The sequence below is a fragment of the Streptomyces sp. NPDC059696 genome (genome assembly GCF_042733745.1).
Classification (GTDB): Bacteria; Actinomycetota; Actinomycetes; order Streptomycetales; family Streptomycetaceae; genus Streptomyces.
This window is the reverse complement of record NZ_JBHWFG010000009.1, coordinates 105,978-218,648: the sequence shown is the minus strand read 5'-3', so window position 1 is coordinate 218,648 and position 112,671 is coordinate 105,978. Positions and strand designations below refer to the sequence as shown.

Genomic DNA, 112,671 nt, shown 5'->3' with positions numbered 1-112,671 from the left:
GACGCCGACGACCGTCTTGCCGTACAGCTTCTTCTCGCCGAAGGCGCCGTAGGACTCCAGGACCTGCTTGTCCGGGTCGGCCAGCAGGGTGACCTTCAGGGACTCCTTCTCGCGGAACTTGGCCAGCTTCTCCGGCTTGTCGGGGGAGATGCCGATGACGTCGTAGCCCGCGCCCGCCAGCAGCTCCAGGTTGTCCGTGAAGTCGCAGGCCTGCTTGGTGCACCCGGGGGTGAGGGCGGCCGGGTAGAAGTACACGATGACCTTGCGGCCCTTGTGGTCCGCCAGGGACACCTCGGTGCCGTCGGCGTCGGGCAGGGTGAAGGCGGGGGCCACGTCCCCCGGCTGGAGTCGCTCGCTCATCGGACCAGCCTAACCGGGGGTCGAGGCAGTGCTATGAGCCGTGGAGCTGACAGACTGTCCAGCACAGGCTTCACACCGACTTCGGAGGCGACACGGTGGCGGACACGGCGGACACCAGGACCCCGGCGCAGATCGAGGCGGACATCAGGCGCCGCCGCGCGACCCTGGCCGAGACCCTCGACGAGATCGGGGTGCGCGTGCACCCGAAGACGATCGTCGGGGATGCCAAGGCCAAGGTCGCTTCCAACATCGACCACACCCTGGGGCGTGCCTACGTGGGGGTGAACCGGGCCGTCACCGATGTGCGGTCCCGGTTCGTGGACGAGGAGGGCGCGCCGCGGCTGGAGCGGGTCGTGCCGGTCGCTCTCGTCGTCGTCGGGGTGGTAGGGCTGCTCGCGTTCAGCACGCGGCGGCGCAAGGGCTGACCCGACTGCGTACGGATCCGGGGAAGACAGGTAGGTTTCAGGGCGTGAGCGCCAAGAGAAACGAGCAGAGCACCCACCCGGACAAGCTGCCCATCCGGATGCTGCACGACCGCGTACTCGTGCGGCAGGACACCAGTGAGGGCGAGCGGCGTTCCGGCGGCGGCATCCTGATTCCCGCCACGGCGGCGGTGGGCCGGCGTCTGGCGTGGGCCGAGGTCGTCGCGGTGGGGCAGAACGTGCGGACGGTGGAGGCGGGCGACCGGGTGCTGTTCGACCCGGAGGACCGTGCCGAGGTCGAGGTGCGGGGGATCGCGTACGTGCTGATGCGCGAGCGCGATCTGCACGCGGTGGCCGCGGACCGGTTCGAGGGCGCCGAGGACTCGACGGGTCTGTACCTGTAGGGCCCGCGCTGCAGGGCCCGCGAGGAGGTACCTCCAGAACCCATGACGAAGGGGCCGGTGACGGTTGTCACCGGCCCCTTTCGTCATGAGCTTTGCTACGTTGGAGGCACCCCCGACGAGACGCGCCGTACCGGGATCAAGGCAAAGACGACGCACCGACACCGTCAGCCCGTTTCCCGGAGGTGCCCGTCATGGCCTGGGTTCTGCTCGTCGTCGCCGGTCTGCTCGAGGTGGGGTGGTCCGTCGGCATGAAGTACACCGACGGGTTCACGCGTCCGCTGCCCAGTGTGCTCACGGGCGCGGGCATCGTCGCGAGCATGCTGCTGCTGTCGCAGGCGGCCAAGACCCTGCCCATCGGTACCGCCTACGGCGTGTGGGTGGGGATCGGTGCGGCCGGGGCGGCGGTGTTCGGCATGGCGGTGCTGGGTGAGCCGGCGACCGCCGCCCGGATCTTCTTCGTGTGCCTGCTGCTGGTCGCCGTGGTGGGGCTGAAGGCGACCAGCGGGCACTGAGCCGTCATCGTGCCGTGCCGACCGGCGGCCGCTGGGCCGTGGTGGGGCTGAAGGCGACCAGCGGGCACTGAGGGCCGTAGTGGCGTGGGTGCGCTATTCGCGGCGGGCGCCCTGGGGGACCACGCCCCAGCCGGGGCCGGTCGGGCCGCCGGTGGCGCCGCCGTCGCTCGCGTCGCCGCCGCCCTCCGTCGTACCGCCGTCCGCCGCGCCGCCGTCGGTGGTGCCGCCGTCCGTCGTGCCGCCGTCCGCGGTGCCGCCGCCCGTGGGGGACTCGCCGCCGGTGCCACCGTCGGTGGTGCCGCCGTCGGTCTGGCCCTCGGTCTGCCCCTCGGGGGCGCTGGGGCTCTGCTCGGGCGTCTGGGTGCCGGTCTCCTCGCCGCCGGTGGTCGTGCCGCCGTCGGTGGTGGCGCCGGCGCTCGGGTCGGCCGGGGCGTCGCTGCTGGGGGCCTGCGAGACGTCGGCGCCGGGCTGGAGCCTGAGGTCGAACTCCTTGGCCGGCTTGCCCTTGAGGGCGGCCTGGGTGTACTGCGTCCAGATCTCGGCGGGTGCGCCGCCGCCGTTGATGCGGGGCAGGCCCATGGCGCGGTACAGCGACTTGTGGGCGGCGGTGACCGGGTCCTGGCCCATGACGGAGACGACGGTGGCGAGGTCGGGGGTGTAGCCCGCGAACCAGGCCGCCGTGTCCTCCTCGGCGGTGCCGGTCTTGCCGGCGACGGGGCGGCCGGCGGCCTGCGCGGCGGAGGCGGTGCCGTTCTGGACGACGCTCTTCAGCATGGAGGTGGTGGTGTCGGCGGCCTCGCGGCTGACGGCCTGCCGGGTGCGCCGCTCGGGCAGGTCGATCGGCGTGCCCCCCTTGGTGACCTTCTCGACGATCGTGTAGGTGCCGTGCCGGCCGTGGTTGGCGAGGGTGGCGTAGGCCTCGGCCATGTCGAGGACGCTGGCGGTGGCGGTGCCGAGCGCGATGGCGGGGCCGTCGGCGAGGTCGGGGGTGGTCTCGGGGACGCCGAGGTCGATGGCGGTCTGCTTGACCTTGGCGGGGCCGATGTCGGCGGCCATCTGGGCGTACACCGAGTTCACGGAGCTGTCGGTGGCCTCGGTGACGGTGATGTCGCCGTAGGAGCGCTGGTCCTCGTTCTCGGGGGCGTAGGGGTCGCCGGCCCAGCCCTGGACGGGGCGCTTGTTGGTGCCGTCGTAGAGGGTGTTCGGGGTGATGACGCGGCCGTCCTGCGTCTCGGAGTGGTTCTCGACGGCGGCGGTGAACACGAACGGCTTGAAGGTGGAACCGACCTGGAAGTCCCTGCGGGTGGCGTTGGGGGTGTACTGCTTGACGTAGTCGACGCCGTTGTACATCGCCACGACCTTGCCGGTCTTGGGGTCGACGGAGGCGCCGCCGGCGCGGACGTAGGTGTCGACCTTGCGGTTCTTCTTGTCGAGCTTGGACATCAGCTTGTCGTTGACGGCCTTCACGAACGCGTCCTGCCTGCTCTTCTGCAGGGTCGTCGTGATGCGGTAGCCGCCCGCGTCGAGCTTGCCCTCGTCGATGATCTTGTTCTGGACGAGGTAGTCCTTGACGATCCGGACGATGTAGCCGCGCTGGCCGGACATGCCGGTGGAGAGGGTGGACTCCTTCGGCACGGGGAACTTCATGCCGGCGCGCTCCGACTCGCTGAGCCAGCCCTTGGTGACCATGCCGTCCAGGACGTAGTTCCAGCGGGCCTCGGCGGCCCTGCGGTTCTCGGGGTGGGCGACGACGTCGTACTGGCTGGGTGCGTTGACGAGCGCGGCGAGGTAGGCGGCGCGGGCCGGGTCGAGTTCCTTGGCGTCCATGCCGTAGTAGGCCTGGGCGGCGGCCTGGATGCCGTAGGCGTTGCGGCCGAAGTAGCTGGTGTTGAGGTAGCCCTCGAGGATGTGGTCCTTGCTGACCTCGCGGTCCAGCTTGATCGCGATGAAGAACTCCTTGGCCTTGCGCGTGACGGTCTGTTCCTGGCGCAGGTAGTAGTTCTTCACGTACTGCTGGGTGATCGTGGAGCCGGACTGCTTGCCCTTGCCGAGGGCGGTGTTCCAGGCGGCGCGGACCATGGCCTTGGGGTCGACGGCGGACTCGGTGTAGAAGTCGCGGTCCTCGGCGGCCAGGATCGCGTGCTGGGCGTCCTTGCTGATCTGCGGGAGGGTGACGTTCTCCCGGTTGACCTCGCCGTCGCGGGCGATCACGGAACCGTCCGCGTAGAGGTAGACGTTGGCCTGCTTGGTGGCGAGCGCGTTGGCGGGCGGGATCTTCACGAGCGAGTAGCCCAGGAAGAAGCCGCCGGCCAGGAGCAGTACGACGATGATGAAGCCGCCGAGCGTCATGCGCCAGGTCGGGATGATCCGGCGCCAGCCGGTCCGCTTCGGTTTCCCGGCCGCCGTGGCCGTGGCCGCGGGTGTGCCCGGGTCGCCGTCGGCGTCCGCCTGCGGCTCTCTCGATGCCCAGCCCGGATTCGGCTGCTGCGGCTGAGGCTCGTCACTCATGTCGTGCACGGACTCCTGTTTCGCGTCGTACGTCGTTCCGTACGTCTCTGCTCGCTCTTGCGCCCCTGTGATGAAGACTGTCCCATCCGTTGATCAGTTCCCTGATCGAGGGCCGGGCTGTGGGCCGTGTGGTGAGGCGGGTCGTGTGCGGGCGGGTGCGCGGGCGGGCCCGGGTGAAACGTGCTGGTGCGCACGTCTGCACGAATCGTGATCTCGCCCTGCGCGACATTCGCCCGAAAGGGGGCTACGACCGTGGATCGCGACGGCTCGTACGCTCCGCCCGGCCGGCACCGCCGTCCCGTTGCTCGCCCTGGCCACGGGCGCCTCGGCCCACGCGGACGCAACGGATCGTACCGTCTGGGCCGGTGCGCGCCCGCACCGCGGCGCCCTCGCCGCTCCCCGAAATTGCGTGGCACGCCCGTTCGTCGGAGCACTAGGATCCTGCGCTTCGGTGCCGGGCGGCGAGGAGGGCTGTGGACGTGGGCTCGGGGCGGTTGTACGCGGCCGTCGCGGCGGGCGGGTTCAGGCGGTACGCGACGTATCGGGCGGCCACGGTGGCCGGGGTGTTCACCAATACGGTCTTCGGCGTCATCCTCGTCTCCACCTATATGGCTCTGTGGGACCAGAGGCCGCAGCTCGGGGGGTACGACCAGGCGCAGGCGGTGACGTACGTCTGGCTGGGGCAGTGCCTCTACGCGACGCTGGCGATCCAGGGCGGGGGCGCGGAGAAGGACCTGATGCAGCGCATCCGCACCGGGGAGATCGCCGTCGACCTGTACCGGCCGGCCGACCTTCAACTGTGGTGGCTGGCGGGGGACCTGGGGCGGGCGTTGTTCCAGGTACTGGGGCGGGGCGTGGTCCCGTTCCTGTTCGGTGCGCTCTTCTTCCCGATGGCGCTGCCGACTGCGGTGACGCCGTGGGCGGCGTTCGCGGTGACGCTGCTGCTGGCGGCGGTGGTGAGCTTCGCGCTGCGCTATCTGGCGGCGCTGAGCGTGTTCTGGCTGCTGGACGGCGCGGGCGTCAACCAGGTGCTGGTGATCACGGGGATCTTCTTCTCGGGCATGGTGCTGCCGCTGAACGCCTTCCCGGGGCTGCTCGGCGAGGTGGTGCGGGTGCTGCCGTGGGCGGCGCAGATCCAGATGCCGGCGGATGTGCTGATGGGGGAGACGGATCCGCTGCGGGCGTTCGCCTTCCAGGCGGGGTGGGCGGTGGCGCTGCTGGCGGCGGGGCGGCTGCTGCAGTCGGCCGCGACACGGCGGGTGGTGGTGCAGGGTGGCTGAGCCGGGTGTCCTGCGGGAGGGCCTGCGGGCCTACCGGCTGATCGCCGGGATGTGGGTGCGCTCCAGCATGGCCTACCGCACCTCGTTCGTGGTCACGGTGTGCGGGAACCTGACGGTGACCGGTCTGGACTTCGTGGGGATCCTGCTGATGTTCTCGCAGGTGGACTCGCTGGGCGGCTGGTCGCTGCCGGAGGTGGCGTTCCTGTACGGGCTGTCGGTGACGTCGTTCGGGATCGCCGATCTGCTGCTCGGCTCGATGGACGTGCTGGGCGCCCGGATGCGTGACGGTTCGTTCGACACGCTGCTGGTGCGGCCGTGGCCGGTGCTGGCGCAGGTCGGGGCCGACCGGTTCGCGCTGCGGCGGCTGGGCCGGATCACGCAGGGTGCGGTGGTGCTGGGCTGGGCGCTGGTGTCGGTGGACGTCGACTGGAGCGTGTCCAGGGTGCTGCTGGTGCCGGTGACGGTGGTCAGCGGCGCGGCGATCTTCTCGGCGGTGTTCGTGGCGGGCGCGGCGTTCCAGATCTACGCGCAGGACGCCGCCGAGGTGCAGAACGCGTTCACGTACGGCGGGACGACGCTGTTGCAGTATCCGCCGACGGTGTTCGGCAAGGAGCTGGTGCGGGGCGTGACCTTCGTGCTGCCGCTGGCCTTCGTCAACTGGGTGCCCGCCGCCCACGTGCTGGGGCGGCCGTATCCGGTCGGGCTGCCCGGGTGGACGGCGTTCGTCTCGCCGCTGGTGGCGGTGGGGTGCTGTGTCCTGGCCGGGCTGGCGTGGCGGACGGGGCTCCGTTCGTACCGGAGTACAGGGAGTTGAGTTGACCGGGTCGCAGAGCGGGGACGTCCGGGCGGAGAGCGCCTTCATCGAACTCGACGGTGTCGAGAAGGTTTTCGAGGTGCGCAGGAAGACCGGTTTCCTGAAGCGGGAGCGGCGGCCGGTGCGGGCCGTCGACGCGATCTCCTTCCGGGTGGGGCGCGGCGAGATGGTCGGCTACATCGGGCCGAACGGCGCCGGCAAGTCCACCACGATCAAGATGCTGACCGGCATCCTCACGCCCAGTGCGGGCCGGCTGCGGGTGGCGGGCATCGACCCCTCCGCGGAGCGCCGGCGCCTCGCCCACCGCATCGGCGTGGTGTTCGGGCAGCGCACGACGCTGTGGTGGGACCTGCCGCTGCTGGACTCCTACCGGCTGATGCACCGCATGTACCGCATCCCCGACGCCCGTTACCGGGAGAACCTCGACCGTCTGGTCGAACTCCTCGACCTGGGCGACCTGCTGGACGTGCCGGTGCGGCAGCTCTCCCTCGGCCAGCGGATGCGCGGCGACATCGTGGCGGCGCTGCTGCACGACCCGGAGGTGCTGTACCTGGACGAGCCGACCATCGGCCTGGACGTGGTCTCCAAGGCGAAGGTGCGGGAGTTCCTGCGGGAGTTGAACGCCGAGCGCGGCACGACGGTGCTGCTGACGACGCACGATCTGCAGGACATCGAGCAGTTGTGCAAGCGGGTGATGGTCATCGACCACGGGCGCCTGATGTACGACGGCCCGCTCGCCGGGCTGCACGAGGTCGGGGAGAGCGAGCGGACCCTGGTGGTGGACCTGGAGCGGGAGCTGCCGCCGATCGACGCGCCGCCGCCCGCGCGGGTGGTGCGCGTGGAGGGTCCGCGGCAGTGGCTGGCGTTCCCGGCGGGGGAGTCGGCGGCTCCGCTCGTGGCGCGGATCGCCGCCGCGTACCCGCTGGTGGACCTGTCGGTACGGGAGCCGGACATCGAGTCGGTCATCGCCACCATGTACGGGGAGCAGGCCGAGCGGGCGATCTCGTAGCCCCCGGCGGGGTGAACTCGTAGTCTGCTGTGTATGACCGACGACGCCGTCCCGGACCTCCGTGCCTCCGACGCCGACCGTGAACAGGTCGCCGGCATCCTGCGCGACGCCCTCGCGGAAGGGCGCCTCGACATGGAGGAGTTCGAGGAGCGGCTGGACGCGACGTACAAGGCGCGCACCTACGGGGAGCTGGCGCCGATCACCCGGGACCTGCCGGCCGCGGGCGTCACGGCGCCCTCGGTGTCCCTGACGAAGGAACCGGCCGCCGGCCCGGAGTGGTCGGGGCGGATCACCGGCGGCGAGGGGTCCTCCACGTGGGCCGTCGCCGTGATGTCCGGCTTCCAGCGCAAGGGGCGCTGGACGATGCCCCGGCGGTTCACCTGCCTCGCCTTCTGGGGCGGCGGGGAGATCGATCTGCGCGAGGCGAACTTCGCGGACCGCGAGGTCGAGATCAACGCCTTCGCGATCATGGGCGGCGTGGATGTGATCGTGCCGCCCGGGGTCGAGGTCGTGGTCCGCGGCATCGGCATCATGGGCGGCTTCGACCACCGCGAGGAGGGCGTGCCGGGGGAGCCGGGCGCGCCGCGGGTGATCGTGACCGGGTTCGCGCTGTGGGGCGGCGTCGGGGTCCAGCGGAAGCTGACCCGGGCGGAGAAGCTGCGGATCCGTGAGGAACGCCGCCAGGAGAAGCTGGAGCGCAGGGCGGGGCGACGGGAGTTGGACGGGGGGCACTGACCCCGCGGGCACTGACCCCGCGGGCACTGAGCCCCGTGGACACTGACCCTGCGGGCACTGAGCTCCGCGGGCACTGACCCCGCGGGCACTGAGCTCCGCAGGCACCGTGCCCCGGCAGCCGCGTGCCCGCCGCCTGTGGTCGGGCGACGGGCACGGGGGGAGACGGTGACGGGCCTACAGCTTCGCCGGCGCCGATCCCTTCAGCGTCGACAGGTCGAAGGACTCCGCCATCCGCGCGTACCCCGCGTCGCTGGGGTGCAGATGGTCACCGGAGTCGTACTCGGGCCGCAGCCGCCGCGGGTTGTACGGGTCGCGCAGCGCCTGGTCGAAGTCGGCCACGGCGTCGTACACCCGCCCGGCGCGGATCTGCGCGTTGATCGTCTGGCGGACCTGCTCACGGGCCTCGGTGTACCCGCGGTGCCCCTGGAACGGCATCAGCGTCGCGCCGACGACCTTCACGCCGCGCGCGTGGGCCTGTCCCACCAGCGTGCGCAGCCCGGTGAGGATCGCGTTCGGGTCGGCCAGGCGCGGGTTGCGCAGGATGTCGTTGACGCCGAGGTCGATGACGACGACCTTGACGTTCGTCCGCTCCAGGACGTCCCGCTGGAAGCGGTTCAGGCCGCTGGGGTTGTCCGCGGGGCGGCCCAGGCCGTCGGTGAGGACCCGGTTGCCGCTGATGCCCTGGTTGACGACGCTGTAGCGGGGCAGGTCCCGCCCGGAGGCGATCTCGGAGCGCAGCCGGTCCGACAGCACGTCGGTCCAGCGGCTGTTGGTGTCCGGCGTGGAGGTGATGCCGTCGGTCAGGGAGTCACCGAGGACGACGACCGTGCCGTCGGACTCGTTGCTCAGCACGTCCAGCGCGGTCAGGTACCGCCAGGACCCGATCCGCTCGGTGTACGGCGTGCCCGTGGCGTCCTGCGCGTGGTCGCCCCGGGCGACGTAGGAGACCTGCCGGGCGTGCCGGTGGTAGGTCACCGGGCCGGAGCTGGTGGGCGTGTAGGTGGTGATCAGGACGTCGGAGTCGTGCGGGACGACGATGCGTACCGCGTCGCTCATGACCTGCCGGCCGGGCGGGATGACGACCGTGGGGCCGCCGCCGAAGGTCAGCTGGCGCATGGTGTCGGGGAGCGCGGCCGGCGTGCCGCTGCCCGCGGAGACGGCGACCGTCGCCCGCGTGATGCTGAGCGGCGACTGGCCGTAGAGATTGGACAGCGTGACGCGGGCACTCGTACCACCGACGCTGGTGTGGACGACGTTGCGTACCGAACGGTCCGCCATGCCCGCGGTCTCGGTGCCGGGTTCGGCGGCGGAGGGAGATGCGGACCAGGTGCCGACCCAGGTGCCGGTGGAGGCCGGAGCGGCGGAGTTGTGAGGGGCGCGGCCGTCGCCGAGGGCGTTGCGGACACGCGGGCTGTCATCGGCCGCCACGCCGACGTATAGGGCGGTGGAAAGGCCCACGATCGCTGCGACGACCAGAGCCAGGAGGGCGTAGCCACGTCCTCGGGTCATGCTGTTCAGTTCTCCTCGGGCGATGGGAGCCCAAGGCTCCGATCTGATGTGCCCATGATGCGGCATGGGCCGGGGGAAGCTCACAGCACCCCGTGGCAATACCCCTTCCGACAGACGCCGGGAACTCCTGTTCCGTTCCAGGAGTCGGTCAGGAAGGGACAATGTGTGTGCGGGATCACCGAGCGGGTGGAGCGGATGGAACAGACGAAAGCAGCGGAAAAGGGTGCCGGTGCCGAGGGGCAGCATGCCCGCCCCGGCCCCGCGGTGAACCGTGCGATGACGACCTTCAGCCCGGCGGACCAGGAGAAACAGCGCGGCGTACGCCAGATGAAGCTCACCGCCACCGGACTCCTGGTGTTCGTGGCGCTGGTCTACGTCCTGTCCACCTGGGCGCACCACTCCGGCGCCGGGGCCTGGGCGGCCTATGTCGCCGCCGCCTCCGAGGCCGGCATGGTCGGCGCGCTCGCCGACTGGTTCGCCGTCACCGCCCTCTTCCGCCACCCCCTCGGCATCCCCATCCCGCACACCGCGATCATCCCCACCAAGAAGGACCAGCTGGGCGTCTCCCTGGGCGAGTTCGTCGGGGAGAACTTCCTCTCCGAGGACGTCGTACGGCAGCGGCTGCGCGCCGTCGGCATCGGCAGCCGCCTCGGCGCCTGGCTCGCCGTCCCCGAACACGCCGACCGGGTCACCGCCGAGCTGTCCACCGCCCTGCGCGGCGCCCTGACCGTGCTGCGCGACTCCGACGTCCAGGCCGTGGTCGGCGAGGCCATCACCCGCCGTGCGAACGCCCAGGAGATCGGGCCCGGCATCGGCAAGATGCTGGAGAAGGTCGTCGCCGACGGCGGCCACAAACGCGTCGTCGACCTCGTCGTCAACCGGGCGCACGACTGGCTCGTGCTGCACCGCGACGAGGTGATGGACGCCGTGGAGGGCGGCGCCCCCGGCTGGACGCCGAAGTTCGTCGACCGCAAGGTCGGCGAGCGGGTTTACCGGGAGCTGCTGCGGTTCGCCACCGAGATGCGCGACATGCCCGGCCACCCGGCGCGCAGCGCCCTGGACCGCTTCCTCACCGACTTCGCGGGCGACCTCCAGTCCGACACCGACACCCGCGCCCGCGTCGAGCGGCTCAAGGGCGAGGTGCTGGGCCGCGGCGAGGTCCAGGACCTCATCGCCAGCGCCTGGACGGCCGTACGGTCCATGATCGTCTCGGCCGCCGAGGACGAGCGCAGCGAGCTGCGGCTGCGCGTGCGGGCGTCCCTGCTGTCGCTGGGCTCCCGGATGGCGGGCGAGCGCAAGGTGCAGGACAAGGTCGACCGGTGGGTGGAGGACGCGGCCGTCTACGTCGTCACCACCTACCGCAAGGAGATCACCTCCCTGATCACCGACACGGTGGCGAGCTGGGACGCCGAGCACACCACGAAGAAGATCGAGGCGAACATCGGCCGCGACCTGCAGTTCATCCGCATCAACGGCACGGTCGTCGGCTCCCTGGCCGGTCTGCTGATCTACACGGTGTCGCGCGCGTTCGGGGCATGAGGCTTCAGGCGTAAGAGAAGCCGGTCAGGGCACTCGAACCGGGTTCCGCTCGAAGAGGAGGGGGCCCATGACCACCGCCCAGGCCGACACCGGCCGCACCGTCACCACCGACATTCCGGCTCGCCTCGACCGCCTCCCGTGGTCACGCTGGCACTGGACGATCGTCATCGGTCTCGGCACCGTGTGGATCCTCGACGGACTCGAAGTCACCGTCGTGGGCAACATCGCCAGCCGCCTGTCGGAGCCCGGCAGCGGCCTGCCCATCACGTCCGGCGAGGTCACCGGCATGGCAGCCGCCCTGTACGTGGCGGGCGCCTGCCTGGGAGCCCTCTTCTGGGGCCGCCTGACCGACAAATGGGGCCGCAAGAAGCTCTTCATGATCACCCTGGCGGTCTATCTGGCCGCCACGGCCCTCACCGCGATCTCCTTCGACACCTGGTGGTTCTTCCTCTTCCGGTTCCTCACCGGCTTCGGCATCGGCGGCGAGTACGCGGCCATCAACTCCGCGATCGACGAACTGATCCCCAAGGAGTACCGCGGCCGCACCGACCTGATGATCAACGGCAGCTTCTGGCTGGGCGCCGTCTTCGGCTCGCTGCTGTCGATCGTCGCCCTGGACACGGACATCTTCGCGGCGAACGTCGGCTGGCGGCTCACCTTCGCCCTCGGCGCCGTCCTCGCCCTGGTGATCCTCCTCGTCCGCCGGCACGTCCCCGAAAGCCCGCGCTGGCTGCTGATCCACGGCCGCGACGACGAAGCGGAACGCATCGTCTCCTCCATCGAGAGCAGGATCGAGGAGGAGCGGGGCGAGCCGCTGCCCCGCGCCGAGGGCGAGATCACCATCCACCAGCGCCGCAGCGTCTCCTTCGTGGAGATCGGCCGCACGGTCTTCTCCGCCTACCGCAAGCGCGCGATCCTCGGCTTCTCCCTCTTCATCGGCCAGGCCTTCCTCTACAACGCGATCACCTTCGGCTTCGGCGCGATCCTGACGACGTTCTTCGACGTCCCGAGCGGCAACACCGGCTACTACTTCGCCGTCATCGCCATCGGCAACTTCTTCGGCCCGCTGCTCCTCGGCAAGCTCTTCGACACGGTCGGCCGCCGCATCATGATCTCCGGCACGTACATCGTGTCCGGCCTGCTCCTCTTCGGCACCGCCTGGCTCTTCGACCAGGGCGCCCTGAGCGCGACCACGATGACGGCCTGCTGGTGCGCGGTGCTGTTCTTCGCCTCGGCCGGCGCGTCCAGCGCCTACCTGACGGTCTCCGAGGTCTTCCCCATGGAGACCAGGGCGATGTCGATCGCGTTCTTCTACGCCCTCGGCACCGCGGCCGGCGGCATCAGCGGCCCGCTGCTGTTCGCCAAGCTCACGGAATCCGGCGTCGTCGGCGACACGGTCCTCGCCTTCTCGATCGGCGCGACGCTGATGTGCCTGGCCGGCCTGGTGGCGGCCCTCCTCGCGGTGAAGGCCGAACGCCGCTCCCTGGAGGACATCGCCACGCCGCTCACGGCGGCGGACGGCACGGGCACGGACGGCACGTCCAAGGGCGGCCCCGGGCAGGAGCCAGCCCGCCCGACGACGGCGTAGGCCTGCCGCCCGGGCGCGATCGGAGCAGCACGGGGCACCACGAACGGCCAGGGAAACAAGGGCGGGCGGGCACCGGCCAGGGAAACAAGGGCGGGCGGGCACCGGCCAGGGAAACAAGGGCGGGCCGGCCCACATGCTCCGACCCCGCTCCTCGCCCCCGCCGAGGCGCGGCGAGGAGACGGCCGGGCGGTGAGGTGACAACAGAAACTGCGCTATAGTTGATCTGCGTCCAGTCGCCGGACTCCGGTAGCGGGACGATGCGTTGGTGGTCCAAGGAAAGACGCCCCACTTCCTGTGGGGAGATGCAGGTGCAAGGCCTGCCCGGCGCTCCGATCAAGAACCCGGCCCTGGGATTCAGGGCCGGGTTCTTTTCTGTCGCCTACGCGCCGGAACGCCGGTCCGCGACCGCCCACGACGCCAGCGCCACGGCCCCCGCCACGCCGAACACGGCAGGCCAGGCGCCGACCTTCTTCGCCAGCGGATGCGACCCGGCGAAGGCGGCGACATACGCGGCCGACAACGCCCCCGCGCTCACCCCACCGGCCTGCTGCCGCCACTGCCGCGCCGCGGCCACCCCGGCCGCAGCCAGTACGACCCCGCCGAGCGGCCGCTGCCGGGTCCAGCGGGCCACTCCGTACCCGCCCACGAGCCCGCTCGCGGCGACCACCGCGCTGGGAACCTTCGCCATACGTGCCTCCTGCGTCCTACCCCCTGGTCGGGATCTTGAGGCTAGCCCGCACGCCACGGAAACCCGAACCTGAGTCTGCGCTTGTCAAGTTTCCTCCTCCGAGCTATATAAGAAGACGCAGACCGTAGGGCATCGCACCCACTGCATCCGAAGAGAGGAGTGACCAGTGATGCTCATGCGCACGGACCCCTTCCGTGAGCTCGACCGACTGACCCAGCAGGTGTTCGGCCCCGCCACCAACCGCCCGACGGCGATGGCGATGGACGCCTACCGTTCCGGGGACGACTTCTTCGTCCACTTCGACCTCCCCGGCATCGACCCGGAGACGATCGAGCTGGACGTGGAGCGCAACGTCCTGAACGTCCGGGCCGAGCGCAGGTCCCCCGCCCCCGAGGGCGCGGAACCCCTCGTCGCCGAGCGCCCCACCGGCACCTTCACCCGCCAGCTGTTCCTGGGCGACACGCTGGACACGGAGCGCATCGACGCCTCCTACGAGTCCGGCGTCCTGACCCTGCGCATCCCGGTGGCCGAGCAGGCCAAGCCCCGCCGCATCCAGATCTCGGGCGGCGACACGCGCAAGCAGCTCAGCAGCTGACCCCACCCCCGCACCACCACAGGCACGTCGCGCCGCCGGAACGAGCTCCCGGCGGCGCGACCGGGCTCGCCTTCTGCCAGCACCCGCCCCCTTCAGCCACTCGGAGGAAAACCCCACACATGAGCACGACGACGGTGCCCCGTGTGACGACGAGACGCGCCCCGCACGCCGCCGACGACAACGGCTGGCCCCAACTGGTCGAAACCGTCCGCGAGTCGGGCCTCTACCCCACCCGGTCGCAGGCGGAACAGGTCACCCGTACCGTCCTGGCCGCCCTCGGCACGCACGTCACCGGCGACGAACGGGTCGACCTGGCCCGGGCCCTGCCCCCGGAGGCCGCCCGGCTGATCGCCTCCCAGATCCCGGCCATGCGGCGTCTGACGGCCGCACGGTTCGTCGACGAGGTCGCGTCCCGCACACCGGGAGCGACGTCCGCCACCGCCCGCTGGGACGTCAGCTCGGTCCTGAGCGCCCTCCCGCCGCTCGTCGGCGACGACCTGGTCACCCGCATCCTGGCCCAACTCCCCGCCGGCTACGCCCTCCTGTTCGGCCGGGCGGAGCTGGCGCCGACGTCGTAGGCTCCGGCACCAGGCGTACGACGGCCGCCCCTCGCAGGACCAGGGGTGGCAGGCCGTCCCTTCTAGGACCAGGGGTGGCCGACTGCCCCTTGTAGGACCAGGTGTACGACGGCCGCCCCTCGCAGGACCAGGGGTGGCCGACCGCCCCTCGTGGCGCAAGGGGTGGCCGGCCTCCCCTCGTGGCACAAGGGTGGCCGCCGCGCGGACGCCGGCCGAACGACGACGACGGAGGGCCCTTTGAACCGGGACGGAACGCCTCTACGAGGCGATCGCCGACGGTCCTGCCCGGCTGAGGTGGGTCGTCTCCGTCCTGCCCGGCTGAGGCGGTGCGGGGTGGGCGGGGAGCGCGGGGGGCCGAGACGGCCAAATGGTTCGACAGGTCCCGGCCTCCCCCCGCATCCTGCGAAGCGCCACCGGCGCGCCGGACGACGTGAGGGAGACGACCGTTGCACCCCAATCACACCGCCAACCCCACCATCCGCCACATCACCTTCGACTGCACGAACGAGCCCTACGAACTGGCACGCTTCTGGGCGGAGTTCCTGGGCCGCCCCATCTCCGACCTCGACCAACCCGGGGACGACGAGGTCCTGATCGAACTCGCGGACGGCGCGCCTGGCCTCCTCTTCGTCCGGGTCGAGGAGGCCAAGACGGCGAAGAACCGCCTTCACTTCGACCTGGGCCCCACCGGCCGCACCCGCGCTGAGGAGGTCGAACGAGCCGTCTCCCTGGGCGCTCACATTCTTACGGACTGCACCCTCCCGAACGGCCGGGGCTGGGTCGTGCTGGCGGACCCGGAGGGCAACGAGTTCTGCATCGAGCGGGGAGAACTGGGGTGACCGGAGGCGCGGCTGAGCCTGAACCAGAAGAGCGAGTGCCCATGGGCGACGACGAACCGACGGTGTACGAGATCCGGATCCAGGGCTGCCCGACCCTGCAAGAGGCCCTCGCACTCCAGGCCCCGATTGAACACCTCCTGTGCCCGGACCCCGACCACGCCCCACCGTGCGAGGTCCCCTGGAGCTTCACCGTCGCCGGAAGGGACGACGACACCCTGACCACCCTTGTCCTGGGCGTGTATACGTCCAGCGCCCAGGCCGCACAGGTGACGGACCGGGTACGCACGCTCGTGGGCGAGACGCGCACCGTTGCCGTGAGCGAGGGCGATGCCGGGGAGTGGGAGGAGCTGGTGGAGCAGTATCTGTTCGAGAGGGGACTGCCGTCAGGTCGGAACGGCCGAGGACAGGTTGAACCCGGCCACGCATGCTGAGAGTTCGTTCAGGCCCTCGACACGGAAGGTCGGCAGCTCCCTGGCTTCCGTGTAGTTCCACTGAATGCGGGCCCACGGACCGCGATGCACCAGCGCGGTGTGCATACCGGCCTGCCCGGCAGGCTTGATGTCGTTGTCGCACCGATCACCGACGTACAGAATCTCGTCGGCCCCGAAGGGCACGGCTGCTGTCACGCGCCTGAAGAACTCGGGATCCGGCTTGCTCGCACCCCAGTCGTCGGACGTACCGATCAGGTCCACGTCGTCGGAGAACAGCGCACGCAGGATCTCCCCGGCCCGTACGGTCTGGTTGCCGGCGCTACCGAGCCAGAGCCCGTCAGCCCGGAGCCGATGGAGGGCAGGCCGGACGTCCGGGTACAGGTCGTCCTCACCGAACTTCTCCGGCTTCCCGGCCGCAGCCCGTTTCTCTCGCTCCGCGCCCAGATCGAACCCGGGCCGGAACTCCTGGAAGGTCTCCCGGTAGTCACGACCCTGCGCGATCACAGCCCCGAACATCGCATGGAAGGTGTGCCTCGGCGCGCCGAGCCAGTCGGCCCAGGCCCCGTACTCCCGGGTCTCGTCCACGAGACACTCACCGACGTCGAAGACCACCGCCCGAATCATGGGGGCAGGGTAGCGGCGGTAATGATGCAGCGCTGCCTCCACGGCCCTGGTCAGGGCATCGTGCTCGCCCGCTGCACGGTCCGGATGAAGCAGCCCCACGCGTCCCCGCTCACAGCGATCACGTGCGCTTCTGCCGCCTTCGAGTCGCGAACGAGAGCGCCACCATCCTTGAGTGCGCACTCGACGCACTCACCTCCGGCACCATTGCTGTAGGACGACCGGAACCACACGAGACGGCTGCTGGCGTCGGACTCAGGCGATATCACTACGTGTAATCCTTCAAGATCGACTCGATCAACTGGGCCGAGCGCTGAGGACTCAGGGCTGCCGCTCGCAGGCCGTCGAACGCCCTCGTGTACTCACGTACATGATGCTCGCCCTCCAGGTACACGGCATCCGTGATTCCGTCGCGGTACACGATGTCCGGATCCTCGGGGGCCGGAAAGCCCAGCATGGTGAATGAACCGGTAGTCGGACGGGTCCCACAGTCGAAGGGAAGGACCTGCACCGTCACGGTCGGCAGGTCGGCCGTCTCAAGCACTCGTTCCAACTGCTCCCGCATCAAAGCGCGATCACCGATGACGTGGCGCAACGCACCCTCGTTCACGATGAACCAGGCGTCCGGAGCTTCCGCCTGCCGCAGCATGGCTTGGCGTTCCATGCGTACGCGCACCGCCTTCGCGATGTCCTCTGCGGACATGTGTGCCCCAGCCTTGTGGAGTTCGGACGCGTACACCTCGGTCTGCATGAGGCCGGGCACCACCTCGCACTGATACTGGCGGAAGGTCGAAGCGTCCTGCTCCAGGCCGATGTAGATGTTGAACCACTCGGGCACGCCGGCGCCGTGGACCTGCCACCAACCGCGCATCTTTGCCTGACGGGCGAGGGACTTGAGGAATTCACGTAGCTCGTCGCTCGTGTCGTAGAAGCGGCACAGGGCATCGATGTCCGAGGGCTGGACGCGTCCGCTGCCCGTCTCCATCCGGTTGACCTTGGAGCCGCTCCAATCCAAAGCCTCGCCGACCTGAGCGCAGGTCAGAGCGCTCCTCTCCCGGAGCTTCTTCAGTTCGATCGAGAGGCGCCGTCGGCGTGCCGTGGGTGATCCGGCCATCTCAACTCTCTTTTCGCTAGCGAGCGTTCAGTCTCGCGCCAAGGGGTGTGCTTGCCAATCACTCGGAAGTGGGAATCCCTTCCTGCACATTGCAGAAAGGGATGCGCTCCCCGCACTCTTGTCATCGACGCAACTCAACGTGAGCAACCGTGACGTTGCGCTGTCAATGCGGTGCGAACGCGAGGAAAGGGGCCTACGTGAGCCAGGAACCGTGCATGCCGCGCAAGCCATGGGACATCGACTTCACGGCCGAACCAGCGGAAGTGGCGGCCCTGCGCCGGATCATGCGGCTGCATCTGGGGGTCTGGGGGTTGCACCACCTGGTCGACGAAGCCCAACTGTGCGTCAGTGAGCTGGTCTCCAACGTCATCACCCACGTGGGATCCGGCACCCCTGCAACCCTGGCCGTCTCCCTGGAGAACAAGCACCTGCGTATCGAAGTGCACGACCCTGACACGCGCGCCCTTCCCACTCTCCGTGACGCGGACACGGATGCCGAGGAGGGCCGGGGAATGGCTCTCGTGGATGCCGTCACCGACCGCTGGGGCGTGTTGCTATGCCCGGATCGCAAGATCACCTGGTGCGAGCTGGCAACCCGCCTCGACAAGGCCGATGGGCATGCTCAAGCCTCTAGCGTGATGCGGGCCGAAACTTTGCCGGCCCACTATGCCGTCGCTGAACGGCCCCACGGCGGAGCAGGTGTGAGCAGACTGACGTCGACCGTCAGGGAAGAGACGGTGATCGCAGCGATCACCGACTTCCTCCACTGGTTCCGGGCCCATGGCCGAGACGCGGACGACATGCTCGACCGGGCTCAGATGCGCTTTGAGGTCGAAACCGCCGCCCACGCCGGGTGTTATGAGGCATCAGCCAGCGATTGCTGAGTACGTCCATACATCGGCCGGAATCGGGTGCTGCAACTGCCACGTGATGGCCATCGGCTTGCTGCCCGTGTGCTCCACATAATCAGCAGGGCCCAGCAGCATCCATGGCTGGGCACCGCCTATGTCGGTGCTCTTGTAGCGACGGACGAAGAGCAGGACATGGCTGCCGTCAGTGGCGTGGCGTTGGTATCGCAAACCGGTGGGAGATGTCTCCGAGATCTGGTGTTGAGACTCCCAGTGGAAGCGAGTCTCGCTGAGGGCATAGTCGCGGTAGCGGGTCTGAGGGGAGAAGTCCTTCTCATCCTTCTCCAGCGTGATGAGGAGGGCGTCGGTCCTTATGGACTCGCACCACTTCACGCCCTCGCGGAAGTCGCCGGGCATGAAGCCCCCGATGTCGGACGCACCCAGGGCAGGCAAGATCTCCTCACGGCTGTACGAGGCGTGGACGGTCGGGGGGATCCCTGCGGTGTCTCCCATCCCGAGGAGAGGAATGGGGACGTGCTCCGTGTGCGCGAGGTTGTATGCCAGCAGCTGGCGGATTTCACTCCGCACAGCCTCATGTTTGCGGAGCGCCGCGAAGCCGGAGTCGTAGCTGGCGAAGCTCTTGCGGGTCACGCCGCCGAGGGGCCAGAGCTGGAAGAAGAGCATGCGGGCATACGCCTGCCCTTGCTGGTCGAGCTCGCTGTAGGCAGGCGCGTCATCTTCCAGCATTCGGGTGTATGCCGCTACACGCAGCGGATCATCCACGTGCAGAAATGCCGGGATACGTTTGAGGAGCGCTGCTTCGCCTTCCGGCGGGTCGCCCTTGAGGAGTCCTGCTCGCCGCAGGAGGCCGGTCCAGGAGTTTCCGTTTCCTCGGTAGAGCTCCTTCAGTTCACGGCTGCTCTCTTCTAGGTAGCGACTGAGCGTCGGCTCTGCATAGTCCGCAACCTCGCGCGCTAGTGCAGTGACGTTGACACCGATCTGATCCTTGATGTTGGCGATGATCGCCTTCTTCGCTTTCTCTTCAAGGATGATCTGGCAGCCGGAGGGGAGCTGGGGAAAGTCGTGCTCGATGTGGTCGAGCAGCCTCTTGCGCGTCAGGTTGGTGAGAGCTCGGAACTGATTCTCGAACCGGAACTCCTTGCGATGCTGACCGATGAAGTCGAGCACGGTGAGTACCGCCTTGCCTTCGGATCGGCGGAGTCCGCGGCCGAGTTGCTGCAAGAACACCGTGGCGCTGGACGTGGGGCGCAAGAGCAGCAGTGTGTCTACGTCTGGGATGTCGAGGCCTTCGTTGAAGAGGTCGACCGAAAAGATCACCTGGAGCCTGCCCGACGCCAGGTCGTTCAGAGCCTGCTTGCGCTGCTCGGCCGGCGTCTCCCCAGACAGGGCGACGGCCTCGAGACCGGCTGTCCGGAAGACCTCCGCCATGAAGTGGGCATGGGCAACTGATGCACAGAAGCCCAACGCTCGCATGGTGCTGGGATCGGCGAGCTTTCCTCGGACGGCCTTCACGACCAGCCGGGCCCGCCTGGCGTTGCTCGACAACACATTGCTCAGCGCAGTTGGGTCATACGTCCCGCGCTTCCACTCCACCGTGCTGAGGTCTGTGGAGTCGCTGATGCCGAAGTAGTGGAAGGGGCTGAGCAGATCGTTTTCGAGCGCCTCCCACAGGCGCATTTCGGCTGCGATCCGGCCCTCGAAGAACTCGTCCTGGATGTTCTTGCCGTCCATGCGCTCCGGCGTGGCGGTGAGCCCCAAGAGTTCCAACGGCTGGAAGTGATCGAGGATCTTGCGGTACGTCGGTGATGTCCCGTGATGGAACTCGTCGATGACGATCACGTCGAAGTGATCGGGGGCGAGACGGTCCAGGCCCTTGGCGCTCAGCGACTGCACACTGGCGAAGACGTGCGACCAACGCTCGGGGATCTCGCCGCTGTGGAGTGACTCGCCCAAGTTCGCGTCAACCAAGACGTCTTGGTACGTCCTCATCGACTGCTCGAGGATCTCCTTGCGGTGTGCGACGAAGAGGAGGCGCAGGTCACGGCCATGCTTCTTACGCAGCTGCTTGTAGTCGAGCGCTGCCATCACGGTCTTGCCCGTGCCTGTGGCTGCCACTAGCAGGTTGTGATGCCTGTCATGCACCTCCCGCTCAACTTCGAGCCGCTCCAGCATGTCGCGCTGGTGCGGGTACGGGCGTACCTCTAGCCCTGACAAGGAGATCCCACGCTGCGCCGCGGACGTCGAGGATGTACCGCCCGCAATCGCCAGGGCCTCGCGCAGACGCTCACCGTCCGCCTTGGGGTCGTATGCCTCGAAGGCCGGATCGTTCCAGTAGGCGTCGAAGGTGGCCTCAAACTTGCGCATCACGTCAGGCGTGGCGACCGAGGAGAGTCGGACGTTCCACTCCAGGCCGTCGAGAAGGGCTGCCTTGGACAGGTTGGAGCTGCCGACATACGCCGTGTCGTATCCGCTCTTACGGCGAAACAGCCACGCCTTGGCGTGCAACCGCGTCGAGCGGGTCTCGTAGTTGACCTTGACCTGCGCGTTGAACTCTTCCACGAGTCGATCTAGCGCGCGCCGCTCGGTGGCACCTATGTAGGTCGTTGTGATGACCCGTATCGGCACCCCGCGTTCATGGGCGGCCTTCAGCGACTGCTCAATGATGCGAAGCCCATGCCACTTTACGAAGGCGCACAGCAGGTCCACGCGGTCGGCGGTGGCGAGTTCCGCGCGTAGTTCGAAGCCGAGGCTCGGGTCCTCGGGAGAGTTGGTGAGCAGAGCGGCATCGGACAGCGGGATGCCCGGGCGTACAGCGAAGACACCTGGTGCTTCCTGTCGGGTGATCGCGAGGAGCTGGCGTGGTCCGTCGGCAATCAAGTCGACCCACTCCTTGGCGCCATGCAGCGTGCTGAGGCTCTCCAAGATGTGGTTCGCTGCGTGGACCCGCTCCTCTGGAGGGAGGTTCTGCAACACCTGCCGAACCGTGCCCCCGATGTGCCGAGCAACGACGTGTGGCACGGACTCGGGCCCCACCGCCGCGCTGATGGGATGCCATCCGAGGCCGGCCAGCTCCGTCAACTGCTGTTCGAAGCGGAGCGTGATCAGCTGCTCGTACAGTCCATCGGCTGGGGCAGGTGCTTCGGTGCGGCGGCTCTCAGGCACTGGCAGGATCCCCCGATTGATCACGACGGTCGATGATGAGGCTGTTCTATCAAGAGGCGCTGACAGGGACCCGGCTACGGTCAAAAGCCAGTTCAGGTTGGACAGGATGAGACCCCCACGCCCACGAGATCGATCTCTAAAGCGCCATAACTGATCACAACAGGCTACGTTTTGAGCGTGCACTTACGTGACCTGCTCATACGTATAGCGGAGACCTACGACCCCAAGTCCGGTACGTCTCATGGCGTGCCAGCGCAGGACCTCCTTCGAGAGGTCGAGAGGATGACCGATCTGCCGTTACCTCATGGCTTCGTCGCCTCGGGGTACGGCGGGAAGGGAGGTGCGAGCAGCACTCCATGGATTGGCGTCTTTGCTAAATCGATCAATGTCCAGGCCCAAGAGGGCCTGTACCTCGCCTACATCTTCGACGCCACCCGCGCCTCCGTGACGCTCACCTTGCAGCAGGGCGTGACGAGGCTTTCGGACACCTATCCCAAGCTGGGCGATCGGCTGAGGGAGCTGAAGAGGAGGGCAAGACATCTCAGGGCCGGTTTGGAGCCCGAGCTGGCCGCACATTGGGCTCATACGCCGGTCTTTGCCTCCAAGCTAGAGCGTCCCCGTGCGTACGAGGCCGCGAGCGTGGCAGCGCGACGGTACGAGATTGCCAGCATGCCAACGGAGGAAGCACTCGCTGAGGAACTCCGTGTGGCGTCCCTGCTTCTCCGCGACGCTGCCGCAAGCCATCGAGTCTGGCTCCAACAACCGTCGGAAAACGAGCCCCTTGTCTACGAGGGTGCGGGCCATCTCCCGCTCTCCGGCGATGACCCCCTCGACGGCTTTCGCCCGAACGACAGCAGCGACTACTACGTCCACATCAAGGGCGGTCGCCGACGCAGGGAACGGCCTCACGAAGAGCTCATCAAGGACTTTGGCCTCCACGTTGTCATGCGCGGGTATCAGCCGATCACGCTAGGCATGTATCCCAGGGATCTAGTCCTGCGTCGCCCTGCCATGGATCAGCAGCGTTCCTGGCTTGTGGAGGGCAAGGCCGTCAAGAAGGGCAACGCGACCCAGGCCGTCCGTGAGGCAGTCGCGCAACTTTTCGAGTACAGCTACTACTGGCACCAGAAGCGGGGCGAGCCCAAGCCGCACCTCGTAGCGCTCTTCACGGAAGACATAGGGCACTACGCCGAGTACCTAGAGGAACACGGCATCGCGTCGGTCTGGAGGGTTGAAGGCGCGGACTGGGCGGGCTCTCCCACAGCCGTCTCGTGGGATCTGGCAGGAGCCTGATGCAGGTCGCGTACGCCCCCGGCGACACGGGGTTGCCGTAGGGGCCGCCCGCTTCCCTGTCAGTGTCGTGCCTCCGCGCCCCGCATCAAGGGCGCTCCCACTCCGCTGCGCTGCGTTCCGCGTCGGCTGGCGCCGATGGCCCTGCGGGCCACCCTTGACCCGGGCCGCTCCGGCACGGGAGAGAAGCGAGCGGGCGGCCCGGGGAAGTGGGGGCCCGGACGGTGGCGGCGCCGTTCGTTGTGTGGTGCCCGGCGTGGCAGGCGCGTCAGCGGCTCCGCGCACGCCGGGTTGGCTCAGCGGCTGTCTGCCGGTGGGCCCGGTGTCGCTCGTGGGTTGCGGTGTGGCGGGGCAGGGGTCGGTGGTCGGTTTGCCGCCATGCCCGCGTCGTTTCTCAGGACGCGCCGCCGTGGCACTCCCCGTACGTCCGCCCCGATCCGCACCAGCAAGCCGCCCCCTGCTGCGGCGGCCACGCCACGGCGCGGCCCCGGGCCGCGAGGATCGTCGCGTACTGGGGCAGCAGCGTCGCGTCCGTCGGGGACGAGAGTTCCGACGCCGCGAAGGCCTCGTAGGAAGGGACCGTGCCCGTGACGATGCCCAGGTTCGGGGTGCCGGAGGCGGACAGTTCGCGCAGGGACTGCTCTATCGAGGACAGGTGGTCGGCGTGGGAGGGGTACTCCGACGTGAGGGTCGGGTACGCCTCCAGGAGTTCCGTGAGTTCCCCCGCCGGCCAGTGCAGGATCGCCACCGGGAACGGGCGGGAGAGGGCCTCCCGGTACGCGCCCAGTTCCGCTCGGAGGCGGAGGATCTCCGCCTCCAGTTCCGCGGGGTTCTCCGAGCCCAGGGACCACACGCGCTTCGGGTCGTGGAGTTCGTCCAGGGAGACCGGGAGGGAGTGGACCGAGTCCGCCAGCGCGTCCCACTCGTCGTGGGAGCGGCCCAGCATGCGGCGGACCCGGTGGCGGCCGAAGAGGAGGGGGTGGGTCGGCTGCGGGGGCTGCGGAACGTCGGTCAGCAGGTGGCGTACGGCCTCCGTGAAGGTGTCGTGCGCCGCTTCCAGCTCGTCGTGGTTCTCCAAGGCCTCCGCGACGATCACCCAGGGGGCCGGGTCCTTCGGGGACGCCGCCCGGACGCCCTCGATGATCGCGCGGGCCTCGGCCTCGTGGCCGTACTCCCAGAGGTTCGAGGCCTTGAGCGCCCGTACCAGGTGGGGGTTCTCCAGGCCGTCGGGGGAGGACAGCAGGCGGTCGTAGAGGGTGGTCGCGGTGGGGCGGTCGCCGGCGAGCTCCAGGTGGGCCGCCGCCCGCAGCAGCAGGGCCTCGGCGTCCTCGGGATACAGGCCGGCGGTCCGCTCCAGGCGTGCCGCCTCGGCGGTGTGGTCGACGTTTTCGGCAGGCGTGTCGGGGCGCATGGGGGACACCGTACTGCCGGGAGGTGACGAGCGTGAGAGATGCGCAGGCCAGACCACTCGGCCTGCCGACTTCTCCTCGCTCGCCACCCCGGCTTCACGGCTCGTCCCGAACCGCCGCCGCCGGACCACCCCGGGACTACGGGGTCACGCCGTCGATCTGCAGGGTCTGGACTGCTTTCGCCGCGAACGGGACGCTTACGGATTTACCGGACAGATGGGTGTCCGAGCGGGCCGTGTAGAGGTCGCCGCCGCCCGTCGTGACCGTGTTCCAGCGCGGGACCACGCCTCTTGATCCGCCCGTCACCGTCGCGAAGCGGGAGAGGTCGAACGTGAGGGTCTGGGCCGAGGGCGAGGTGTTCACCGCGACGATCACCAGGCGGCGGGCCGTCGCGTCGTACGCCGCCACCGCGTGGTCCGCACCCGTGTCCAGGATCGTCATGCCCGGGCGGATGTGGCGGCTGAACTGGGCCATCACGTAGTGCTTGGGCTGGACGGTGGTGGGCTGCAGGGTGTTCGCGTCGTAGGCGATCATCGCCCAGCCCGTGGACGGGTCCATGACCTGCCAGTAGCACCAGGCCGTCGGGTGCAGCCAGCGGAAGTCGAGGCAGAGGTTCGAGGCCATCGTCAGGCCCGTGCCGTCGCTGTCGCCCGTCTCGGAGTTCCACAGCTTCTTGCGGGAGGTGGTGACCACGTCCGTGTAGAGGAGGTCGCGGCGGCCGCCCGAGCCCTGGTAGCCGTGCACGTTGACCTGGGAGACCAGGGCCTTCGTCGACGTACCGAAGGAGCCCCAGGTGGAGCGGGCCGTGTCGTAGTTCGTCTCGTCCGAGGCCGCGATGCGCAGGCTCGTCAGGCCGCGCTTGTCCAGTTCGCTGCGCAGGTACGGGAGGACGGCCGCCTGGACCGCCGGGTCCATGTGGCAGCCCTCCTGGGTGCCGGTCGCGGTCCACCAGGTCGAGGCCGGCTCGTTGAAGGGGTCGACCGTCGAGAAGGTCACGCCCCAGTGCGACTTGGCGTACAGGGCCGTCGCCGCCAGGTGGCCGGCGTGCTGGCGGTGGTTCCAGGTCTGGAGGTTGTTGCCGCCGCCCGCCGCGCCCGAGGGGTTGTGGTTGGAACACATCCACCACATGGGGGAGTTGGCGAAGAGTTCGGTGATCGCGCCGCGCTGCGTGGCCTTCACCAGCATCGCGCGCTGGTTGGCGTCCGCCGTCCACTTCCAGGCCGAGGAGGCGGGGTCCTCGTTGGTCCAGTCCTGCCAGAAGCCCTCGATCTGCTTGAAGGCGGGGATGTTGGGCGACGTGACCATCGTCTCGCCGCCGACGCTGTTCCAGCTGCACGCGCCGAGGTTGTAGCGGGCGATGTTGAGGCCCAGGCCGGGGAGAGAACGACCGTTGTACGTGACGGACTTGGTGGTGAAGAACAGGTCGGCGAAGTCGTCCCGGGCGCCGAAGACGTTGGCCCACCAGGCGAGGGAGGTGCCCCAGCCCTCCCAGGTGCCGTACGTCGTCGACGGGTTGACGGCGATCGTGGCGTCCGCGCGCGCGGTGCCCGTCGCCAGGGCGCTGCCGAGGACCGTTCCGCCTGCTGCGGCCAGCAGACTTCTGCGTCGTATCACGGCTTCTCCGTAGGGGAGTTGAGGGCGCACGCCGGTCCCCGGCCCGGCGTCGCGAGGGGGCCCGTTGTCGGGTGACGAGAAGCATCGGGCGTGGCGGGTGGGTTGTCGAGGGTTTCGACGGGCCTTTCTCAAACCCGTGTACGAAGTCGCGGGTCCGGGCGGCCGAGCGGTCCTGTATAACGGACGCCAGGACATGCGCACGGAACAGGGGAGGGGGGCTGCCGTGAACCGGAGCTGGGCCACGCTGCGTCCCGCCCTCGCGCTGCTCTTCCTGCTCGTCGAGGTGTTGCTGCTCGACACCGGCAGCCTCTCCGCCACCGTCGCCCTCGCCGCCACCGCCGCGGCCTCGTCCGCCCTCGCGCTGTGCGCCGTCGTCGCCTCCCGCTGCGCGCCCGCCGTGCCGCGCACCCGCGTGCGCACGGCCATCCGCGACCGGGACCGGCGTACGGCCTTCCTGCCCCAGCGCGATCCCGACGCCCGGGGGCGCACCCGGCCCCGGGCACCCGGTCACGCCCTCCGGGCGACCGTCGCGTAGGGGCACCTCCACACCTGTCACACCCGTGAGTGACCCCGCGCGGGTCGTCATGCCGCCATGACTCGTTTCCGGCACGACGAGACCCCCGGAGGGCTCACCCATGTCCGTCTTCGCCACCCTGGTCGAGCACCTTGCCGACCTGCTCCAGCCGCTGTTCGGCGCCTCGGCCGCCGCCGCGGCGATCGTCCTGTTCACCGCACTCGTACGGCTCCTCGTCCACCCCCTGTCCCGGGCCGCCGCGCGCGGCCAGAAGGCCAGGACCGCGCTCCAGCCGAAGATCGCCGAGCTGCGCAAGAAGCACGGCAAGGATCCCGAGAAGCTTCAGCGGGCCGTGCTGGAGCTGCACGCCCGGGAGAAGGTGTCGCCGCTGGCCGGCTGCCTGCCGGGGATGCTCCAGGTCCCCGCGTTCTTCCTGCTCTACCACCTGTTCTCCAGCGACACGATCGGCGGCGAGGCCAACGGGCTGCTCGGGCACCGGCTGTTCGCGGCGCCGCTCGGCCAGCGGTGGGCGGACGCGCTCCACGGGGGTGTTCTCAGCGGCGCCGGGCTCGTCTACGCCGGACTGTTCGTGGTCGTGGCGTGCGTCTCCGCGTTCAGCTACCGGACCAGCGCGCGCATGATGGCCGCGAACCCGGCGGCCCGGGCCGCTGACGGGGAGCAGCTGCCCGGGCTGGGCGCGGTGGCGAAGGTGATGCCGTTCATGTCGTTCTTCACGCTCGTCACCGTGGCCGTCGTGCCGCTGGCCGCCGCGCTGTACGTCGTCACCAGCACGACGTGGAGTGCCGTCGAGCGGGCCGTGCTGTACCGGTGAGAGCGGTGGCCCGGTCCAGTACGTGAACGGGGTATTGCGGAGTGCACGCCCAGCTTGGAGGATCGACCAGTCCTCCGATGGCTGCCCCGCCGCATCCGGGTCGCGCTCATCGGTCGGGCGCCCGCGACTGAGGGAGACTGATCATGAAGCTGCTGCGAGTCGGTACGGCGGGGGCCGAGCGGCCGGCGCTGCTCGACACCGGCGGTGCCCTGCGGGACCTGTCGGGCGTCGTGGCAGACATCGACGGCGCGCTGCTGGCGGACGAGGAGGCACTCGACCGGGTCCGGGCCGCCGCGGACTCCGGGGAGCTGCCCGTTCTGGACTCCACCGGGCTGCGGATCGGGCCGCCGCTGGACCGGATCGGCAAGATCGTCTGCATCGGGCTGAACTACCACGACCACGCGCGCGAGACCGGCGCGGAGCCGCCCGCCGAGCCGGTCGTCTTCATGAAGGCTCCGGACACCGTGGTCGGCCCGAACGACACCGTCCTCGTGCCGCGCCGGTCCGTCAAGACCGACTGGGAGGTCGAGCTGGCCGTCGTCATCGGCCGTACGGCCAGGTATCTGGAGTCCGCGCAGGAGGCGCTCGGGCACGTCGCCGGGTACGCCGTGGCGCACGACGTGTCCGAGCGGGAGTTCCAGATCGAGCGGGGCGGGACCTGGGACAAGGGGAAGAACTGCGAGACGTTCAACCCGCTCGGGCCCTGGCTGGTGACGGCGGACGAGGTACGGGACCCGCAGGACCTGGCCCTGAAACTCTGGGTCAACGGCGAGCTGAAGCAGGACGGGACCACGGCCGAGCAGATCTTCCCGGTGGGGGAGGTCGTGCGGTACCTCAGCCAGGTCATGACGCTCTACCCGGGCGATGTGATCAACACGGGGACGCCGGCGGGGGTGGCGATGGGAGCGCCCGACCCGAAGCCGTTCCTGCGGGCCGGGGACGTCGTCGAGCTGGAGATCGAGGGGCTCGGGCGGCAGCGGCAGGAGTTCCAGGACGCCTGAGCAGTGGCGCTCGTACGGGTCGGTGAAAAGCGCCCCCGGCGTAGTTGAGCGCGACAGGAGCGCGTGCGGTGTGCGTGCTCCTGTTCGGCCTCTCATAGCGCTCGATGTGCGGAAATCAGCCAGTACGGTTGGCGACCGGGTGGACTGATCGACCGCGCACTCCCAAGCGGCGGCTCCTGCGCCGGTCTCGCACCCTGACACCGAACGGGGGGCACCATGCGGGTACTTGCGGAGCGGTACGAGCTGATCGAGGAGGCGGGACGGGGCGGCATGGGCCAGGTCTGGCGCGCCACGGACCGGGAACTCGGTCGGGTCGTCGCCGTGAAGACGCTGCCGCCGGAGCTGACCCGGCACGAGGAGTTCCGGGTCCGGTTCCGCCGGGAGGCCCGCACCATCGCCTCGCTCAGCCACCGCAACATCGCCGTGCTGCACGACGTCGGTGAGGACGTCCGGGAGGGGGAGACGACCCCTTTCCTGGTCATGGAGTTCATCGACGGCCGTACCGTGGCGGACGCGCTGGCCGAGGGGCCGTTCACGGTCGAGCGGGCCCTCGACACCGGCCGGGGCATCGCGGAGGCTCTCGCCCACAGCCACCGGCAGGGGCTGGTCCACCGGGACATCAAACCCTCCAACGTGATGCTCACCTCCGAAGGCGGGGTCAAGGACCTGGACTTCGGGATATCCAAGGTGGTGGCCGAGACCACCACCCGCCTGACCGCGACCGGAATGACGGTCGGGACCCCGGCCTATCTGTCACCGGAGCAGCTGACCGGCGGAGCGGTCGACGGCCGCTCCGACCAGTACTCCACGGGCTGCCTGCTGTACGAACTGCTCACGGGACGACCGCCTTTCGCCGGGGACTCCCCGTTCGCCGTGATGCACCAGCACATCAGCAAGGATCCCGTCGCCCCGTCCGCACTGCGGCCGCTGATCCCGGCGGCGGTCGACGAGGTCGTCCTGCGGGCGCTGTCGAAGGACCGGGAGCAACGATTCGCCGACATGGCCGAGTTGCGGCAGGCCCTGACTCGCGCGGGCACCGTGGTCCCCGCCCTGCCGGCCATGCCCCCGGTGCCCCCGGTGCCGCCGCCCTCGGGAGCCGGGCCCGGGCGGACGCTGCTGGCCGAACAGCAGACCCAGGCCGCGGCGTTGCCGAAGCAGGCGGCTTCCCCACCCCCACCGCCGCCTCAAACCGGCCCGGACGAGGCGACGACCGATACCGGCGACGGGAAACCCGCCGCCCCCTCCGAAGCGCCGGCCACCGGAACGGAGGAACCCGAGCCCGCCTCGGTGCGGCCCGCGCGCGGAGGGCGACGCCTTCCGGCCGGGGACCGTGCGACGGCACTGCTGGGGATCGTGGTCTCGGCCCTGGTCGTCCTCGGTCACGAGGACCTCGATCCCGACTACCTGGGGTGGCTGGCACTGGCCGGGATCCTCGGTGTGGCCGCGTTCCGCTGGCTGCCCCTGACGTCCGCTTTCCTGTGGTGGGGCGCCGGTGCCCTGGTCATCGCCGGCATCACCGCCGGGGCACCGGTCGACGAGAGCGACTACACCTACGTCTCCGACGAGAACTTCACCAGCACCCTCTACTACTACGCCACCTACTACAAGGACTACTACCAGATGTCCGAGGACCCCTCCGGGCACACCCTGTTCGAGCGGGGGTACGACGGAGGGTACGAACCGGCGTCGGCCATGGTCTCCACGGAGTACACGGGGCACGAGACGATGGCCGTCCTCGCCGTTCCGGTCCTCGCCCTCGCCGTCCTGTGCCTGGTCAGCACCCTGCGCACCGGGCGGCACTCGGCGCTTCTCGCGGCCTGCGGCATCACGCTGGCCGGGCTGGGAGTCGGCTGGCTGGCCCTCGGAACCGATGAACAGCTGACCGTGTTCTGCCCGGCCTGGACCCTGGCCGCGCTCGTGGCCGCCGTCCAGGAACTGCGCGGCCGCAAGCACGGCGCGGGCCCGCGTCGGCCCCGCCGCCGGCTCCGGTTCGTCGTCGCCGAATGAGAGAAGAAGGTCAGCCGAGCAGCGCCGCGACCCGGCGCCACGCCTTCCTCGGGAGGCCGTCGCGCGGTTCGCCGTCCAGGACCTGGAGGGCGACGTGGTCGGCGCCCGCATCGAGGAACGCGTCGATCCTGGCGCGGATCGCCTGGTCGTCGCCCCAGGCGAACAGGGCGTCGACCAGGCGGTCGCTGCCGCCGTCCCGCAGGTCGTCCTCGGTGAAGCCGTGCCGCAGGAAGTTGTTGGTGTAGTTCGGCAGGGGGAGGTAGAGCTCCAGGAACTCGCGGGCCAGGGCACGCGCGCGGACCGGGTCGGTCTCCGGGATGACACCCAGCTCCGGGGCCAGCAGCGGGGCCTCGCCGAGGATCTCGCGGGCGTGCGCGGTGTGTTCCGGGGTGACCAGGTACGGGATCGAGCCCGCCGCCCGGTCCCGCGCCAGCCGCAACGACTTGGGGCCCAGCGCGGCCAGGAGACGGCGGTCCGCGGGCACCCCCGCGGCGTCCAGGCCGTCCAGATGCTCGACCAGGGCCGAATAGGGGCGGGCGTACTGCTCCACCCGCTTGGCATGACTCACCCCGAGTCCCAGCACGAAACGCCCCGGGTGGGTCGACTCCAGTGCGGCGAAGGCCGCGGCGGCGGCGTCCGGCTCGTGCTGCCAGATGCTCTGGATGCTGGTGCCGAACGTGAGCTTCGAGGTCGCCTCGATGAGCGGGGCGGCGTGGGCGGCGGAGCTGTTGCCGCCCAGCCATACGGCGCCGTAGCCGAGTTCCTCCAGTTCGGCGGCGGCCTCGGCGAGTTCACCGCGCCGGTCGGCGTCCTCCGAGCGCAGGCCTACGCTCCAGATGCCGTACCGGCCGACGGTCTCCTTCAGGGTGCTGGTCATCAAGGGGGATCCCTCCGGTCGGGGCGCTGTGCCCGATCACGTGATCACGCGTACGCAGGTGCCAACCGGAGGGAGTCTCCGCTCATTCCGTCAAAGCCCCCTGGGCGCCCAGGAAGCGCTCCAGTGCCTCCACCACGAGCCGGTGGTCCTGGAGTTGGGGCAGTCCCGAGACCGTCACCGCGCCGATCACGCCCACGCCCTCCACGGTGATCGGGAACGAGCCGCCGTGGGCCGCGTAGGTGCCGGGGTCCAGGCGGGAGGACTCCTCGAACGTGCTGCCCTTGGCGCGGAAGCGGGCGCCGACCAGGTAGGAGGCGGAGCCGTAGCGTTCCACCACCCGGCGCTTGCGGGCGATCCAGGCGTCGTTGTCGGGCGTCGAGCCGGGCAGCGCCGCGTGGAAGAGCTGCTGGCCGGCGCGGTGGATGTCGATGGCGACCGGGGCCTGCCGCTCCCGGGCCAGTTCGACCAGGAGCGAGCCCAGCGCCCAGGCGTCGTCATAGGTGAACCGGCTGAACACCAGCCGGCGTTCCTGCTTCTCCAGCTCCTCCAGGCTCGGCGTGAGCTCCGGGTGGAACTTGGGGGTGAGCCCCTGGCTGTGGGAGGGGTTGCTCTTGTGGGTCACAGCGTCACCGTCACCTTCTCGAGGGCCGAACGACGAGCGGCCTCCAGGACGTCCAGGGCGGCGGCCGCCTCCCGTGCGGTCACCGGGTTCGGAGCGCCCTCCAGCAGGGCCTTCGCCACGGCCGCATAGTAAGCGGGGTAGTCGCCGGGGAGGGTGGGTTCGGCGCGGCCGCCGCCGGTCACCGGGGACTCGCCGGAGCCGACGCGGCCCCACAGCGACTCGGGCTCCTCGCCCCAGCCGGGGCCGGGGCGCAGACCGTCCCGGAGGGCCGCCTCCTGAGGGTCGAGGCCGTACTTGACGTAACCGGCGGCGGAGCCCAGGACCCGGAAGCGGGGGCCGAGTTGAGCCGTCGTCGCGGAGACGTGGAGGTGCGAGCGGACGCCCCCGGCGTGTGTGATCGCGATGAAGGTGTCGTCGTCCGTCTCGGCGCCGGGGCGGCGGATGTCCGTCTCCGCGTACACGGAGGCCGCCGGGCCGAAGAGGACCAGGGCCTGGTCGACGACGTGGCTGCCCAGGTCGTAGAGCAGACCTCCGATCTCTGCGGGGTCGCCGGACTCCCGCCAGCCGCCCTTCGGCTTCGGGCGCCAGCGCTCGAAGCGGGACTCGAACCGCCACACGTCGCCCAACTCGCCCTCGGCCAGCAGCTTGCGCAAGGTGAGGAAGTCGTTGTCCCAGCGGCGGTTCTGGAAGACGGAGAGGAGCAGGCCGCGCTCCTCGGCGAGGGCGGCGAGCGCGCGGGCCTCGGCGGCCGTACCCGCGACGGGCTTGTCGACGACGACCGGCAGACCGGCCTCCAGCGCGGTCCTCGCGAGCGGCACGTGCGTCTTGTTCGGGGACGCGACGACGATCAGGTCCAGCTCGGCGGCCCGGGCGAACAGCTCGTCCGGTGTGGCGGCGAGGCGCACGTCAGGGAACTCGGCACGGGCCTGCTGCTGCCGTTCCGGGTTCGAGGTGACCACCGTGTCGAGGGCGAGGCCCTCCGTGGCGGCGATCAGCGGGGCGTGGAAGACGGAGCCGGCGAGGCCGTAGCCGACGAGGCCGACGCGGAGGGGCGAGCCGGGGGCAGTGCCGAGGGGTGTGCCAGTCATGCCACCCACTTTCGCAACGCTGTTGCCAAAGTGCAAGCGCCGGGGACAATGGAGGCGTGGACAGGGCGGACGACCGTACGGGCGGAGTGGGCGACGTGAGTGGGGTCGACAGGCGCCCGGCAGGAGCGGGCGGGGTCGGTGCGGGCGGGGCACGGGCGAGTGGGGCAGGGCCGGTTGGGGTCGGTGCGGGCGGGGCACGGGCGAGTGGGGCAGGGCCGAGTGGGACTGCGGTCGGGGGCGGCGGGGTGAATCTGCTCGCCCTGCGCAGCCACAACGCCGCGCTCGTGCTCGACCTGCTGCGGAGCGCCGGGGACGAGGGCATCAGCCGGCTCGAACTCGCCGAGCGGACCGGGCTCACCCCGCAGGCCGTCAGCAAGATCACGGCCCGGCTCCGGGAGGACGGGCTCGCGGCGGAGGCCGGACGCCGGGCGTCGACCGGGGGCAAGCCGCGCACGGTGCTGCGGCTGGTACCCGAGGCGGGACACGCGGTCGGGGTCCATCTCGACCGGGACGAGGTACGGGTCGTGCTGGTGGATCTGCGGGGGGCCGTGGTGGCGGAGCGGCGCGCCGCACTGGACCTGGGCGCGGGGTCGGAGGCCGTGCTGGGGGCGGTGCGGGACGCGGTGGCGGGGGTGCTGGGGGGCACGCGACCAGGGCCCGGTGGGGGTGATCTGGCCTCCCGGGAGGGGCTCGGTGGGGGTGGCCTGGTTTCCCGGGAGGGGCCCGGTGGGGGTGGCCTGGTTTCCCGGGAGGGGCCCGGTGGGGGTGATCTGGCCTCCCGGCAAGGGCTCGGTGGTGATCTGGCCTCCCGGCAAGGGCTCGGTGCTGGTGATCTGGTCTCCCGGTACGGACCGGCCGCGCGTGACCGGTCCTCCGGGGCGGGGCTCGCCGGTGTCGATCCCACCCTTCTCGGCGTCGGTGTCGCCTTGCCCGGGCCGCTCGATCACGGTCGGGGCGTGCTGCACCGGGTGACCGGGTTCCCCGAGTGGGACGGCTTCCCGCTGCGTGATGCGCTGGCGGAGCGGCTCGGGGTGCCGGTCGTGGTCGACAAGGACACCAACGCGGCGGCGCTGGGCCTCGCCGCCGGGGGCGAACGCGGCTCCTTCGCGTACCTGCACCTCGGCACGGGGCTGGGCGCCGGGTTGGTCATCGGCGGCGGCGTGCACCGGGGGGCCAGGACCGGAGCGGGGGAGTTCGGCCACCAGGTGATCCAGCTCGACGGCCCGCCGTGCACCTGCGGGAACCGCGGCTGTGTCGAGGCCCTGTGCCTCGGTGCGGTGGCGCGCGGCGACCTGGACGAGGCGGCACGGGTGCTCGGGGCCGGGGCGGCGAACCTCGTCGGGCTGCTCGACATCGACGTCGTCCTGCTCGGCGGCCGTACGGTGGCGGCGGCGCCCAGCGCGTTCACGGACGGGGTCGGCGCGGTGCTGCTCGCCCGGGCCCGCCGCACGGGCCAGGACGCCGTCCCGGTACGGGTCGCGGCCGGGGGAGACGGAACTGTGGCGGTGGGTGCCGCTCAGCTGGTGCTGGGGCCGGTGTTCGGACGCGGCGGGGGCTGAGCCGGCCGACTCGCGCCTGCCATGCCCCTCGTATGCGCCTGCCCCTCGTATGCGCCTGCCCCCGTACGCGCCTGCCCCCGTACGCGCATGGTCCTCGGGCCCGCAGGTCCGGCCCCCCGCATTGCGTCGGGGAGTGTCCGCCGACCGGGCGGATCCGCGCCGCCGTTCGGGGCCGGTTCACGGTGGTGGCGTCTCGCGAGGCCTTCCGCTCGGAATGTCACATCATCATGCGAATCTGCACGCCCGCTCACCTCTGCCTGGCGACGGCAGCGGCGGCCGCCGTCCTGCTTCCCGGCGCGCATCCGGCGCTCGCGGACGCCCCCGCGCCCGCCTGTGCCGCGCCCGACGACCACACCTTCCCGCTGACCACCCGCATCCACGGCGGGCCGGCGGCCTACACGGCCGGCGGCGGGTTCGGGACCTGGTCCGTCGACCTGACCAACACGACCGACCGGACCTGCTCCGGGATCCATCCCGTCGTCGTGCTCGTGGACGACAAGCGGGCCCTGGAGCCGTTCCAGCCCCAACTCGAGTTCTTCGAGGGGGAGAACGCCCACCATGTGCGGTTCGAGAAGACCGGTGAGGACGAGCTCGTCGCGGCGTTCGCCGACGAGGAGGGCGGCTTCGCCGGGTTCACCGTCGCGCCCGGTGACACCGTCACCGTGAAGGTGCGCCTCAGCCTCACCTCCGACGCCGAGCCCAACGAGGTCACGGCCAACGCCGCGGTGGTGCAGCGGCACGACGACGACGGCGACTGGGTCGGGCAGTCGAACGACTACCGCTTCCGGATCGAGGGCGGAGAGCCGGGAACCGGCAAGGAAACGGGCACCGGAAAGGAAACGGGCACCGGCAACGACACCGGCACCGGCACCGGTGACGACCCCCGCACCGACACGGGCACGGAATCCCGCCCCGACTCCGATCCCTCCGTCCCGCCCCGCCAGGACCGCTTCCCGTTCGCGGAGGAACTGGCCCGGACCGGTACCGGCACCCAGGTCACCGCGGTCGCCGCGGTCCTGCTGCTGGCCGGCGGAGTGACCCTGCTCGTCGCACGCCGCCGACGCCGGCACCCCTGACCGGCCGTCCCGCCAGTCGGGACGGCGTACGCGGGGCGTTCCGCAAGATCCCGGCACTGTTTAGGCTGGATCGCACGCTGGACCGCGTACGGCAGGAGATCCCGAACATGGCAGACCGCAAGCCCATCGAGTCGTGGCTCACCGACATGGACGGTGTGCTCATCCACGAGGGCGTACCGATCCCCGGCGCCGACGCCTTCCTGAAGAAGCTGCGCGAGTCGGGGAAGCCCTTCCTGGTCCTCACCAACAACTCGATGTACACCCCGCGCGACCTGCACGCCCGGCTGCGCCGCATGGGCCTGGAGGTGCCGATCGAGTCCATCTGGACCTCGGCCCTGGCCACCGCCAAGTTCCTGGACGACCAGCGGCCGGGCGGCTCGGCGTACGTCATCGGCGAGGCCGGGCTGACCACCGCGCTGCACGACATCGGCTACATCCTGACCGACCATGAGCCGGACTACGTCGTCCTCGGCGAGACCCGTACGTACTCCTTCACGGCGCTGACGAAGGCGGTGCGGCTCATCCTCGGCGGCGCCCGGTTCATCTGCACCAACCCCGACGAGACCGGCCCGTCCACCGAGGGCCCGCTGCCCGCGACCGGCGCGGTGGCCGCGCTGATCACCCAGGCGACCGGCAAGAAGCCGTACTTCGCGGGCAAGCCGAACCCCCTGATGATGCGGACCGGGCTGAACGCCATCGGGGCGCACTCCGAGACCAGCGCGATGATCGGCGACCGCATGGACACCGACGTGCTGGCCGGCATGGAGGCCGGGATGCAGACGTTCCTGGTGCTCACCGGCCTGACCAGGCCCGAGCAGGTCGAGGACTTCCCGTACCGGCCGTCGCAGGTCGTGGACTCGATCGCGGACCTCGTCGACCGGGTCTGAGCCCCGGGCAGGGGGCGGGAAGGGCCAAACCCTCGCTCACCCGTACGGAGCAGCCGTCGCGTCGCTGAGGATGCGGTGGCCCACCGGCCGGGGGAGGCTCCAGGCGTCTGGAGGTTCACGATGGGTTCCCTGAGAGTCACTGTCTGTACGACCGCCTTGGCCGTCGTCGCCCTCGCACCGGTGGCGTACGCGGCGGACGCGGGGAGCGTGTCGGTGAGCCCGGCGACCCCCGTACCCGGCAGTGACGTCACGCTGCGCGTGACCGGCTGCGACCGGCGCACGGCCGTGGCCGCCTCGTCGGCGTTCGTCGCGGACGCGCGCCTCACCGCCGCCGGCCCGGACGAGGTCACCGGCGACAGCCGCGTGCGCTCCACGCTCAAAGCGGGTTCGTACGCCGTGCGGGTCACCTGCGGCGCCGTCCGGCGGAACGGCACACTCACCGTCCGGGACGCCGAGGCCGGGCCGTCCGGGTCCCCTCGGGCGTCCGCGCCCGGGGCCGCCGGGCAGCGGCCCGCACCGGGAGCGGGCGGACAGCCGCCCGCGCCGGGAACGGACGGACAGCCGCCCGTGGCCGAGCGCGGTGGACAGCCGCCCGTGGCAGGGCCCGGTGGACAGCCGCCGGCGCCCGGGATGGGCGGTCAGCCGCCCGTGCCCGGGAAGGGCGGCCGGCCGACCGCGACACCCGGCGCCGACGACGCGGCGTTCCCCTCCCGCCCGCCCGGGGCGCCCGCCTCACCCGTCGCCCCCGTCGCGGCGGGCGGTGGCGGTGCCGCCGTCGCCGCCGAGGAACACGGCGAGGGCCCCGGCACCGCGCAGGGCGTGACCGGGCTGGTGCTCGCGGGGGTGGCCGCGGTGGTGGTCGTCGCGCTGCGCGGTGCCCGCCGGGGCCGCGGGACGGACTGACCATGCACGATCGCGATCACGCGCCGGGACGCTTCTCGGGCACCGGACGCCTGCTCACCGGCATGGCCTGGGTCGTGCTGCTGCTCGGGCTGTGGCTGTGGGGACGCGAGGTCACCGAGATGCGGCACGGCATCGCGGCGCCCGCCACGGGTGACATGGCGGCGGCCGGGCGGCCCCCGGACATCAAGCTGCCGCCCGAGCACCGCCCGCTGCGCGACGCGCTGCCGCAGCGGATCGACATCCCCGGGCTCGACGTGCAGGCCCCCGTGGTGGCACGCGGCCTCGACGCGCGCGGGGCCCCCGACCCGCCGCCGTACGACCAGCCGGGCGTGGTCGGCTGGTACGCCGGCGGCGTCGCGCCCGGGGCGCCCGGCACCGCGCTGATGGTCGGCCACGTCGACACCGAGACCCGGCCCGCCGTCTTCTACCGGGTCAGTGCCATGCGGCCGGGCCAGACGATCCGGGTGGTCAGGGCGGACGCCAAGATCGCCGAGTTCACCGTCGAGTCCGTCCAGGTCCTCACCCGCGACCACTTCGACGCCCACCAGGCGTACGGACCCCGCGAGTCGGGGCGGGCGGAACTGCGGCTGGTCACCTGCGGCGGCAGCTTCGACCGCACGACCCGGAGCTACACGGCGAACGTGGTCGTCTCGGCGTACCTGACGGGAACCGGCCGCTAGATGGTCCGATCCGCTGGAGGGTCCGATCCGCTGGAGGGTCCCCTCCACTGGATGGTCCGATCCACTGGAGGGGCCGCTCCGTTGGAGGGTCCGCTCCGTTGGATAGTCCGACACGCTGGAAGGTCCACTCCGTCAGATGGTCCGACACGCTGGGTGGTCCGATCCGCTGGAGGCACCGACCCGCGGTGGTCGGCCCGCGCCGACACCGCCGCGGGTCACCGCAGCCGCAGCCCGTGTGCGGCGGGGCCCGATGTGCCCGGTGTGCCCACCCGACCCGGTCGGCGGCCCGCTCCCCCTGAGGCCGCCGACCGGGCCGGTCCTCACCGCGCGCGCCGGGCTGCGGGAGTGACCCGGCGAGCCGCGCGGGAGGCCACGGGAGCCACGGTGGGTGAATCTCTGGCCGAAGGCCGGGCATGTGCTGGGAAGACTTTAGAACCAAAGCGCCGCCCAGGCCTAGGGGTTGGATAACGCCAAGTCCCGGTACGGTGGCGCTGCGTCATCGAGGGGTGGGCCTCGCCACAGGGGCGTCGCGGGACGTATGTCAGGATTGAGACTTGGAACGGTGCACCCAAGGGGGAGTTGGATGTACGGCAGCAGGGGGGTTCGGACGTTCGCCGGGAGGCGGATGTCCGCAGTGGTGCTGGGGGCGGCACTGCTGGTGACGGGGTGTTCCTCCTCCGACGGAGGAGACGGCTCGGACGACCGCGGTGACGCGGGCGCCGGGATCACCCAACAGCCCAAGGACAAAGCGCCCTTCTGGGTCAACCCGGACGGCACGGCGGCCCGGGAGGTCGTCGCGCTGGAGAAGTCCGGCAAGAAGCAGGACGCCGAGCAGATCCGCAAGATCGCCGAGCAGCCGGTCGCCGAATGGGTCGGCCCGGACGACCCGGAGGAACAGACCCGGGGCTTCACCGAGGCCGCCGACAAGGCCGGCCGCACGGCCCTGCTCGTGCTCTACAACATCCCGCACCGCGACTGCGGCCAGTACTCGCAGGGCGGCGCCGCCGACGGCAACGCCTACCGCGAGTGGCTCGACGGCGTCGCCGCGGGCATCGGCGACCGCCCCGCCACGGTCGTCCTGGAACCGGACGCCCTGCTGCACCTGGTCGACGGCTGCACCCCGGAGCAGTTCCACGAGGAGCGCTACGACCTCCTCAAGGGCGCCGTCACCAAGCTGAAGTCCCTCAAGAACACGAAGGTCTACCTGGACGCGGGCAACGCCGGATGGCAGGACCCGGAGAAGATCTTCGAGCCGCTGAACCGCGCGGGCATCGCCCAGGCCGACGGCTTCTCGGTCAACGTCTCGAACTTCTACTCCACCGAGGACTCGATCGCCTACGGCAAGCAGCTCTCGGCCAAGGTCGGCGGCAAGCACTTCGTCATCGACACCAGCCGCAACGGCAAGGGCCCCTACAGCGCCGGCAAGCCCGACGAGCGCTGGTGCAACCCGCCCGGCCGCTCACTGGGCGAGACCCCGACGACGCAGACGGCGGACCCGCTGGTCGACGCCTACCTGTGGGTGAAGCGGCCCGGCGAGTCGGACGGCGAGTGCAAGGGCGGCCCCAAGGCGGGCGAGTGGTGGGCGGACTACGCGCTGAAGCTGGCCAAGGCCACCGGCTGACCCACGCGTCGCCCCCCGGCCGGCCCGGGGCGCCGACACGAAAGGGGCGCTCTCCCTGATGGGAGAGCGCCCCTCGTCGTCGTCCGGTTCCCGGGCCGCTAGGGCACCTTCACCCACTGCGCCTTGCTGGGCGTGCCGTCGGCGTCCGTCACGAAGAGCATGTACCAGCCCGCCTGGACCAGGTTGCGGTTCTCCGGCACGGTCACCGTCAGCTTGTCGCCGGACGCCTTGAAGTCCAGGGCGATCGACCGCTGGTCGACGTCCGTGACGTGCGTGGCGGCGCTCGGCCGGATGAGCCGGACCTTCTTCACCTTCGCCGCGTCCGACGAGGTGAACGTCCCCGTCCCGCCCCGCTCGATGGTCTGCGGACCGCCCGACAGCGCGGGCTGCTCCCGGTCGCCGTACAGGTAGGGCGGCGTGTAGATCTCGATGCGCTGTTCGAACTCGCCCGGCTTGGTGTTGGCCTTGTCGGCGTAGAGCGAGTCGGACCCGAAGAACATCACGCGTCCGTCGGGCAGCAGGATCGAACCGGAGTGGTAGTTACGGCCGACCAGCGGGTCGGCGACGCGCCTGAGGTCGTTCTTCTCCGTGTCGTAGAGCCGCGCCTCGAAGATGTTGGAGTCGCCGCGGCCGCGGTAGTCCTCCGAGCCGCCCGAGATCAGCACACTGTCGTCGGGCAGGATCGAGGCGTTCGGGTAGCGGGTGCCCTTGTCCAGGGACGGTCCGTCCACGAAGCGCGGGTTCGGCTTCTTCAGGTCGACGATCCGGGTCTTCTCGCTGGACTTCTCGGACTCGCCGACGCCCCCGCCGCCGACCACCATGTACTTCTCGTCCTGCGCCGGCGGCAGCAGCACCGTGCCCGACGTCTCCATCAGGGTGGGGTCGCTCAGGCCCGGGACCTTCGAGAACTTGTTGGTGCCGACGTCCCACACGCCCGGCTCACGGCCCACGTTGTCCGGTCCGTAGCCCGCGTTGGACCCGGAGTAGAAGACCTTGCCGTTCTGCATGAGGAACAGCGCCGGGTACGTGGGGAACTGCCGGACCTTGCCGGTGTAGGCCCACTTCTTGGTCTTCGGGTCGAAGACCTCGTTCTTGCCCGGGACCAGCTGGCCGATGTCGTCGAGGCCGGAGACGCTGAGGATCTTCCCGTCGCTCAGGGTGGTGAGCGTCGGGTACCAGCGGGCCTCCTTCATCGGGTCGACCTTGATGTACTTCTCGGCCACGGGGTCGAACTCGAAGGCGTCCCGGATGCCCTGGAAGTCCTTCTTGTCGAGGGCGAGCTTCTGCGCGATGCCGTAGGTGTTCTTGGCGGCGGCGCCCTTCAGGCCGTGCACGCGGTAGTTGTCCTGCGTGCCCGTCTCGTACTTCTTGCCGCGCTTCTGCGCCTCGACGTAGATCCGGCCGAGACCGGGGTCGTTGCGCAGGAACCTGCCGGTCGCCTTGTCGAAGACCTTCTTGGCCCGCGGCACGAGGACCGGGTCCTTCGAGACGAAGGTCTTGCCGTTCTTCTTGCCGGTGAACGTGGTGCCCGCGGGCAGGGTGATCGGCTCGTCCGGGTTCTCGTTGTGGACGATCATCAGGCCACCGGCCTTGGTGACGTCACCCTGGAGCTTCTCGTAGCGCTTGGTGCCGCCGGCGATCAGCAGATTGCCGTTGGCGAGCTGCGTGTGGCCGGTGCAGAACAGGTCGGCCGGGGTGGGCACCTTCTTGATGGTGCCCTTGACCGGGTCCCATATCCGGGTGTCGAACTTCTTCGCGTCGAAGTTGTCCTGGTTGTTGCCCGACCCTGCGACGAGCAGCACCTTGCCGGTGCGCAGCAGCGCCGCGTGGATGGTGTTCTGCCGGTACTCCTCGGGGAAATCGACGATCTCCCACTTGCCGTTCGCGGCCTTGTACTCCGGCTTGTTGATCGTGTACTGGTGGTATTTCTCGGTGCTGAAGCGGTAGAGCCACGGCCCGTTCATCCCGGCCAGCGCGAGTACCACCGCCGTGCCGATCGCGAGTCGACGGGCCCGGCGGCGGCCTGCACGGTCGTTCATTCCTTACGTCCCCCAAGTCCACCAAGGGCGATCTGCATGGTCTGGTCGGATCCCCCGACCTCCCCGTGTGCGCCCGGGGCGGCGGCCCAAGTGGGCTTCTGCTGCGGGGTGTGAGCCGACGGCTGCTGCGGGATGGGCAGCGGCTGCGTCCGGTTCGGACCCGCAGGGTCCTGCGGCTGTCCCCCGGCGGGGGTGGCGGGCTTCTTCGCGTCCTGCCGCAGCTGCCAGCGCCAGGCGAACACCGGCGAGGCGGTGATCAGCAGCGCGAACGTGGCCCAGATGATCATCGCGGGGTGGGAGTGGCCGAAGGCGAAGCCGGCGGCGATCGAGCCACCGAAGATCGCGACGAAGTACCAGTGGTAGCGGAACGTGCCGAACCAGCGGTCCGGGCTCGCCGAGTCGCCCTTGGGCGTCACCACGAACTTGCTCTTGCGCCGCAGCACGGAGTCGATCAGCGCCTTCGCGTACAGCGGCGCCGACAGCGCGGACATCACCATGCCGGCCACACCGCCGGAGCCCTCCGGCTCGTGCGGCGAGACGTTGTGCCGGCGGTTCCAGACGTACAGGCCGATCTGCAGCGCGGAGGCGTTGCCGTAGAGCATCAGCCACACGGCCGGGTCGATGTTCACACCCGAGGCGCCCAGGCCCAGGAACAGCGCGCAACTCAGCGCCGCCAGGATCCAGTTGAGGGCCGACATCGGGTAGAAGATGATCATCATCGTGTAGTTGAAGAGCTTGCTCGGCGGCAGCGAGTACCAGCCCTTCCAGTACTGCCCGATGATCGTCTCGTACGTCCCTCGCGACCAGCGCATCTGCTGGGTGAAGAAGTCCGTCCAGGCGCTCGGGCCCTCACCGACGGCGAGCACGTCCGGCGTGTACACCGAGCGCCACTTCTTCCCCGTCGCCGGGTTCTTGTGGCGGTGCATCTCGAAGCCGGTCGCCATGTCCTCGGTGATCGAGTCGTACAGACCGCCGATCTGCTTCAGCGCCTTGATGCGCACCGCGTTGGAGGTGCCGACGAACATCGGGGAGCCGTAGCGGTTGCCGGCGCGCTGGATCAGCGCGTGGAAGAGGAACTGCTGGGACTCGGCGGCCTTGGTGATGGGGTTGTCGTAGTTGCCGTAGACCTGCGGGCCGATGACGAAGCCGACGTCCGGGTCGCGGAAGAAGCCGAGCATCCGCTCCAGGTAGTTGGGCAGCGGCACGTGGTCGGTGTCGACCGAGGCGAAGAAGTCGTAGTCGTCGCCGTGCGCCTCGAGCCAGGCGTTGTAGTTGCCGTGCTTGGTCTTGGCGCGGTGCGGGCCCTTGGCCTGGTTCCACTTCGCGACGCCCTTGCGGGAGAAGTGGTGCACGCCGAGACGCTCGCAGACCGCCTTCACGTCGGGGTCGTCGCCCTCGTCGAGCAGCCAGACGTGCATCAGACCCCGGTGGCGGATCTTCACCGCGGCCTCCAGGGTCTTCGTCACCATCTCCAGCGGCTCCTTGCCGGGCACGAAGGAGGTGAGGAAGGCCACTCTGGTGCCGGTCTCGGGCACCACCGGGATCGGGTCGCGGGCCACCAGCGTGGCGTGCGCGTTGGACAGCACGTTCATGCAGCGGAAGAACTCGATCAGACCGATCGAGACGAGCATGACCATGTCCAGCGCGGGCAGCCAGTCGAAGGCGGGGTAGTCGCGCTCGGTCCAGTGCTCGGGCTGGAGCAGCCAGAACAGCAGCACCAGCGACAGCACCGGGGCCGCGGCCAGCATCAGCGCGACCCGGATGCGGTGCGGCTCCTGCGAGATCAGCGAGCGGTACTGCACCTTGTACGGCTTGTTCGGATCCGGCTGGGTGAGGGGACCCGCGAGCCGGCTGTAGTGCTCGTAGTCGTATCTCGGCAGCGTCTTCTTGATCCGCCGGAAGGTCCCCGTGGTGCTCATCCTGTGCGCCGGCACCCTGAGCTGGGTGGTCTGGGACGGGTCGTTTTCCTGCCGGGCACCCGTGGGCCTCGACGTCATGAGTCATCCCCCCACACGCGGAGAACCGCGTGTTTCGTAGCTTCGTACCGTCTCGTGCAGGTCCCCCTCGACCTTCACAGACGTATCAGTGGTGGATCGCAGTCACCACGTCATCCACACCCTATAGACACGGCAACGCGACCTTCCGGTTGCATGATGCCCCCCACGGCATCGGTTCATGAACGGGGCCCCTACCCCCCGCCCTGCCCGCAACCGGTTCCGATTCCCCCCAACTGCCGCGTATGCGCAGCATCCTGTAAAACGAGAAGACCAAGGTTCTACGGCGTCCATCATGATCGCAAGATGGGAACGCGGTGGTAACCGGTCATACACGTTCATTGTGACGTGTGTGGGGGGCCTGTGGAGCCGTTGTCGACAGGCGGGCGCGGATGTTTCCGAAGTGCTCTCTTATGGCCTCCTCCGCCCGCATCGCGTCCCCGGACCGCACCGCGTCGAGGATCTCCCGGTGCTGCCGGCAGGTCACCTTCGGGTCCTGCGGCTCGCCCCCGAGGTCCGTGCGGACCCGGTGGAAGGCGTCCCAGAACGCCTCCAGGACCTCGCACAGCAGCACGTTGTCCAGCCCTCGGTAGAGGGTGGCGTGAAAGGCCCGGTCGGTCTCGGCGAGGCCGGCTCCGCGCGCGGCCTGCCCTTCCATACGCTCGACGAGCGCGTCCAGTTCAACGAGGTCCGCTTCCGGCATCCGCCCGGCGAGCCGGGACACCAGCCCCGTCTCCACCGCCTCCCGCAGCTCCAGCAGCTGGAGCAGGGAGTCCTCGCCCCGGTAGTGCCCGGCGACCGTGCGGAAGGCGAGGCCCTCGATCATGGGGGCCAGGGACATCGGGCCGACGTAGGTGCCGAAGCCGTGCCGGATCTCCACGATGCCCATGGCCTGGAGTGCCTTCAGTGCCTCCCGCACCGAGTTCCGGCTCGCGCCGAGGTGCTCCATCAGCTCGGGCTCGGTCGGCAGCGGGGCCCCGGAGGCCAGCCGGCGGTCGATGATGAGCTTCTTGATCCGCTCCTGTAGGTCACGCGCTGCCATGGCCAGAGGGTATCCGGCCAGGCCCGGAGGGGGACCTCACAAGGACATACGAAGACAGACAGAAGGCCCCTCGCTGCTGCGAGGGGCCTTCCGGTCGGTGCGCCGCCAGGGACTCGAACCCCGGACCCGCTGATTAAGAGTCAGCTGCTCTAACCAACTGAGCTAGCGGCGCCTGCTGACGTCGTAACCCTACAGGACGGCGAAGGGTGCTCCTGACCACCGGGCTCGGACGCGGGCACCCACCGGGGCGGCCGCGTACATCATTCGGACCGTCAGCATGCGCGTGCGGAAGACAGTTGCGAAACTGACGACGCGCGCCCTCCGGTGCACGGGCGCCGCATTTTTCCGCCGGAAAGTGTGAGGGGAATCGCATGGAGTCTCCGGTATTCGAGGAAATCGACCCCGCGAGCGACTGCGACTGCCCCGGCTGTGTCCACTGGCGCCGCGTCCTGCCGCATTCCTGGGCGGGCCGCACCAGCGGTCACCCGGCCGCCCACCGGGCCCTCGCCCTGGCCGCGGTGGCCTCCGCGGCTCTCGGCGCGGGCCACGCCGTCCCGGCCGCGGCGGCCTCGTACGCCCCGCACCGTCCCGGTGTCCCCGCAGGTGACGAGCCCGACAGCCCCCAGGGGGCGACGGCCCCGCTGCACGGCCCGGGCGGCCGTCCGGCGAAGCCCGCCGTCGCCCCCAAGCCCACCTCCCTCACCCGTACGGAGATCATCAACCGGGCCAAGACCTGGGTCGCCGCGAAGGTGCCCTACAGCATGAGCGCCTACTGGTCCGACGGATACCGGCAGGACTGCTCCGGCTATGTGTCGATGGCCTGGAAACTGCCCGGGAACGAATGGACCGGCAGCCTCGCCCAGTACGGGGAGAAGATTTCCAAAGAGGAACTCCAGCCGGGCGACATCCTGCTGTTCCACAATGCGTCCGACCCCGAGAACGGCTCGCACGTGACCATTTTCGGCGGCTGGACGGACAGCGCGCACACCACGTACACCGCCTACGAGCAGACTCGCCCGCACACCCGCCGGGCGGCCACCCCGTACGCCTACTGGAGCAATTCGTCCCGGTACGTCCCCTACCGCTACAAGGGCGTCGTCGCGGAGGAGACGGTGCCGGGGAAGGAGGGCGGCACACCGGGCGCCCCCGCCGCCGTGCCGTTCCCGGGAGCGGCGTATTTCGGCCCCGGCGCGAACAACAAGTACGTCACCGAGCTCGGCCGCATGCTCGTCGCGCGCGGGGCCGGCGGCTCGTACGCGTCGGGGCCCGGGCCGCGCTGGACCGACGCCGACCGGCGGGCGACCCGGGCGTTCCAGACGGCGCAGGGCTGGACGGGCGCCGAGGCCGACGGCCTGCCCGGCCCGCACACCTGGGAGCTGCTCGTCACCGGCAAGGGCAAGGACGTGAAGGACGGGGCGGTCGGCCCGCCGCCCGCCTCCCACGGCGTCCCCGGCTACCCGGGCCGGGCGCTGTTCCGCCCCGGCGCGAACAACTCCTACGTCACCCGGCTGGGCGAGCAGCTCGTGCGCAAGGGGTTCGGCAGGTTCTACCGGGTCGGGCCGGGGCCGCGCTGGAGCGAGGCGGACCGGCGCGCCGTCGAGGCGTTCCAGCGCACCCAGGGCTGGCGGGGCGGCGCGGCGGACGGCTACCCGGGCCCGGAGACCTGGCGGCGCCTGTTCTCGTAGCGGCCCGCTCACACGTGACCCGGCCCCCGACGGCACTCCCCGACCGCCCCCGACCGGCTCTCTCCTCGACCGGCACTCCCGGTCGTCCCCCGACCGGCTCTCCCTTCATCGGCACTCCCGGTCGTCCCCCGACCGGCTCTTCCCTCGACCGGCACTCCCGGTCGTCCCCCGACCAGCTCTCCCTTCATCGGCACTCCCCGGCCGGCCCCCGGCCGGCTCTCTCCCTGATCGGCACTGATCTGCACTCTCCCTGACGGCCCCCCTCGGGCGGGCCCTGAACCCCGGCCGGGCTCCTCCCGCGGGCCCGGACCCGGGACCACCGTTGTGACGCATCTGGCGCGGAGGCTGGAGGCACGCATGAGTACGACCACATCCCACACGTCCGAGCCCGACGGGCCGGCCGAGGGGCCGCTCCGGCCCGCCCGGCTCATCCAGAACGAGTCCACCACCGAGATCCCCGTCCACCTGCTGTTCCGTGACGACCCCGACCCGGCCCCGGTGCCGCTGAAACCGGCGGTCGTCGGCCGCAGGCAGGGGACGGGAGAGCAGCCACGGCTGCGGCGCCCCGCGGTCACGCCGAAGTGCCCGGCGCCCCAGGTCGATCCCGACCTGGTGGAGCGGCCCGCCCGGGTGCTGCCCGGAGCGGCGGGCGTACTGGCCGGGGCCTGCGGCGCGGCCGGGTGCGCGGCCACCTCGTGGTGGGCCGGGGTGCTGCCGCCGCTCGTGCTGGAGGCCCTGCGGCTGCCCGCGTACGCCGGGGCCGGGCTCGGCCCCGCGCAGTGGGCCGCCTACGCCGGGGCCGGGGCGCTCGGGCTGTTCGGGCTCGGCGGGCTGGCCCGGGGCCGCACCGGGCGCGCCTGGGTGCTGGGCCTGTTCGGGCGCTACCGGGGGACCGTCCGGCGTTCCGGCCTGCTGTGGGTGAACCCGCTGCTGCTGCGCCGCCGGGTGGACGTACGGCTGCGGCACTGGCGCAGCGAGCCCGTGCCGGCGTCCGACGGGGGCGGGGTCGCGCTGCGGGTGGTCGTGCTGGTGGTGTGGCGGGTGCGGGACACCGCGCGGGCCGTGCTGGGCGTCGAGGACCACGAGGCGTATCTGCGCGAGTGCGTCGAGGCGGCGCTGGCCCGGGTGCCGGTGGAGATGCCGGGTGGGTCGCGGGGGGCGGGGGAGGCGGCGGGCGAGACGCTGACCCGGCTGGTGGCGGCGGACGCGGCCCCGGTCGGGCTGGAGGTGTTCTCCGTGCAGCCGGTCCGGGTGGAGTACGCCCCCGAGATCGCCGCCGCGATGCACCGCCGCCGGATCGCGGCGCTGGACGCCCGGCACCGGGCGAGTGTGCTCACCTCGGTCGTGGACTCGGTGGAGGACACGGTGACCCGGCTGACCGTGCGGGGCCTGGTGGAACTCGACGACTACGAGCGCAAGGCGCTGGTGAAGGACCTGACGGTGGCGTTCTGCGCGGGCCGGGGAGAAACAGCTCCGTGATTGGTATGGACATGTTCAACTCACGCCCATAACCTCGAACTTGGTCTAGACCTACACGCACGGCTCACCGAACTTCCCCCACGTTCTCCAGGAGCGGCAGCATGCGTACCAGGACCAAGTTGTCCGCAGCCGCGGTGGGGCTGGCCACGACCGGAGCCCTCGTGCTCTCCTCCGGCGGTGCCAGCGGCCACGGCTACACCGACCTCCCCATCAGCAGGCAGAAGCTCTGCCAGAACGGCACCGTGACCAACTGCGGCTCGATCCAGTGGGAGCCGCAGAGCGTCGAGGGCCCGAAGGGCTTCCCGGCCTCCGGACCGGCCGACGGGCAGATCTGCAACGCCGGCCTCGGCCACTTCAGCCAGCTCAGCGCCCCGCGCACGCCGTCCGGCGGCGCCTGGCCGGCGACCAAGGTGACGGGCGGCCAGAACTACACCTTCCGCTGGCAGTTCACGGCCATGCACGCCACGACCGACTTCAAGTACTACGTCACCAAGCCGGGCTGGAACCAGAACCACAACCTGGCCCGGTCCGACCTCAACCTCACCCCGTTCTTCACGGTGCCGTACAACGGGCAGCGCCCGCCGTCCACGCTCTCCCACAGCGGCAGGCTGCCGACCGGGCTGAGCGGCCGGCACGTCATCGTCGCCGTGTGGACGATCGCCGACACGGCCAACGCGTTCTACGCCTGCTCGGACGTGACGTTCTGAACCTCTGAGGTTCCCTTGAGTCACCGGTGCGGCCGGCGCGGGTAGGTTCCTCCCACGCCGGCCGCTCGGGCCGGCGCATCGACCTCGGGGGATGCGCGATGGACGTCGTCCTTTACGTCGTGCCCGGCCTGGTCATGGCCCTGGCCCTCTTCATGGCCTACCGCGTCGTGCGGCGCTGGCTGCAGATCCGTGGCGCCTGGAACAGCGGGCTGACGGCGGAGGGCCGCTGTCTGCGCACCTTCACCACGGTGAGCGGAGGCCGCGGCGACACCTCCGTACGCACCACCCTCCACCACGTCTACGAGTTCATCGCACACGACGGCCGGGTCATCCGCTTCGAGGAGGACGGCGGCCCCGCGACGACCGTCGAGGGCGACTACGTCACGGTGTACTACACCGACGGCCGCCAGGTCGTGGCCACCGCCCAGACGCCGAGTCGCCTGAAGCAGGCGGTGAGCACCGTCGGCGTGCTGGCGTTCCTCGGGGTGGTCGTGGTGTTCTGCGCGGGGTTCGTCGCCGTGTACGGGCAGGCCTTCGGCGAGTACGGCGACGTCGTCTTCAGCGTCGACAGCCAGACGCCGGTGAGGCCGTGAACGTGAGGCCGTGAACGGTGAGGCCGTGACGCGCGCGGTGCCATCACCCGCGGTGGTATCACCGGCCGTGCCGTGATGCGAGCTGCCGTGATGCGAGCTGCCGTGATCCGTAGCGCCGCGACCCTCCACATCTGACGGCATGTCAATTAGCGTGCGCGCCCATGGACTCCAGGGCGAGCACGGTCGCGGAGCTGATCACCGCCCGGTGGGGTGACCACCGCCCCGGCCTGCGGTGCGAGGACGGGACTCTGACGCACCACCAGGTGGCGGCCGGTGCCGCGGCGCGGGCCGCACTGCTCACGGACCTCCTCCCCCCGGCCGCCGAACCCCACCTCGGCGTGCTGCTCGACAACACCCCCGAGTTCCCGCTGTGGCTGGGCGCGGCCGCCCTGGCCGGGGCGGCGGTCGCGGGCATCAACCCCACGCGCCGCGGCGCCGAACTCGCCCGGGACATCGTCCACACCGAGTGCCGCGTCCTGATCACCGAGCGGACCCACCTGCCGCTGATCGAGGGCCTGGACCTGCCCGGGGTCCACCTCCTGCTGACGGACACGGCGGAGTACGCCGAGCTCCTCACCCCGTACGCCGGGGCCCGCCCTGACCCGTGCCGGGCCACTCCCGGCGACCGTCTCCTGCTCTACTTCACCTCCGGCTCGACCGGGGCCCCGAAGGCCGCGCTGTGCTCCCAGGGCCGCCTGGCGGCGGCCGGCCGCTCGCTGGCGGAGCAGTTCGGCCTGACCCGGGACGACGTCCACTACGTCTGCATGCCGATGTTCCACGGCAACGCCGTGATCGCCGACTGGGCACCCGCGCTGGTCACCGGGGCGACGGTGGCGCTGCGCCGCCGCTTCTCGGCGTCCGGGTTCCTGCCGGACGTACGGCGGTACGGGGCGACGTACTTCACGTACGTGGGCCGGGCGATCCAGTACGTCCTGGCCACCGCACCGCGCCCGGACGACCGGGACACCCCCCTCCGCCTGGGCTTCGGCACGGAGGCGGGTGCGGTGGACGCGGCGGCCTTCGAACGGCGCTTCGGGGTACGGCTGGTGGAGGGCTACGGCTCGTCGGAGGGCGGGGCGGCGATCACGTGGTCGCCGGGCACGCCGCCGGGCGCGGTCGGCCGGGCGGCACCCGGGCTGGCCGTCCTCGACCGGGAGACGGGCAAGGAGTGCGCGGCGGCCGTGTTCGACGGGGCGGGGCGGCTGCTCAACGGGGACGAGGCGATCGGCGAACTCGTCAACCGCGGACCCAGCCCCTTCGAGGGCTACTGGCGCAATCCGCGGGCGGAGGCGGAACGCGTCAGGGACGGCGGGTACTGGACCGGTGACCTCTTCTACCGCGACACCGACGGCTACCTCTACTTCGCCGGCCGCACCGACGACCGCCTCCGCGTCGACGGGGAGAACCTCGCGGCCGCGATGATCGAGACCGTCCTGGCGCGCTACGAGGGGGCGGAGGCGGTCTGCGTGTACGCCGTGCCGGACCCGGTCACCGGCGACCAGGTGATGGCGACGATCGCCGGTTCCTTCGACCCGCGGTCCTTCACGGCCTTCCTCGCCGCCCAGCCCGATCTCGGGACGAAGATGGCGCCACGGTTCGTCCGGGTGGTGGAGCGGATGCCGGTCACTGCGACCAACAAGATCCGCCGGGCGGAGCTGCGCGGCGAGGGCGTACGGTGCACCGACCCGGTGTGGTGGCGGCCTTCGCGGGAGGGGACATACCGGTTGCTGTCTCTAGACACCACGGGTGAGCCGCTGCCAGGCGGGGGAGAGCCGGGGGCGCAGGAGCACGACGCCCTGCTGGGTGCTGACGGCGATGTCGAAGGTGGGCAGGACGACGAGTGAGGTGACCATGGCGGGGATGGGGGCGCTCCACACCACTGCGCCGCTCGGCAGATGACACAGGCTCACCCCGTACCGATCGCTCACGGCGACAAGGCTCTCGCCGTTCGGCGCCTGTCCCGTCCAGAGGATCCGGGACGCCTGGACAGGGAGCGTCCGCGTGGTGTGCGGGGCGGTGGAGTCCCAGAGGGTGACCGGGGCGAAGACGCTGTCATCCTCTCCGGCGGGGTCCATGTAGAGCAGGAGCGGGTCGCCGCCGGGGGTGACGGCCCAGCGGACGAAGTATCCGTGCCCGCCGGAGAGGTCGCGGAAGCGGGCGCTGAACGCGCGGCGCTCGTCCGGCTTTTCGGGGTAAACGGCGTACTGTTCACCCGTGCCGACGTCGAGCACGGTTGTCAAACCGGTGCGGGCGGTGAGGGCGACGTAGGAAGTGCCCTGCGGGCCGTGGTGGGGTGTGAGCGTGGTGATCTCCGGTGGCAGCAGCAGGGGCTCGCGCCTCAGCAGCCGCCCCGCCGCCGGATCCAGCAGGTACGCGCGGCTCGTCTCGCTGGCCGTGCCCACGGGGGCGTCGCGTGAGACGTAGGAGCCGTCGACCCGCGTGTCGCCATGTCCCGCTGTTCTCACGACGGCCAGGAGGACGGCCTTCCCTTCCGTGGAGACGTAGCCGGCCGTCACGAGGGTGTCGTCCTTCTCCGTCTGCCATGGGACGGTCGCGGTCTCGCCGGGCTCGGCGGTGCCGGTCACCAGGCCGACGGTTCCGCTCGCGGCGTCGTAGGAGAGGACACGGGGGCGGGTACTGCCCTCCGGGGCGGGCAGCAGATGCACGGCCGTCCGGGTCGGCACCTCCCGCAGTGCGGGGTGACCGTACTTCTCGATCTCCCCGGCGCCGTTGATCGAGGCCACGGAGACGGTCATGGCCGATGTCCCCTCACTCTCGAAGCGTCCTCCCTCCTGCAACAAGACGTGCAGCGCGTGGGCACGCGTGTCGTGCAGGCAGTACTGGTCGGTCCACGGAGGCATCTCGGCCACACGCGTGGCGGCGCCGGACGTGTCGTGGTCGGGGCGATCGAGCAGGCCCGAGTCGAGGGTGCGGATGCCGTGCCAGGAACTGGCGACCACTTCCGTGGCGCTTCCCGGCCACATGAGCAGCAACTGCGTGTGCGCCAAGTCGAACTCATCCGTGCCGGAGTCGTGCGCGGACTCCTCGACGACCGGGGACTCGGCCCGGTTCCAGTGCCACAGACGGGCGGTGCCGTCGTTCCCGACGGTCAGGATGTCGAGATGGCCGGCCGTCGAGGTGGTGAGCAGGTGGATGGCGCACACCGCGCTCTCGTGACCCTGCAACGGCACGCCCGCGCGTTGGCCGGTCGCACAGTCCACCACCTGGATCCCGCTCCTGAGCCCGGCCGACAGGGCGTGTGTCCGCCCGTCCCGGGTGAGAGGGGCGACCGTGTAGGTGGAGGTGTCGGCGCTCACACGGATGACGCTCGGCTCGGCGCCGGTCCTGAGCGTCACCTGCGTGTGGTGACCGGCCGCCACATAGGAGGCGCCGAGGTCGGGGTCCACCGTGAACCCTCCGGTCGCCTTCCAGCCCTCGCCACGCTGTACCGATGTCGTCTCCCTGGTCGCGACATTGAGCAGCGTGAGACGAACCGCGTCCTGTTCATGGTCGTCGCTCTTCTCGAAGAAGGCGACGACGGTGGTGCCGTCCGGCTCTTGTGCTCTGGCCTTCAGCCGGGGTCTGTCGAGCCCCTCGGCGAGGACGCCGCCACCGATCTGCTTTTCCAGAGGGTGCAGGGAGAGGGTGCCGCCGATCCGGTCGCAGACCACCAGCCAGCCGTCGGAGCCACCGCACCACGCGAGGAGGGCACTCGGCATGTTCTGCCACTCCGGTCCGTCCGACGTCACACACGGCACCTCCAGCAGTGACGTGCCGCGGAGTGCGTCGACGACGACCACCTTGCGCGCACCCTGCGCGACGGCCACCGCGGTACCGTCGGCCAGGACGCCCAGATCACCGAACTCGGTACAGCCCGGCAGCGTGTGTCGACTCACCAGGGAGAGGTCCGACAGATCCCAGACGCGCAGCTCCGACCTGTCGTCGAAGGTCACCGCCAGGGAACGGCCTCGATGGGACAGCACCTTCAAGCCGTGCACGGGGTGCGAGTGCGGCAGCACCATCGCCTGCGACGGATCGTCGAGCGGCCACACATGCACCTCGGTCGACTGGTACGCGACGGCCACGACCAAGTGGCGGCCCTGCTCGGTGACCAAGTCCTGGATCGTCCACCCGTACCAGACCGACGTGGTGGAGTACGTGCCCTTCGCGTGCCGCCCCACGATCCGGTGGGGCGTCACCCGGCGCGGTTCGGTCCACATGCGTCGCACGCTGCCGGACAGTTCGACCGCCCTGCGCGCGAAGTCCGTCGCCCCGTGCGTGCGTGCCACGAAGGCCAGTTCGGCCGCCGGGTCCGGGTGGGGGCCCTGGCGGCCGGTCAGGAGGTCCGCGCAGCGTTCCACCACCATCGCCAGCAACGGGTTCCGTTGCGCGTGCTGCACCGCCGGGACCAGCCCCGCCGCGGACGCCGTCAGTACGAAGGACGGGTCCTCGATCAGCTCATCGATCGCACCGGCCGCAGCGGCATGGGTGGCCAGGTGGTCGCGGGTGTACGGCTCGGCCCGGCTCCAGTCACGGGCACCGCTCCCACCGGCCGGCACCAGGTCCAGCAGCGTGCTGACGAAGCACTCCTGCACACTGCTCAGGTCCCGGTACCGCAGCGCCCGCGCCTTGAGATGGTCCGCCAGCTCCTGGTGGTAGAGGCGGAAGTACTTCCGGCCCTCGACCTCGACCGCCGTCAGGTACGACCCGTCCTCCTCCAGCAGCGCGTCGACGTCGGACTCCGTGAGGGTGATGCCGGAGAGGCGGGACGCCACCCGCGTCCAGACCGCCGTACGGGGGACGCCGTGGCCCTCGCCGAAGGCGAGGGTGGTCAGCAGGGGCAGGGCGCTCGTGCGTGCCTGCCTCGGCATGCGCTCCAGATACGCCTGGAACGCGCTCGCCGTGTCCGACGGCAACTGCCGCGCCCACCCGGGCACCGTGACGTCGACCCGCTCGCCGCGGCACAACGCGGTCGCGGTCATCCGGGCCACTAGGAAGCAGCGCCCGGCCCGCTGCGCCACGCCCTCGGCGACGACCCGCGCGGTAGCGGGATCGGTCGCGTAGGGGGAGCCGGCGTCCGTGAGGATGCGCTCGACGTACTCCGCGGTGCTGGTGTCCTCGCTGTAGTCGGCGCTGTCGAGGTCGATGACGGGCACGCGGTCGCCGAGGTGGAGCAGCAGTTCACGCCGGACACCGACGACGAGGCGGACGCAGGGCACGGTGGCGAGGTGGCGCAGCAGGTCCCACGCGATACGCCGGGCCTCCGCCTTGTCCCCGGCCGGGCCCGCCTCGTCCAGGGAGTCGATGACGACGCGGAAGGGGCTCTCCCGGTCGGCGAGCCCGGCCAGCAGCTCCGTGGGGCCGGCCGCGGTGAGGTCGGCGGCGGCCGCCAGGCGGGCCACCAGGTCGTCGATCGTCTGGTGCCGGGCGTTGATCGACACGTCGATGCGGTGCTCGGCGCCGTCGGCCGTCGCGTCGAGGACCAGGCGCCCCAGCACCGCCGACTTGCCCGAGCCGGGCGCGGCCGTCACGACGAGCGGTCCGTTGCCGCCCGGGCCGGCCAGGCGGGCCCGCAGGGCGTCCAGGGCCCGCTTGCGGCCGGTGAAGTAGGAGCCGGAGTCGTGGACCTGCTCCACCCCCCGGCCACGGGGGCTGAAGTGGGAGGTGAGGTCGCCTGCGTCACCGCCGGGCCCCTGGTCGGCGCCGGCCTCCGCCCGGGGGTCGTGGCGGGGGTTGGGGAAGAACGGTGCCTGGACCGTCTGGTCGGTGACGGAGCAGGCGCAGTGCTGCCGCCGTCCGGCCTGCTCGAACGCCCGCGTGATCCGGTCGGCCAGCTTGGCGGGCGCGAGGTAGCGCTGGGAGGGCCCGTCGCCGAGGGCGTACGCCCGCTCCAGTTCCGCCGGGAACACGCCGTCCTGGGCGAGGTCGCGGTGGCGCGCGGACACCATGACCCAGGTGCCGGAGCCGGTGGTGTCACCGCGCGGCCGGACCGCCACGTAGGCGTCGGCCACGGCGCCGATCCCGGCGGCGCCCTTCCCGGCGTGGCAGGCGTCGACGACGATCAGCACGTTCCGCAGCGGGGACGCCGAGAGCGTGGCGGTGAGGTTCTCCAGGGAGAGCCAGGAGCGCGGCCGCCGTGCGGTGCTGGCGGGGCAGGCGAGGCGGTAGCCGCCGGCGTCCGGGCGGTCACCGTGGCCGGCGTAGTACAGGACGAGCACGTCGTCGGGCGTGAGGTCGGCGCCCGCGCACCAGTCGGCCACCGCGTCCTCGAACTCGGCCGGGTCGGGGTCGAGGGACACCTCGTGCAGGATCCGCTCGTAGCCCATGCCCTGGAAGAGGGCCGCGATGCGCCTTACGTCCTCGTGCGCCCGGGGCAGCTCGCCGAGCTCGCGGTAGGAACGCGTCCCGGCGGCGATCAGGAACCGCCTCGCTCCGGCGCTCTCCTCCGGCACCGTGGGTCCTGCCAAGATCCCTCCCCGATGTCCGGCTACGACGAGAAGGGGCCTCTCGCTCCCACGAGAGGCCCCTCATCCGTGCGCCGCCAGGGACTCGAACCCCGGACCCGCTGATTAAGAGTCAGCTGCTCTAACCAACTGAGCTAGCGGCGCATGACTCTCGCCTGCCCTCGGAACCGTGTTCCGCGGCGGGCGACGGAGAAAATAATACCCAATGCCGGGGGGTGCTTCGGACCACCCGGCATCCGGCTAGATCGCCATCGAGAGCAGCACCGGTGCCGCCTGGCGGTTGAGGGTCTCGGCGGCCTGGCGCAGGCGGTGGGCGTGCTCGACCGGGAGGGACAGGGCCAGGCAGCCGACGGAGGAGCCGGCGGTGATCGGGACGGCCGCGCAGACCGTGCCGATCGCGTACTCCTGGAGGTCCAGGACGGGCGCGGTGGGCGGCTGGGCCTCCAGGCGGGAGAGCAGGAGCCGGTCGCTGGTGATGGTGCGCGAGGTGAGGCGGGCCATCTTGTGCCGGGCGAGGTGGTCGCGACGGCCGGCGTGGTCGAGCTGGGTGAGCAGGCTCTTGCCGATGGCGGTGGCGTGGGCCGAGGAGCGGAAGTCGACCCACTCGTTGACCTTGGGCGCGGAGGGGCTGTCGGCGTACTGCGTGATGCTGATCTCGCCGTCGACGTACCGGCTCATGTAGACGGCGGCGCCGACGGAGTCGCGCAGCCGGTCCAGGGTGCGCTGGAGCTTGTCGCGCAGGGCCTGCTCGCGGTGGTGGGCGGAGCCCAGGCGGGCCAGGGTCGCGCCCGTGACGTACGCGCCGTCGGCGATCTGCTCGACGTAGCCCTCGCGGCGCAGCATGCGCAGGAGCGTGGTCAGGCGCTCCGGGGTGATGCCGGTGTGGCGGGCCAGCTCGGTGTCGGTGACACCGCTCGTGCTCCGCGCCACCGTCTCCAGGACGCGCAGGGCTTCCTGGGCCGAGTGGTACGGGGTGGTCGGCTCGTGCTTCAGCGCCACGGTGGTCTCCCCCTGCGCTTGCTGTAGGGCCGTAATCCGGTCAGTGAACCTGTTCCAGGTTAACCGGCAATCGGCTTGCCAGGAGCGGGGGTTGACAAGATTCCCGGGGCCCCGGACTGGGGCAATGGCACTCTGGCATATGCCAGACGCATGCCCCAGTCAGGCCCTCGTCGCGAGGTGGGGAGTTCTTCCTGTTCACCGGGTGTAGTCACAGCACTGCGCTGAGGAACTCCCGTGTCCGGTCCAGCTCCGGGTCGCTGAAGATCTTTTCCGGTGTGCCCGACTCGATGATCCGGCCGTGGTCGAACATCAGTACCTGGTCGGAGATGTCCCGGGCGAAATTCATCTCGTGGGTCACGCAGAGCATCGTGATGTCCGTGGAGCGTGCGATGTCCCTGAGGACGTCGAGGACGCCCGCGACCAGCTCGGGGTCGAGCGCGGAGGTCACCTCGTCCAGGAGCAGCACCTGCGGGCGCATCGCCAGGGCCCGGGCGATCGCCACCCGCTGCTGCTGGCCGCCGGAGAGCTGGGACGGGTGCGCGTCACACTTGTCGGCCAGACCCACCATGTCCAACAGGCCCTTGGCCCGCTCGACGGCCTCGTCCTTGGACAAGCCGAGGACCGTGACCGGCGCCTCGGTGATGTTCCGCAGCACCGTCATGTTCGGGAACAGGTTGAACTGCTGGAACACCATCCCGATCTTCTTGCGGACCTCGCGGACCTGCTTGTCGGAGGCCGGGAACAGCTGCTGCCCGTCGACCGTGATCGTGCCCTCGTCGGGCTTGAGCAGGGTCATCAGCAGCCGCAGGATCGTGGTCTTGCCGGACCCGGACGGCCCGATCAGGGTCACGTGCTTGCCGGCGTCGACCGAGAAGTCCAGGTGGTCCAGGACCGTGTTGTCCCCGAACCGCTTGGTGACCTGCTCCAGCCGGATCAGCTCGCCGGTGCTCCCGGCGGGGTTCTTCTCCGGGTTCGTCCCGGGCGTGGGGAGAGTGTCAGTGGGCAAGGCGTCGCTCCAGGGCTCGCAGGGCAAGGGAGGCCAGGTAGGAGATGACGATGAAGGCCACGCCGATCACCGTCAGCGGCTCGGTGAACTGGAAGTGCTCCTGCGAGTACAGGCGCGCCTGGCCGAGCATCTCCAGCACGGTGATCGCCATGACCATCGGCGTGTCCTTGAGCATGGAGATGACGTAGTTGCCGAGGGCGGGCACCACCCGGCGCACCGCCTGCGGCAGGATCACCGCGGTCCACGTCCGGCGCAGCGGCAGGTTCAGCGCTGTCGCCGCCTCCCACTGGCCGACCGGCACGGCCTCGATACCGGCCCGGTAGACCTGCATCGTGTACGTCGAGTAGTGCAGCCCGATCGCGAAGACACCGGTGGTCAGCGCCGAGAAGGTCAGGCCCCACTCCGGCAGGACGTAGAAGAGGAAGAACAGCTGCACCAGCAGCGGGGTGTTGCGGACGAACTCGGTGACCACGCCGACCGGCCAGGTCACCCAGCGCGAGGGCACCCGCATCAGCAGCGCCCACACCAGGCCCAGCGCGAACGAGATCAGCGAACCGAGGGCGAGGATCTGCACGGTGACGAGCAGACCCTCCCAGAGGTGCGGCAGGAAGCCGCTGACAGCGCTCCAGTCCCACTTCATGCGACGGCACCTCCGACCCCGGTCGTCTGCGGACGGTCCAGCTCCTGGTCGGCCGTGCTCCCGACGGGCTTGCCCGTGCCGGACTTGAGCCTGCGCTCCAGGCCCCGCATGCCGCGGGTCAGCACGAAGGCGATCACGAAGTAGATCAGCAGCACGATGGTGTAGATCTCCGCGCTCTCCTGGAGGGCGAGGCGCACCAGGTTGCCGCTGAACGCCAGGTCGCCCATGCCCATGATGGACACCAGGGCGGTGCCCTTGAGCAGTTCGACGAGCAGGTTGGAGAACGGCGGGATCATCTCCGGCACCGCCTGCGGCAGCAGGATCAGCCGCAGCCGCTGCCAGGGCGTGAAGCTGAGCGCGATGCCGCCCTCCTTCTGCGCCGGGTCAACCGCGTTCAGCGCGCCGCGCACGATCTCCGAGCCGTACGCCCCGTACGTCAGGCCGAGCGCGAGGGTGCCCGCCCACAGCGGAACCAGCTGCCAGCCGAAGGCGATGGGCAGCACGAAGTACACCCAGAAGATCATCACCAGCGCGGACGTGCCGCGGAACACCTCGGTGTAGACACCCGCGAGGAAGCGGACGATCCACAGCCGGTGGGTGCGCGCCACGCCGACGGCGAAGGACACCGCGGCGCCCAGCAGGGCGCTGCAGACGAGCAGCTGGACCGTGACCCAGACGCCCTCGAGTACGAGTTCCCAGAGTCCCGAGGTCATCCGCCGCAGAGCTCCTTCGCGGTCAGCTCCGTCATCTCGGCCTCGGTGAAACCGAACGGCTTGAGGATGCGGAGCAGTTCGCCGCTCTTCTTGAGCTTGCGCAGCTCCACGTTGAAGGCGTCGCGCAGCTTGGTCTCGGTCGGCCGGAACGCGAAGGCGCCGCCGTCGACGTGCGGCTTGCCGTCGACGACCGGCTTGAACGGATCGGTGGCCTCCGCCTTGGCGGACTTCTTCACCACCTCGCGCACGGTCAGCGCCGTACCGGCGAACACGTCCACACGCCCCGCCTCGACGGCGTTCAGCCCCGCCACCTGGTCCGGGACGATGAGGATGTCGCTCTCCCGGTACCCGGCGTCCACGGCGTACTGGATCTCGGCGTAGCCGGTGCCGGTGGCGAACTTCGCCTTCTTCGCCACGACGTCCTTGTAGCTGTGCAGCCCCTTCGGGTTGCCCTTGCGCACGATGAACGCGTCGAGCATCTGGTAGTCGGGGTCGGCGAAGATGACCTGCTCGCAGCGCTCGGGGTTCACGTACATCCCGGCGGCCACGACGTCGAACTGCTGGGAGTTCAGGCCGGGTATGAGCGAGCCGAACTCGGTCGGCACGGGCTGCACCCGGTCGACACCGAGCCGCTTGAAGATCACCTTGGCCAGTTCCGGTGCCTCACCGGTGAGTTCGCCGTTCTTGTCGATGAAGCCGAACGGGATCTCCCCGGCGATGCCGAGCCGGACGACGCCCGCCGCCCGGAGCCGGCCGAGCAGGTCACCGCCCTCGGTGTCCGACGCCGTGGCGACCTTGCTGCATCCGGCGGCGCCCAGCGCGCCGAGCGCCGCCACCCCCGCGAGCAGCGACCGGCGGGCGGGCCCGGAGCCGGGCCGGGATATGGGTTCAGGACCTCTGAGTGGGCTTCTCTGTGGTGGAGCCATGGGCGCGCGGCTACCCGACCGCCTCCGGGTTATGCCGATCTTTTCAAGCCCCGCACGTACCCCGTGCGCCCTTGACCGCAGCGGCGCGGGGCACTCCCATGGAGGGCATGGCTGATCGCTACATCGAAGTCTCGCTGGTCAAGCGTGACGTGACCTGCACGGCCAGGCTGCTGGACGACCGCGCGCCGATCACCTGCGCGGCCGTCTGGGATTCCCTTCCGCTGGCCGGCGACGTCTACCACGCGAAGTACGCACGCAACGAGATCTACGCCCTTTTCCCACCTTTCGCCCAGACCGAGCCACCCCTGGAGAATCCCACCATCACCCCGATTCCCGGCGATTTGTGCTATTTCACCTTCGCCGGGGCGGAGTTGGGGACCAAGGCGTACGGCTACGACCGCGAGGTCCGCGCCGGGACCACCCTCGTCGACCTGGCCCTGTTCTACGAACGCAACAACCTGCTGCTGAACGGCGATGTCGGCTGGGTCCCCGGCATCGTCTGGGGCCAGGTCGTCGACGGCCTGGAGACCATGGCCGAGGCGTGCAACGACCTGTGGAGGTCGGGAGCGGCGGGGGAGTCGCTCAGCTTCCGGCGGGCGTAGGCCGGCCGGAGAAGGCCACCCCCGCCCCGTACAGCGCGTGGGCCGCCCGCAGCACCAGATCGTCCCGGTGCCGGGCGGCCACGAGCTGCAGACCGATCGGCAGACCGTCCGCGTCGGCGCCGACCGGCACGCTCGCCGCGGGCTGCTGCGTCATGTTGAACGGGTAGGTGAACGGGGTCCAGCCCGTCCACCGCCGATGGCCGGAACCCTTCGGCACCTCGACGCCCGCCTCGAACGCCGTGAGCGGCATGGTCGGCGTGACGAGCAGATCGTGGTCCTCGTGGAAGCGGCCCATCCGGCGGCCCAGGTCCATCCGGACGTCCACCGCGGCCAGGTACTCCAGCGCCGAGTAGCGGGCGCCCCGCGCGCAGATCTCCCGCAGGCCCGGGTCCAGCAGCTCCTTCTGCCGCGGGCCCAGGTGCTGGGTCACCCGGGCGGCTCCGCTGAACCACAGGGTGTGGAAGGCCTCCACCGGGTCGGTGAGGTCCGGGTCGGTCTCCGTGACGTACGCGCCGAGTTCCGCCAGTCGCTCCACCGCCCGGCGCACCGCGCTCGCGACCGCCGGCTGCACCGCCACCTGCCCGCCCAGCGACGGCGAGTACGCCACCCGCAGCCCGCGCACCCCGGCCCCGCCCGCCAGCGCGTCCGTGTACGGGCCGGACGGGGCGGCGAGCGCGGACCAGTCGCGTGGGTCCGGATGACCGATGACGTCCATCAGCAGCGCCGCGTCGGCCGCGTCCCGGGTCATCGGCCCGACGTGCGCCAGCGTGCCGAACGCGCTCGCCGGGTAGAGCGGCACCCGCCCGTACGTCGGCTTCAGCGCGAAGATCCCGCAGAACGACGCCGGGATGCGGACACTGCCGCCGCCGTCCGTGCCCAGTGACAGCGGCCCCGCGCCGAGCGCCACGGCCGCCGCGCTGCCGCCGCTCGACCCGCCCGCGGTGCGCGAGGGGTCGCACGGGTTGCGCGTGATCCCGCTCAGCGGCGAGTCCGTCACGCCCTTCCAGCCGAACTCGGGCGTGGTCGTCTTGCCGACGAACACCGCCCCGTGCTCCCGCAGCCGGGCCACGGAGGGGGCGTCCTCGTCCCAGCGCCCCGCCGCCGGGTCCACGGCCTTCGAGCCGCGCAGGGTCGGCGCCCCGCGCTGGAGCAGGATGTCCTTCACGGTGACCGGCACCCCGTCCAGCAGCCCCCGTGGCTCACCGCGCCGCCACCGCTCCTCCGACTCCCGGGCCCGCTCCAGCGCGTCCTCGGCGGTCAGCCGGACGAAGGCGTTCACCTCCGGCTGGATCGCCTCGGCCCGCTCCAGCACCGCCCGGGTCGCCTCCACGGGACTCCACTCGCCCTCGCGGTACCCCTCGAGGAGTCGTACGGCGGTCAGCTCGGTGAGCTCGGTCATCCACTCTCCCAGGAACGTCAGTAGCCGGGTACGTACCCACGCTGCTTGTCGACCACGTTCTTCAACGGCTCGCCAGCCGCCCACTGTTCGTACAGATCCACGAACTGGGCGCCGAGTTCGTCGCGCCAGCCGATGGTGTCGCCGCTCATGTGCGGGGACACGATCAGGTCCGGGGCCTGCCACAACGGGCTGTCGGAGGGCAGGGGTTCGGTCTCGAAGACGTCCAGGGCGGCGCCCGCGATCCAGCGCTTGGCCAGGGCCTCGGCGAGCGCGTCCTCGACGACCAGCTGACCGCGGCCGATGTTGACGAACCGGGCGGACGGCTGCATCAGGCCGAAGCGGCGGGCGTCGAACATCCCCCGCGTCTCGTCCGTGAGCGGCGCCGCCGCGATCACCCAGTCGGCGCGCGCCAGCAGCCGGTCCAGATCCTCCGGGCCGTGCACGCCGGAGCGCGCGGCACGGCCCACGAGCGCGGTCGTGATGCCCAGCGCCCCCAGGGTGTGCGCGATCGCCCGGCCGATCGGACCGGATCCGACCACCACGGCACGGCTCCCGGCGATCCTGCGCGACTCCCGGTGCCGCCAGGTCCGCTCCCGCTGCAGCGCCAGCGTCCTCGGCAGATCCTTCGCCATGGCCAGCACGAGCGCGGCGACGTACTCCGCGATCGGCTGGTCGAAGACGCCGCGCGCGTTCGTCACGACCGTGTCGGAGGCGGCGAGTTCCGGACACATCAGATGGTCCACACCGGCGCTGGCCGTGTGCACCCAGCGCGGCCGCGGGCCCTCGCCCGGCCAGGCGTCCCGCACGGCGCGGGAGGTGAAGTCCCACACCAGGAGTACGTCCGCGCGCGGGAGGCGCTCGGCGAGCCCCGCCGCGTCCGTGTGTTCGATGCGGGCGCGGCCGGTGAGGCGGCCGAGGCGGGGGAGGGGGTCGGCGTCCAGGACGAGGAGCGTGGGGGTGGGCATGAGCAGCCGTTTCTCCAGCCGTTCGGCGGGGTCGGCGGGCCTCGGTCCGGCCGCCGGTGACGACGAGTTAACCCGGTGTTGACCAAGGAGTGATCCGGGCGGATTGACCACGCTCGCACCCGAACCTACCGTCGTCAACACGGGCGTTCCCACGATCCGTTGCACACTAGTTGCCCAGCGTGAGGCCGGTGCTTGCCATGGACGTCTCATTTCTCGGCGGGCCCGGCCCGCAGCGCGGGGTCGGCGTCGTCGCCCCGTTCGACTTCGCACTCGACCGCGAACTGTGGCGCTGGGTGCCGGACGAGGTCTCCCTGCATGTGACCCGCACACCGTTCGTGCCGGTCGAGGTGAGTCTCGACCTGGCCCGCCTGGTCAGCGAGCACGAGACGCTGGGCGAGGCGGTCCGCACGCTCACCGCGATCGCCCCCGAGGTCGTCGCCTACGCCTGCACGTCGGGCAGTTTCGTCGGCGGCATGATGGGCGAGCGGGCCATGTGCGAGGCGATGAGCCGGGCCGGCGCCGTCCCCGCGATCACCACCTCCGGCGCCCTGCTGGAGGCCCTGGTGGAGCTGGACGTGCGCCGGGTGGCGCTGGTGACGCCGTACACGGTCTCGGTGACGCAGGCGCTGGAGGCCTACGTCGCCCAGGCCGGGGTGACGATCTCCGGCTGCGCCTTCATGGGGCTGACCCGGCACATCTGGAAGGTCCCCTACCGCGACGTGGTGGACATGGCCCGGCAGGCCGTCCGCGACGACGCCGACGCGCTGTTCATCAGCTGCACCAACCTGCCCACGTACGACGTGATCCCCCAGTTGGAGGCCGAGCTGCGCATCCCCGTGATCTCGGCCAACCAAGTGACGATGTGGGCGGCACTGCGCCGACTGGGTACCCGTGCGGTGGGACCGTACCAAGCGCTGATCACTCCGGAGGCGCGGTCCGGCCCCGCAGCACCGGGGGCGCACCCCGGTCCCGTACTGCCGGAAGAAGAGCAGCAGCAGGAAGGCTGGACATGACAGCACTGGGATTTCTCTACCCGGGCCACTCCGCCGAGGACGACTATCCGCGCATCGAGCAGTTGCTGGGCAGCGACATCCGGGTGGACCTGGTGCACACCGACATCGGTGAGGACGCGCACCGGGTGGACGCGCTGCTCGAGATGGGCTCGGCCGGACGGCTCGCGGCGGGCGTCGAGGAACTGCGGCACGCCGGTGCGGACGCGGTGGTGTGGGCCTGCACCAGCGGCAGCTTCGTCTACGGCTGGGACGACGCGCAGGAGCAGGTCCGCACCCTGGCGCAGACGGCGGGCATGCCGGCGTCGTCCACGTCCTTCGCGTTCGCCCACGCCGTGCGGGAGGTGGGGGCGGGCAGGGTCGCGATCGGGGCGACCTACCCGGAGGACGTGGCGCAGCTGTTCGCGGAGTTCCTCCGCGCGGCCGGTGTGGAGGTCGTGGCGGTCAACAGCTCCGGCATCATCACCGCCGCCGAGGTCGGCACGTGGGGCGAGGCCGAACTCCTCGCCCTGGCCCGGAGCTCCGACCACCCCGACGCCGAGGCCGTCCTCCTGCCCGACACGGCTCTCCACACGGCGGCCCACATCCCGGCTCTGGAGAAGGAACTCGGCAAACCGGTCCTCACCGCCAACCAGGTCACGGTCTGGGAGGCCCTGCGCCTGGCGGACCGGCGGGTGAACGCGCCGGAACTGGGGGCGCTCTTCACGAGGGAGCCGATCGTCCAGGCGTGAGGCCGAAGGCCTGGTTCTCGCCGCCCGCGGCGACGACCGCGGGCGGGGAGCAGGCCGCGCGGCGACGACCGCGGGCGGGGAGCAGGCCGCGGTTCACGGCCTCCGTTCCGGTGGCGGGGACGGGGGATGCGGCGGTGGCGGGGCCGGGGGATGCGGCGGTGGCGGCAGGGCGGGCGGCTCCCGGTGGCCGCGCCGGAGGACCGAGGGGAACGCGAAGCCGACGGCCGAGCCCGCGGCGGCTCCTACCGCCAGGGCCAGGAGGACGTCCCAGCCGATCCCCGAGTCGAGCAGTTCCTGCGGCCCGGCGACCAGGGCCCCGAAACAGCCCGCCGGGACCGCGCCGCGCAGGCGGGTGCGCAGAGTGGGCCCGTTCCCGCTCATGGACGCTCGCTCCACGCGGGCCGACGGCGGAGCACCCACAGCGCGACGCAGGTGACGAGGGCGACCAGGAAGAGCACGCCCACCGCCACCCTGGCCGCCGTCCAGACGGCTCCGTCCGGATCCCAGAGGGCCTCGGCCAGGTTCATGGCGACGGCCACCGCGAACGCGGTCTTGAGGCAGGCGGCCGCTCGCGCCGCCCGGTACGCATCGGTCTCCATGTCGCTCCGAGTGCCCCCGAAGCGGCCGGAACAGGGCGCCCTGCCCTCGAACGTGTCCTTCATGGGGGCCGGAATCGGTCCCACCCCTTCTTCGGCGCAGAGCGGGGCAAAACTGCTCCAACTCCCCAGCCGATGCTGAGGAATGCTCAACTCCGCCGCCTCACACGGCACATGGGTTGACCGAAAGCGCGTTCCCCTTCTGTCGCCCATCGCGTGCACACTGACCTCGTCCCCAGCCAGTCGTGCCGTGAAGGACCCCCGATGGCCGAACCGGGCCCGTTCAGATCCTCCGCAAGCGCTGTCCAGCTGGCCGGGCGCCTGCTGTGCCGGAGCCTGGCCGCCGCCATGGCCTCGGCCGCCGCGGACGCCCTCCTGCACCCCCGGTTCCGCTGGTGGGGTGCCGTGTGGACGCTGCCCTGGTGGCTCACCGGTGCGGCCGTCCTCGCCTGGACCGTCCTGCGCGTCCGCGAGAAGGCCGGCCGCAGGCCCCCGCGGGACAGTGTGCGCAGCGACTGGGAGCGGGCCGCCTGACCGTCCGGCGGCACTCCGGGAATAACCGGAGACAGTCCCCTGTTACAGCCGGGACGACAGCACCCGGCCCACAGCAGGAGGCACCCCACCGTGGCGGCAGACGACACACGCGGCGACGAGATCCGCGGCGCGGCGCAGGGCAGCGCCCCCGTCCCCCTCTCCGTACTGGACCTGGTCACCGTCGGGGCCGGCCGTACCGCCTCCGACGCCCTGCGCACCAGCGTCGACCTGGTCCGCCTCGCGGAGAACCGGGGCTTTCACCGCTACTGGGTCGCCGAGCACCACTCCATGCCGGGCGTGGCCTCCTCGTCCCCGGCCGTGATCCTGGCCCACCTCGCCGCCCACACCGACCGCATCCGCCTCGGCTCGGGCGGCGTGATGCTCCCCAACCACGCCCCGCTCGTGATCGCCGAGCAGTTCGGGACGCTGGAGGCCATGGCCCCGGGCCGGATCGACCTCGGACTCGGCCGTGCCCCCGGCACGGACGGTGCCACGGCCGCCGCCCTGCGCCGCACCGACCGGCTGAACGAGGGCGCCGACGACTTCCCCGAGCAGCTCGCCGAGCTGACCCGTTTCCTGGACGACGACTTCCCCGACGGGCACCCCTACCGCCGCATCCACGCGGTCCCCGGGCCGGTCCAGGCCACGTCCCCGGGCGGCGTCCAGTCCCCGCACCGGCCGCCGCTCTGGCTGCTCGGCTCCTCCGGCTTCAGCGCCCGTCTGGCCGGCACCCTGGGCCTGCCCTTCGCCTTCGCGCACCACTTCTCGGCGCAGAACACGATCCCGGCGCTCGATCTGTACCGGGAGTCGTTCCGGCCGTCCGCCGTGCTCGACGAGCCGTACGCCCTCATCGGCGTCTCGGCGTTCGCCGCGGACGAGGAGCGGGAGGCCCGCCGGCAGGTGCTGGCCGCCGCCCTCAGCATGGTCCGGCTGCGTACCGGCCGCCCCGGCCTCGTGCCCACCCCGGAGGAGGCGGAGGCCTACGCGTTCAGCCCGATGGAGCGTGACTTCGTCGACTCCTGGAACGCCAACGTCATCCACGGCACCCCGGACGAGGTGCGCTCCGGCCTGGACGACCTCGCCAAGCGCACGGGCGCCGACGAGCTGATGATCACGGCCAACGCGCACGGCGGCGACGTCCGCGTCCGCTCCTACGAACTCATCGCCGACGCCTACGGCTTGCCGACACCCGCCTCCGCCGACACGTCCGGCGTGCCCAGCAGCTCGGAGATGCGGTCCGGCGACACCGGACGGGAGTAGAGCCAGCCCTGTCCGGTGTCGCAGCCGATGCTGCGCAGCCGGGTGGCCTGCGCCGAGGTCTCCACACACTCGGCCGTGACGGTCAGCCCCAGCCGGTGCGCGAGCTGGATCATCGCCTCGACGACGACCTCGTCGGCCGGGTTGGCGCGGGCCGCCGCCTCCCGGTCGTCGTACTGGAAGCCGCGCACGAAGGACCCGTCCAGTTTCAGCACCGACACCGGCAGCCGGCTCAGGTACGCGAGGTTCGAGTAGCCGGTGCCGAAGTCGTCGATGGCGATCCGCACGCCCATGTCGCTGAGCGCCTTCAGGGTCTGCAGGGGCCGGCCGGCCGAGCCCATCACCGCCGACTCGGTCAGCTCCAGCTGCAGCAGGTGCGGCGCGAGGCCCGTCCCGTCCAGCGTCTCGGCCACGTCGGCCACCAGGTCCGAGTCCCAGACCTGCCGTACGGCCACGTTCACACTGACGAAGATCGGCGGCTCGTCCGGGTGGTCCAGCTGCCACCGCCGGGCCTGCTCGCAGGCCGTACGCAGCACCCAGCGGCCCAGCGGGACGATCGAGCCGTCCTCCTCGGCCAGTCCGATGAACCGATTCGGCGTCAGTACGCCGAACTGGGGATGGTCCCAGCGGACGAGCGCCTCGACCCCGTGCAGCCGGTCGTCCTCCATGCCCACCAGCGGCTGGTACTCCAGCTGGAACTCACCGCGGTCGATGGCGGGCCGGAGCGTGGAGGCGAGGGCCTGGCGGGTCATCCGGTGGGCGTTGCGCTCCGGGTCGAACAGCGTCCAGCGGGCCTTGCCGTCGGCCTTCGCCCAGTAGAGCGTCGTGTCGGCCGCCTGCATCAGCGCGGTGGGCGTGGTGCCCGCGGCGTGCCGCTCCACGACCCCGATCGACGCCGAGACCGACAGCCGCTGCCCGGCGATGTCGAACGGGTCCTGGACCGCGCGCAGCGCCGACTCGGCCAGCTCGGCCAGCTGTTCGGTGCCCGTGGAGTCCTCGACGAGCAGCGCGAACTCGTCACCGCCCAGCCGGGCCACCAGCGGGATGCTGGTGCGCGCGTGGCCGGCCTCGTCCGCGCAGCGCATGAGGCGCTCGGCGACGGCGGCCAGCAGCCGGTCGCCGACCCGGTGGCCGAGGGTGTCGTTGATGGCCTTGAAGCCGTCCAGGTCCAGGTAGCACAGCCCGATCCGGCCCGTGCCGCTCTCCTCGTACGACTCCGCCTCCAGCGCGGCCGACAGCCGTTCGAAGAACAGGGTGCGGTTGGGCAGGCGGGTGACCGGATCGTGCATCTGCAAGTGCCGCAGCCGGGCCTGGAGTTCCCGCCGGGCGCTGATGTCGGCGACGGACAGCAGGACGCCGCTGTCCTCGACGGGCAACGGGGTGACCGTGACCTGCACCCACAGCGAGTGCCCGTCGGGGTGCTTGAGCCGGCGCGTGCAGCGCAGCCGGGACTGCCGGCCGCGCAGCACCTCGCGGTAGGCGTGCCAGGTGCGGGCGTCGGAGGTGAGGTCGACCAGGTCGGCGGCGACGGACCCGGCGAGCTCCCCCGGGGGGAGGCCGAGCAGCGCGGCGAGTGCGTCGTTGGCGCTGACGACCGCGCCCTCGCGGTCCACGACCGCCATGGCGATCGGGGCGACCGCGAAGGCGGCGCGATAGGGCTGCCGGGACGGTGGCCCGGTACGGGGAGACGTATCGATCTCACTCTCTGTGACGATCGGCCGGTCCAGTTCTGCTGCGGGCGCCGGCCCTTCGGAGGTTCCGCTCACCGCTCGCTCCCGCATGTATTCGATCTCTGTCCGTGCAGGAAAGGTCAGGAAAGTGTGCCGATCATAGAGGCTGGCCCCAGTGCCTTCCAGCCGGTGTCCAGTCTCCCCGGCCAACCGGCCCTTCTGCCAGATCGTTTCTGCGCACACCTGGGCGCCTTCTTCAAGCCCCCGACCAGTTGTGACGTTCTGTGAGCGCTTCGGGGGTGTCGGCTTCCGCGATTTTTCGGCCCCTTCACCCGACCGGTGCAGGCAAACAGGGCGCAGTACGACAAATCACCACAGGCTGGGTGCGGTGTCCCGCGAACCGTACCCGGAGGTACCCGTGCCGCGTCCGTTTCCGCGCGCCCGACTGCGCAGTACCGCGGCCGTGTTCACCACCATGTCCGCGCTCGCCGCCACCTCCCTGGGCGCCGGGCCCTCGGCCGCCGAACCCGACTCGGCCGCGCCCTGCGCCCTGACCCGGACCGACGCCCATCACTCCGAGGGCCTGGACACCTGGAACGCGGCCTACCCGCGCCCGGCCCGGTCCCTCGACGCGGTCATGGTCTTCCTGTCCTTTCCGGACTCCCACCCGCTGACCACCCCGCAGGAGCTGACCGCCGACCACTTCCCGGCCACCACCCGCTTCTTCGAACAGGCTTCCTACGGCCGCTTCACCCTGCGTCCGCACGCGCTGCGGCAGTGGATCCGGATGCCGAAGCCGTCGACCGCGTACGACATAAAGCGGGACTGGAGCCCCGAACACCGGTCCGCCTACCTGCGCGACGCCCTCGCGGCGGCCGACCCCCGGGTCGACTTCTCCCGCTACGACGTCGTGTACTTCGTCGCCGACCCCGACGCGCCCGGTGTCGACTCGGACGCGACCAAGGTGGTGAACCTGACGAGCCCGCTGCGGGCCGACGGCACCGACCTGCGCCGGATCGTCACGGTGTTCGAGCAGCACCCACCGGACCGGCTGGTGCTCGCGCACGAGACCGGGCACGTGTTCGACCTGCCCGACCTGTATCACCGGCCCGCGGACGGCAAGGGCGACTGGGACACGCACGTCGGCGACTGGGACCTGATGGGCAGCCAGTTCGGGCTCGCACCCGACCTCTTCGCCTGGCACAAGTGGAAGCTGGGCTGGCTGGACGCGCGGCAGGTGCGGTGCGTGCAGGACGCCGGGTCCGCCCGGCTGACCCTGGAGCCGCTGACGGCGGGGCCGGGGGTGCCGGCGACGGGGGCCGCGGGGGCGCAGGCCTTCGGACTCGGGCGCGGGACCAAGCTCGCGGTGGTGCGGACGGGCGTCGACAGCGTGCTCGCGTTCGAGGCGCGGGGGCCGGTGGGCAACGACGCGGCAGCGTGCCGGCAGGGGGTGCTCGTGTACCGGGTGCGGGGCGGTGCGCAGTCCGGGGGCGGGCCCATCGAGGTGATCGACGCCCATCCGCGCACCGACGCGTGCTCGGCGAGCTCCGTCTACCCGCCCCTCGCGGACGCCCCGATCGGCATCGGGGAGAGCTTCACGGTGCCGGGGGAAGGGGTGCGGGTGAAGGTGGAGGGGCGCACGGTGTCGGGGGCGTGGACGGTGAAGATCGCGGTGGGGCGCTGAGGGTGCCGAAGGCTCCGCCGGGCATGCGAAAGGCCCCTCGTTCTCACGAGGGGCCTTTCACCGTCTGGTGCGCCGCCAGGGACTCGAACCCCGGACCCGCTGATTAAGAGTCAGCTGCTCTAACCAACTGAGCTAGCGGCGCCTGCTGACGTCGTAGACCTTAGCATCCTGGTCGGGGGGAGGAAAAATCGAAATCCGCACCGCCGAGCGGGCCGCCCGGACGGCCGCCCAGAGCAGTACCTCGGGGCCCGGAAGCCAGGGCTGACGCGTGTCGGGCGCGACGAGCCAACGGGAGGCCGAGCGCCCGGGGGCGCCGCTCCCGGCGGGCGCCGGACGGGTGGGGTCGGAGCTGTCCGGGAGGGCCGAGCAGGCGGGGCGGGCGCCCTCCGAGCGGCTCGGGTCGGCCGGGTGAGTGCGCTCCGAGTGGCTCGGGTCGGCCGGGTGAGTGCGCTCCGAGAAGGTGAAGCCGGCAAGGGGCGTGCGCTCCGACGGGGCCGGGACGGTCACCGCGTCGCCGGTGCCGTGACACAGCAGCGGCGGTACGGAGTCCGTACGGCGGTCCCGGCGGGCACCCCGCTCGTCCCGGTCGCGTGTGCCCCACTCCTCCCACTCCAGCAGCGCGGGCAGTCGCTGCGCCGTCCCCGGAGCGGCGAACAGCAGCATCCGGCCCCGGAACTGCGCGACCGGCCCCGAGCCGGGGCCGTCGTCCCACAGCCGGTCGAGCATCCGCCGGCCGAACAGCGCCGGGGCGCTGACCACGTCGAAGACCGACCCGCAGGGCAGCACGACCGGGGCGTCCGGCCGCTCCCGCCAGAGGGCGAGCGTGCTTCGCGGATACGTTCCTGCCGAGGCGAGCCAGGCGGCCCCGTCCGGGGTGACATCGGAGGCGTTCCATGCGCTGCTCATGACGTCCAGGTCTACCGGCCGTGAGCGGGCGGTTCCCGAGGGTTGCGGGAAATCGGGACAGGAGGCAGGGGGAAGAGGTATCTTGCCCGCCTGGCATATGCCAGGCGATCGGTGGAGGTGCGCCGGGGTGTGTCAGACGGTGCCGCCGGGCCCCCGGCCCTCGACGCCGCCCCGCATCAGGTCCCGCCCGAACTCGACCATCTTCTTGGCGTAGTCCTCGGTCCACTCGGCCCGCTCGGCGATGTCGGCGGTCGTCAGCCGGTCGAACTTCCGCGGATCGGCCAGCTGCGCCGCCGCCATCGCCTGGAACTCCACCGCCCGGTCCGCCGCCGCCCGGAACGCCAGCGTCAGCTCGGTCGCCCGCGCCAGCAGGGCCCGGGGGTCGTCGATCGACTCGAGGTCGAAGAAGTGCTCAGGGTCGGAGGCCGCCTCCGCCGGCTCGAAGAGCAGGGGCGCGGGGCGTAGCCGCGGTTCGTTCCGACGCGGCGTGGGCTCCGCCATGTCTTCTCCTCCTCGTACGTCGCGCACGACCCTCCCGGTGGATGGGCCACCGTCCATTGTCTCGCGGGCGCGCAAGTGGGCATCGCGGTAGTGGGTACGGCCGCCGCACCACCCGGTGTTCGCCGGGGCTTCGGGGGCACGCCGCTTTCCGGCCACATCACGGCCGCCAGCCCACCCGGTGTTCCGCCAGGTGCGCCAGGACCGCGTGGTTGGCCTCCCAGCCGTCCGGGAACTTCACCACCGTCCCCAGCTGGACCGGTTCCGTCGACGGATAGTCGTCCAGCAGGCCGGTCACTCCCGCTCGGCACACCACGATGCAGGCGTGCCGGTGGCGGGAGGCCAGGACGCACAGGCGGCCCGTCTCCAGGTGGAAGGCGGTCGCGTCGGGGCGGCCGGAGAGGGGATGCAGGACCACCGTGACGTCGTACTCGCGGCCCTGGAGCCGGTTCGCCGTGTCCACGACCACGTCGGTGACGCCCAGGCCGGACAGGGCCGCGCGGACCGCGGCCGCCTGGTCCCGGTGGGCCGTGCCGACGGCGATCCGGTCGGCCGTGAGGGGCGAGGGGACCGGGGAACGCTCCGAGGTCGCGGCGCCCGCCCGCTCCAGCAGACGCCGTACCACCACGGCCACCGCCCGGACCGCCTCCGGGTCCGTGCGCGGCGTGTGCCGGGCGGGCAGCTCCAGCAGGCCCCAGCCCGACTCGGCCGCCTCGTCGATCACCCGGTCGGGGCCCGAGCCGTCCGACGGCACGCCGAAGGCCAGGGTCCGGTCGCCGGGGCCGGTGCCGCTGCGGAACGGCGTGTAGGGGTAGAACGCGTCCGACACCAGGGGCGCCGCGGAGGCCGGGAGCCGCCAGGACACCGGCAGGCGGTGCTGGGGCAGGTCCGGGTTGTGCGCGAGCAGGGTCGTCACCGCCGATGCCGACGGGTCGTACGCCAGGCCCGCCCACTGCTCGCTGCCCACGATCGCGAACGGGTCGAGCTGCCCCGGGTCGCCCACGAACAGCGCCCGCTCGAACAGCCCGGCCACGGCGAGCAGCGCGTCCGAGCGCATCTGGTACGCCTCGTCGACGATCGCGTGCCGCCACGGCTCGTCCACCTTGACGTGCGCCCACTTCGCCGCCGTCGAGATCACCACCGCGAGCCCCGCGAGGTCGGCGGCCCTGGCGGACGTGCGGACGCTCTCCAGACCGTCGAGCGCCTTGTCGTACGGGTCGGAGTCGCTGCTGTGCAGACGCCCCACCGGCAGTTCGGGGTTCTTCTCGGCGAGCCGCAGGACCAGGTCGTCGACCTGGGCGTTGGTCTGCGCGACGACCATCAGCGGGCGCCCCGCTTCGGCCAGCTCCAGGGCCGCCCGGACCACCAGGGTCGACTTGCCCGCGCCCGGCGGGGAGTCCACGACGACACCGCGCGCGGTGCCGTGCAGCGTGTCGCGCAGGATCGCGTCGGTGGCCTCGGCCGCGGCGGCCGAGGGGTCGAACACCGTGGTCACAGCACGTCCTCCTCGGTCACCGGGTCGGCGGCCTCCAGAACCGCCTCACCGGGCGGCCCGCCGTGCGTCCACGGCGTCTCCTCCGGGTCGGGCAGTTTCGCGCCGCCCCGCTGCTCGTGCTCGAACAGCGTGAAGCAGATCCGGTCGCCCTTCTCCGGCACCGAACCCGGCTCGGGCTCCTTGCCGCGGCCCATCTTGTCCAGCACCCGCAGCACCACGACCGCGCCGTCCTCCTCGGCCGCGACGAACTCCGCCGACTGCGGCTTGCCGCCCAGCGACCGGTACACCTTGGTGCGCTCGGCGAGATGCGGCCGGTCGTCCGTGCGCACCGTGACCAGGGGGCGGGGGCTTGGCCGCTTGCCCTCGCTGTAGGCCATCGCGACATCGGTGACCTCACCGGCGAAGGCCTCCCCGGACAGTCGCCGGCCCGCCATCACCAGCGGATCGTCGAGGGCCTCCTGCGCCTCCAGCCGGGCCTGCTCGCGCTCGCGTGTGGCGAGCTTGTTGGCCGCGGTGACCGCGTCGTCGCGGCGCGGCTGCGGGGGTTCGCCGGCCAGGACGCGGTCGCGGTGGCCGGTGAACGACCAGCGGTCGCGCGTCCACCGCTCCTCGACCCGCGTCCCCTCCGGCAGCTCGCGCAGCAGGTCCAGGCCCCGCCAGACCGCGTCCCAGGTGGGGCGGGTGCGGCTGAGCACCAGGTCCCGGATCTCCCGCTCGGCGGCGGTCAGCGCGCCGAGCCGGTCGTCGGCCTCCAGACCGTCCTCGGCGGCGGCGAGGGCGGTGCGGGCCCGGTCGTAGCGCTCGATGGCCGGGGCGAGCAGCTTGTTGTCGAACGCCGGGTCGGTGGCCGGACCGGCCGGGGGGCAGATCAGCTGGCCCTGCGCGTCCCGTTCCAGCTCGGCCCGCAGCGCGGCCTCGGCGCCGGTGACGCCCTCCGGCGGGTCGATCCAGGCGAGCAGCGCCCCCAGATGCTGGTCCTCCAGGGTGGACTGCCCCGTCACCCAGTGCCGGCCCAGCACGTCGGTCATCGCCAGCAGCAGCGAGGAGCCGGGCACCCGGGCCCGCTCCCCGAAGTGCGTCAGCCACCGCCCGAGCAGCGGCACCCTCGGCGGCGCCGGGTAGGGGGCCTGCGGATCCTGCTCCGCCGTGCGCCGGAACCGCATCGAGCGCCCGAGCAGCCGCACCAGGTCGATGCCCGCCCGGCTCGGCACGATCAGCTGCGGCGCGTCCGCGCACAGCTCGACCTCGACCTTGACGCGCTTGCCGGTCTCCGGGTCGGTCTCGGTGCGCTCGGCGGCCTCCACGGTCTCGGCGTAGGAGTCGACGTAGGGCAGCACGATGTCGGCCAGCTCGGCCAGGAACGCGAACCTCAGGTCGCGGTCACGGGGTTGCGGGACGGCCAGCAGACGCGGCGCGTCGCGGTCGGTGCCCACCAGCGCGCCGAGCGGGGCGCCGGCCTCACCGGCGGTGGTCAGCGGCACGAACACCAGCGGACGGTCGCTCAGATGCCGGTGCCGGACGGTGGCGGAGGGCTGGGCGCGGCCCGTGCTGACGGCTTCGAGGCGGGCCAGGGTGGAGATCAGCGACACGCCGCCTCCAGCGCCTCGGCCCGCAGGGCGGCCGCCCGCCGCAGTGCCGCCACGGCCGGGTCGTCGGGGTCGCCCGCCTCACCGCGCGCGGCGGCGAGGACGTCCTCCACGGTCGTGAGGCCGCCCAGCTCCGCCCGCACCGGGCGTCCGAGCGAGGTCACCGCGCCCGCCTCGCGGGACCGGCTCCGGCAGTGGAAGGCCAGCTCGCACGCGGACAGGCACTCGGGCGCGTAGGACGCCGGGACCGACTCCACGGCCGCCGTCAGCGCCTCGGCGGGCAGTTCGGGTGAGAAGCAGGTGCCCTCGGGCAGCGCGTCGGCGATGTCCTCGATGCGGGTCAGCCGGGCCAGCTGGCGGGCCGTCACCGCCCGCTGCTTGCGGATGTCGACGGCGGACGCGGTCGGCTGGTTGGAGAAGTCCCTGGGACACACCAGCAGGATCCGGTGCCGAACCCGCGGTGCGGACACGGACGCTTCCTCGGCCCCCTCGCGACCTGCCCCGTCGCCACCAACCCCCTCGCCGGCGGCGCCCTCGGCACCGGCGCCCTTGGCACCGGCGCCCTTGGCACCGGCCCCCTCGGCACTGGCGACCTCGGCACCGGGGCCGTCCTCCGGCTCCGCGCCGAGGCGCGCGGCGAGCTCCTCCAGCGCCAGGACGTACACCGCAGCCTGCCGGGCCGCCGCCCCGACCTTCGACGGATCGGCCGAACCGTCCAGCAGGGGGAAGGACTTGATCTCCACGACCGTCCAGCTGCCGTCCGGGTGCACCACCACCGCGTCCGGCTCCAAGTAGGCGGGGGAGCCCGCGACGTCCAGCGCGAGCATCGGGTGGTCGAGCAGGGTCCACGCGCCCGGACGCGCCGCGGCCTCCCGCAGCTCCAGCTCCGTACGGGCCGTGCGCCCCCGGGGACCGGGCGCCGTCAGGTCCGGCACGCGCGCCTCGACGGGCGGCTCGGCGGACCGGTCGAGCCTGTCGTGCACCAGCCGCAGCAGCTCCGCCCCGCCGTCGGCCTTGACCTTCGCCTCGAAGGCGTTGCCCCGGGTGAGCGCGAACTGCGACTGCCCGAAGGCCGACGGCGAGCCGAGCGCGCTCGCCAGCGCCGCCTTGTTCACCCCGGCGCCGTCGAGGATCGCGCGCCGCGCACAACCGGGATTGGCGGCCAGAGCCGCCAGGGCGCGCGCGTCCAGTGCCTTCGCGGGTACGTCGGGGCCGCGCAGCTCAGCGAGCCGGTGCCGGAGCGCCGTCCCCCGCGTCCTTGGGGGAGGCACCCGGTTCGGCTCCCGCTCCGAGCCGCGCCTCGCGCTGCCGTGGAATTCGCTCACCCGCGGAAGTCTGGCATCCGGCACTGACAATCGAGGAACCCGTGGCGGGAGAGGCGGCGGGAGAACCGGCGGGAGAGGCGGCGGCGGAGTCGCCGGGAGACGCGGCGGGGAGGCCGGCGGCCAGGCCGGCGGCCAGGCCGGCGGCCAGGCCGGCCGGAGTGCCCGCCGTGACCGGTGCCGGCCGGACGAACCGGGCCTTCACCCGGTCCGCGGTGCGCATCACGAGCGGCGCGAGCAGCAGCCCGGCGCCCATGACGGCCGCGCCCGCGACCGCGTCGAGGAAGTAGTGGTTGGCGGTGCCCATGACCACGATCGTCGTGATCAGCGGGTAGGCGACGGCGGCCACCTTCGTCGCGCGCGTACCGCCGAAGCGCCACAGCATCACGCCGCACCACAGGGCCCAGCCCACGTGCAGGCTCGGCATCGCCGCGTACTGGTTGGTCATGTTCCCCATGCCGCGCGGCGCGCTCGCCGCGCCTCCCCACCAGCCGTAGGAGCTGTACTGGGCCATCGTGTCCACGAAGCCGTGGCTCGCGTCGAGGAGCCGGGGCGGGCAGGTCGGCATCAGGGTGAAGCCGATCAGACCGATGAGGGTGGACGTCATCAGCCAGGTGCGCGCGGCGCGATAGCGCACGGCCCGGGAGCGGAACAGCCACACCAGCACGGCCGGGGTGACCAGGTAGTGCAGAGACGCGTACCAGAAGTCGGCGGGTATGCCGATCCAGGCCTCGCGCGTGAAGAGGCGGTTGAGCGGGTGCTCGAAGTTGAGATACAGCGCCTTCTCGAAGCGCAGGATCGACAGGCCGTTGTCGACGGCGCCGGAGACGTCACCGCGCGCGAGGAGCCGGCCGGCCGAGTAGCACGCGTACACCAGCAGGATCAGCGGCAGCTCGGTCCACCAGCGCAGCCTGGACGCGGGGGCAGCCTCGGTGCCCGGTGTATCGGTGTGCGGCATCCGATCGTCCTCCCCCTTCGTCATCACGCGTAACCCGTTCGGCCGTGTCACTTTACGGTGTGGGCGCGCGTCAGGGGGCGCGCCTCCGGCTCTCGAAGACGCAGGGATCGCCCCCCGGGTTGCCCCCGCGGGGCGTGCGCGATGATGGAGGAGTTCCCCTTGCGTTGTTCCTCCGGAAAGGTTCCCCATGGCCGCGCGCATCCTGCTGGCCCGCCACGGACAGACCGAGTGGTCCCTGTCCGGGAAGCACACGGGCAGGACCGACGTGCCGCTTCTGGAGGAGGGCCGGCGCGGCGCCAAACTGCTCGGCGAGCGCCTGCACCGGGCGCCGTACGAGGGCCTGGACGGCGTCGAGGTGCGGACCAGCCCGCTGGCACGCGCGCGGGAGACCTGCGAGATCGCCGGCTTCGGCGACCGCGCGCGCACCTGGGACGCGCTGCTGGAGTGGGACTACGGGGCGTACGAGGGCATGACCCCCGCGGACATCCAGGCCGTCCGGCCCGGCTGGCTGATCTGGCGCGACGGCGTCCCGGACGGGGAGTCGCTCGCCGAGGTCACGGCCCGGGCCGACGAGGTGGTCTCCTGGGCCCGCTCCGAGGACCGGGACGTCCTGGTCTTCGCCCACGGGCACATCCTGCGCTCCATCGGGGCGCGCTGGCTCGGCCTCCCGATCGACTTCGCGGCCCGGATACGGCTGAACCCCACGTCCCTGTCGGTGCTGGGCTGGGCCTACGGAGAGCCGGCGATCGAGAGCTGGAACGACCTGGGGCACCTCGCGTAGGCCGCGCCCGCGGAAGTCCCGCCGTCCGCCCGCGGGCAGGCGGGACGTCGTGGACAGGGCCGGGGACAGGGCCGGAGCCTCGCGCCCTGTGGGGTGGGGCCGTGTCGTCCGCTCGCGGGCGGGCGGGCCGTCACGGACAGGGCCGTGGACACGGACGGGGTCTCACGCCCTGCGGGGTGTCGAGGCGTGACGGTCCAGGAACGCCGACACCCCGGAGGCCCGGCGGTGCGGCAGCAGCACCCGGGCCGTCGCCGCCAGCATGGTCTGCACGCGGGACGACTGGACCTCCTCCAGCAGGTCCAGCACCCGCATCCCCGCCACCGCCGCCTCGTCCGGCCGGCCCCCGCGCGCGAGGTCGTCGGCCAGCTCCGCCGTGTACAGGGCGATGTTCCGCGTGAAGTGCGGGTCCTGCAGTTCGGCCGCCCGGCGCGCGTGCCGTGCCGCCCGGGGCCAGTCCCCGAGCGTGGACCAGCACTGCGCCTCCAGGCCCTCCAGTTCGGCCTCGCCGTAGAAGCTCATCCATTCCGGGTCGGCGTCCGACGGGCCCCGTTCGAAGAAGGCCTGCGCCCGGGCCAGTGCCTGTTCGCAGCCGACGCGGTCGGCGAGTCCGGCCCAGCCGCCCGCCTCGCGCAGCGCGAGCAGCGACATCAGCCGGGCCGAGCCCACGGGCCGGGCGACGCGCTGCGCGGCCTGGGCCGCCCGGACCGCCTCGCGCGGCCGGCCGGCGTCACGCGCCAGGAACGCCGTGTTGCAGAAGGCGTGCGCCTCCAGACCCGGGTCCCCGGTCATCCGGGCCGTCGCCAGCGCCTCCGCGTAGTGCGAGCGGGCGTCGTCGAAGCGCCCCGAGTCGTGGGCCAGCCAGCCCACGGAGATGGCCAGTTCACCGGCGCCCGAGTAGAGCCGGTCGGCCGTCGTCTGCCGGGTCGCACCGGCGTCCAGCAGGGCGTAGGCGGCACGCAGCGGGGCGGCGGCACGCCGGTAGAGGCCGTCGGCCCCGTGCCGGTCGTCCAGCAGCCGGATCCGGCGGACGGCTTCTTCCAGGGCCCCCGCGTCGCTCGCCCCGGCGCGGTGCGCGGGGCGCCGCGCCGCCGCGGCGTCGCGGGCGAGGCCGACGGGCCCCAGTGAGGCGGCGGCCACCGTGGCGCCTCCGCCGGTCATGAACGCGCGACGTAGCACGTCGCTCTCCTCGTAGGTGTCGTGCGGGTGGTACGGGTCGTCCGGGTTCCGCGCTTCATACGGCTCGCACGCCCTGCTGGTCTCACTCGTGGCTTTCGCCGGGTTCGCGGCGCGCGGCAGGGGCGCGTCCTCGGCGTCGCGCGCCCGGCGTCCGCGTACGGACGAGCGGGGCGCGAACCCCAGGTCGGTCAGCGTGCGGCCGGGAAACATATGCAGCAACACCCGTTCGTACGCGTAGTTGGGGCAGCGGATCTCGCCCGCCTCGACCCGGCCGATGTAGCGCGCGTCACAGCTGACCTGCTCACCGATCTCGAGCCCGGCGCGCCGGATCGCCGCGGCGAACTCGGCCGGCGAGCGCTGTCCGCGCAGCCGCCGGAAGATGAGATTCGGCCGTGGCGGCCGGTTGGGTTGAGACGAGGTCACCGTTGACGACGCCATGGCCGGGTCCTCCCGTGCGAACCGTCGAACCATGCCGGATATGGGGCGACTTGCGGTGAGTCGTCCGCGAGATCTGCCTTGTGTCCGGCGAGCAAGAACGTACCTGCTGTGATGAAGTCGGCACGCTGGGTTTGGCTACAAACCGGATATCTCATCCGTGATCTGCCATGAAGTGCCATCCTTTGCGGCTGACTTCCGCCGTAGCCGTTGACGCTCCGCCGCGTTGAACCTCGCGGACCGGGAGGCCCCCGACTCCCGACCGCTCGTCCAAGCAGGGGTTCTCGTGGTGGAGGCCGGATGGAGACCAGCCGGATCAACGATCCTCGGACGCCGCCGAGTACACCGGCGGCCGGCTGCGATGTGGTGACGGTGCCGGCGCGGCAGGGGCTGGAGGCGGTCGACATCCTGCGCCGCGGACCGGCGGACGCGGTGGGCCCCGTCCTGCACGACGACGGCGGCGACACCCTGGGTTTCCTCGTGCCGCCGGGGACGGCCGCCGGGTGGGACGTGCCGGGCAGCACCTGCACGGAAACCGACGGAAGAGGACAGTCCCTGACGCCCGAGCCTCCCGTCGAGGGATCGGACTGGCTGCTGCCGCCCGGCGAGGCGGACCTGGCGACGGACCCCGCGGTGCTGCGCGAGGCACTGGGCGAGGCGGCCCGGATGATCAGAGCGGCGGACAGCTGCCGCTGAGCCCCGCACCGCCTCCGCGGCAGGTGCCCCCGCCCCGCCTCGACGGCAGATGTACACGTCGTCCTGCCTCGACGTGAGATGTCCACGTCCGGCCTCGACGGCAGGTGCCCCCGCCCCGCCCCGACGGCAGGTGCACGCCCCCGCGCACTGCTGCCGCTGAGGCCCTCGTGTCCGGGCGGCGGGAGCGTACGCGCCGCTCAGCGGCCCACCCCGATAATGACCCCATGGGAAAGTCCAAGGGCGGCCGACGCAGACAGGCCGGTGCCGAGCCCGTCGTGGAGAGCGTCGAGGGCGGGCTCGCCGAGCTCATCCCCGACCGCGAGCGGGCCCGGGCCTGGACGCTGGTGATCGACGGCGCCCCGCAGTCGCACGTCGACCTGGACGACCCTGCGTACCTCTCCTTCGAGTACCAGCGCCGCCTCGGCCACGTGATCGACCTCGCCGCCCTGCCCGGCCGGCCCCTGCACGCCGTGCACCTGGGCGGTGGCGCCCTCACCCTCGCCCGCTACGTCGCCGCCACCCGGCCGCGCTCCACCCAGCAGGTCGTCGAACGGGACAGCGCGCTCGTCCAACTGGTCCGCCGCGAGCTGCCGTTGGACCCGAACGCGCGCATACGCGTGCGCTCCACGGACGCCCGTGCCGGCCTCGCCAAGGTGCCGGACGGCTGGGCCGACCTCGTCATCGCCGACGTCTTCAGCGGCGCCCGGACCCCGGCCCACCTGACCTCCACCGAGTTCCTCGACGACGTGCGCAGGGCCCTCGGACCCGGTGGGGTCTACGCCGCCAACCTCGCCGACGGACCACCGCTCGCCCACCTGCGCGGCCAGATCGCCACCGCCGCCGCCCGTTTCGAGCACCTCGCGCTGGTCGCGGATCCGGCGGTGCTGCGCGGCAAGCGCTTCGGCAACGCCGTCCTGGCCGCCTCCGACCGCCCCCTGCCCGTCGCCGAGCTGACCCGCCTCGCCGCCTCCGACCCGCACCCCGCGCGCGTCGAACACGGCAGGACGCTCACCGACTTCACCGGCGGGGCCGCGCCCGTCACGGACCACGCGGCGGTGGCGTCACCGGCCCCGCCCGCGTCGGTGTTCAGATGACCGACCGCGACGGCTCAGGGTCCCGATAGCCGCCCACAGCGCGCAGTACGTCCCGATGGCCGCCCACAGCGCGCGGTAGTGCCGATGCTTGCCCGCAGCGCGCACTCGGTCCCGATAGCCGCCCACAGCGCTCAGTAGGTCCCGATCTCCACCCGCGGCGGCCCGTCGTGCCAGGTGCAGAACACCGACACCCGGTCCGCGCCCGAGGAGAACTCCACCCGGATCCACGACTCCGTCTTCCACACCTGCATCGACCAGCCCGCCCCGGGCGTCGCCGAGACCAGCGAGGCAGAGGTCCGCCCGAGGTCGAAGACCGCCCGGCCGCCGTCGGTGTCGTAGCTCCTGACCCGGCCCGAGGCGGCGGGGGCGGTGCTGGGCGGCGGTGTGGGGGCGGAGCTCGGCTTCCCGGACGCGGGGGGTGTGCCGGGCTGCCGCCGCTGGGGCGGAGACGTCCGTTCCGACGGTGTGGCCAGGGCCTTCGGTGCCCGCGTGGGCGACGCGTCACCGGCCTCGACGGGCAGGGCACGCGGCGGGTCGTAGGCCGTGCCCGCCATCACCGTATGGACACCCCACCACGACAGCGTGACCGCCGCGCCCGTGGCGAGCAGCCATGCCAGTACGTGTAGGAGTCCTCTGCGCATCGCGGGCCATACTGCCTCACGCGCCCCACCCGTCGCCCGCAAACGGGTTCCCGCGAGGGCAAGTTGTCCACAGCCGGGGAGTTGTCCACAGCCCCCCACCCGGCTGTTCGAGATGGCGTACGGTGCGGCGCATGGCAAGTGTGCTCGTGGTCGAGGACGACCAGTTCGTACGTTCCGCGCTGATCCGGCACCTGACCGACGCCTCGCACACCGTGCGCAGTGTCGGGACGGCGCTGGAGGCGCTGCGCGAGGTCGCCCATGTCCGCTTCGACGTGGTGATCCTGGACCTCGGACTGCCCGATCTCGACGGCTCCGAGGCCCTGAAGATGCTCCGCGGGATCACGGACGTCCCGGTGATCGTCGCCACCGCCCGGGACGACGAGACGGAGATCGTCCGGCTGCTCAACGCCGGAGCGGACGACTACCTCACCAAGCCCTTCTCCGTCGAGCACCTCTCGGCCCGCATGGCGGCCGTGCTGCGCCGTGCCCGCTCCGGCGCCGCCGAGGGAGAACCGTCCCCCGCGATCCGCGTCGGCGGCCTGACCGTCGACCCGCTGCGCCGCCAGGCCGAGCTCGACGGCACCCGACTCGACCTGACCCGCCGCGAGTTCGACCTGCTCGCCTTCCTGGCCCGCCGGCCCGGGGTCGTCGTCCCCCGCAAGGAACTGCTCGCCGAGGTGTGGCAGCAGTCCTACGGCGACGACCAGACCATCGACGTCCATCTGTCCTGGCTCCGCCGCAAACTGGGCGAGACGGCGGCCAGCCCGCGCTATCTGCACACCCTCCGGGGCGTCGGCGTGAAGCTCGAACCACCGGGGGCGCCGCGATGAGGTGGGCCCTGGTCAAGGTGTCGCTGGCGGTGACCACCATGGTGGTGCTCGCCTTCGCGGTGCCGCTCGGACTCGTCATCCGCGAGATGGCCCGCGACCGTGCCTTCTCCAACGCCGAGCGGGAGGCCGCGGCCGTCGCCCCCGCCCTGTCCATCACCACCGACCGCGACCAGCTCGAACGGGTCGTCGCCTCAGCCGGTTCCGACGCCGGGATGGCCGTGCACCTGCCCGCCGGGGACGGCCGGGCCGCCCTCGAACTCGGGCGCCGCCGCGCCACCGACGAGGACATCGCGGCCGTGCGCGAGCTGGGCCGCGCCTCCACCACCGGCGTCACCGGCGGCTGGACCCTCCTCCAGCCGGTCGCCCTCGGCACCGCCCGGATCGCGGTCGTCGAGGTGTACGTGCCGGAGTCCGACGTCACCAACGGCGTCGGGACCGCCTGGGCGGTGCTCGCCGGAGTCGGGGTGGCGTTGATCCTCGGCTCGGTCGCGGTCGCCGACCGGCTGGGCGTGCGCATGGTCCGGCCCGCGCGGCGCCTGGTCGAGGGGGCGCACGACCTGGGGGAGGGCCGGCTGGGCGCCCGTGTGCCCGAGGAGGGCCCGAGCGAACTGCGCCTCGCGGCCGTCGCGTTCAACTCGATGGCCGACCAGGTCGTCCAGCTCCTGGCGAACGAGCGGGAGCTGGCGGCCGACCTGTCCCACCGGCTGCGCACGCCCCTGACCGTGCTGCGGCTCAACACCGCCTCGCTCGGAGAGGGACCGGCCGCCGACCAGACCCGGACCGCGGTCGAGCAGCTGGAGCGCGAGGTCGACACCATCATCCGCACGGCCCGCGAGGCCAAGCCGCAGACGGCGGCGGCCGGTCCGGGCGCGGGCTGTGACGCGGCCGAGGTGGTCCGGGAGCGGATGGCGTTCTGGTCGGCGCTCGCCGAGGACGAGGGCCGCAAGTGGCGGGTGGCCGGGGCCGACCGGCCGGTGCGCATCCCGGTGGCCCGCGCCGACCTGGCCGCCGCGCTCGACGCGCTCCTGGGCAACGTCTTCCGGCACACCGCGGAGGGCACCGCCTTCGCGGTCGACGTGCACAATGGCGAGGACGCGGTGATCGTCCTCGTCTCCGACGCGGGCCCCGGCATAGCCGACCCGGAGGCGGCGATGGCGCGCGGCCGCGGCTCCGGGAACGACGGCTCGACCGGGCTCGGCCTGGACATCGTGCGCCGCCTCGCGGAGTCCACCGGCGGGGACGTACGGATCGGCTCCTCGGTGCTCGGCGGGACCGAGGTGCGGATCTGGATCCAGCTGGACGGCCGCGGCCCGGCCGGCCGCGGACACCGGCAGCCGCGGCGGCGCCGTCCCGGCAGGCTCGCCGCCGTGTACAACCGCGCCCGGGCCCGCTGAGCACATCCGATCTCGCGCCTTCACGGGACGGTCACGTTTCGACAAATGGAAGCAGCGACTCTTGACGGGTGCCCGGACATACGGCTGTCATTGCGCCACCGTGTTCGGTCAAGTTGATTTCTGGTCGATTGCGACTGGATTTCACGCCACACCCTCGTGGCCGAACCCTGCCTTCAGGAGCAGTCCATGCACGACCTCTCTCCCTCCGGTCTCTCCCTCTCCGCTCCCAGCCGCCGCACCCTGCTGCGCGGAATGGGCGGCGCGGCCCTGCTCGGCGCCGGCATACCCCTGCTGAGCGCCTGCGGCGGCAGCGGCTCGGCCGCCGACCCGAAGACGGTCAGTCTCGGCTCCAACTCGTCCGACGCGGTGCCGAAGAAGGCGTTCGCCGAGATCTACGCCGCCTTCACCAAGAAGTCCGGCATCAAGGTCGACGTGAACACCAAGGACCACAACACGTTCCAGGAGCAGATCAACTCCTACCTCCAGGGGACGCCCGACGACGTGTTCACCTGGTTCGCCGGCTACCGCATGCAGTTCTTCGCGGCGAAGAAGCTCGCCTCCCCGATCGACGACGTGTGGCAGAAGATCGGCGGCAACTTCCCCGAGGCGATGCGGAAGCTCAGCAAGGGCGAGGACGGCAAGTACTACTTCGTGCCGCTGTACTCCTACCCGTGGGCCGTGTTCTACCGCAGGAGCGTCTTCGCGCAGCACGGCTACGAGGTCCCCACCACCTGGGACGACTTCGTCGCCCTGTGCAAGCGGATGAAGAAGGACGGGCTGGTCCCGATCGCCTTCGGCGACAAGGACGCCTGGCCCGCGATGGGCACCTTCGACCAGATCAACTTCCGCACCAACGGCTACGACTTCCACGTCGAGCTGATGGCCGGCAAGGCCTCCTGGACCGACCCCAAGGTGCGCAAGGTCTTCGACCACTGGACGGAGCTCCTGCCCTACCACCAGGAGGGCGCGGTGGGCCGCACCTGGCAGGACGCGGCACAGACCCTCGTGGCCAAGAAGGCCGGCATGTACCTCCTGGGCACCTTCGTCGGCCAGCAGTTCACGAACCAGGCCGACCTGGACGACCTGGACTTCTTCGCTTTCCCGGAGATCGACCCGCAGTTCGGGCAGGACACCGTCGAGGCGCCCACCGACGGCTTCATGCTCTCCAAGGCCCCCAAGAACCGCGACGGCGCGGTCGAGCTCCTCGAGTACCTGGGCACGCCCGAGGCCGAGCAGATCTACCTCAAGGCCGACTCCAGCGTGGTGGCCGCCTCCACCAAGGCCGACACCTCCGCCTACACCGCGCTGCAGAAGAAGTCCTACGAGATGATCTCCGGCGCGAAGAGCCTCACCCAGTTCATGGACCGCGACTCCCGACCGGACTTCACCTCCACGGTCATGCAGCCGGCCCTGCAGAACTTCGTCCGCAACCCCAAGAACGTCGACGGCATCCTCTCGTCGATCGAGCGCCAGAAGAAGACGATCTTCGCCTCCTCCTGACCGAACGGAGACCCGACGAACCGGATCCGACCATGACCACCACCCCCGCGAAGGCTCCGGAGCCGGCCCTCCCCCCGGCTCCGGGGCCCGCCCCCACGTCCCCGCCCGCCGCGACCCCCCACGGGCACCGGCGGCTGCTCACCCGCCGCGACCGCGTCACGCTCGGCCTGATGGCCGGCCTGCCGACGATCCTGCACGTCGCCCTGGTCTGGCTGACGGCCCTCGCCTCGATCGCGCTCGCCTTCACCACCTGGGACGGCATCGGCTTCGACTCCATCCAGTGGGTCGGACTGCAGAACTTCCGTGAACTGTTCACCAGCAACCCGCAGTTCTGGCCCGCCGTCGAGCACAACGTCATCTGGTTCGTGGTGCTCATCCTGCTGCCCACGCCCTTCGGCCTGTTCCTCGCCGTGCAGCTGGACAAGCGGATCCGCTTCAGCCGCGTCTACCAGACGGCGTTCTTCCTGCCGGTCGTGATGTCGCTGGCGGTCATCGGCTTCGTCTGGCAGCTGATCTACAACCCGGACACCGGCCTGATCAACAGCGTCATCGGCGCCAACAAACCCGGCCACTACATCGACTGGATCGGCGACCCGGATCTCAACCTGTGGGCCATCCTGGTCGCCGCGTCCTGGCGGCACGCCGGCTACATGATGATCCTCTACCTGGCCGGCCTGAAGAGCGTCGACCCCGCCCTGCGCGAGGCCTCCGCCCTGGACGGCGCGAGCGAGTGGCAGACGTTCAGGAACGTCATCTTCCCGACCCTGCGCCCGACCAACACCGTCGTGCTGGTCGTCACGATCATCGAGGCCCTGCGCGCCTTCGACCTGGTCTTCGTCTTCAACAAGGGCGCCCAGGGCACCGAACTGCTGTCGATCCTGGTGACCAACAACATCATCGGCGAGTCCAGCCGCATCGGATACGGCTCCGCGATCGCCGTCGTCCTGCTGGTGATCTCGCTCGCGGTGATCATCCCCTACCTGATCGCCACCTTCCGGAAGGAGCGGCGCGCATGAGCACCCTGGGCGCACCGGCCAAGCAGCGCACCCCGATCCGCCCGGCGCGGATCCTGCTGCACACCTTCCTCGTCGTCACGGCACTGGCCTGGCTCGCACCCCTGCTGTGGGCGCTGCTCGCGGCGATGCGCCCGTACGCGGAGACCAGCACCAAGGGCTACGTCTCCTGGCCCGGCACGCTCACCCTCGACAACTTCACCAGCTCCTTCCAGCAGTCGGAGATGCTGCACTACTTCGGCAACACGCTGCTGATCGCGGTCCCGGCCGTGCTGCTGACCCTGCTGCTGTCGTCGATGGTCGCCTTCTACGTCAGCCGCTTCGACTTCCGGCTCAACCTGTTCCTGCTGCTGGTGTTCACGGCCGGCAACCTGCTGCCCCAGCAGGTCATCATCACTCCGCTGTACCGGCTCTACCTGCTGATCGACCTGCCCGGCATCACCATGAGCGGCAAGCTCTACGACTCCGCACTCGGCCTGGTGCTGATCCACGTGGCCTTCCAGTCCGGCTTCTGCGCCTTCGTGCTGAGCAACTACATGCGCTCCCTGCCGCACGAACTCACCGAGGCCGCCCTCGTCGACGGCGCCTCCGTGTGGCGGCTGTACTGGCAGATCGTGCTCCCGCTGTGCAAGCCGGCGATGGCCGCCCTCGCCACCCTGCTGTCCATCTGGATCTACAACGACTTCTTCTGGGCCATCGTCCTCATCTCCACCGGCGAGAACATGCCGATCACCTCGGCGTTGAACAACCTCTCCGGCCAGTACTTCACCGACCCCAACCTGGTCGCCGCGGGCGCCCTGCTCACCGCGATCCCCACCCTGATCGTGTACTTCGCACTCCAGCGCCAGTTCGTCAGCGGCCTCACCCTGGGCGCCAACAAGGGCTGACGCCCCCGCGGGACGACGTCCGCGCACCCGCCGCCGAGGTACGGCCGGGGCGCGGCACTCCCCTAGAGGTGCCGCGCCCCGGACCCCGTCCCCCGTCGGTCAGACCGCCTCGACCTCCGGCAGCGTCCCGGTTTGCGCCGCCCGCCCGTACCACCGGGCGCTGGTCTTCGGCGTGCGCTCCAGCGTCGCGTAGTCCACGTAGACCGCGCCGAACCGCTTGCCGTAGCCGTACGCCCACTCGAAGTTGTCCATCAGGGACCACAGGTAGTAACCCCGCACGTCCGCGCCGTCGGCGATGGCACGGCGCACCGCCGACAAGTGGCCGTGCAGGTAGGCGACCCGCTCCGGGTCGTGCACCCGGCCGTCCGAGTCGATCTTGTCGTCGTAGGCCGCGCCGTTCTCCGTGATGTACAGCGGCAGGCCCGGTGCCTCACGCGTGTAGCGCATGATCAGCTCGTGCAGGCCCGTCGGGTCGATCGTCCAGCCCATCTCCGTGCGGTCGCCCGGCGTCTGGTGGAAGGCGACGTCGTCCGCGGCCGGCCACGGCGAGTGGTCGCTCGCCCCGTGACCGTCGGCGCGCGGCGCCTTCGCCGAGACGTCCGCCGCCGACACCAGTGACGGCGTGTAGTAGTTGAGGCCCAGCGCGTCGAGCGGCTGGTTGATCAGCTCCAGGTCGCCGTCGAGGACGAAGTCCCAGTCCGTCAGGGACGACGTCGCCCGGTACAGCGACTCCGGGTAGGCGCCGTGCAGCATCGGCCCGTGGAACACGCCGTTGGCCAGGTCGTCGATCCTGCGGACCGCGTCCAGATCCGCCGGATCCTGCGAAAGCGGCCGCACGACCGAGGAGTTGAGGCTCACCGCGACCGTGTTGCGGGCCGGCATCACCGACCGCAGCGCGGACGCGCCCACACCGTGCGCCAGATTCAGATGGTGCGCGGCACGCAACGAGGCCACCGGGTCCGTACGGCCCGGCGCGTGCACCCCGGAGGCGTACCCCAGGAACGCGCTGCACCACGGCTCGTTGACCGTGATCCACTGCTCCACCCGGTCGCCCAGCGCCTCCCCGGCGATCTGCGCGTACTCCGCGAACCGGTACGCCGTGTCGCGCTCAGGCCAGCCCCCGGCGTCCTCCAGCTCCTGCGGCAGGTCCCAGTGGTACAGCGTGATGGCCGGCTTGATGTTCTTCGCCAGCAGCTCGTCCACCAGCCGCCGGTAGAAGTCCAGACCCTTCTGCACGGCGGGGCCCCGGCCGGTCGGCTGCACCCGCGACCACGACATGGAGAAGCGGTAGGCGCCCAGGCCCAGCTCCGCCATCAACGCCACGTCGTCGCGGTAGCGGTGGTAGTGGTCGACAGCGATGTCACCGTGGTCACCGCCGACGGTCTTGCCCGGCGTGTGGCTGAAGGTGTCCCAGATCGACGGCGTCCGGCCGTCCTCCCGCACCGCACCCTCGATCTGGTACGCGGACGTCGCCGCGCCCCACAGGAAGGCGGGCGGGAAGGTCACCGGAGTGGCCGGGTTCTCGGAGTCAGGCATGGAAGCGCTCCCAACAGGGGTCGTGTGGACCGACAAGCGGACGGGGGGGGGAAGGGGGAAAGGGGCCGAGGCGGCAATGGCTCGGCCCCCGGGCGGAGCAGGACTCAGCCCTTGACGGCGCCCTGCATGATGCCGCCCACGATCTGCTTGCCGAAGATCGCGAAGACCAGCAGCAGCGGCAGCGTGCCCAGCAGCGCACCCGCCATGATCAGGGACTGATCGGGGGTGTACCCGCGGCCGAGGCCGGCCACGGCGACCTGCACGGTCGGGTTGCCGGTCTGGGTGAGCACCAGGAACGGCCACAGGAAGTCGTTCCACGTCTGCACGAACATCAGCATGCCGAGCACCGCCATCGCGGGCCGGGCGGCGGGGAACACCACGTGCCACACCACCCGCCAGCTGCCGGCGCCGTCCACCCGGGCGGCTTCGATGATCTCGTCGGGCAGCGCCTGGAGCAGGTACTGCCGCATGAAGAACACACCGAACGCGCTCACCAGCGAAGGGAAGATCACCGCTTGCAGCTGGTCGGTCCAGTCCAGCTTGGCGACCATCATGTACAGCGGGATCACACTCAGCTGCGGCGGCACCATCATCGTGCCGATCACGAGCAGCATCAGCGCGTTGCGGCCCTTGAAACGCAGCTTGGCGAAGGCGAACCCGGCGATCGTCGACAGCACGACGACGGTGAGCGCCGAGACGCCCGCCACGATCGTGGTATTGAAGAACGCCTCGCCGAGGTTGGCGTCCGTCCAGGCGATCTCCAGGTTCTTGAACAGGTTGGAGCCGAACCAGAACGGCGGCGGCGTCTGCGCCAGGCGCTGGTTGTCACGGGAGGCGGCGATCGCGGTCCACACCAGCGGGAACAGCGACACGATCGTGAACAGGATCAGGATCGCGTAGGCGATCGGACCGCCGTGCAGGGTCCCGCCGGCCCGCGCCGACTTCGGCAGGCGCGAACGCTTGGTCTGCCGGGCGGGCGAGGTCTCGGGGGGCGTCACAGTCGTCGTCACGGCCACAACTCCTTAACTACTGGCGCGCAGCCGGCGCGAGATGACGTAGTTGACGATGCCGATGACGATCAGGATCAGGAACATCGTCCAGGCGATCGCCGAGGCACGGCCCAGGTGCTGGTTCACCCAGCCCTGCTCGTACAGGTACAGGCCGAGCGTCTGGAACTGGTGCTCCGCGCCCCCGGAGGCGCCCTTGTTGGCGTCGAACAGCAGCGGCTCGCCGAAGACCTGGCTGGCACCGATGGTCGACACCACGGCCGTGAACAGGATCGTCGGCCGCAGCGACGGCAGGGTGACGTGCAGGAACTGCTGCCAGCGGCTGGCACCGTCGAGCGCGGCCGACTCGTACAGGTCCTGCGGGATGGCCTGCATCGCCGCCAGGTAGATCAGCGCGTTGTAGCCCGTCCACCGCCAGATGATGATCGTCGAGACGGCGATCTGCGAGGGCCACTTGTCGCCCTGCCAGTCGACCGGGTCGACGCCGAAGAAGTCCAGCGCCCAGTTGATCATCCCGTAGTCCCGCCCGAAGAGCAGCACGAACACCAGGGACGCCGCGGCGATCGAGGTGGCGTACGGGGCGAGCATCGCGACCCGGTAGAAGGTCGAGGCGCGCAGCTTGTAGTTGAGGATGTGGGCGATGCCCATCGCCATCAGCAGCTGCGGGACGGTGGAGATGATGCCGATGGTCAGGGTGTTCTTCGCCGCGTTCCAGAAGAACTCGTCGTCGAAGATACGGGTGTAGTTGCGCAGCCCCACCCAGTTCATGTCGGTGGGCGCGGTCAGCTCCACCTGGTGCAGCGAGGCCCAGCCCGTGTAGATCAGCGGGAAGAGGCCGAACGCCAGGAACAGCAGGAAGAACGGCGAGACGAAGGCGTACGGGCTCCAGCGCACGTCCCGCTGCCAGCGGCGCGAGAGCTTGGCCCGGCGCCGCTGCTCCTGCTCGGAGTCGGAAGCCGCGGGCGGGCGGCCCGGGGCCGCGCCCCCCTCCTTGACGGGGGGCGCGGCGGTGTCGTGACGGGTGGCCATGCGGGTCACTGGTCCAGGTTGTTGTCGATGGTCTTCGTCGCCGTCTCCCAGGCCTCCTTCGCGGACTTGCCCTTCGTGACGAGGATGACGCCGTTGTCCGTCAGACCCTGCTGGATGATCTGGTCCTTCGGGCCGATCACCTGGACCGGGATCTGCTTCGCGGCCTCGGCGAAGATCTCACCGATCGGGGCGTCGCCGGTCATGTCGTTCTTGGCGCCCGTGACCTCGGCGCTGTCGAAGGCGGCCTGCGCGCTCGGGAAGCTGCCCTGCACCTTGAACAGCTTCGCCTGCTGCTCCGGCGCGGTCAGCCAGGCGACCAGCTTCCTGGCCTCTTCGACGTTCTTGCCGCTCTTCGGCACGGCCAGGAAGGAGCCGCCCCAGTTGCCGGACTTGGGCGCCACGGCCACGTCCCACTTGCCCTTGGCGTCGGGCTGCGACTTGCCCTTGATGTAGCCGAGCATCCACGGCGGGCAGGCCATCGCGGCGAACTTGTTGTTCGCGATCGTCTGGTCCCAGGCCGGCTGGAACTGGGTCTGCGCGCCGACCAGGCCCTTCTTCGCGGCGTCGGCGGTCAGGTCGAAGGCGTTCTTGACGGCCGGGTTCGTCTTGTAGACGACCTTGCCGGAGGCGTCGTAGAACTTCTCCTTCTCACTGCTGAGGACCGCGTTGATCAAACCGCCGGGGGAGTCCATGAAGGTGGTGCCCTTGGGGCCCTTCGCCTTGTAGCGCTCACCGACGTCGACGAACTTGTTCCAGTCGCCCGCCCACAGCTTGCCCACCTCGGCGCGGTCGGTGGGAAGTCCGGCCTTCTCGAAGAGGTCCTTGCGGTAGCAGATCGCCATCGGGCCGATGTCGGTGCCGAGGCCGATCGTCTGACCGTCCTTGGTGGTGGCCTGCTGCCACTTCCAGTCCAGCCAGTCGGCCTTGTTCACGCCCGGGGCCTTGGAGAGGTCCTCCAGCTTGGCGGACTGGGTGGCGACGATCTCGGCGATGTTGCCGACCTCGACGGCCTGGACGTCCTGCAGGCCGCTGTTGGTGGTCAGGTGGTTCAGCAGTGCCGGGTAGTAGTTCTCGTTGCGCTCGACGACGTTCTCGGCGATCTTGATCTTCGGGTTGAGCTTCTCGTACTCGCTGTAGAGGCCGGCTTCCTTGAAGCCCATGGTGCCGAAGAGGCCGAGCGTGATCGTGGTCTTGCCGCCACTGTCGCCGCCCGACGAGGAACCGGAGCCGTCGTCCTTGCCGTCGTCGGCACAGCCGGCCAGCAGCCCGGCGCCCAGCGACGCGACGGCCGCGACGACCATCGCCTTGCGGGCGGTTCGGATGCGTGCTCGCATGTCGTCCTCCTGTTGCCCTGACGTGCCGACCCCCCGGCCAACTGCTGTGTCGGACCGTTTTACGCGCTTAAGGCTCGGGCGGGGAACGTGCGGGTTGTGTATGTGCCAGGTACTGTGGGAGCGCTCCCACCAGTGATGTGTTGAAGAGTCCCCGGTCGCGGCGGGGGTGTCAAGGGACCGGACAGGAAGAGATGCGTTCAGTTATCGGCCCGTTAACTGGACCCGCTCCGACCTCGGTTGGGGTCCCGGCCGGTTGAATCGAGCCAGTCGACCACCGGTGGCGCGGCTCGTCCAGCCGAAACGGAAGGCCGGGGCGGCGAGGCCTCGGTGGAGGGCGTCGTGGTCGGCGGGCCTGTTAAATTCCAGGCCAGTCACAGAGTGCGGGTGTGGACGGGAAGGCGGAGCCCATGGCAACCCACGGAGCGCGGGGGCGAAGTGGTGGCCGGCCCACCCTCGAAGAGGTGGCGGCGCGCGCCGGTGTCGGCCGCGGCACCGTCTCCCGGGTGATCAACGGCTCGCCCCGGGTCAGTGACGCGACCCGGGCCGCCGTCGAGGCGGCGGTCGCGGAGCTCGGTTACGTCCCCAACACCGCGGCCCGTGCCCTGGCCGCCAACCGTACGGACGCGATCGCGCTGGTCGTGCCCGAGCCGGAGACGAGGTTCTTCGCGGAGCCGTACTTCTCGGACATGCTCAAGGGCGTCGGGTCGGCGTTGTCCGACACCGAGATGCAGCTGCTGCTGATCTTCGCGGGCAACGACCGGGAACGTGCTCGCCTCGCCCAGTATCTGGCGGCCCACCGCGTGGACGGTGTCCTGCTGGTCTCGGTGCACGCCGACGATCCGCTGCCCGACCTGCTGGCCCAGCTGGAGATCCCGGCGGTGATCAGCGGCCCGCGCTCGGCGGCGGAGACCCTGCCCTCGGTCGACTCGGACAACTACGGCGGTGCCCGCCAGGCCGTCGAGCACCTGCTGTCCCGGGGCCGCAGCCGGGTCGCCCACATCACCGGCCGCCTCGACGTCTACGGTGCCCAGCGCCGTGTCGACGGCTACCGCGACGCCATGAGCGACGCCGGCCTCGGGGTGGACGAGGGGCTCATCGAGGCGGGGGACTTCACCGAGGAGGGCGGGCACCGGGCCATGGTGGCCCTGCTGGAGCGCCACCCCGACATCGACGCGGTCTTCGCCGCCTCCGACGTCACCGCGTCCGGCGCCCGGCGGGCGCTGCGCGACGCGGGCCGCCGTATCCCGGAGGACGTGGCGCTCGTCGGCTACGACGACTCCGCCATCGCTCGCCACATGGAGCCGCCGCTGACCAGCGTCCGGCAGCCCATCGAGGAGATGGGCCGGCGGATGATAGACCTCCTGCTCACCGAGGTCGCCGACCGCCGCCCCCTGGCCTCCCGCGGCCTGGAACGCCGCCAGCTGGTCCTGGCCACGGAACTGGTGTCCCGCGCCTCGTCGTGAACGGCCGCCCGCTCCCGGAGGCCGCCGAGGTCGCCCGGGCCGAGCCGTATCCGCGGACGGCGGGAGAGGCGTGCGGCGAAGGCGTCCTCCACGGTCTCGGGCCGTGCGGCCGATCCGTGCAACGGTCCACCGCCGTAGCGGAGTTGCCCGTGGCGGAGGACGCGAGGCCCGTGGCGGCCGGCGGGCCCGCCTCACGGGCCGCCGCGTCCTCCGCCACGGGCCTCGCGTCCCCGCACGCTCACACCCGAGCCGGTACCAGTCGTCGTACCAGGTACACCCCCGCCACCACGACCAGCACCGCCATGCACGCGATGAACACCAGGCCCGCGCCCTCCAGCCCGAGCGGGCCGGTCAGGAGGCCCACGCCGATCACCGGGACGGAGATGCCCGTGTAGGCCACGACGAACAGGGTCGAGATCACCGCCGCGCGCCGATCCGCGGGGGAGGCCTCGGCCACGTCGGTCAGGGCCCCGCGGAACGCCAGGCCCTGGCCGATCCCGCCGACCAGCGCGCTGGCGATCAGCAGGGCCATCTGGTCCCACCACAGGGCCCCGGCGAGCAGCGCCAGCCCGGCGAGGAGCCCGGCGCAGCCCAGCGGCAGGGAGCGCCGTACGCCGACCCGGCCGACCGCCAGTTGCCCGGCCGTGGAGGAGAAGAAGGCCAGGGCGACGATCAGCCCGCTCACGGCGTGGTCGGACACGTCCAGGGACTCCACCAGGAAGGCCGGGCTGACCGAGGTGAACACCCCGAACAGGGCGAAGCCCACGAAGGAGGCCGTCGCGGCGGGGCCGAACACCGCCCGCACCTGCGGCGGCAGCGCGGGCCGCTGCGGCCGTACGGTGCGCAGCGGCTGCCGCTCCCGTACGGTCTCCGCGAGCCACAGCAGCACGGCGGCCGAGGCGCCGACCAGGGCGAGGTGGGTGACGAACGGCAGATGGAGCGGCCAGGGTGCGTACTGTGCGAGCAGTCCGGAGACAAGGGGGCCGCAGCCCAGCCCGCCCATGTTGGCGGCCGTCGCCACGAACGTGGCCCGGGAGGCACCGCCCGGCGGCGCCAGTTCCATGACGTACGCGGTGGCGGCCCCGGTGAACAGCCCGGCGGACAGTCCCGACAGCAGCCGCCCCGCGTACAGCCAGCCGATGCCCGTGGCGCAGAGGAAGCAGACCGCGCTCACCGCCGCGCACGCCAGTCCGCACAGCAGCACCGGTCGCCTGCCCACGGCGTCCGAGGCGTTGCCGACCAGCAGCAGCACGGCGATCACCGCGAAGGCGTACAGGGCGTACACCACGGTCACCGTCAGCTCGGAGAAGCCGAACTTGTCCTGGTAGAGGGGATAGAGGGGAGTGGGCAGCGTGGTGCCGGCCATGCAGACGGCGAACACCGCCCCGCCGAGCACACACGCACGCCATCCGGTCCGCCCACCGTCCATGCCGCCGACCGTAGCCCCGGGGCGTGGACGCCACGGCGAGCGGCACGCTGAAAACGCTTCAGCCGGTGGCCTCTTCCGAGGCCACCGGCTGAATACTCAGGGTGAGTGACGGGACTCGAACCCGCGGCATCCTGGACCACAACCAGGTGCTCTACCAGCTGAGCTACACCCACCATGACCGGCTTGGAGATCAGTGTTGTCCCCGACCGGCCGAGAAAAAGTGTACAGGGTCCGAAGGGGTGCTCGCGCACGCCTTTCTCCGGGCCCCTCCCCGTACCCCCGTTCTGCCTACTGACCAGGCAGGACGTGCTTCGCGGCGATCGTCCGCGCGGTGTCCGAGTCGGGGCCGGGCTGGGGGACGAACACGGCCTCGCGGTAGTACCGCAGCTCGGCGATCGACTCGCGGATGTCGGCGAGCGCGCGGTGGTTGCCGTTCTTCTGCGGGCTGTTGAAGTAGGCCCGCGGGTACCAGCGGCGCGCCAGCTCCTTGATCGAGGACACGTCGACGATCCGGTAGTGGAGGTAGTTCTCCAGCGTCGGCATGTCCCGCAGGAGGAAGCCGCGGTCGGTGCCGACGGAGTTGCCGCACAGCGGGGCCTTGCCGGGCTCCTTGACGAACTCCCTCACGTACGTCAGGACCTGGTCCTCGGCGTCCTTCAGGGTCGTCCCGGCGGCGAGCTCCTCGAGCAGCCCGGAGGCGGTGTGCATCTGACGCACCACGTCCGGCATCGTCTCCAGCGCCTGGTCCGGCGGCTGGATCACGATGTCCACGCCGTCCCCGAGCACGTTCAGCTCGGAGTCGGTCACGAGGGCGGCCACCTCGATGAGCGCGTCGTCCGACAGCGAGAGGCCGGTCATCTCGCAGTCGATCCACACCATGCGATCGTTCATGTGTCTCACCTTACGACCCGCTGCCTCCGGCGGGGCCGCCCGTCCCGCGAAAGCCACGGGGCCCGCGGGGAGGGGTGCTCCCCGCGGGCCCCGCGGCTACTGCTTCACGGTGCGCTGCGCTGCCCGGGCAGGCTCGCCGACAGGGCCGGGGACTGGCCGACCGCGCTCGCCGCCGCCGTACGGCGGGACTGCAGCGGCACCGGGTGCTCCGGGTGCAGCGGGGCGGGTGCCTGGCCGGGCTGGCCCGGGTGCCCGGCGTGGCCCGGATGGCCCGGGTGGCCCGCCATGCCGGGCCCGGGGCCGCCCGGCGCGCTCTCGGTCTCCTGCGGCCGCTCGCCCTGCGGGCGCCGGGCGCGGTAGGCCGCCCGGTACGCGGCCGGGGACGAGCCCAGCTGCCGGCGGAAGTGCCCGCGCAGGGCGACCGGCGACCGGAAACCGCAGCGGCCGGCCACCTCGTCCACCGAAAAGTCCGACGTCTCCAGCAGGCGCTGCGCCTGGAGGACCCGCTGTGTGATCAGCCACTGCAGCGGAGCGCTCCCGGTCAGCGAGCGGAAGCGGCGGTCGAACGTACGCCTGCTCATGTACGCGCGTGCCGCCAGGGTCTCCACGTCGAACTGTTCGTGGAGGTGCTCCAGCGCCCAGGCGACGACCTCGGCGAGCGGGTCGGCGCCGATCTCCTCTGGTAAAGACCTGTCGAGGTAGCGCTCCTGCCCGCCGCTGCGGCGCGGGGGGACGACGAGCCGGCGGGCCAGGGCCCCGGCCGCTTCGTTCCCGTGGTCCGTGCGCACGATGTGCAGGCACAGGTCGATGCCCGCTGCGGTGCCCGCCGACGTCAGCACGTCGCCGTCGTCGACGAACAGCTCACGCGGATCCACGTGCACCGACGGGTAGCGCTTGGCCAGCGTCGGTGCGTACATCCAGTGGGTCGTCGCGGGACGGCCGTCCAGCAGCCCGGCCGCCGCGAGGACGAAGGCGCCGGTGCACAGTCCGACGATGCGGGCGCCCTCCTCGTGGGCGCGGCGCAGTGCGTCGAGCGCCTCCTCCGGTGGCGGTGAAGTGATCGAACGCCAGGCCGGTACGACGACCGTGCCCGCGCGTGAGATCGCCTCCAGGCCGTGTGGTGCGGTGAGTTCGAGGCCCCCTGTGGTCCGCAGCGGGCCTTCCTCGCCTCCGCACACGAGTAGTCGGTAGCGCGGTACGCCGGCGTCCTGGCGGTCAACCCCGAACACCGACAGTGGTATGGAACTCTCGAAGATGGGGCCGCCGCTGAACAGCAGCACCGCGACGATCTCCTTGCGGCGTCGCCCGGAAAGCTTCCGGGCCGCGGCTTCCGGCGCGGCAGTGGAGTCGTGGCTCATACTGCTAAGCCCCCCTCGGTGGTCGCGGCTCCTCGGTTGTGTCGCTCCTGCACGTTTCCCCTCGGTCCTGCACGAGTCCCCCGCCGTAAACAAGATCGAATCTACTGTGTGCCGTCGTGCCGGAGTGGCCGGTTCGCCCCTCGGCACATTGTCGACTTGGCAACTTGGCGTGAAGCATTCGATCACGAAGCGTTGCACTCGTGGGGCGTGCAGGGAAGTGCGCCTTGTCGCAGTGGCCAATCCACGTAGGGTGCGCGGACCCCCCGAGACCCTTTCCGTGCAGGTCGAACGGGGGTTGGGGGGTGGTCGGACGGGGTGATGCACAGGTATGAGAACTTGGCTGAAAACCGCTGCGAGCGTGCGCGGAAACCGGTCAGCCGACCGGTGTATCTCCGCCGGTGTGCCGTCCGCCACGGTGCGACCCCGTTCCGGTGCGGTGGCGCCGGCCGCGGTGCGGTGCCCGGTCCTCCGCCGCGAGGCGCGCCGCGCCGCGCTCGGACTGGCGCAGCAGGACCCGGCAGGCGCCCGTGACGGCCGCGAGCCCGAGGGCGGTGCCCGCGGCGCCGGCGAGAGAGGTGCCGTAGCCGAGGAGTACCACCGGGACGAGCAGACAGCTGAAGGCGGCCCAGCGCACCACATCCGTCACGGTGTCCCGCGGCGGCGGGGTCGCGCGGTCCGCCTCGGCGGCGGGGCGTGGTGCGGACATGCGGGCTCCCTGTGGCGTGACTCACGGAGTTCAACGCGCGGCTCAGGTGTCGGTCACTGGCTTTGCCGATCACCATCGCGGGTTCGTGCATCCCGTGCAAACCGCCTGTACAGCGCAGCAACCATTGCGTTACGGGCGGTGCCTCGTGCATGCTCCCTGGAACCCGCACGCACCGTGAGCGGGATCTGGGCTAAGGAGGCGTGCCGCCGTACCCTTGGGGGTATGGGGTTGGGAAGAGCATTCCCGGACACAGCTCCGCCGCACATGTTGTCCCTCCCGTATAAGGATCACGACGCCGAGACAGCCATGGCCGGTCACGAATTCTTCGAACCCGCGGACCGCAAGCGGCCCGTCGCCGATCCCACGGCGGCCGAGCCCCTGGCGGCGGAAGAGCCACGCCACTCCTGCGATCCCGCCTTCAAGCACGGTGTCGTCGTCGGCTTCGACGGCTCCACCTCCAGTGAGCGCGCCCTGGCCTACGCGATCGGGATGGCCCATCGTTCCGGATCGGGTCTGATCATCGTCCACGTCGCCAACCGGCTGCCGACCACGGTGTGGGCCGGCTGTGAGCCGCCGGTGTTCGTGGACGTCCCGGACCACCGCACCGAGGTGCTCGGCCTGGAGCTGGCCTGTGCGGACTACCTCGCCGAGGTGCCCTGGATCCTGGTCGAGCGCGGCGGAGACATCTGCCACGAACTCGAAGAGGTCGGCCGCGAGTACGAGGCCGACGCGATCGTGGTCGGCTCCACCCACGGCATCGTCGGGCGCATCTTCGGCTCGGTCGCGGGGCGGCTCGCCAAGCGGGCGCAGCGGCCCGTCATCGTCATCCCCTGACGTTCACGCAGCGGCAACTCCCTTGCGCGTCGCGCGAATCTACTCATGCGTAGAGGTGTTTGTGCCCTTGTGAAGGGCATATACGGAGCACCGCACCACTGCACATGCACGAAGGGAGCCCGCCGTGGACAAAGACGTCTCCGCGGGAAGCGGAATCACGACCGTGGCCGGTCGACTCGCCCTCGGAATCACCCTGCTGGCCTTCGGGCTGGGGAACACCGCCGTGATCGACGGTGTGTCAGCCGCTGACGCCGTGTCAATCGCCCAGTACGTGGGCGGAGTAGCCCTGTTCGTCGCGGGGCTGGTGGCCCTGCGGGAAGGGGACGCCGCCGGTGGTACGGCGTTCTCGGTGCTCGGGGCGCTGTGGTTCACCTGGGCCGTGTCCGACGGCGCCTCCGGCAACGGGGCAGGGTTGTTCCTGCTGTTGTTCGCCCTGGTGGCCCTGTCGTTGACGCTCGCGGGTGGGGACCAGCTGGGGCGGAGCGTGTACGGGCTGTTCTTCGTCGCCCTGTTGCTCCTGGCGGTCGCCGAGTTCGCGGGCAACGACGGGCTCACCAAGGCGGGTGGGTGGTTCGCCGTGGCCGCGGGTGCGGTGGCCTGGTATGCGGCGACCGCGGCGCAGGCGCACTGGCCTGCGGCGCTTCCGCGGCGGGCTGCCGGCCGGGGGGTGACGGCCACCGGCTGAATCGGCAGCCGCCGCCGGGAAGTTGGGCGACTTCCCGGCGATGAAACGGACCCCCTGTGCTTGGTGGCAGCACGTGGGGGTCCGTCCCTCTTTGTTCAGCTTGTGCGGGTGCGTGGGGGCGTGTCGCGCCCACGCGGCGGAGCCGCCGGTCGATACAGCCCCGCCCCGAAGTGAAGGCCGCTTACTCCACCGTCACCGACTTGGCCAGGTTGCGGGGCTTGTCGATGTCGCGGCCGAGTACCAGTGCCGTGTGGTACGCCAGGAGCTGGAGCGGGATGCCCATCAGGATCGGGTCCAGCTCGTCCTCGTTCTTGGGGACGACGATCGTCTCGTCGGCCTTCTCCTGGGGCTGGTGGGCCACGGCGAGGATCTTGCCGCTGCGGGCCTTGATCTCCTCCATGGCGGCGCGGTTCTTCTCCAGCAGATCGTCGTCGGGGACGATCGCCACCGTCGGCAGGGCCGGCTCGATCAGGGCCAGCGGGCCGTGCTTGAGCTCCGAGGCGGGGTAGGCCTCGGCGTGGATGTAGGAGATCTCCTTGAGCTTCAGGGAGGCCTCGCGGGCCACGGGGTAGCCCCGGACACGGCCGATGAAGAGCATCGAGCGGGCCTCGGCGAACTGCAGGGCCAGCTTCTTGACCTCCTCCTCCTGCTGGAGGATCTCGGAGATCTGGGCGGGCAGCTTGCGCAGGCCCTCGATGATCCGCTTGCCGTCGCTGACCGACAGGTCGCGGGTGCGCCCCAGGTGGAGGGCGAGCAGGGCGAAGGCGACCGTGGTGTTGGTGAAGCACTTGGTGGAGACGACGCAGACCTCGGGTCCGGCGTGCACGTAGATGCCGCCGTCCGCCTCACGGGCGATCGCCGAGCCGACGACGTTCACCACGCCCAGGACGCGCGCGCCCTTGCGCTTGAGCTCCTGCACGGCGGCCAGCACGTCGTACGTCTCGCCGGACTGGGACACCGCGACGTAGAGGGTGTCGGGGTCGACGACCGCGTTGCGGTAGCGGAACTCCGAGGCCGGCTCGGCGTCGGCGGGGATGCGGGCCAGCTGCTCGATCATCTGGGCGCCGATCATGCCCGCGTGGTACGAGGTGCCGCAGCCGAGGATCTTCACGCGGCGGATCCGCCGGGCCTCGCGGGCGTCCAGGTTCAGGCCGCCCAGGTGCACGGTGGAGAAGCGGTCGTCGATGCGGCCGCGCAGCACGCGGTCCACGGCGTCGGCCTGCTCGTGGATCTCCTTGTGCATGTACGTGTCGTGGCCGCCCATGTCGTAGGAGGCGGCCTCCCACTCCACGGTGGTGGGCTCGGCGGTGGTGCGGGTGCCCTCGGTGGTGTAGGTGCGGAAGTCGTCGGCCTTGAGGGTGGCCATCTCGCCGTCGTCGAGGGTGACGATCTGCCGCGTGTGGGAGACCAGCGCGGCGATGTCCGAGGCGACGAACATCTCCTTCTCGCCGATGCCGAGGACGACCGGGGAGCCGTTGCGGGCGACGACGATCCGGTCGGGGAAGTCGGCGTGCATGACGGCGATGCCGTAGGTGCCCTCGATGACCCGGAGGGTCTCGCGGACCTTGTCCTCCAGCTTGGTCGCCTGCGAGCGGGCGATGAGGTGGACCAGGACCTCGGTGTCGGTCTCGGAGAGGAACTCGACGCCGTCCGCCTCCAGCTTGCGGCGCAGGTCGGAGGCGTTGTCGATGATGCCGTTGTGGACGACGGCGACGTTGCCCTCGGCGTCCAGGTGCGGGTGGGCGTTCACGTCGGAGGGGGCGCCGTGGGTGGCCCAGCGGGTGTGGGCGATGCCGGTGGTGCCCTTGAAGCGGGCCGGGACCTTGGCCTCGAGGTCGCGGACGCGGCCCTTGGCCTTGACCATCTTCAGGCCGGACGTCTTCGGGGACGTGACGACGATGCCCGCGGAGTCGTAGCCGCGGTACTCCAGGCGCTGCAGGCCCTCCAGGAGCAGGGGCGCGACGTCACGCTTCCCGATGTAACCGACGATTCCGCACATGTATACGTATTCCTAGCCGTAGACGATGCGCCGCAGCTGCCGGAGCGAGAGCTCCGGCGGGGCCACCGCGCGGTACTTGAGGTCCGCCTCGATCCGTTCGAAGATCGCCGCGTTGACCAGGCCCTGGGCCTGGAGCTCGCGGTGGCGGCGACGGACGTACTCCTCGGTCGTCTCGTCGAAGTAGGCGAGCACGTCCTGGATCACACGCAGCGCCTCGCCCCGGCCGAGGGCGGTGGAGCGCGTCAGATGATCAACGAGTTCGTCGTGCACTCGCTAGATCCTGAGGTACCGGCGACGCTTTCGCAAGAATCCTGCCCGATTTCGGGCAGATGTCTGTGGGGAGTCCTTGAGGGAACGTTGAACGGGTCATGAGCGCTTGTTCGTGGCCCGGCCACCGGGCGTCCGGCCTCCCGTTGCCCGAGGCACCGACTTTTGGACGCCATGGACACTCCTCGTATGGGCGTACCCGAGCGGCTCGCCGCGCGCATGAGCATGGCCGAGCAGCACGAGTACCTGCGCGCCAGATTCTCCCGGCGCACGATGATCAGAGGCGGCGCCGTCACGCTCGGCGCCGTCGCCGGTGGCGCGTTCGTGCCCGGTGCCACCGCCCGGGCCGCCGTGCCCACCGCCCGCACCGCCCCCGCCGCCCCGGCCGTCGACGGCGCTCACGTCGCCCCCTTCGGCCGGCACCTCGCCTACGGCGCCGACCCGCGCACGGAGATGACCGTCTCCTGGCAGGTCCCCGTCGCCGTCAAGAAGCCCTTCATCCGGATCGGCGCCCACCCCACGGACCTCTCCCGCAAGATCGACGCCGAAGTCCGCACCCTCTTCACCCCCGCCGGCGTCGGCGCGAGCGGCAACCACACCCAGTACTACGTCCACGCCAGGCTGAGCCGCCTCAAGCCGGGCCGGACGTACTACTACGGCGTCGGCCACGAGGGTTTCGACCCGGCCGCACCCCACCTGCTCGGCACCCTCGGCACCTTCACCACCGCCCCCGCGCACAAGGCGCCGTTCACCTTCACGGCCTTCGGCGACGAGGGCGTCAGCTACCACGGCCTCGCCAACAACGCCCTGCTGCTCGGCCAGAACCCGGCCTTCCACCTGCACGCCGGCGACATCGCCTACGCCGACCCCTCCGGCTCCGGCCAGACCTCCGACACCGGCTTCGACTCCCGGGTCTGGGACCAGTTCCTCGCCCAGACCGAGTCCGTCGCCAAGTCCGTCCCGTGGATGCCCGCCTACGGCAACCACGACATGGAGGCCTGGTACTCGCCCAACGGCTACGGCGGCGAGGAAGCCCGCTGGACCCTGCCCGGCAACGGCCCCGACAAGCAGAACCTGCCGGGCGTCTACTCCTTCGTCCACGGCAACACGGCCGTCATCTCGCTCGACGCCAACGACATCTCCTTCGAGATCCCGGCCAACCTCGGCATCTCCGGCGGCACCCAGACCACGTGGCTGGAAACCCAGCTCAAGAAGTACCGGGCCTCCCACGACATCGACTTCATCGTCGTGTTCTTCCACCACTGCGCCTACTGCACCTCCACCGCCCACGCCTCCGAGGGCGGGGTCCGGCAGGAGTGGGTGCCGCTTTTCGAGAAGTACACCGTGGACCTGGTCATCAACGGCCACAACCACCAGTACGAGCGCACCGACGTCATCAAGGGCGGCAAGGTCGCCAAGAAGCTCCCCATCGGCGGCACCGCCCACCCCGAGACCGAGGGCGTGGTGTACGTGACGGCCGGTGCGGCCGGCCGCAGCCTCTACGCGTTCAGCGCCCCCCTGTCGTACGAGGGCAACGAACACGACGTGGAGTCCGTCGCCTCGTTCGTCAACGTCAAGGGCGGCAAGCAGAACGAGACCGTCGCCTGGTCCCGGGTGCGCTACCTCGACTACTCCTTCCTGCGCGTGGACGTCGCCCCCGCGCCGAAGGGGCACCTGGCCACGCTGACGGTGCGCGGCATCGCCGAGAGCGGCGACCAGGTGGACCACTTCACGGTGGCACGCCGGGCGAAGTAGCCCGCGCGTCCTACATCCGCTTGAGGACCGCCTGCTTGGCCAGGGCGAACTCCTCGTCCGTCAGCACGCCCGCGCGATGCAGTTCCCCGAGCTCGCGCAGGCGGCGCAGCAGGGCGTCGTGGTCGTCCTCGGCGGTCGCGACCGAAGGAGCGGGCAGCTCCGGTCGCGCGTCCACCGGGTGCGGGGCGGCGGCCCGGGCCGGGTGCGGAAGCCTCGCCTGGACCGCCGCCGCGACCAGCGCCATCAGCGGGTCCTTCTTGAAGCCCCACAGCTCCACCGCGTGGGGGTCGTACTTGGGCGGCGCCTTGGTGGGCGCGTCCCGCACGGTGAAGCGCAGGTGGCCGTTCTCCAGACCGGCCGCCGGGTGCCACTCCACACCCGTGATGTCGGTGAGGGCGAGCGTGCGGGGGCCGGCCGCGGCCTTGGCGTCCTCCGTCTTCCAGTTCCACTCCAGCCGTATCCGCTCGCCGTCGAAACCGGCGGTGCCGTCCCCGGCGGAGACCGACAGCGGGACCGGCGGGCCCGGCAGCAGGTACGCGTCGACCGGCCCGGCGGGGACCTGGTCGAGGAGGAGGGCGCCGCGCACCTCGTCCACGAAGTACTCGGCGACGCCGTACCGGTCGGACTCCACGATCAGCTGGTACGGGTCGTGGGGCTCGGTGAGCCGGCCGCCGGTGGCGTGCAGCAGGGGGTCGGCGCCCTCGCGCAGCCGGAGCCTGAGCCGCCCCGACTTCTTGCCCTGCTCCAAGGAGATACCGGCCAACGCCCCTAACGGAACGACCAGTTCACCCAATTCCCTGCGCAACAGACCGACGTTCCTGTCCCGCCCCGGAGTCAGCCGCAGCGCGTCCCCGTCGAAGGCCCAGGTGCCGTCCTTCTGGATGATTTCCGCCATGGGGTGGATTGTTCCACCCGACTCACGAGAGTCTGGTCCAGACCTCTTGGAGCTCAACGGCTCGTGAAGGGACACGCTTGTGAGAGATGGCCGTGTGAGACAGCACCGCAGAACGCTCCGCCTGCTCGGTCCCCTGCTGCTGGTCGCGATGACCGCCTCGGTCACCGGGGCCGCCCCCGCACCGCCTTCGCCGCCCACCCCGCTCGACCGGGTGGTCCCCGCGCCCGCATCCGTCACCCCGGGCGGATCCCCGTACCGGATCACCCGCGGCACCCACATCCGTGTCGACGCAGCCCGCGAGGCCCGGGGCGTCGGCGAGTACCTCGGGAAGATCCTGCGTCCCTCGACCGGCTACCCCCTTCCGGTCACCACCCGGGGGACCGGAGGCATCCGGCTGCGCCTCGCCGAGGGCCCCTTCGGCGCCGAGGGCTACCGGCTCGACAGCGGCCGGAGCGGCCTGACCATCACCGCCGCCCGGCCCGCCGGCCTCTTCCACGGCGTGCAGACCCTGCGCCAGCTGCTCCCCGCGGCCGTAGAGAAGGACACCGTCCAGCCCGGCCCCTGGCTGGTCGCGGGCGGCACGGTCGAGGACAGCCCGCGCTACGGCTGGCGCGGGGCCATGCTCGACGTCTCCCGGCACTTCTTCACCGTCGAGCAGGTCAAGCGCTACATCGACCAGCTCGCCCTCTACAAGATCAACAAACTGCATCTGCATCTCAGCGACGACCAGGGCTGGCGCATCGCCATCGACTCCTGGCCCCGCCTCGCGACCTACGGCGGTTCCACGGAGGTCGGCGGCGGGCCCGGCGGCTTCTACACCAAGGCCGACTACCGGGAGATCGTGCGGTACGCCTCCTCCCGCTACCTGGAGGTCGTGCCCGAGATCGACATGCCCGGCCACACGAACGCGGCTCTCGCCTCCTACGCCGACCTGAACTGCGACGGCGTCGCGCCGCCGCTCTACACCGGCACCGAGGTCGGCTTCAGCTCGCTGTGTGTCGGCAAGGAGGTCACGTACGACTTCGTGGACGACGTCATCCGGGAGATCGCGGCGCTCACGCCCGGCGCGTACCTGCACATCGGGGGCGACGAGGCGCACTCCACCAGCCATGAGGACTACGTGAAGTTCATGGACCGGGTGCAGCCGATCGTCGCGCAGTACGGCAAGACGGTGGTCGGCTGGCACCAGCTGACCGGGGCGAGACCGGCCAAGGGGGCGCTCGCGCAGTACTGGGGCCTGGACGGCACCGGTGCCGAGGAGAAGGCCCGGGTGGTGAAGGCTGCGCAGAGTGGGACCGGGCTGATTCTGTCCCCGGCGGACCGGGTGTATCTCGACATGAAGTACACGAAGGAGACGCCGCTGGGGCTGTCCTGGGCGGGGTATGTCGAGGTGAAGCGGTCCTACGACTGGGATCCCGGGGCGTATCTGCCGGGCGTGCCGGGCGGCGCGGTGAAGGGGGTCGAGGCGCCGATGTGGTCGGAGACCCTGGAGAACTCCGCCCACGTGGAGTTCATGGCGTTCCCGCGGCTGCCCGGTGTTGCCGAGTTGGGGTGGTCTCCGGCGGCTTCGCATGACTGGGAGCGGTACAAGGGGCGGCTTGCCGCGCAGGCTGAGCGGTGGGATGCGCTGGGGATGGAGTGGTACCGGTCGCCGCAGGTGCCATGGCCTGCGGCCGGCGGTCGGTGATTCGGGTGCGGGTGGGTGGGGGCCGGTCGCGCGGTTCCCCGCGCCCCTGAGGCAAAGGACGGGCACCCCGGAGGACCGTACTCCGGGGTGCCCGTCTGTCTGTGGGGTCAGAGGTCCGCCATGGGATTCCTCAGGTTGCCCACCAGCTGGAGGGCGCCCGACGGGTCGGACAGGTCCACCATCTGTTCGTTGTTGCGGAGCTGGAGGCGGTTGAGGCAGGAGAGGGCGAACTCGGGGGCGAACATGTCGTACTGCCGGAACCTGTCGGCGAGTTCGGGCATCGACTCCTGGTAGGTGCGGGTGACCTCCGCGACCGTGCGCCAGAAGTCGTCCTCCGCCAGGATCCCCTCGGTGGCGAGGTTCGCCGCGAGGAAGCGGAAGAAGCAGTCGAAGACGTCCGTGAAGATCGACAGGAGCTTCTTGTCCTCCGGGACCTCCACGCGCAGCCGCTCGACCGCCGGCGGCAGCACCGCGTCGGGGTCCATGACCGCGATCTCCTCGGCGATGTCCTTGTAGATCGCGCGCTGCACGACGCCGTCCTTCAGCACCAGGATGACGTTCTCGCCGTGCGGCATGAACACCAGGTCGTAGGCGTAGAAGCTGTGCAGGAGGGGCGTGAAGTAGGCCTGGAGGTAGCGGCGCAGCCACTCCGCCGGGGCGAGGCCCGACTGCTCGATCAGCGCGCCGGCGATGGAGGCACCCTCGTGGTCGACATGGACCAGGGAGGCCATGGTGGCCAGCGACTCGCCGTCCTTCAGGGACGGCACCGGGCTCTCCCGCCACAGCGCGGCGAGCATCTTGCGGTACGGCGAGTAGCGGTCCGTGGCCCGCTCGTACTCCAGGTGCCGGTAGCCGACGGCCGCCCGCTCCCGGATGATCGACAGGCCGGTGGCCTTGAGCACCGGGTCGCCCTCGATGAGCTGGGCCAGCCAGTCGTTGATCGCCGGGGTGGCCTCCATGTAGGCCGCCGACAGGCCGCGCATGAAGCCCATGTTGATGACCGACAGCGCCGTCTTCACGTAGTGCTTCTCGGGGCTGGTCCGGTTGAAGAAGGTCCGGATGGACTGCTGGGCCAGGTACTCGTCGTCGCCCTCGCCCAGGCACACCAGGTACCGACGGGCCACCTCGGCGGCGAAGGTGACGCTGAGCTTGTTCCACCACTGCCAGGGGTGGACCGGGATCAGCAGGTAGTCGTCGGGGTCCAGGTCCTGCTCGCGCAGGACGCCGTGGAAGCGCTCGACGGTCTGTGCGCCGAGCTCCTCGCGCAGGAACGACTCGTACTCGATGCCGGCACCGGCCGTGAACGCGGCGCGCGACCGGTGCGCGGCCAGCCACACCAGGCGGACCGGGCTCGCCGTCTCCGGCGCGTAGGACAGGTACTCGTGGGAGCCGAAGCCGAGCCGGCCGTTGTTGGCGACGAAGCAGGGGTGGCCCTCGGTCATCCCCGTCTCGATGGCCTGGAAGTCGCCGCGGGCCAGTTCGGCCGCGGTGGCCCGCGGCTTGGTGAGCTTGTAGCAGGTGCCGGAGAGGGTGGAGGAGATCTCCTCCAGGTAGACCGGCAGGATGGCGTCGCTCAGGCCCAGGGACTTCTGCAGTTCGATGAAGAAGTCCAGTGCGGCGAGGGGGACTTCGGTGCCGTTCCGGTGGCGGGTGATCGACTCGGCGTCGACCTGCCAGTGGTCCAGGGCCCGGCGGGTGGCGGTGAAACGGTAGCTCGTCAGGCCGTCGTCGCTGCGGACGACGTAGTCCTCACCGTCCTGCTCGGGGGTGATGAGCCGCTCGTGGGCGAACTCGGCGAGGGCTTTGCGGATCAGGAGGCGGTTGGCCCGCGCCCAGCGGTGGGGGGACAGGTGCGCCACGGCGTCGGACAGGGTCATACGGCTACTCCTCGGGCGGCCAGGAACTGTGCACGCGTGCAGAAGCTGAGCAGCGCGCGCTTCTCCGGCTTGTCGATCTCGCGCTCGGCCACGAAGCCGACGGCCTCGTTCAGCGCGTGTACTGCCTTGTTGGCGACGTCGGGCTCCACCACGACCCGGCGGGTGCGCGGGTCGGCGAACAGCTCGTCCATCACGGTGGTGATGACGGCCCGGGTGAAGCCGTGGATCGGCCGGTCGGTCGGCGCGACCAGGAAGTGCATGCCGACGTCGCCGGGCTCCGGTTCGTACAGCCCGACCAGCTCCACGTACCGGGGGTCGTACTTCTCCATCAGGAACGCGGGCCGGCCCTCGTGCAGGCCGATGAAGGCGTCGTGGTGCTCGTGCGCCGCGATCCGCATGTACTCGCGCTCGACGTCCTGGAGTTGCGCGTCCTGCATCATCCAGTAGGCCGCCTTGGGGTGGGTGACCCAGGAGTGCAGCAGCCCGGCGTCCGCCAGGGGGTCGAGGGGACGGACGGTCAGCGTTCCGATCCCGGTGGCGGCGCTCATACGGCGAACTCCTGGAAGGCGATCGTCTTCTCCACCGGGTAGTACTCGCTGCCGAGCAGCTCGCGGATGATGTACGCGTTCCGGTAGGGGCCCATGCCGAGGTCGGGGCTGGTGATGCTGTGCGTGTGGACCCCGGCGTTCTGCAGGAAGATCCCGCGGCCGGTGACGTCGATCGCGTAGTTGCGGGCGACGTCGAAGTTGCCCTGCGAGTCGTAGACCAGGCGGTCCTTGACGGGGGCCAGGAACTCCGGTTCGGCGTACCGGTAGCCGGTCGCCAGGACCAGGCCCTGCGACTGGAGCTCGAAGTCCTTGCCCTGCTCCTCCTGGCGGAAGCCCAGGGTGTAGGTGCCGTTGTCGTACCGTGCGGTGCGCAGCGAGGAGTTGGTGAGCAGACGGGTGGGGACGGGGCCGCCGAGGTTCTTCTGGTAGAGCAGGTCGAAGATCTCGTTGATGAGGTCGCCGTCGATGCCCTTGAACAGGCCCTTCTGCTCGGCGGTGAGGCGGTAGCGGGTCGCCTCGGGCAGCTCACGGAAGTAGTCGACGTACTCGGGGGACGTCATCTCCAGCGTGAGCTTGGTGTACTCCAGCGGGAAGAAGCGCGGGGAGCGGGTCACCCAGTTCAGCCGGTAGCCGTGGACGTCGATCTCGGCGAGCAGGTCGTAGTAGATCTCGGCGGCCGACTGGCCGGAGCCGACCAGCGTGATCGAGTCCTTCTTCTGCAGCTCCGCCTTGCTCTCCAGGTAGCGGGAGTTGTGCAGGAAGTCGCCGCCCAGGCCCTGGCAGGCCTCGGGTATGTGGGGCGGGGTGCCGGTGCCGAGGACCAGATGACGGGCCCGGTAGGTGTCGCCGGCGGTGGTCCGTACGACGTAGAGCTCGTCCTCGTAGGTCACCTCGGCGACCGTCGTGCCGAAGCGGATGCTGCTCAGTCTGTTCGCGGCCCAGCGGCAGTAGTCGTCGTACTCGACGCGCAGCGGGTAGAAGTTCTCGCGGATGTAGAACGAGTAGAGCCGGCCCTTCTCCTTGAGGTAGTTCAGGAAGGAGTACGGGGACGTGGGGTCGGCGAGGGTGACCAGGTCCGACATGAACGGGGTCTGGAGGTGGGCGCCCTCCAGGAACATGCCGGCGTGCCACTCGAAGTCGGGCTTCGACTCCAGGAAGACGCCGTCGAGCTCGTCGATCGGCTCGGTCAGGCAGGCCAGGCCGAGGTTGAACGGGCCGAGCCCGATGCCCACGAAGTCATGGGTTCCGGTCGGGTTGTCAGGACGCGCGGTCAAGGGACTCTCCCAGGTACTGCTCGGCGTGGCCGGCGATCAGATCGAGGACGGCGGCGATGTCGGACGCCTGCGTCTCGGGGTTGAGCAGGGTGAACTTCAGGTAGTGGCGGCCGCCGACCTTGGTGCCCGCGACGATGGCGTCACCGGAGGCGAACAGGGCCTTGCGGGCGTAGAGGTTGGCGCGGTCGATCTCGGCGGGGTCGGTGACGGACGCCGGGATGCAGCGGAAGACGAGGGTGGACAGGCTCGGCTCCACGACGACGTCGAAGCGCGGGTCGGCGGCGATCATCCGCCAGCCCTCACGGGCCAGGTCGCACACGTCGTCGAAGAGCTGCCCGATGCCGTCGGCGCCCATCGTCCGCAGGGTCATCCACAGCTTGAGCGCGTCGAAGCGGCGGGTGGTCTGCAGGGACTTGTCGACCTGGTTGGGGATGCGCTCCTCCACCATGCGCCGCGGGTTGAGGTACTCGGCGTGGTAGGTGGCGTGGCGCAGCGTGGCGGCGTCCCGGACGAGCACGGCCGAGGAACTCACCGGCTGGAAGAAGGACTTGTGGTAGTCGACGGTGACCGAGTCGGCGCGCTCGATGCCGCCTATGCGGTCCCGGTGCTTCAGGGAGGCCAGCAGGCCGCAGCCGTAGGCGGCGTCGACGTGCATCCAGGTGCCGAACTGCTCGCACAGCTCGGCGATCTCGGGCAGCGGGTCGATGGAGCCGAAGTCGGTGGTGCCGGCGGTGGCGACGACGGCCATGGGGACGAGACCGTCCTTCGCGCAGCGCTCCAGCTCACGGGCGAGGGCGACGGTCTGCATGCGCTTGTCGTGGTCGACGGGTATGGAGACCACGGCATCCTGGCCCAGACCGAGCAGCTTCGCGGACTTCTTCACGCTGAAGTGGCTGACCTCGGAGGCGAAGATGCGCAGTGTGGCGAGGCTGTCGGTCTTCGCCTCCTCCCTCGCGAGCAGCAGCGCCTGGAGGTTGGACTGGGAGCCGCCGGAGGTGAACACGCCGTCGGCGGCCGGGCCGAGGCCGATGCGCTCGTTGGTCCAGTCGATCAGTTTCCGCTCGATGAGGGTGCCGCCGGCCGACTGGTCCCAGGTGTCGAGGGAGGAGTTCACGGCGGACAGGACGGCCTCGCCGAGGACGGCCGGGATGACGACCGGGCAGTTCAGGTGGGCCAGGTAGCGGGGGTGGTGGAAGTAGATCGCGTCCCGGAGGTAGACGTCCTCCAGTTCGTCGAGCACCGCGGTGGTGTCGTGCAGCGGCTGGTCGAGGTCGATCTCGTCGATGCGGGGGGAGAGGGCGTCGACGCTGATGCCGGTGAACGGCCGTTCGGTGGCGGCGAGTTTGGCGGCCACCCGCTCGACTCCGGCGGTCACGGAGCGGCGGTACTGCTCCGCGGTGGTGTCGTTGAGCAGGTGCGAGCGCATGTGGGGGTCCTCCGGTGGGGACGGTCCGGTGTGGGACGGGGTGGGCTGGTCTCCGGCGTCCAAAACTTAGGTAAGCCTAACCTAAGTTGATCGAGGAAGGAGTTGACCCTGCCGTGACGGTGGTCACTCGTGTCGCCTCGGCGCCGGTGGGCTGCGGCTAGGCCTCCGCCCGCAGCTGCTCCTCGCTCACACCACGCCGCCAGTAGCCGACGAACGTCACCCTGCGGCGGTCGATCCCGAGGTCGCGCACGAAGTGCCGGCGCAGCTCCTTCACGCACCCGGACTCACCGGCGATCCAGACGTACGGCCGCTCGGCCGGTGGCAGCGGGGTGTCGCGGAGGGCGTCGAGGGCCATGGGGGAGCCCTCGGCGCTCCGCTCCTCCCGGACCAGCCAGGTGATCTCGGCATCGGCCTCGGTCACCAGGTCCTGGATGTCGCCGGCGTGCGGGACTTCCAGCCAGACCCGGGCGCGGGTGCCGGCCGGGAGCGACTCGACGATGGCGGAGGCGGCGGGCACGGCGGTCTCGTCGCCCCAGACGACGACGAGGTCGGTGTCCTCGGGCGGCCGGAACCGGATCGCCCGGTTGTCGGCGAGGGCGGGCCCGAGGAGCAGCACCCGGTCCCCTGCGGCGGCCCGGGCGGCCCAGCGGGAGGCCGGCCCGGCCTGGGCGGAGGCGTCCGCTCCGATGCCGTGCAGGGCGAAGTCGATGTCGATCTCGTCCGGGTCCCGGCGCAGACCGCGCAGGGTGTAGGAGCGCATCACGGCGCGTACGTCGTCCGGGAGTTCACGCCAGCCCTGCCACCAGCCGTCACCGAGTTCGAGCGGGACGACCGGCTCGGGCTGCCCGGGGTGCGGCAGGAACAGCGACAGGGACTGGTCGCGCCCGTCGGAGTGGAAGGCGTGCAGATCGGGCCCGCCGAAGGTGACGCGGACCAGGGACGGACCGAGCCGCCGTGTCCGCAGGACCTGGAGGGAGAAGAAACGGAACGGGGCGGCTACGGCGGTGGTCACGAGCACTCCTGAGGGGTCTTCAGGCAGAGGGGCCGGGTGGGGCACCTGGGGCGCGGGGCGCGGGGGGGGGGGGGGTCGCCGGGCCCCCCCCCCCCCCCCCCCACACCCACCCCCGCGATGGGGTTTAAAAAAAAAAAAACACCAACCCAACAAAC

Annotated in this window: 100 protein-coding genes, 4 tRNA genes and 1 riboswitch (1 of these 105 cut by a window edge); of the genes, 49 read left to right on the top strand and 55 right to left on the bottom strand. The window is 71.1% G+C overall.

Going from position 1 to position 112,671, the window contains the following annotated elements:
* Positions 1-360 carry the 5' portion of a thioredoxin-dependent thiol peroxidase gene (bcp, locus tag ACFV20_RS12890; protein WP_234845646.1) on the bottom strand. 108 nt of this gene lie to the left of the window's left edge, so 360 of the gene's 468 nt are visible here — the first part of the coding sequence; it begins with the start codon at positions 358-360; its stop codon lies off the left edge, out of view.
* Between the two features lie 95 nt (positions 361-455).
* Here bcp and ACFV20_RS12885 point away from each other — a divergent pair, with 95 nt between their 5' ends.
* The 3 genes from ACFV20_RS12885 to ACFV20_RS12875 all read left to right on the top strand — a co-directional run bounded on the left by ACFV20_RS12885 (position 456) and on the right by ACFV20_RS12875 (position 1,698).
* Complete coding sequence (locus tag ACFV20_RS12885) at positions 456-785, top strand: DUF3618 domain-containing protein (RefSeq protein WP_385655633.1); 330 nt, start codon at positions 456-458, stop codon at positions 783-785.
* Between the two features lie 44 nt (positions 786-829).
* Positions 830-1,186 carry a co-chaperone GroES gene (locus ACFV20_RS12880; protein ID WP_104779699.1) on the top strand — a complete coding sequence of 119 codons (357 nt, stop codon included), beginning with the start codon at positions 830-832 and terminating at the stop codon, positions 1,184-1,186.
* A gap of 89 nt (positions 1,187-1,275) precedes the next feature.
* Positions 1,276-1,343: riboswitch (guanidine-III (ykkC-III) riboswitch) on the top strand.
* A gap of 34 nt (positions 1,344-1,377) precedes the next feature.
* The gene (locus ACFV20_RS12875) at positions 1,378-1,698 is read left to right on the top strand and encodes a multidrug efflux SMR transporter (protein WP_031140108.1); all 321 of its coding nucleotides are present in this window, start codon (positions 1,378-1,380) and stop codon (positions 1,696-1,698) included.
* Positions 1,699-1,791: 93 nt separating this feature from the next.
* Here the strand turns inward: ACFV20_RS12875 and ACFV20_RS12870 are convergent, their stop codons facing one another.
* A complete protein-coding gene (locus tag ACFV20_RS12870; RefSeq protein WP_385655630.1) occupies positions 1,792-4,206 on the bottom strand; it encodes a transglycosylase domain-containing protein in 2,415 nt (804 codons plus the stop codon).
* Between the two features lie 479 nt (positions 4,207-4,685).
* Here ACFV20_RS12870 and ACFV20_RS12865 point away from each other — a divergent pair, with 479 nt between their 5' ends.
* The 4 genes from ACFV20_RS12865 to ACFV20_RS12850 are packed head-to-tail and all read left to right on the top strand — an operon-like array spanning position 4,686 to position 8,044.
* On the top strand, positions 4,686-5,486 hold the full coding sequence (locus ACFV20_RS12865; RefSeq protein ID WP_385655726.1) for an ABC transporter permease: 801 nt from the start codon (positions 4,686-4,688) through the stop codon (positions 5,484-5,486).
* A complete protein-coding gene (locus ACFV20_RS12860) occupies positions 5,479-6,300 on the top strand; it encodes an ABC transporter permease (protein ID WP_385655628.1) in 822 nt (273 codons plus the stop codon). Before ACFV20_RS12865 ends, ACFV20_RS12860 begins: the two co-directional genes overlap by 8 nt.
* A 1-nt stretch (position 6,301) precedes the next feature.
* On the top strand, positions 6,302-7,309 hold the full coding sequence (locus ACFV20_RS12855; protein ID WP_385655626.1) for an ATP-binding cassette domain-containing protein: 1,008 nt from the start codon (positions 6,302-6,304) through the stop codon (positions 7,307-7,309).
* 33 nt (positions 7,310-7,342) lie between these two features.
* Positions 7,343-8,044: a DUF1707 domain-containing protein gene (locus ACFV20_RS12850; protein WP_385655624.1), complete on the top strand. Its 702-nt coding sequence runs from the start codon at positions 7,343-7,345 to the stop codon at positions 8,042-8,044.
* Positions 8,045-8,218: 174 nt separating this feature from the next.
* Here ACFV20_RS12850 and ACFV20_RS12845 read toward each other — a convergent pair whose 3' ends face one another.
* Positions 8,219-9,553 (bottom strand): SGNH/GDSL hydrolase family protein, encoded by a 1,335-nt coding sequence (locus ACFV20_RS12845; RefSeq protein ID WP_385655622.1) that lies wholly within the window; start codon positions 9,551-9,553, stop codon positions 8,219-8,221.
* 165 nt (positions 9,554-9,718) lie between these two features.
* On the opposite strand from ACFV20_RS12845, the gene ACFV20_RS12840 reads away from it, so the two are divergent.
* Both ACFV20_RS12840 and ACFV20_RS12835 read left to right on the top strand, forming a co-directional pair.
* Positions 9,719-11,092 (top strand): DUF445 domain-containing protein, encoded by a 1,374-nt coding sequence (locus ACFV20_RS12840; RefSeq protein WP_385655620.1) that lies wholly within the window; start codon positions 9,719-9,721, stop codon positions 11,090-11,092.
* A 67-nt stretch (positions 11,093-11,159) separates the two neighbouring features.
* On the top strand, positions 11,160-12,680 hold the full coding sequence (locus tag ACFV20_RS12835; protein WP_385655618.1) for an MFS transporter: 1,521 nt from the start codon (positions 11,160-11,162) through the stop codon (positions 12,678-12,680).
* Positions 12,681-13,059: 379 nt separating this feature from the next.
* On the opposite strand, the gene ACFV20_RS12830 is transcribed toward ACFV20_RS12835, so the two are convergent.
* Positions 13,060-13,368 carry a hypothetical protein gene (locus ACFV20_RS12830; RefSeq protein WP_385655616.1) on the bottom strand — a complete coding sequence of 103 codons (309 nt, stop codon included), beginning with the start codon at positions 13,366-13,368 and terminating at the stop codon, positions 13,060-13,062.
* A 169-nt stretch (positions 13,369-13,537) separates the two neighbouring features.
* Here ACFV20_RS12830 and ACFV20_RS12825 point away from each other — a divergent pair, with 169 nt between their 5' ends.
* From ACFV20_RS12825 to ACFV20_RS12810, 4 genes are all read left to right on the top strand, one after another.
* On the top strand, positions 13,538-13,963 hold the full coding sequence (locus ACFV20_RS12825; protein WP_385655614.1) for an Hsp20/alpha crystallin family protein: 426 nt from the start codon (positions 13,538-13,540) through the stop codon (positions 13,961-13,963).
* 119 nt (positions 13,964-14,082) lie between these two features.
* Positions 14,083-14,541: a DUF2267 domain-containing protein gene (locus ACFV20_RS12820; RefSeq protein ID WP_385655613.1), complete on the top strand. Its 459-nt coding sequence runs from the start codon at positions 14,083-14,085 to the stop codon at positions 14,539-14,541.
* Positions 14,542-14,987: 446 nt separating this feature from the next.
* Entirely contained in the window at positions 14,988-15,380 is a 393-nt protein-coding gene (locus ACFV20_RS12815; RefSeq protein ID WP_385655611.1) for a VOC family protein, read from the top strand.
* 41 nt (positions 15,381-15,421) lie between these two features.
* Positions 15,422-15,811 carry a hypothetical protein gene (locus ACFV20_RS12810; RefSeq protein WP_385655609.1) on the top strand — a complete coding sequence of 130 codons (390 nt, stop codon included), beginning with the start codon at positions 15,422-15,424 and terminating at the stop codon, positions 15,809-15,811.
* Here ACFV20_RS12810 and ACFV20_RS12805 read toward each other — a convergent pair.
* The 3 genes from ACFV20_RS12805 to ACFV20_RS12795 are packed head-to-tail and all read right to left on the bottom strand — an operon-like array spanning position 15,764 to position 17,546.
* Complete coding sequence (locus ACFV20_RS12805) at positions 15,764-16,435, bottom strand: HAD family hydrolase (protein WP_385655724.1); 672 nt, start codon at positions 16,433-16,435, stop codon at positions 15,764-15,766. The two genes, ACFV20_RS12810 and ACFV20_RS12805, sit on opposite strands and share 48 nt — an antisense overlap.
* 50 nt (positions 16,436-16,485) lie before the next feature.
* On the bottom strand, positions 16,486-16,665 hold the full coding sequence (locus tag ACFV20_RS12800; RefSeq protein ID WP_385655722.1) for a DUF397 domain-containing protein: 180 nt from the start codon (positions 16,663-16,665) through the stop codon (positions 16,486-16,488).
* 35 nt (positions 16,666-16,700) lie between these two features.
* The gene (locus ACFV20_RS12795) at positions 16,701-17,546 is read right to left on the bottom strand and encodes a helix-turn-helix domain-containing protein (protein WP_385655607.1); all 846 of its coding nucleotides are present in this window, start codon (positions 17,544-17,546) and stop codon (positions 16,701-16,703) included.
* A gap of 215 nt (positions 17,547-17,761) precedes the next feature.
* On the opposite strand from ACFV20_RS12795, the gene ACFV20_RS12790 reads away from it, so the two are divergent.
* Positions 17,762-18,430, top strand: coding sequence for an ATP-binding protein (locus tag ACFV20_RS12790; RefSeq protein ID WP_385655720.1), 669 nt, complete (start codon positions 17,762-17,764; stop codon positions 18,428-18,430).
* On the opposite strand, the gene ACFV20_RS12785 is transcribed toward ACFV20_RS12790, so the two are convergent.
* The gene (locus tag ACFV20_RS12785) at positions 18,413-21,577 is read right to left on the bottom strand and encodes a DUF3427 domain-containing protein (protein WP_385655605.1); all 3,165 of its coding nucleotides are present in this window, start codon (positions 21,575-21,577) and stop codon (positions 18,413-18,415) included. The two genes, ACFV20_RS12790 and ACFV20_RS12785, sit on opposite strands and share 18 nt — an antisense overlap.
* Positions 21,578-21,754: 177 nt before the next feature.
* Between ACFV20_RS12785 and ACFV20_RS12780 the strand changes: the two genes are divergently transcribed.
* The gene (locus tag ACFV20_RS12780) at positions 21,755-22,870 is read left to right on the top strand and encodes an MrcB family domain-containing protein (RefSeq protein WP_385655603.1); all 1,116 of its coding nucleotides are present in this window, start codon (positions 21,755-21,757) and stop codon (positions 22,868-22,870) included.
* 391 nt (positions 22,871-23,261) lie between these two features.
* Here ACFV20_RS12780 and ACFV20_RS12775 read toward each other — a convergent pair whose 3' ends face one another.
* Both ACFV20_RS12775 and ACFV20_RS12770 read right to left on the bottom strand, forming a co-directional pair.
* On the bottom strand, positions 23,262-24,278 hold the full coding sequence (locus ACFV20_RS12775) for an SEC-C metal-binding domain-containing protein (protein ID WP_385655601.1): 1,017 nt from the start codon (positions 24,276-24,278) through the stop codon (positions 23,262-23,264).
* 136 nt (positions 24,279-24,414) lie between these two features.
* Positions 24,415-25,890 carry a glycoside hydrolase gene (locus ACFV20_RS12770; protein ID WP_385655599.1) on the bottom strand — a complete coding sequence of 492 codons (1,476 nt, stop codon included), beginning with the start codon at positions 25,888-25,890 and terminating at the stop codon, positions 24,415-24,417.
* A 193-nt stretch (positions 25,891-26,083) separates the two neighbouring features.
* Here ACFV20_RS12770 and ACFV20_RS12765 point away from each other — a divergent pair, with 193 nt between their 5' ends.
* The 4 genes from ACFV20_RS12765 to ACFV20_RS12750 all read left to right on the top strand — a co-directional run bounded on the left by ACFV20_RS12765 (position 26,084) and on the right by ACFV20_RS12750 (position 30,244).
* Positions 26,084-26,425: a DUF6412 domain-containing protein gene (locus tag ACFV20_RS12765; protein WP_385655597.1), complete on the top strand. Its 342-nt coding sequence runs from the start codon at positions 26,084-26,086 to the stop codon at positions 26,423-26,425.
* Positions 26,426-26,525: 100 nt separating this feature from the next.
* Positions 26,526-27,236 carry a YidC/Oxa1 family membrane protein insertase gene (locus ACFV20_RS12760; protein ID WP_385655595.1) on the top strand — a complete coding sequence of 237 codons (711 nt, stop codon included), beginning with the start codon at positions 26,526-26,528 and terminating at the stop codon, positions 27,234-27,236.
* Positions 27,237-27,379: 143 nt separating this feature from the next.
* The gene (locus ACFV20_RS12755) at positions 27,380-28,237 is read left to right on the top strand and encodes a fumarylacetoacetate hydrolase family protein (protein WP_385655593.1); all 858 of its coding nucleotides are present in this window, start codon (positions 27,380-27,382) and stop codon (positions 28,235-28,237) included.
* Positions 28,238-28,453: 216 nt separating this feature from the next.
* The gene (locus ACFV20_RS12750; protein WP_385655591.1) at positions 28,454-30,244 is read left to right on the top strand and encodes a protein kinase; all 1,791 of its coding nucleotides are present in this window, start codon (positions 28,454-28,456) and stop codon (positions 30,242-30,244) included.
* Between the two features lie 10 nt (positions 30,245-30,254).
* Here the strand turns inward: ACFV20_RS12750 and ACFV20_RS12745 are convergent, their stop codons facing one another.
* The 3 genes from ACFV20_RS12745 to ACFV20_RS12735 all read right to left on the bottom strand — a co-directional run bounded on the left by ACFV20_RS12745 (position 30,255) and on the right by ACFV20_RS12735 (position 32,831).
* Complete coding sequence (locus tag ACFV20_RS12745) at positions 30,255-31,121, bottom strand: LLM class F420-dependent oxidoreductase (protein WP_385655589.1); 867 nt, start codon at positions 31,119-31,121, stop codon at positions 30,255-30,257.
* A gap of 82 nt (positions 31,122-31,203) precedes the next feature.
* The gene (locus tag ACFV20_RS12740; protein ID WP_385655587.1) at positions 31,204-31,743 is read right to left on the bottom strand and encodes a heme-degrading domain-containing protein; all 540 of its coding nucleotides are present in this window, start codon (positions 31,741-31,743) and stop codon (positions 31,204-31,206) included.
* Positions 31,740-32,831 carry a Gfo/Idh/MocA family oxidoreductase gene (locus tag ACFV20_RS12735; protein WP_385655585.1) on the bottom strand — a complete coding sequence of 364 codons (1,092 nt, stop codon included), beginning with the start codon at positions 32,829-32,831 and terminating at the stop codon, positions 31,740-31,742. The genes ACFV20_RS12740 and ACFV20_RS12735 overlap by 4 nt, the downstream gene beginning before the upstream one ends.
* A 245-nt stretch (positions 32,832-33,076) precedes the next feature.
* Here ACFV20_RS12735 and ACFV20_RS12730 point away from each other — a divergent pair, with 245 nt between their 5' ends.
* From ACFV20_RS12730 to ACFV20_RS12705, 6 genes are all read left to right on the top strand, one after another.
* Entirely contained in the window at positions 33,077-34,390 is a 1,314-nt protein-coding gene (locus ACFV20_RS12730; protein ID WP_385655583.1) for an ROK family protein, read from the top strand.
* Between the two features lie 227 nt (positions 34,391-34,617).
* Complete coding sequence (locus tag ACFV20_RS12725) at positions 34,618-35,466, top strand: LPXTG cell wall anchor domain-containing protein (RefSeq protein ID WP_385655581.1); 849 nt, start codon at positions 34,618-34,620, stop codon at positions 35,464-35,466.
* Positions 35,467-35,573: 107 nt separating this feature from the next.
* The gene (locus ACFV20_RS12720; RefSeq protein WP_385655579.1) at positions 35,574-36,353 is read left to right on the top strand and encodes an HAD-IIA family hydrolase; all 780 of its coding nucleotides are present in this window, start codon (positions 35,574-35,576) and stop codon (positions 36,351-36,353) included.
* Between the two features lie 120 nt (positions 36,354-36,473).
* Entirely contained in the window at positions 36,474-37,256 is a 783-nt protein-coding gene (locus tag ACFV20_RS12715; protein ID WP_385655577.1) for a hypothetical protein, read from the top strand.
* 2 nt (positions 37,257-37,258) lie between these two features.
* Positions 37,259-37,936 carry a class F sortase gene (locus ACFV20_RS12710; RefSeq protein ID WP_385655575.1) on the top strand — a complete coding sequence of 226 codons (678 nt, stop codon included), beginning with the start codon at positions 37,259-37,261 and terminating at the stop codon, positions 37,934-37,936.
* Between the two features lie 583 nt (positions 37,937-38,519).
* Positions 38,520-39,557, top strand: a complete 1,038-nt coding sequence (locus ACFV20_RS12705) for a glycoside hydrolase family 6 protein (protein ID WP_385655573.1) — start codon at positions 38,520-38,522, stop codon at positions 39,555-39,557.
* Between the two features lie 98 nt (positions 39,558-39,655).
* Here ACFV20_RS12705 and ACFV20_RS12700 read toward each other — a convergent pair whose 3' ends face one another.
* From ACFV20_RS12700 to ACFV20_RS12685, 4 genes are all read right to left on the bottom strand, one after another.
* Entirely contained in the window at positions 39,656-41,596 is a 1,941-nt protein-coding gene (locus ACFV20_RS12700; protein ID WP_385655571.1) for a kelch motif-containing protein, read from the bottom strand.
* Positions 41,593-43,593, bottom strand: a complete 2,001-nt coding sequence (locus tag ACFV20_RS12695; RefSeq protein ID WP_385655570.1) for a glycosyltransferase family 2 protein — start codon at positions 43,591-43,593, stop codon at positions 41,593-41,595. Before ACFV20_RS12695 ends, ACFV20_RS12700 begins: the two co-directional genes overlap by 4 nt.
* Positions 43,594-43,918: 325 nt before the next feature.
* Positions 43,919-44,632, bottom strand: a complete 714-nt coding sequence (locus tag ACFV20_RS12690) for a FadR/GntR family transcriptional regulator (protein ID WP_385655568.1) — start codon at positions 44,630-44,632, stop codon at positions 43,919-43,921.
* Positions 44,633-44,730: 98 nt separating this feature from the next.
* A tRNA-Lys gene (locus ACFV20_RS12685) sits at positions 44,731-44,804 on the bottom strand.
* 199 nt (positions 44,805-45,003) lie between these two features.
* On the opposite strand from ACFV20_RS12685, the gene ACFV20_RS12680 reads away from it, so the two are divergent.
* From ACFV20_RS12680 to ACFV20_RS12660, 5 genes are all read left to right on the top strand, one after another.
* A complete protein-coding gene (locus tag ACFV20_RS12680) occupies positions 45,004-46,317 on the top strand; it encodes a peptidoglycan-binding protein (protein ID WP_385655566.1) in 1,314 nt (437 codons plus the stop codon).
* Between the two features lie 357 nt (positions 46,318-46,674).
* Positions 46,675-47,796: an SPFH domain-containing protein gene (locus ACFV20_RS12675; RefSeq protein WP_385655564.1), complete on the top strand. Its 1,122-nt coding sequence runs from the start codon at positions 46,675-46,677 to the stop codon at positions 47,794-47,796.
* 101 nt (positions 47,797-47,897) lie between these two features.
* Positions 47,898-48,503 (top strand): lytic polysaccharide monooxygenase, encoded by a 606-nt coding sequence (locus ACFV20_RS12670; RefSeq protein ID WP_385655562.1) that lies wholly within the window; start codon positions 47,898-47,900, stop codon positions 48,501-48,503.
* A 98-nt stretch (positions 48,504-48,601) separates the two neighbouring features.
* On the top strand, positions 48,602-49,096 hold the full coding sequence (locus tag ACFV20_RS12665; protein ID WP_385655561.1) for a hypothetical protein: 495 nt from the start codon (positions 48,602-48,604) through the stop codon (positions 49,094-49,096).
* A 161-nt stretch (positions 49,097-49,257) separates the two neighbouring features.
* A complete protein-coding gene (locus ACFV20_RS12660) occupies positions 49,258-50,940 on the top strand; it encodes a long-chain-fatty-acid--CoA ligase (RefSeq protein WP_385655559.1) in 1,683 nt (560 codons plus the stop codon).
* Here the strand turns inward: ACFV20_RS12660 and ACFV20_RS12655 are convergent.
* The 7 genes from ACFV20_RS12655 to ehuB all read right to left on the bottom strand — a co-directional run bounded on the left by ACFV20_RS12655 (position 50,830) and on the right by ehuB (position 59,844).
* A complete protein-coding gene (locus ACFV20_RS12655) occupies positions 50,830-55,563 on the bottom strand; it encodes a caspase family protein (protein ID WP_385655557.1) in 4,734 nt (1,577 codons plus the stop codon). The two genes, ACFV20_RS12660 and ACFV20_RS12655, sit on opposite strands and share 111 nt — an antisense overlap.
* A gap of 67 nt (positions 55,564-55,630) precedes the next feature.
* A tRNA-Lys gene (locus tag ACFV20_RS12650) sits at positions 55,631-55,704 on the bottom strand.
* 96 nt (positions 55,705-55,800) lie between these two features.
* Positions 55,801-56,559, bottom strand: a complete 759-nt coding sequence (locus ACFV20_RS12645; protein ID WP_385655555.1) for an IclR family transcriptional regulator — start codon at positions 56,557-56,559, stop codon at positions 55,801-55,803.
* A gap of 208 nt (positions 56,560-56,767) precedes the next feature.
* Positions 56,768-57,565: an ectoine/hydroxyectoine ABC transporter ATP-binding protein EhuA gene (gene ehuA / locus ACFV20_RS12640; protein WP_385655552.1), complete on the bottom strand. Its 798-nt coding sequence runs from the start codon at positions 57,563-57,565 to the stop codon at positions 56,768-56,770.
* On the bottom strand, positions 57,555-58,205 hold the full coding sequence (ehuD, locus tag ACFV20_RS12635; protein ID WP_385655550.1) for an ectoine/hydroxyectoine ABC transporter permease subunit EhuD: 651 nt from the start codon (positions 58,203-58,205) through the stop codon (positions 57,555-57,557). The genes ehuA and ehuD overlap by 11 nt, the downstream gene beginning before the upstream one ends.
* Positions 58,202-58,918, bottom strand: coding sequence for an ectoine/hydroxyectoine ABC transporter permease subunit EhuC (ehuC, locus tag ACFV20_RS12630; RefSeq protein WP_385655549.1), 717 nt, complete (start codon positions 58,916-58,918; stop codon positions 58,202-58,204). The genes ehuD and ehuC overlap by 4 nt, the downstream gene beginning before the upstream one ends.
* Positions 58,915-59,844 carry an ectoine/hydroxyectoine ABC transporter substrate-binding protein EhuB gene (gene ehuB / locus ACFV20_RS12625; protein WP_385655547.1) on the bottom strand — a complete coding sequence of 310 codons (930 nt, stop codon included), beginning with the start codon at positions 59,842-59,844 and terminating at the stop codon, positions 58,915-58,917. The genes ehuC and ehuB overlap by 4 nt, the downstream gene beginning before the upstream one ends.
* A 107-nt stretch (positions 59,845-59,951) precedes the next feature.
* On the opposite strand from ehuB, the gene ACFV20_RS12620 reads away from it, so the two are divergent.
* Positions 59,952-60,446 carry a DUF3830 family protein gene (locus tag ACFV20_RS12620; protein WP_184846750.1) on the top strand — a complete coding sequence of 165 codons (495 nt, stop codon included), beginning with the start codon at positions 59,952-59,954 and terminating at the stop codon, positions 60,444-60,446.
* Here ACFV20_RS12620 and ACFV20_RS12615 read toward each other — a convergent pair.
* Together ACFV20_RS12615 and ACFV20_RS12610 are read right to left on the bottom strand one after the other, a co-directional pair.
* Positions 60,427-61,845 (bottom strand): amidase, encoded by a 1,419-nt coding sequence (locus ACFV20_RS12615; protein ID WP_385655544.1) that lies wholly within the window; start codon positions 61,843-61,845, stop codon positions 60,427-60,429. The genes ACFV20_RS12620 and ACFV20_RS12615 overlap by 20 nt on opposite strands.
* Positions 61,846-61,862: 17 nt before the next feature.
* Complete coding sequence (locus ACFV20_RS12610; RefSeq protein WP_385655542.1) at positions 61,863-62,810, bottom strand: D-2-hydroxyacid dehydrogenase; 948 nt, start codon at positions 62,808-62,810, stop codon at positions 61,863-61,865.
* A gap of 197 nt (positions 62,811-63,007) precedes the next feature.
* On the opposite strand from ACFV20_RS12610, the gene ACFV20_RS12605 reads away from it, so the two are divergent.
* Together ACFV20_RS12605 and ACFV20_RS12600 are read left to right on the top strand one after the other, a co-directional pair.
* Positions 63,008-63,823 (top strand): aspartate/glutamate racemase family protein, encoded by an 816-nt coding sequence (locus tag ACFV20_RS12605; RefSeq protein ID WP_385655540.1) that lies wholly within the window; start codon positions 63,008-63,010, stop codon positions 63,821-63,823.
* Entirely contained in the window at positions 63,820-64,551 is a 732-nt protein-coding gene (locus ACFV20_RS12600) for an aspartate/glutamate racemase family protein (protein ID WP_385655538.1), read from the top strand. Before ACFV20_RS12605 ends, ACFV20_RS12600 begins: the two co-directional genes overlap by 4 nt.
* A 93-nt stretch (positions 64,552-64,644) precedes the next feature.
* On the opposite strand, the gene ACFV20_RS12595 is transcribed toward ACFV20_RS12600, so the two are convergent.
* Positions 64,645-64,932 carry a hypothetical protein gene (locus ACFV20_RS12595; protein WP_385655536.1) on the bottom strand — a complete coding sequence of 96 codons (288 nt, stop codon included), beginning with the start codon at positions 64,930-64,932 and terminating at the stop codon, positions 64,645-64,647.
* Positions 64,929-65,150 carry a hypothetical protein gene (locus tag ACFV20_RS12590; protein WP_385655535.1) on the bottom strand — a complete coding sequence of 74 codons (222 nt, stop codon included), beginning with the start codon at positions 65,148-65,150 and terminating at the stop codon, positions 64,929-64,931. The genes ACFV20_RS12595 and ACFV20_RS12590 overlap by 4 nt, the downstream gene beginning before the upstream one ends.
* A 261-nt stretch (positions 65,151-65,411) precedes the next feature.
* On the opposite strand from ACFV20_RS12590, the gene ACFV20_RS12585 reads away from it, so the two are divergent.
* Complete coding sequence (locus tag ACFV20_RS12585; RefSeq protein WP_385655533.1) at positions 65,412-65,681, top strand: hypothetical protein; 270 nt, start codon at positions 65,412-65,414, stop codon at positions 65,679-65,681.
* Between the two features lie 90 nt (positions 65,682-65,771).
* A complete protein-coding gene (locus ACFV20_RS12580) occupies positions 65,772-66,941 on the top strand; it encodes an LLM class flavin-dependent oxidoreductase (RefSeq protein WP_385655530.1) in 1,170 nt (389 codons plus the stop codon).
* On the opposite strand, the gene ACFV20_RS12575 is transcribed toward ACFV20_RS12580, so the two are convergent.
* Positions 66,854-68,719: a putative bifunctional diguanylate cyclase/phosphodiesterase gene (locus ACFV20_RS12575; RefSeq protein WP_385655528.1), complete on the bottom strand. Its 1,866-nt coding sequence runs from the start codon at positions 68,717-68,719 to the stop codon at positions 66,854-66,856. The genes ACFV20_RS12580 and ACFV20_RS12575 overlap by 88 nt on opposite strands.
* A 307-nt stretch (positions 68,720-69,026) precedes the next feature.
* Between ACFV20_RS12575 and ACFV20_RS12570 the strand changes: the two genes are divergently transcribed.
* A complete protein-coding gene (locus ACFV20_RS12570) occupies positions 69,027-70,292 on the top strand; it encodes a M6 family metalloprotease domain-containing protein (protein WP_385655526.1) in 1,266 nt (421 codons plus the stop codon).
* 65 nt (positions 70,293-70,357) lie between these two features.
* Here the strand turns inward: ACFV20_RS12570 and ACFV20_RS12565 are convergent.
* From ACFV20_RS12565 to ACFV20_RS12535, 7 genes are all read right to left on the bottom strand, one after another.
* Positions 70,358-70,434: transfer RNA gene (locus tag ACFV20_RS12565), tRNA-Lys, on the bottom strand.
* Positions 70,425-71,198, bottom strand: a complete 774-nt coding sequence (locus ACFV20_RS12560) for a bifunctional DNA primase/polymerase (protein ID WP_385655524.1) — start codon at positions 71,196-71,198, stop codon at positions 70,425-70,427. Before ACFV20_RS12560 ends, ACFV20_RS12565 begins: the two co-directional genes overlap by 10 nt.
* A 132-nt stretch (positions 71,199-71,330) precedes the next feature.
* A complete protein-coding gene (locus ACFV20_RS12555; RefSeq protein WP_234847858.1) occupies positions 71,331-71,699 on the bottom strand; it encodes a hypothetical protein in 369 nt (122 codons plus the stop codon).
* A 157-nt stretch (positions 71,700-71,856) separates the two neighbouring features.
* Positions 71,857-73,191: an AAA family ATPase gene (locus ACFV20_RS12550; RefSeq protein WP_385655522.1), complete on the bottom strand. Its 1,335-nt coding sequence runs from the start codon at positions 73,189-73,191 to the stop codon at positions 71,857-71,859.
* Positions 73,188-74,780, bottom strand: coding sequence for a hypothetical protein (locus tag ACFV20_RS12545; RefSeq protein ID WP_385655520.1), 1,593 nt, complete (start codon positions 74,778-74,780; stop codon positions 73,188-73,190). Before ACFV20_RS12545 ends, ACFV20_RS12550 begins: the two co-directional genes overlap by 4 nt.
* Entirely contained in the window at positions 74,771-76,048 is a 1,278-nt protein-coding gene (locus ACFV20_RS12540; RefSeq protein ID WP_385655718.1) for a hypothetical protein, read from the bottom strand. Before ACFV20_RS12540 ends, ACFV20_RS12545 begins: the two co-directional genes overlap by 10 nt.
* Complete coding sequence (locus ACFV20_RS12535; protein WP_385655518.1) at positions 75,999-77,057, bottom strand: phosphatase PAP2 family protein; 1,059 nt, start codon at positions 77,055-77,057, stop codon at positions 75,999-76,001. Before ACFV20_RS12535 ends, ACFV20_RS12540 begins: the two co-directional genes overlap by 50 nt.
* A gap of 187 nt (positions 77,058-77,244) precedes the next feature.
* Here ACFV20_RS12535 and ACFV20_RS12530 point away from each other — a divergent pair, with 187 nt between their 5' ends.
* Positions 77,245-77,838: a histidine phosphatase family protein gene (locus ACFV20_RS12530; RefSeq protein WP_385655517.1), complete on the top strand. Its 594-nt coding sequence runs from the start codon at positions 77,245-77,247 to the stop codon at positions 77,836-77,838.
* A gap of 162 nt (positions 77,839-78,000) precedes the next feature.
* On the opposite strand, the gene ACFV20_RS12525 is transcribed toward ACFV20_RS12530, so the two are convergent.
* Complete coding sequence (locus ACFV20_RS12525) at positions 78,001-79,452, bottom strand: hypothetical protein (RefSeq protein WP_385655515.1); 1,452 nt, start codon at positions 79,450-79,452, stop codon at positions 78,001-78,003.
* A 297-nt stretch (positions 79,453-79,749) separates the two neighbouring features.
* Between ACFV20_RS12525 and ACFV20_RS12520 the strand changes: the two genes are divergently transcribed.
* Together ACFV20_RS12520 and ACFV20_RS12515 are read left to right on the top strand one after the other, a co-directional pair.
* Complete coding sequence (locus tag ACFV20_RS12520; RefSeq protein ID WP_385655514.1) at positions 79,750-80,145, top strand: hypothetical protein; 396 nt, start codon at positions 79,750-79,752, stop codon at positions 80,143-80,145.
* 224 nt (positions 80,146-80,369) lie between these two features.
* Positions 80,370-81,239 (top strand): spermidine synthase, encoded by an 870-nt coding sequence (locus ACFV20_RS12515; protein ID WP_385655512.1) that lies wholly within the window; start codon positions 80,370-80,372, stop codon positions 81,237-81,239.
* Positions 81,240-81,370: 131 nt separating this feature from the next.
* Here the strand turns inward: ACFV20_RS12515 and ACFV20_RS12510 are convergent, their stop codons facing one another.
* Positions 81,371-81,880: a hypothetical protein gene (locus ACFV20_RS12510; protein WP_385655510.1), complete on the bottom strand. Its 510-nt coding sequence runs from the start codon at positions 81,878-81,880 to the stop codon at positions 81,371-81,373.
* 131 nt (positions 81,881-82,011) lie between these two features.
* On the opposite strand from ACFV20_RS12510, the gene ACFV20_RS12505 reads away from it, so the two are divergent.
* The 5 genes from ACFV20_RS12505 (at position 82,012) to ACFV20_RS12485 (ending at position 87,504) form a co-directional block, all read left to right on the top strand.
* The gene (locus tag ACFV20_RS12505; protein ID WP_385655508.1) at positions 82,012-82,710 is read left to right on the top strand and encodes a response regulator transcription factor; all 699 of its coding nucleotides are present in this window, start codon (positions 82,012-82,014) and stop codon (positions 82,708-82,710) included.
* Positions 82,707-84,104 (top strand): sensor histidine kinase, encoded by a 1,398-nt coding sequence (locus ACFV20_RS12500; RefSeq protein WP_385655506.1) that lies wholly within the window; start codon positions 82,707-82,709, stop codon positions 84,102-84,104. The genes ACFV20_RS12505 and ACFV20_RS12500 overlap by 4 nt, the downstream gene beginning before the upstream one ends.
* Before the next feature lie 186 nt (positions 84,105-84,290).
* Positions 84,291-85,604, top strand: a complete 1,314-nt coding sequence (locus ACFV20_RS12495) for an ABC transporter substrate-binding protein (protein ID WP_385655504.1) — start codon at positions 84,291-84,293, stop codon at positions 85,602-85,604.
* A 32-nt stretch (positions 85,605-85,636) separates the two neighbouring features.
* Entirely contained in the window at positions 85,637-86,620 is a 984-nt protein-coding gene (locus tag ACFV20_RS12490; RefSeq protein ID WP_385655502.1) for a carbohydrate ABC transporter permease, read from the top strand.
* Positions 86,617-87,504: a carbohydrate ABC transporter permease gene (locus ACFV20_RS12485; protein ID WP_385655500.1), complete on the top strand. Its 888-nt coding sequence runs from the start codon at positions 86,617-86,619 to the stop codon at positions 87,502-87,504. Before ACFV20_RS12490 ends, ACFV20_RS12485 begins: the two co-directional genes overlap by 4 nt.
* A gap of 99 nt (positions 87,505-87,603) precedes the next feature.
* On the opposite strand, the gene ACFV20_RS12480 is transcribed toward ACFV20_RS12485, so the two are convergent.
* The 4 genes from ACFV20_RS12480 to ACFV20_RS12465 form a co-directional block, all read right to left on the bottom strand.
* Positions 87,604-89,040: a GH1 family beta-glucosidase gene (locus tag ACFV20_RS12480; protein WP_385655498.1), complete on the bottom strand. Its 1,437-nt coding sequence runs from the start codon at positions 89,038-89,040 to the stop codon at positions 87,604-87,606.
* Between the two features lie 104 nt (positions 89,041-89,144).
* Positions 89,145-90,050 (bottom strand): carbohydrate ABC transporter permease, encoded by a 906-nt coding sequence (locus ACFV20_RS12475; protein ID WP_385655496.1) that lies wholly within the window; start codon positions 90,048-90,050, stop codon positions 89,145-89,147.
* A gap of 12 nt (positions 90,051-90,062) precedes the next feature.
* Positions 90,063-91,076: a carbohydrate ABC transporter permease gene (locus tag ACFV20_RS12470; protein WP_385655716.1), complete on the bottom strand. Its 1,014-nt coding sequence runs from the start codon at positions 91,074-91,076 to the stop codon at positions 90,063-90,065.
* Positions 91,077-91,081: 5 nt separating this feature from the next.
* Entirely contained in the window at positions 91,082-92,410 is a 1,329-nt protein-coding gene (locus tag ACFV20_RS12465) for an ABC transporter substrate-binding protein (RefSeq protein WP_385655494.1), read from the bottom strand.
* 407 nt (positions 92,411-92,817) lie between these two features.
* Here ACFV20_RS12465 and ACFV20_RS12460 point away from each other — a divergent pair, with 407 nt between their 5' ends.
* Positions 92,818-93,873, top strand: a complete 1,056-nt coding sequence (locus ACFV20_RS12460; RefSeq protein ID WP_385655492.1) for a LacI family DNA-binding transcriptional regulator — start codon at positions 92,818-92,820, stop codon at positions 93,871-93,873.
* 238 nt (positions 93,874-94,111) lie between these two features.
* Here the strand turns inward: ACFV20_RS12460 and ACFV20_RS12455 are convergent, their stop codons facing one another.
* The 5 genes from ACFV20_RS12455 to ACFV20_RS12435 form a co-directional block, all read right to left on the bottom strand.
* Positions 94,112-95,302: an MFS transporter gene (locus ACFV20_RS12455; protein WP_385655490.1), complete on the bottom strand. Its 1,191-nt coding sequence runs from the start codon at positions 95,300-95,302 to the stop codon at positions 94,112-94,114.
* Between the two features lie 100 nt (positions 95,303-95,402).
* Positions 95,403-95,475 (bottom strand) — tRNA-His (locus ACFV20_RS12450).
* 115 nt (positions 95,476-95,590) lie between these two features.
* On the bottom strand, positions 95,591-96,193 hold the full coding sequence (orn, locus tag ACFV20_RS12445; RefSeq protein ID WP_385655488.1) for an oligoribonuclease: 603 nt from the start codon (positions 96,191-96,193) through the stop codon (positions 95,591-95,593).
* A 104-nt stretch (positions 96,194-96,297) separates the two neighbouring features.
* Complete coding sequence (locus ACFV20_RS12440; protein WP_385655486.1) at positions 96,298-97,551, bottom strand: helix-turn-helix domain-containing protein; 1,254 nt, start codon at positions 97,549-97,551, stop codon at positions 96,298-96,300.
* 373 nt (positions 97,552-97,924) lie between these two features.
* On the bottom strand, positions 97,925-98,257 hold the full coding sequence (locus ACFV20_RS12435) for a hypothetical protein (RefSeq protein WP_385655484.1): 333 nt from the start codon (positions 98,255-98,257) through the stop codon (positions 97,925-97,927).
* A 306-nt stretch (positions 98,258-98,563) separates the two neighbouring features.
* Here ACFV20_RS12435 and ACFV20_RS12430 point away from each other — a divergent pair, with 306 nt between their 5' ends.
* Entirely contained in the window at positions 98,564-99,091 is a 528-nt protein-coding gene (locus tag ACFV20_RS12430; RefSeq protein WP_010047889.1) for a universal stress protein, read from the top strand.
* Positions 99,092-99,215: 124 nt separating this feature from the next.
* The gene (locus ACFV20_RS12425) at positions 99,216-99,776 is read left to right on the top strand and encodes a GPR1/FUN34/YaaH family transporter (protein WP_385655482.1); all 561 of its coding nucleotides are present in this window, start codon (positions 99,216-99,218) and stop codon (positions 99,774-99,776) included.
* Between the two features lie 181 nt (positions 99,777-99,957).
* Here ACFV20_RS12425 and glmS read toward each other — a convergent pair whose 3' ends face one another.
* Entirely contained in the window at positions 99,958-101,775 is a 1,818-nt protein-coding gene (gene glmS / locus ACFV20_RS12420; RefSeq protein WP_385655480.1) for a glutamine--fructose-6-phosphate transaminase (isomerizing), read from the bottom strand.
* A gap of 12 nt (positions 101,776-101,787) precedes the next feature.
* Positions 101,788-102,045, bottom strand: coding sequence for a hypothetical protein (locus tag ACFV20_RS12415; protein ID WP_030838058.1), 258 nt, complete (start codon positions 102,043-102,045; stop codon positions 101,788-101,790).
* 186 nt (positions 102,046-102,231) lie between these two features.
* On the opposite strand from ACFV20_RS12415, the gene ACFV20_RS12410 reads away from it, so the two are divergent.
* On the top strand, positions 102,232-103,797 hold the full coding sequence (locus ACFV20_RS12410) for a purple acid phosphatase family protein (RefSeq protein ID WP_385655478.1): 1,566 nt from the start codon (positions 102,232-102,234) through the stop codon (positions 103,795-103,797).
* Positions 103,798-103,807: 10 nt separating this feature from the next.
* Here ACFV20_RS12410 and ACFV20_RS12405 read toward each other — a convergent pair whose 3' ends face one another.
* A complete protein-coding gene (locus ACFV20_RS12405; RefSeq protein WP_385655476.1) occupies positions 103,808-104,692 on the bottom strand; it encodes a DUF4429 domain-containing protein in 885 nt (294 codons plus the stop codon).
* A gap of 94 nt (positions 104,693-104,786) precedes the next feature.
* Between ACFV20_RS12405 and ACFV20_RS12400 the strand changes: the two genes are divergently transcribed.
* A complete protein-coding gene (locus ACFV20_RS12400) occupies positions 104,787-106,379 on the top strand; it encodes a beta-N-acetylhexosaminidase (RefSeq protein ID WP_385655474.1) in 1,593 nt (530 codons plus the stop codon).
* A 107-nt stretch (positions 106,380-106,486) separates the two neighbouring features.
* On the opposite strand, the gene ACFV20_RS12395 is transcribed toward ACFV20_RS12400, so the two are convergent.
* The 5 genes from ACFV20_RS12395 to ACFV20_RS12375 all read right to left on the bottom strand — a co-directional run bounded on the left by ACFV20_RS12395 (position 106,487) and on the right by ACFV20_RS12375 (position 112,516).
* Positions 106,487-108,256, bottom strand: coding sequence for an IucA/IucC family protein (locus ACFV20_RS12395; protein WP_385655472.1), 1,770 nt, complete (start codon positions 108,254-108,256; stop codon positions 106,487-106,489).
* Positions 108,253-108,804: a GNAT family N-acetyltransferase gene (locus ACFV20_RS12390; protein WP_385655471.1), complete on the bottom strand. Its 552-nt coding sequence runs from the start codon at positions 108,802-108,804 to the stop codon at positions 108,253-108,255. The genes ACFV20_RS12395 and ACFV20_RS12390 overlap by 4 nt, the downstream gene beginning before the upstream one ends.
* The gene (locus ACFV20_RS12385; RefSeq protein WP_385655470.1) at positions 108,801-110,078 is read right to left on the bottom strand and encodes a lysine N(6)-hydroxylase/L-ornithine N(5)-oxygenase family protein; all 1,278 of its coding nucleotides are present in this window, start codon (positions 110,076-110,078) and stop codon (positions 108,801-108,803) included. The genes ACFV20_RS12390 and ACFV20_RS12385 overlap by 4 nt, the downstream gene beginning before the upstream one ends.
* Positions 110,062-111,504: a lysine decarboxylase DesA gene (gene desA / locus ACFV20_RS12380; protein WP_385655469.1), complete on the bottom strand. Its 1,443-nt coding sequence runs from the start codon at positions 111,502-111,504 to the stop codon at positions 110,062-110,064. Before desA ends, ACFV20_RS12385 begins: the two co-directional genes overlap by 17 nt.
* A 157-nt stretch (positions 111,505-111,661) precedes the next feature.
* Positions 111,662-112,516 (bottom strand): siderophore-interacting protein, encoded by an 855-nt coding sequence (locus ACFV20_RS12375; protein ID WP_385655467.1) that lies wholly within the window; start codon positions 112,514-112,516, stop codon positions 111,662-111,664.
* Positions 112,517-112,671 lie beyond the last annotated feature (155 nt).

What these genes read in the sequence shown, in the direction of transcription:
- ACFV20_RS12875 (WP_031140108.1), top strand. Translation starts at nt 1,378, where the DNA reads ATGGCCTGGGTTCTGCTCGTCGTCGCCGGTCTGCTCGAGGTGGGGTGG.
- ACFV20_RS12870 (WP_385655630.1), bottom strand. Translation starts at nt 4,206, where the DNA reads ATGAGTGACGAGCCTCAGCCGCAGCAGCCGAATCCGGGCTGGGCATCG.
- ACFV20_RS12850 (WP_385655624.1), top strand. Translation starts at nt 7,343, where the DNA reads ATGACCGACGACGCCGTCCCGGACCTCCGTGCCTCCGACGCCGACCGT.
- ACFV20_RS12845 (WP_385655622.1), bottom strand. Translation starts at nt 9,553, where the DNA reads ATGACCCGAGGACGTGGCTACGCCCTCCTGGCTCTGGTCGTCGCAGCG.
- ACFV20_RS12835 (WP_385655618.1), top strand. Translation starts at nt 11,160, where the DNA reads ATGACCACCGCCCAGGCCGACACCGGCCGCACCGTCACCACCGACATT.
- ACFV20_RS12830 (WP_385655616.1), bottom strand. Translation starts at nt 13,368, where the DNA reads ATGGCGAAGGTTCCCAGCGCGGTGGTCGCCGCGAGCGGGCTCGTGGGC.
- ACFV20_RS12825 (WP_385655614.1), top strand. Translation starts at nt 13,538, where the DNA reads ATGCTCATGCGCACGGACCCCTTCCGTGAGCTCGACCGACTGACCCAG.
- ACFV20_RS12820 (WP_385655613.1), top strand. Translation starts at nt 14,083, where the DNA reads ATGAGCACGACGACGGTGCCCCGTGTGACGACGAGACGCGCCCCGCAC.
- ACFV20_RS12810 (WP_385655609.1), top strand. Translation starts at nt 15,422, where the DNA reads ATGGGCGACGACGAACCGACGGTGTACGAGATCCGGATCCAGGGCTGC.
- ACFV20_RS12805 (WP_385655724.1), bottom strand. Translation starts at nt 16,435, where the DNA reads ATGATTCGGGCGGTGGTCTTCGACGTCGGTGAGTGTCTCGTGGACGAG.
- ACFV20_RS12795 (WP_385655607.1), bottom strand. Translation starts at nt 17,546, where the DNA reads ATGGCCGGATCACCCACGGCACGCCGACGGCGCCTCTCGATCGAACTG.
- ACFV20_RS12790 (WP_385655720.1), top strand. Translation starts at nt 17,762, where the DNA reads ATGCCGCGCAAGCCATGGGACATCGACTTCACGGCCGAACCAGCGGAA.
- ACFV20_RS12775 (WP_385655601.1), bottom strand. Translation starts at nt 24,278, where the DNA reads ATGCGCCCCGACACGCCTGCCGAAAACGTCGACCACACCGCCGAGGCG.
- ACFV20_RS12765 (WP_385655597.1), top strand. Translation starts at nt 26,084, where the DNA reads ATGCGCACGGAACAGGGGAGGGGGGCTGCCGTGAACCGGAGCTGGGCC.
- ACFV20_RS12760 (WP_385655595.1), top strand. Translation starts at nt 26,526, where the DNA reads ATGTCCGTCTTCGCCACCCTGGTCGAGCACCTTGCCGACCTGCTCCAG.
- ACFV20_RS12755 (WP_385655593.1), top strand. Translation starts at nt 27,380, where the DNA reads ATGAAGCTGCTGCGAGTCGGTACGGCGGGGGCCGAGCGGCCGGCGCTG.
- ACFV20_RS12750 (WP_385655591.1), top strand. Translation starts at nt 28,454, where the DNA reads ATGCGGGTACTTGCGGAGCGGTACGAGCTGATCGAGGAGGCGGGACGG.
- ACFV20_RS12745 (WP_385655589.1), bottom strand. Translation starts at nt 31,121, where the DNA reads ATGACCAGCACCCTGAAGGAGACCGTCGGCCGGTACGGCATCTGGAGC.
- ACFV20_RS12735 (WP_385655585.1), bottom strand. Translation starts at nt 32,831, where the DNA reads ATGACTGGCACACCCCTCGGCACTGCCCCCGGCTCGCCCCTCCGCGTC.
- ACFV20_RS12725 (WP_385655581.1), top strand. Translation starts at nt 34,618, where the DNA reads ATGCGAATCTGCACGCCCGCTCACCTCTGCCTGGCGACGGCAGCGGCG.
- ACFV20_RS12720 (WP_385655579.1), top strand. Translation starts at nt 35,574, where the DNA reads ATGGCAGACCGCAAGCCCATCGAGTCGTGGCTCACCGACATGGACGGT.
- ACFV20_RS12715 (WP_385655577.1), top strand. Translation starts at nt 36,474, where the DNA reads ATGGGTTCCCTGAGAGTCACTGTCTGTACGACCGCCTTGGCCGTCGTC.
- ACFV20_RS12710 (WP_385655575.1), top strand. Translation starts at nt 37,259, where the DNA reads ATGCACGATCGCGATCACGCGCCGGGACGCTTCTCGGGCACCGGACGC.
- ACFV20_RS12705 (WP_385655573.1), top strand. Translation starts at nt 38,520, where the DNA reads ATGTACGGCAGCAGGGGGGTTCGGACGTTCGCCGGGAGGCGGATGTCC.
- ACFV20_RS12700 (WP_385655571.1), bottom strand. Translation starts at nt 41,596, where the DNA reads ATGAACGACCGTGCAGGCCGCCGCCGGGCCCGTCGACTCGCGATCGGC.
- ACFV20_RS12695 (WP_385655570.1), bottom strand. Translation starts at nt 43,593, where the DNA reads ATGACGTCGAGGCCCACGGGTGCCCGGCAGGAAAACGACCCGTCCCAG.
- ACFV20_RS12690 (WP_385655568.1), bottom strand. Translation starts at nt 44,632, where the DNA reads ATGGCAGCGCGTGACCTACAGGAGCGGATCAAGAAGCTCATCATCGAC.
- ACFV20_RS12680 (WP_385655566.1), top strand. Translation starts at nt 45,004, where the DNA reads ATGGAGTCTCCGGTATTCGAGGAAATCGACCCCGCGAGCGACTGCGAC.
- ACFV20_RS12675 (WP_385655564.1), top strand. Translation starts at nt 46,675, where the DNA reads ATGAGTACGACCACATCCCACACGTCCGAGCCCGACGGGCCGGCCGAG.
- ACFV20_RS12670 (WP_385655562.1), top strand. Translation starts at nt 47,898, where the DNA reads ATGCGTACCAGGACCAAGTTGTCCGCAGCCGCGGTGGGGCTGGCCACG.
- ACFV20_RS12665 (WP_385655561.1), top strand. Translation starts at nt 48,602, where the DNA reads ATGGACGTCGTCCTTTACGTCGTGCCCGGCCTGGTCATGGCCCTGGCC.
- ACFV20_RS12660 (WP_385655559.1), top strand. Translation starts at nt 49,258, where the DNA reads ATGGACTCCAGGGCGAGCACGGTCGCGGAGCTGATCACCGCCCGGTGG.
- ehuD (WP_385655550.1), bottom strand. Translation starts at nt 58,205, where the DNA reads ATGAAGTGGGACTGGAGCGCTGTCAGCGGCTTCCTGCCGCACCTCTGG.
- ehuC (WP_385655549.1), bottom strand. Translation starts at nt 58,918, where the DNA reads ATGACCTCGGGACTCTGGGAACTCGTACTCGAGGGCGTCTGGGTCACG.
- ehuB (WP_385655547.1), bottom strand. Translation starts at nt 59,844, where the DNA reads ATGGCTCCACCACAGAGAAGCCCACTCAGAGGTCCTGAACCCATATCC.
- ACFV20_RS12620 (WP_184846750.1), top strand. Translation starts at nt 59,952, where the DNA reads ATGGCTGATCGCTACATCGAAGTCTCGCTGGTCAAGCGTGACGTGACC.
- ACFV20_RS12615 (WP_385655544.1), bottom strand. Translation starts at nt 61,845, where the DNA reads ATGACCGAGCTCACCGAGCTGACCGCCGTACGACTCCTCGAGGGGTAC.
- ACFV20_RS12610 (WP_385655542.1), bottom strand. Translation starts at nt 62,810, where the DNA reads ATGCCCACCCCCACGCTCCTCGTCCTGGACGCCGACCCCCTCCCCCGC.
- ACFV20_RS12605 (WP_385655540.1), top strand. Translation starts at nt 63,008, where the DNA reads ATGGACGTCTCATTTCTCGGCGGGCCCGGCCCGCAGCGCGGGGTCGGC.
- ACFV20_RS12600 (WP_385655538.1), top strand. Translation starts at nt 63,820, where the DNA reads ATGACAGCACTGGGATTTCTCTACCCGGGCCACTCCGCCGAGGACGAC.
- ACFV20_RS12595 (WP_385655536.1), bottom strand. Translation starts at nt 64,932, where the DNA reads ATGAGCGGGAACGGGCCCACTCTGCGCACCCGCCTGCGCGGCGCGGTC.
- ACFV20_RS12590 (WP_385655535.1), bottom strand. Translation starts at nt 65,150, where the DNA reads ATGGAGACCGATGCGTACCGGGCGGCGCGAGCGGCCGCCTGCCTCAAG.
- ACFV20_RS12585 (WP_385655533.1), top strand. Translation starts at nt 65,412, where the DNA reads ATGGCCGAACCGGGCCCGTTCAGATCCTCCGCAAGCGCTGTCCAGCTG.
- ACFV20_RS12575 (WP_385655528.1), bottom strand. Translation starts at nt 68,719, where the DNA reads ATGCGGGAGCGAGCGGTGAGCGGAACCTCCGAAGGGCCGGCGCCCGCA.
- ACFV20_RS12560 (WP_385655524.1), bottom strand. Translation starts at nt 71,198, where the DNA reads ATGAGCAGCGCATGGAACGCCTCCGATGTCACCCCGGACGGGGCCGCC.
- ACFV20_RS12555 (WP_234847858.1), bottom strand. Translation starts at nt 71,699, where the DNA reads ATGGCGGAGCCCACGCCGCGTCGGAACGAACCGCGGCTACGCCCCGCG.
- ACFV20_RS12535 (WP_385655518.1), bottom strand. Translation starts at nt 77,057, where the DNA reads ATGCCGCACACCGATACACCGGGCACCGAGGCTGCCCCCGCGTCCAGG.
- ACFV20_RS12530 (WP_385655517.1), top strand. Translation starts at nt 77,245, where the DNA reads ATGGCCGCGCGCATCCTGCTGGCCCGCCACGGACAGACCGAGTGGTCC.
- ACFV20_RS12525 (WP_385655515.1), bottom strand. Translation starts at nt 79,452, where the DNA reads ATGGCGTCGTCAACGGTGACCTCGTCTCAACCCAACCGGCCGCCACGG.
- ACFV20_RS12520 (WP_385655514.1), top strand. Translation starts at nt 79,750, where the DNA reads ATGGAGACCAGCCGGATCAACGATCCTCGGACGCCGCCGAGTACACCG.
- ACFV20_RS12515 (WP_385655512.1), top strand. Translation starts at nt 80,370, where the DNA reads ATGGGAAAGTCCAAGGGCGGCCGACGCAGACAGGCCGGTGCCGAGCCC.
- ACFV20_RS12510 (WP_385655510.1), bottom strand. Translation starts at nt 81,880, where the DNA reads ATGCGCAGAGGACTCCTACACGTACTGGCATGGCTGCTCGCCACGGGC.
- ACFV20_RS12505 (WP_385655508.1), top strand. Translation starts at nt 82,012, where the DNA reads ATGGCAAGTGTGCTCGTGGTCGAGGACGACCAGTTCGTACGTTCCGCG.
- ACFV20_RS12500 (WP_385655506.1), top strand. Translation starts at nt 82,707, where the DNA reads ATGAGGTGGGCCCTGGTCAAGGTGTCGCTGGCGGTGACCACCATGGTG.
- ACFV20_RS12495 (WP_385655504.1), top strand. Translation starts at nt 84,291, where the DNA reads ATGCACGACCTCTCTCCCTCCGGTCTCTCCCTCTCCGCTCCCAGCCGC.
- ACFV20_RS12490 (WP_385655502.1), top strand. Translation starts at nt 85,637, where the DNA reads ATGACCACCACCCCCGCGAAGGCTCCGGAGCCGGCCCTCCCCCCGGCT.
- ACFV20_RS12485 (WP_385655500.1), top strand. Translation starts at nt 86,617, where the DNA reads ATGAGCACCCTGGGCGCACCGGCCAAGCAGCGCACCCCGATCCGCCCG.
- ACFV20_RS12480 (WP_385655498.1), bottom strand. Translation starts at nt 89,040, where the DNA reads ATGCCTGACTCCGAGAACCCGGCCACTCCGGTGACCTTCCCGCCCGCC.
- ACFV20_RS12470 (WP_385655716.1), bottom strand. Translation starts at nt 91,076, where the DNA reads ATGGCCACCCGTCACGACACCGCCGCGCCCCCCGTCAAGGAGGGGGGC.
- ACFV20_RS12465 (WP_385655494.1), bottom strand. Translation starts at nt 92,410, where the DNA reads ATGCGAGCACGCATCCGAACCGCCCGCAAGGCGATGGTCGTCGCGGCC.
- ACFV20_RS12460 (WP_385655492.1), top strand. Translation starts at nt 92,818, where the DNA reads ATGGCAACCCACGGAGCGCGGGGGCGAAGTGGTGGCCGGCCCACCCTC.
- ACFV20_RS12455 (WP_385655490.1), bottom strand. Translation starts at nt 95,302, where the DNA reads ATGGACGGTGGGCGGACCGGATGGCGTGCGTGTGTGCTCGGCGGGGCG.
- orn (WP_385655488.1), bottom strand. Translation starts at nt 96,193, where the DNA reads ATGAACGATCGCATGGTGTGGATCGACTGCGAGATGACCGGCCTCTCG.
- ACFV20_RS12440 (WP_385655486.1), bottom strand. Translation starts at nt 97,551, where the DNA reads ATGAGCCACGACTCCACTGCCGCGCCGGAAGCCGCGGCCCGGAAGCTT.
- ACFV20_RS12435 (WP_385655484.1), bottom strand. Translation starts at nt 98,257, where the DNA reads ATGTCCGCACCACGCCCCGCCGCCGAGGCGGACCGCGCGACCCCGCCG.
- ACFV20_RS12430 (WP_010047889.1), top strand. Translation starts at nt 98,564, where the DNA reads ATGGCCGGTCACGAATTCTTCGAACCCGCGGACCGCAAGCGGCCCGTC.
- glmS (WP_385655480.1), bottom strand. Translation starts at nt 101,775, where the DNA reads ATGTGCGGAATCGTCGGTTACATCGGGAAGCGTGACGTCGCGCCCCTG.
- ACFV20_RS12410 (WP_385655478.1), top strand. Translation starts at nt 102,232, where the DNA reads ATGGGCGTACCCGAGCGGCTCGCCGCGCGCATGAGCATGGCCGAGCAG.
- ACFV20_RS12405 (WP_385655476.1), bottom strand. Translation starts at nt 104,692, where the DNA reads ATGGCGGAAATCATCCAGAAGGACGGCACCTGGGCCTTCGACGGGGAC.
- ACFV20_RS12395 (WP_385655472.1), bottom strand. Translation starts at nt 108,256, where the DNA reads ATGACCCTGTCCGACGCCGTGGCGCACCTGTCCCCCCACCGCTGGGCG.
- ACFV20_RS12390 (WP_385655471.1), bottom strand. Translation starts at nt 108,804, where the DNA reads ATGAGCGCCGCCACCGGGATCGGAACGCTGACCGTCCGTCCCCTCGAC.
- desA (WP_385655469.1), bottom strand. Translation starts at nt 111,504, where the DNA reads ATGCGCTCGCACCTGCTCAACGACACCACCGCGGAGCAGTACCGCCGC.